The organism is Photorhabdus sp. CRCIA-P01, from assembly GCF_003545805.1.
GTDB classification, from domain to species: Bacteria; Pseudomonadota; Gammaproteobacteria; order Enterobacterales; family Enterobacteriaceae; genus Photorhabdus; species Photorhabdus antumapuensis.
On sequence record NZ_NMQR01000017.1, the window covers coordinates 1 to 91,707 of the forward strand.

50 protein-coding genes, 1 tRNA gene and 1 pseudogene are annotated in these 91,707 nt (G+C 42.4%); 42 read left to right on the plus strand and 10 right to left on the minus strand.

Going from position 1 to position 91,707, the window contains the following annotated elements; genetic code table 11:
• Window positions 1-279 (plus strand): ISAs1 family transposase (locus D3222_RS12070; protein ID WP_118986387.1); only part of this gene is annotated, 279 nt, incomplete at its 5' end.
• Between the two features lie 551 nt (window positions 280-830).
• Window positions 831-2,204 carry a hypothetical protein gene (locus D3222_RS12075; RefSeq protein ID WP_118986388.1) on the plus strand — a complete coding sequence of 458 codons (1,374 nt, stop codon included), beginning with the start codon at window positions 831-833 and terminating at the stop codon, window positions 2,202-2,204.
• A gap of 132 nt (window positions 2,205-2,336) precedes the next feature.
• On the opposite strand, the gene D3222_RS12080 is transcribed toward D3222_RS12075, so the two are convergent.
• Together D3222_RS12080 and ygfZ are read right to left on the minus strand one after the other, a co-directional pair.
• Window positions 2,337-2,942 (minus strand): HD domain-containing protein, encoded by a 606-nt coding sequence (locus D3222_RS12080; protein WP_118986389.1) that lies wholly within the window; start codon window positions 2,940-2,942, stop codon window positions 2,337-2,339.
• Between the two features lie 14 nt (window positions 2,943-2,956).
• A complete protein-coding gene (gene ygfZ, locus D3222_RS12085) occupies window positions 2,957-3,946 on the minus strand; it encodes a tRNA-modifying protein YgfZ (RefSeq protein ID WP_118986390.1) in 990 nt (329 codons plus the stop codon).
• Between the two features lie 177 nt (window positions 3,947-4,123).
• On the opposite strand from ygfZ, the gene sdhE reads away from it, so the two are divergent.
• Complete coding sequence (gene sdhE, locus D3222_RS12090; protein WP_118986391.1) at window positions 4,124-4,390, plus strand: FAD assembly factor SdhE; 267 nt, start codon at window positions 4,124-4,126, stop codon at window positions 4,388-4,390.
• Entirely contained in the window at window positions 4,371-4,787 is a 417-nt protein-coding gene (locus D3222_RS12095) for a protein YgfX (RefSeq protein ID WP_118986392.1), read from the plus strand. The genes sdhE and D3222_RS12095 overlap by 20 nt, the downstream gene beginning before the upstream one ends.
• Window positions 4,788-4,808: 21 nt before the next feature.
• Here D3222_RS12095 and fldB read toward each other — a convergent pair whose 3' ends face one another.
• The gene (gene fldB / locus D3222_RS12100; RefSeq protein ID WP_118986393.1) at window positions 4,809-5,327 is read right to left on the minus strand and encodes a flavodoxin FldB; all 519 of its coding nucleotides are present in this window, start codon (window positions 5,325-5,327) and stop codon (window positions 4,809-4,811) included.
• Window positions 5,328-5,434: 107 nt separating this feature from the next.
• Here fldB and xerD point away from each other — a divergent pair, with 107 nt between their 5' ends.
• The 10 genes and pseudogenes from xerD to D3222_RS26980 form a co-directional block, all read left to right on the plus strand.
• The gene (gene xerD / locus D3222_RS12105) at window positions 5,435-6,346 is read left to right on the plus strand and encodes a site-specific tyrosine recombinase XerD (protein ID WP_232832493.1); all 912 of its coding nucleotides are present in this window, start codon (window positions 5,435-5,437) and stop codon (window positions 6,344-6,346) included.
• 23 nt (window positions 6,347-6,369) lie between these two features.
• Complete coding sequence (gene dsbC / locus D3222_RS12110; RefSeq protein ID WP_118986394.1) at window positions 6,370-7,071, plus strand: bifunctional protein-disulfide isomerase/oxidoreductase DsbC; 702 nt, start codon at window positions 6,370-6,372, stop codon at window positions 7,069-7,071.
• Between the two features lie 5 nt (window positions 7,072-7,076).
• The gene (gene recJ, locus D3222_RS12115) at window positions 7,077-8,810 is read left to right on the plus strand and encodes a single-stranded-DNA-specific exonuclease RecJ (protein ID WP_118986395.1); all 1,734 of its coding nucleotides are present in this window, start codon (window positions 7,077-7,079) and stop codon (window positions 8,808-8,810) included.
• 156 nt (window positions 8,811-8,966) lie between these two features.
• A protein-coding gene (prfB, locus tag D3222_RS12120; RefSeq protein ID WP_118986396.1) for a peptide chain release factor 2 occupies window positions 8,967-10,065 on the plus strand; the annotation gives its coding sequence in 2 pieces (ribosomal slippage) (window positions 8,967-9,041 and window positions 9,043-10,065; 1,098 coding nt in all).
• A 9-nt stretch (window positions 10,066-10,074) separates the two neighbouring features.
• A complete protein-coding gene (lysS, locus tag D3222_RS12125) occupies window positions 10,075-11,595 on the plus strand; it encodes a lysine--tRNA ligase (protein ID WP_118986397.1) in 1,521 nt (506 codons plus the stop codon).
• 143 nt (window positions 11,596-11,738) lie between these two features.
• Window positions 11,739-11,812 (plus strand) — tRNA-Gly (locus tag D3222_RS12130).
• 251 nt (window positions 11,813-12,063) lie between these two features.
• Complete coding sequence (locus tag D3222_RS12135) at window positions 12,064-12,687, plus strand: CatB-related O-acetyltransferase (RefSeq protein WP_118986398.1); 624 nt, start codon at window positions 12,064-12,066, stop codon at window positions 12,685-12,687.
• Window positions 12,688-12,977: 290 nt separating this feature from the next.
• On the plus strand, window positions 12,978-13,904 hold the full coding sequence (locus tag D3222_RS12140; protein WP_118986399.1) for an Rpn family recombination-promoting nuclease/putative transposase: 927 nt from the start codon (window positions 12,978-12,980) through the stop codon (window positions 13,902-13,904).
• A gap of 101 nt (window positions 13,905-14,005) precedes the next feature.
• Entirely contained in the window at window positions 14,006-14,215 is a 210-nt protein-coding gene (locus tag D3222_RS12145) for a hypothetical protein (RefSeq protein WP_369973516.1), read from the plus strand.
• Window positions 14,216-14,362: 147 nt separating this feature from the next.
• A pseudogene (locus D3222_RS26980) lies at window positions 14,363-14,458 on the plus strand (IS982 family transposase); the annotation flags it as partial.
• A gap of 248 nt (window positions 14,459-14,706) precedes the next feature.
• Here D3222_RS26980 and D3222_RS12155 read toward each other — a convergent pair.
• Window positions 14,707-15,474 (minus strand): DJ-1/PfpI family protein, encoded by a 768-nt coding sequence (locus D3222_RS12155; protein WP_118986401.1) that lies wholly within the window; start codon window positions 15,472-15,474, stop codon window positions 14,707-14,709.
• 178 nt (window positions 15,475-15,652) lie between these two features.
• Here D3222_RS12155 and D3222_RS12160 point away from each other — a divergent pair, with 178 nt between their 5' ends.
• Complete coding sequence (locus tag D3222_RS12160; protein ID WP_118986402.1) at window positions 15,653-16,624, plus strand: GlxA family transcriptional regulator; 972 nt, start codon at window positions 15,653-15,655, stop codon at window positions 16,622-16,624.
• 16 nt (window positions 16,625-16,640) lie between these two features.
• On the opposite strand, the gene prpR is transcribed toward D3222_RS12160, so the two are convergent.
• Entirely contained in the window at window positions 16,641-18,305 is a 1,665-nt protein-coding gene (prpR, locus tag D3222_RS12165; protein ID WP_118986403.1) for a propionate catabolism operon regulatory protein PrpR, read from the minus strand.
• Between the two features lie 336 nt (window positions 18,306-18,641).
• Between prpR and prpB the strand changes: the two genes are divergently transcribed.
• From prpB to D3222_RS12270, 19 genes are all read left to right on the plus strand, one after another.
• Window positions 18,642-19,532 (plus strand): methylisocitrate lyase, encoded by an 891-nt coding sequence (gene prpB, locus D3222_RS12170; protein WP_118986404.1) that lies wholly within the window; start codon window positions 18,642-18,644, stop codon window positions 19,530-19,532.
• A 60-nt stretch (window positions 19,533-19,592) separates the two neighbouring features.
• Window positions 19,593-20,759 (plus strand): bifunctional 2-methylcitrate synthase/citrate synthase, encoded by a 1,167-nt coding sequence (gene prpC, locus D3222_RS12175; RefSeq protein WP_118986405.1) that lies wholly within the window; start codon window positions 19,593-19,595, stop codon window positions 20,757-20,759.
• A 55-nt stretch (window positions 20,760-20,814) separates the two neighbouring features.
• A complete protein-coding gene (locus tag D3222_RS12180) occupies window positions 20,815-22,266 on the plus strand; it encodes a bifunctional 2-methylcitrate dehydratase/aconitate hydratase (protein ID WP_118986406.1) in 1,452 nt (483 codons plus the stop codon).
• Between the two features lie 70 nt (window positions 22,267-22,336).
• Window positions 22,337-24,229: a propionate--CoA ligase gene (locus D3222_RS12185; RefSeq protein ID WP_118986407.1), complete on the plus strand. Its 1,893-nt coding sequence runs from the start codon at window positions 22,337-22,339 to the stop codon at window positions 24,227-24,229.
• Between the two features lie 1,112 nt (window positions 24,230-25,341).
• On the plus strand, window positions 25,342-26,649 hold the full coding sequence (ectB, locus tag D3222_RS12195) for a diaminobutyrate--2-oxoglutarate transaminase (protein ID WP_198672795.1): 1,308 nt from the start codon (window positions 25,342-25,344) through the stop codon (window positions 26,647-26,649).
• 30 nt (window positions 26,650-26,679) lie between these two features.
• A complete protein-coding gene (locus tag D3222_RS12200) occupies window positions 26,680-27,537 on the plus strand; it encodes a cupin-like domain-containing protein (protein ID WP_118986409.1) in 858 nt (285 codons plus the stop codon).
• Window positions 27,538-27,552: 15 nt separating this feature from the next.
• Window positions 27,553-28,011 (plus strand): GNAT family N-acetyltransferase, encoded by a 459-nt coding sequence (locus D3222_RS12205; RefSeq protein ID WP_232832494.1) that lies wholly within the window; start codon window positions 27,553-27,555, stop codon window positions 28,009-28,011.
• A 59-nt stretch (window positions 28,012-28,070) separates the two neighbouring features.
• Window positions 28,071-37,910 (plus strand): non-ribosomal peptide synthetase, encoded by a 9,840-nt coding sequence (locus D3222_RS12210; RefSeq protein WP_118986411.1) that lies wholly within the window; start codon window positions 28,071-28,073, stop codon window positions 37,908-37,910.
• Window positions 37,907-47,749, plus strand: a complete 9,843-nt coding sequence (locus tag D3222_RS12215) for a non-ribosomal peptide synthetase (protein ID WP_232832495.1) — start codon at window positions 37,907-37,909, stop codon at window positions 47,747-47,749. Before D3222_RS12210 ends, D3222_RS12215 begins: the two co-directional genes overlap by 4 nt.
• Before the next feature lie 2 nt (window positions 47,750-47,751).
• On the plus strand, window positions 47,752-51,153 hold the full coding sequence (locus D3222_RS12220) for a non-ribosomal peptide synthetase (RefSeq protein ID WP_232832500.1): 3,402 nt from the start codon (window positions 47,752-47,754) through the stop codon (window positions 51,151-51,153).
• Window positions 51,150-60,983 (plus strand): non-ribosomal peptide synthetase, encoded by a 9,834-nt coding sequence (locus D3222_RS12225; protein ID WP_118986413.1) that lies wholly within the window; start codon window positions 51,150-51,152, stop codon window positions 60,981-60,983. Before D3222_RS12220 ends, D3222_RS12225 begins: the two co-directional genes overlap by 4 nt.
• A 35-nt stretch (window positions 60,984-61,018) precedes the next feature.
• Window positions 61,019-62,857: a thioesterase domain-containing protein gene (locus D3222_RS12230; RefSeq protein ID WP_118986414.1), complete on the plus strand. Its 1,839-nt coding sequence runs from the start codon at window positions 61,019-61,021 to the stop codon at window positions 62,855-62,857.
• A 40-nt stretch (window positions 62,858-62,897) separates the two neighbouring features.
• Window positions 62,898-64,565: a cyclic peptide export ABC transporter gene (locus D3222_RS12235; RefSeq protein ID WP_118986415.1), complete on the plus strand. Its 1,668-nt coding sequence runs from the start codon at window positions 62,898-62,900 to the stop codon at window positions 64,563-64,565.
• Window positions 64,566-64,637: 72 nt separating this feature from the next.
• Window positions 64,638-65,381, plus strand: a complete 744-nt coding sequence (locus D3222_RS12240) for an aspartyl/asparaginyl beta-hydroxylase domain-containing protein (protein WP_118986416.1) — start codon at window positions 64,638-64,640, stop codon at window positions 65,379-65,381.
• Window positions 65,382-65,588: 207 nt separating this feature from the next.
• On the plus strand, window positions 65,589-66,548 hold the full coding sequence (locus D3222_RS12245; protein WP_118986417.1) for a TauD/TfdA family dioxygenase: 960 nt from the start codon (window positions 65,589-65,591) through the stop codon (window positions 66,546-66,548).
• 77 nt (window positions 66,549-66,625) lie between these two features.
• Window positions 66,626-68,989, plus strand: coding sequence for an acylase (locus D3222_RS12250; RefSeq protein ID WP_232832496.1), 2,364 nt, complete (start codon window positions 66,626-66,628; stop codon window positions 68,987-68,989).
• 149 nt (window positions 68,990-69,138) lie between these two features.
• On the plus strand, window positions 69,139-69,924 hold the full coding sequence (locus D3222_RS12255) for a cupin-like domain-containing protein (RefSeq protein ID WP_118986437.1): 786 nt from the start codon (window positions 69,139-69,141) through the stop codon (window positions 69,922-69,924).
• Window positions 69,925-70,306: 382 nt separating this feature from the next.
• Window positions 70,307-70,816, plus strand: a complete 510-nt coding sequence (locus D3222_RS12265) for a DUF2946 domain-containing protein (RefSeq protein ID WP_255417030.1) — start codon at window positions 70,307-70,309, stop codon at window positions 70,814-70,816.
• 145 nt (window positions 70,817-70,961) lie between these two features.
• Complete coding sequence (locus D3222_RS12270; RefSeq protein ID WP_198672796.1) at window positions 70,962-73,055, plus strand: TonB-dependent copper receptor; 2,094 nt, start codon at window positions 70,962-70,964, stop codon at window positions 73,053-73,055.
• A 61-nt stretch (window positions 73,056-73,116) separates the two neighbouring features.
• On the opposite strand, the gene D3222_RS12275 is transcribed toward D3222_RS12270, so the two are convergent.
• Window positions 73,117-73,911 (minus strand): glycoside hydrolase family 16 protein, encoded by a 795-nt coding sequence (locus D3222_RS12275; RefSeq protein ID WP_118986422.1) that lies wholly within the window; start codon window positions 73,909-73,911, stop codon window positions 73,117-73,119.
• A gap of 314 nt (window positions 73,912-74,225) precedes the next feature.
• A complete protein-coding gene (locus tag D3222_RS12280) occupies window positions 74,226-75,500 on the minus strand; it encodes a bifunctional O-acetylhomoserine aminocarboxypropyltransferase/cysteine synthase (RefSeq protein WP_118986423.1) in 1,275 nt (424 codons plus the stop codon).
• A 793-nt stretch (window positions 75,501-76,293) separates the two neighbouring features.
• Here D3222_RS12280 and D3222_RS12290 point away from each other — a divergent pair.
• From D3222_RS12290 to D3222_RS12320, 7 genes are all read left to right on the plus strand, one after another.
• On the plus strand, window positions 76,294-77,652 hold the full coding sequence (locus D3222_RS12290) for an MATE family efflux transporter (protein WP_118986425.1): 1,359 nt from the start codon (window positions 76,294-76,296) through the stop codon (window positions 77,650-77,652).
• Window positions 77,653-78,031: 379 nt separating this feature from the next.
• Window positions 78,032-79,288, plus strand: a complete 1,257-nt coding sequence (locus D3222_RS12295) for a hypothetical protein (protein ID WP_118986426.1) — start codon at window positions 78,032-78,034, stop codon at window positions 79,286-79,288.
• Entirely contained in the window at window positions 79,248-79,841 is a 594-nt protein-coding gene (locus D3222_RS12300) for a tetratricopeptide repeat protein (protein ID WP_118986427.1), read from the plus strand. The genes D3222_RS12295 and D3222_RS12300 overlap by 41 nt, the downstream gene beginning before the upstream one ends.
• A gap of 769 nt (window positions 79,842-80,610) precedes the next feature.
• On the plus strand, window positions 80,611-81,357 hold the full coding sequence (locus tag D3222_RS12305; protein ID WP_118986428.1) for a Slam-dependent surface lipoprotein: 747 nt from the start codon (window positions 80,611-80,613) through the stop codon (window positions 81,355-81,357).
• Window positions 81,358-81,442: 85 nt separating this feature from the next.
• Window positions 81,443-82,930, plus strand: a complete 1,488-nt coding sequence (locus tag D3222_RS12310) for a surface lipoprotein assembly modifier (RefSeq protein WP_118986429.1) — start codon at window positions 81,443-81,445, stop codon at window positions 82,928-82,930.
• A 135-nt stretch (window positions 82,931-83,065) separates the two neighbouring features.
• Window positions 83,066-86,119 carry a TonB-dependent receptor domain-containing protein gene (locus D3222_RS12315; RefSeq protein ID WP_198672797.1) on the plus strand — a complete coding sequence of 1,018 codons (3,054 nt, stop codon included), beginning with the start codon at window positions 83,066-83,068 and terminating at the stop codon, window positions 86,117-86,119.
• Window positions 86,120-86,206: 87 nt separating this feature from the next.
• Entirely contained in the window at window positions 86,207-86,989 is a 783-nt protein-coding gene (locus D3222_RS12320) for an energy transducer TonB (RefSeq protein WP_232832498.1), read from the plus strand.
• 69 nt (window positions 86,990-87,058) lie between these two features.
• Here D3222_RS12320 and D3222_RS12325 read toward each other — a convergent pair whose 3' ends face one another.
• Window positions 87,059-87,514 (minus strand): GNAT family N-acetyltransferase, encoded by a 456-nt coding sequence (locus D3222_RS12325; protein WP_118986431.1) that lies wholly within the window; start codon window positions 87,512-87,514, stop codon window positions 87,059-87,061.
• A 551-nt stretch (window positions 87,515-88,065) separates the two neighbouring features.
• Here D3222_RS12325 and D3222_RS12330 point away from each other — a divergent pair.
• Window positions 88,066-90,015 (plus strand): autotransporter outer membrane beta-barrel domain-containing protein, encoded by a 1,950-nt coding sequence (locus tag D3222_RS12330; protein WP_118986432.1) that lies wholly within the window; start codon window positions 88,066-88,068, stop codon window positions 90,013-90,015.
• A 129-nt stretch (window positions 90,016-90,144) separates the two neighbouring features.
• On the opposite strand, the gene D3222_RS12335 is transcribed toward D3222_RS12330, so the two are convergent.
• Together D3222_RS12335 and D3222_RS12340 are read right to left on the minus strand one after the other, a co-directional pair.
• Complete coding sequence (locus D3222_RS12335; protein ID WP_118986433.1) at window positions 90,145-90,600, minus strand: GNAT family N-acetyltransferase; 456 nt, start codon at window positions 90,598-90,600, stop codon at window positions 90,145-90,147.
• 205 nt (window positions 90,601-90,805) lie between these two features.
• Window positions 90,806-91,126: a FaeA/PapI family transcriptional regulator gene (locus D3222_RS12340; RefSeq protein ID WP_232832499.1), complete on the minus strand. Its 321-nt coding sequence runs from the start codon at window positions 91,124-91,126 to the stop codon at window positions 90,806-90,808.
• Window positions 91,127-91,707 lie beyond the last annotated feature (581 nt).

Sequence of the window (91,707 nt, forward strand, 5' to 3'; positions counted from 1 at the left end):
GGATCAGACCGTTTTAGGGAGGCGGTACGGGGTCATTGGGGTATTGAAAATCGCGTCCATTGGGTGCTTGACGTATCAATGAATGAAGATGCGTGTGCCATTCGTCGCGGCAATGCTGCCGAGATATTAGCGGGTATGCGGCACTTCTCGCTTAATATGCTACGTGCAGAAACCAGTGTAAAAGCCAGCATGCGACGCAAAGCAAACATGGCCAATATGAGCAGTGAGTATTTGGATAAAGTTTTAATTGCAGGTTTTCAGACATTGGGCAAGAAATGAACATTCATGCTCTTGCCCTGGATAAATATACAATTGAAATATTTAATTAGCACTTATTGAAAGGTAGTGACGTATCACAGAAAAATTCCCCATAATTAATGGAAAAAGTGAGATTTTACATTAATATTTTAAATGGCGTAATTTAAATGTTTCATCTAATTGCTTTCTGTAAAGTGAATAAATACTTACCTAATTAATTCTCATCGGAATTATTTTTCTGGCCTATCTATTGTTGAAGAGCCTATATTTTATTGCCAGAAAAAGTCGATGTTTTTGCTATGGCTAATCTGGTGATTAGCCAGGGGGAAAATTCAACTTGGTGACATACCAGTAGTGATAGCAGTAGAGACGTTGGAACTGGGTCAGATGGATAATTGATATATGAAGTTATTCTAAATGTATATACCTAATAGATTTCGAGTTGCATCGCGACGGCAAGGGAGCGAATCCCCGGGAGCATAGAGAACTATGTGACCGGGGTGAGTGAGTGCAGCCAACAAAGAGGCAGCTTGAAAGATAACGGGTATAAATTCAAACTTAGGAGAATTCCCATGGATAAAATAAGAACAGTTGCTGAAACTTTGGCAATATTACATCAGAATCATCATCCGTTTGGTCTGGAACGACAGCCAAAGCAACTTAAGACCTCGGATTTTGACGGGCCGGTAATATTTTCTAATGATCTGAAAACGGCTACTGTGCCACCTGCATTTTTTACGGTACAAACTATACAAGAGCTGAAAGCACTCGGCGGTGTGCCTGATAGTCGGTATGGCCCTGGAAAAATGGAATCATATCATCCGTTACCTGAACCATTCTCTGCTGAACGACTGGCAAACGTCCCGGGAAATCATATTGATTTGTGCAAAGCTTTTCGTGCCTATATCTATGGTGATTCCGCTTTGGTCAAAGATTATGAAGAAATGCTTAATGCTAAGCGTTTTCCGATGAAAGTTGCGTTATTCAGTGGCGAAGAGATCACTGTTACTGCAAATAATCCATTGATTATTAAAGATACAGAACATAGTGGCGAACCCATTGTCTTGGTGTACAAGCAGATAACTATTGAACCGGAAGGCAAAATTATTTGCTACACCAACGGTAGGATTGAAGCAAGTGTCATTCACGGGGCTGAAAACGGTCCACAGCACTTTATCAGTGCAGGGATAGATGGAGCAATTGGTGCTGCTGGTGCAACTGGAAACAGCGGAGCTAATGGCATTGCTGGTTCACCTGGTCTTCAGAATAAACATACCTGTGTCGTTGGGACTACATCAGGTACTGATGGAATTAAAGGTTCTTCGGGAGCGCGGGGATCGGATGGCGAACCAGGTGGAGAGGCGACGAGACTAACTGTTGTATGTACTCATGTGGATGGGCAGATACAGTTGTGGTCGATGGGTGGCGATGGTGGTAAGGGGGGGAATGGCGGTCGTGGTGGTGGTGGCGGTGATGGTGGTAAGGGAGGGCATGGTAGTTTTTATGGTGGTATTGCTGATTATCGTCATTATCATACTGATAACACACTGTGTCAGCCTGCGGATGGGGGATGCGGAGGTGATGGCGGGGATGGAGGGGATGGGGGTAATGGAGGCTGTAGTGGAGATGGAGGTGACATAGATTTTAGCTATTCCACGGGTAATCCACATATTATGAGTCAGTCAGCACCAGGTATGATAGCGCCTGGCGGTAGGGGAGGATATGGAGGGAAAGGTGGTAATGGTGGTATCGGTGGTATCAAATCGGATAAGAATGGAGACGTAACTCAAGACGTAGGTTGTTTCGGAAAGGCGGGTAAAAGGGGTATGAATGGACAGTCAGGCCAGTTAGGACAGGATGGGCGGGTATATGTCAACGGCAAATTGACTGAGATGAAGCCAAGTGTGTTTCGGTTTTCCAAGAAAGAACTGTCTGGAAACGAGTAGATTAGGGATAGTGAGATTATCAGGGTGAAATCTGAGGTTTTTCATCAAAACAACTGTAGTTCTGTAATTAACTCAGTGCACCATAGGGTTAATATGTGCACTGAATTTGTAGTATAAAATTTTCGAGAAAAGTTATTTCAACCAACCTTTCTTCTGTGCGATTTCCAGTTGTGGCAGCAGATATTGCCATAATTCAGGATAGGCATCGGCAATGAATTTATTGCGGTTAATCACCTGCTCAAAACGAATACCATCTTCTACCCAACTCTGCCCTTTATTATGCAGATTCATCAGCATCGGCATTAGTCTATCCAGCGTAAGAGCGAAATTGGCGTCTTGGCTTTCTGCTGCTTCATACTCTTGCCAAAGTGACATAAAATGATTTTTCTGTGGTTCGGGAAGTAAACCAAAAAGACGGTCGGCGGCTTTGATTTCCTGTTCATGAATGGCTTCACGGGCGGCTAAATCGTAAACCATCACATCACCGGCATCAATTTCTACAATATCGTGAATTAATGCCATTTGAATAACCCGCTGGATATCTACCCCTTTTACATAGGGCGCAAAACTCATTGCGGCGATAGCAAAATGCCAGCTATGCTCGGCTGAATTTTCCCGACGATGGTTATCCAGTAACTTTGTTCGCCGCTGAACTTTTTTCAGCTTATCCAACTCCATCAAAAAACCGATGACATTCGTAAAAGGGCCAAAATCAACGGTAGATACTGCTAACGACATACAAACCTCATCAATTATTTTTCTTCTTTGAGAGAGTAAGGCAGAGGCTGAATAGTGAGTGAATGTCCTTCATCGTCACGGACACGGAATACACCATGACTTTCCATATCATTATTCATGACGACTTGTATCCAGACATTATCATTATTCAACTTAACGGCGGACAAAACGGTACCCGTTCTCCGCCACTTATCTCCTAATTGCCATTCCAAATCATCTCCAGCCACGGGAATTTTGCTGGCACTGCCAGCCAGCCAGTACATGGCACGTTTATTAGCACCGCGATATTTAGCACGAGCCACCATTTCCTGCCCGGTATAACACCCTTTTTTAAAGCATATCCCTCCAGCCAATGCCTGTAGGTTAGTTGCTTGGGGAATAAACTGTGCACTATTTGCCGCATCAATGATCGGGAAGCCAGCTTCAATATCCAGAGCTAACCACTGTTCGCTGTTATTAAGCTGAGCTTGAAGCTTTTCTGTTAACTGCTCAGCAGTTGCGGTGTTTGTCACCAGAAGGAAACGTTCAGACGGCAAGGTAAAATGGAGTAGAGTAGTGGCTTCATATTCAACAACAGCATTATCAGTATCCGGCAAGGTTGGGAAGAGGCTACTTAGGGCTTCCCGACAACTGTTACCTGCAACACCGAGCAATACCGCATTTTCATCCTGAGCAAGAGCAATTTTGGAGAATAATGCATATTTTTTTAATTCTGTAAGCTGATTTCCCAGCACACTACGGCGCTCAATATAAGCAAGACTTTCACCGCGATGGAAGAGGCGCAGATTACTCCACATTTTACCCTTTGCGTCACAGTGCGCACTAAGCACATGTTGATTCGCTGCAAGTGCGGAAATATCCGCTGTCACCTGACCTTGTAGATATTTTTCTGCATCCGGTCCAGTTGCTGCTACTAGTCCCCAGTCATCCAGAGATATTAAAGTCAGGGGAAGGATTGATGAAGACAATGGAGATTGTGAAGAAAACGGAGTTTTATAAGCCATGACATATCCTGCCAGTCAGATATTTGAGCCAATGATGCATAATGGTAAAAGAGCTGAAGCACAATGCAAGTAGTTATTATTGCTATTAGCTGGCATGATGCATCAGTTGGCCGGGCGACTTATATGGCTAATGGCGTTAAAACTAACAATGAGAATTAAAAAGGGGAGCTTTTGAACATGGATATTGATAATAAAGCACGTATTCATTGGGCATGCCGGCGTGGAATGCGTGAGCTGGATATTTCAATTATGCCGTTTTTTAACTATGAATATGACTCGCTCAGTGATGATGATAAACGACTTTTTATTCGCTTACTTGAATGTGCTGATCCTGATCTGTTCAACTGGTTAATGAATCATGGGCGTCCAGAAGATGAAGAGTTATTCCGCATGATTAAACTTATTCAGAATAGAAATAAAGATCGTGGTCCTGTGGAAATGTGATCTCAGGGTATCTTGGCATACCCAGCTAATTTCTACCTGTGTTCATGGTGCAATAGCGCTTATCGTACTACTTGCTCCATGGCCTGCGGATGACGCTATTTTCTGGATTTTCTGGCTTCCTTTGGTACTGTTGATTATTGTCAGTTGGGGGCGTAGCCAGAAAAATATCCGTAAATCTCAAGGGCTTTTAGTTCTTCTCAGTGATAATAAGTTGCAATGGAAGAAGCACGAGTGGCAAATTATCCGGCGGCCGTGGTTGTGTCGTTATGGCATATTAATTACGGCTCAATCTTTTTATAACCAGAAAAAAATCCGTTTATGGCTAGCATCCGATGGTATGTCACAGGATGAATGGAGGAATATTAATCAACTGTTGTTGCAATATCCTGATATCTAATTGAGCTGAAATTTTCCTGATTTAAAGTAGAGGCTCCATTTCTTGCAGGATTTGCATACACCATTGCGATAAACGATCATCAGTTTGTTCATACTGGTTTACGTCATCCAGAGCCAGCCCGACAAATTGTGAGCCATTATCCGTTAATGGTTTCGGGCTGGTAAACTCATAACCTTCAGTTGGCCAGAAGCCAATAAAATGCACGCCTGAAGGGCGTAAATGGTGATATAGCATACCGAGAGCGTCAAGGAACCAATCGCCGTAATCAATTTGATCCCCCATACCATACATGGCGACAATTTTCCCCTGTAAATCGAGGGAAGGGATTTGATCCCAAATAACCAGCCAATCTTCCTGCAATTCGCCAAAATCCCATGTTGGGATACCGAGAATCAGTACAGAATATGTTTCCATTAATTCAGGTTCTGTCTCTTTGATATTGTGGAGATCAATTAAATCTTCGCCAAGGATATCGCGGATTTTCTCTGCTACCATCTCGGTGTAGCAGGTGCTGGAGCCGTAAAAAAGACCAATCTTCATCATTAATCATTATGGTTTTTGAATATCTGGGCTGGCATTGTAACAGAATAATTGCTTTTTCAGGCATAATAGCCAGCAGAGATGTGCAGATTTAAGGAAAGTATTTCGTGTCAAAACAACCAACTCAGTTGACTAATCCACTGATAGAACAGTTTCTTGATGCTATCTGGCTGGAACATGCTCTTGCGGAAAATACGCTGGCTTCTTACCGGTTGGATTTGCAGGCACTGGATAACTGGTTGATATATCATGGACACAATTTATTATCTGTCCAGACGATAGATTTGCACTCTTTTATGGCAGAACGCGTGGATGGAGGGTATAAAGCCAGTAGTTCGGCGCGTTTACTCAGTGCCATGCGTCAATTGTTTCTCTATTTTTATCGGGAAAAAATGCGGGAAGATGATCCGACAGCACTTTTGTCTGCACCCAAATTACCAAAGCGATTGCCTAAAGATTTAAGTGAAAAACAGGTCGAAGATCTACTTAATGCGCCCTGTACAGATCAGCCGGTGGAGTTAAGGGATAAAGCCATGCTTGAAGTGCTTTATGCCTGTGGTTTACGGGTATCGGAGTTAGTGGGATTGACGCTTTCCGATGTCAGTTTGCGCCAAGGCGTGGTGAGAGTGATAGGTAAAGGTAATAAAGAACGGTTAGTGCCTTTAGGGGAAGAAGCGATTTACTGGCTAGAGCATTATCTGGAATATGGGAGAGCCGGGTTGCTGAATGGCGCAACGTTGGATGTCCTTTTTCCGAGCAACCGTGGGCGACAAATGACCCGACAGACATTCTGGTATCGTATTAAACATTATGCGCTGTTGGCTGGAATCGATGCTGAACGATTATCTCCCCATGTTTTGCGTCATGCATTTGCCACGCATTTGCTTAATCATGGCGCTGATTTGCGAGTTGTGCAGATGTTATTGGGGCATAGTGATCTATCCACAACACAAATATATACTCATGTAGCAACAGAACGGCTCAAATTGTTACATCAACAACATCATCCGCGTGGGTGAGCACGGATTTAAAGGAACTGAAAATGAAAAAAAGCGTGTTATGTTTTCCTCTTTTGCTGGCCTGGTTTAGTGGAAATGTGCTTGCTGATGATGGTGCTGTCCATCGAACAATGCAAAAACTAGGGATAAAAGCAGAAAGCATCCAGCCATCACCTATCGTGGGTTTAAATACGGTAGTTACTGAGCAAGGTATCATTTATCTATCTGATGACGGGAAATATTTATTACAAGGGCCAATTTATGATGTTAGTGGTAGCGCTCCTGTGAATGTCAGTAATCAATTATTGGTGAAAAAGTTGGAAGCAATGAGAGATCAAATGATCATCTACAAAGCGCCGGAAGAGAAGCATATCGTTACCGTTTTCACGGATATTACCTGTGGTTACTGCCATAAATTGCATGAAAACATGAAAGAGTACAATAAACTTGGTATTACTGTGCGCTATCTGGCATTCCCTCGTCAGGGTATGCAGCACCAATCTGCTAAAGATATGCAATCCATCTGGTGTAGTGCAACACCGCGGAAATCACTGGATGCAGCGTTTAAAAATGAGGATGTTTCGCCAATTAAGGGCTGTAAGGTGGATATTGCTAACCATTACAAACTGGGCCTCCAGTTTGGTGTGCAGGGAACGCCTGCGATTGTCCTTAAGGATGGCAGCTTGTTAGGTGGATATATGCCACCAGAGGCTTTGGCGGCGGCACTGGCACAACGTGGTAAATAAGTTTAGTGAATATTGAAACACAACTTCGCCGCCGCCCGGCGGTGGATGACAGTCATCTTCCACAACAGATTCATCCATTACTGCGTCGTTTATATGCCGTTCGTGGTATCCAGCAAGCTAATGAATTGGAGCGTGGTGTTCAAGGGTTATTGAATTATCAGCATCTGAGCGGTGTGGAACAGGCGGTGGCGCTCTTGTTGGCTGCACTTCATGAACACTGGCGTATCGTTATTGTCGGTGATTTTGATGCTGATGGGGCAACCAGTACGGCATTGGCGATCCGATCATTACGCTCGATGGGATATCGCCATCTGGATTATCTGGTACCAAACCGTTTTGACGATGGTTATGGTTTAAGTTCACAGGTGGTAGAAGAGGTTGTTAAAAAAGGCGCTGACCTAATTATGACCGTGGATAATGGTATCTCTTCCCATGAAGGGGTTGCGGCTGCCCATCAGCACCATATGAAAGTGATTATCACGGATCATCACTTGCCGGGTGACGTTTTGCCGGCGGCTGATGCCATTATTAATCCTAATCTTGCCGATTGTTCGTTCCCGTCTAAATCATTGGCCGGGGTGGGTGTCACATTTTATCTGATGTCTGCTTTAAGGGCGGCGCTGAGAAAAGATCAGTGGTTTGAAAAGCAAGGAATCGCGCTGCCAAATCTGGCGGAAATGTTGGATTTGGTTGCGTTAGGAACTGTCGCCGATGTTGTACCTTTGGATACCAATAACCGGATTCTGGTTTATCAAGGATTGAATCGTATTCGTGCAGGGCGTTGTTGCGCGGGGATACGCGCATTACTGGAAGTTTCCAATCGTGATGCTTATAAACTGACAGCCAGCGATTTGGGTTTTTTTCTGGGGCCAAGACTGAATGCCGCTGGCCGCCTCGATGATATGTCCATTGGCGTCACTTTATTGCTAACTGACGACATGGCAAAGGCGCGTCAGATAGCTTGTGAACTGGACAGTCTTAACCAGACTCGTCGTGAAATAGAGCAGGGAATGCAACAGGAAGCACTGCAAATCTGCGACAAATTTGAACGTACCAGCACTGAACTGCCTTATGGGCTAGCACTCTATCATCCAGAATGGCATCAAGGGGTAGTCGGAATTCTGGCTTCCCGGATTAAAGAGCGTTTTCATCGGCCTGTTATCGCTTTTGCACCAGCTGGCGAGGGGATTTTGAAAGGTTCTGGTCGTTCAGTTCAGGGATTGCATATGCGTGATGCGCTTGAGCGGCTTGATACTTTGCATCCGGGGTTGATACTTAAATTTGGTGGTCATGCGATGGCGGCCGGTTTGTCACTTGAACAGGATAAATTCGAACAATTTCAGTATCACTTTTCTACGCTAATGGCGGATTGGTTAGATATTTCGCAACTTGAAGGTGTTATCTGGAGTGATGGTGAATTAGCGACTAATCAACTGTCATTGGACATGGCGGAAATGTTGCGTGATGGCGGTCCTTGGGGGCAGGCATTCCCGGAACCTATTTTTGACGGTAAATTCAAACTACTGCAACAGCGTATTGTTGGAGAACGACATTTAAAGATGATAGTAGAGCCATTAAACGGTGGGCCGATGCTGGATGGTATTGCGTTCAATATCGATCCTACCCGCTGGCCAGATAACAGTGTCCGCGAAGTAGAACTTGCCTATAAACTGGATGTTAATGAATTTCGTGGCAACCGTAGTGTACAGCTTTTGATCCAACATCTCTGGCCTTATTAATAGTTGAGCGGCAGGTAGTCAGTCATTGTCGCGTACTCTCGTATGAATACGTGACAAATCTGTTGAAGTGCTATAAACCCTGTGCCGAATCCGCTACAATACGCGGTTCGAAAATTATCCATTTATCTACGACTACACAACGTAAGACACGAGAATATGTTTGAAATTAATCCGGTAAAAAACCACATTCAGGACCTGTCTGAACGGACAACGGTTCTGAGGGGGTATCTTTGACTACGATGTCAAAAAAGAGCGTTTAGAAGAAGTAAATGCTGAATTGGAACAGCCTGATGTTTGGAATGAACCGGAGCGGGCACAGGCTTTGGGTAAAGAACGTTCCTCATTAGACGAGATTGTCGAAACGATCGATCAGCTTGAGCAGGGTCTGGAAGATGTACAAGGTTTACTGGAACTGGCGGTAGAAGCTGACGATGAAGAGACTTTTAATGAAACTGTGGTAGAGCTGGAACAGCTTGAAGGCAAATTGGGTCAGTTGGAATTTCGCCGCATGTTTTCTGGTGAGTACGACAATGCTGACTGTTATCTTGACTTGCAGGCAGGCTCTGGTGGTACCGAGGCCCAGGATTGGGCAAGTATGCTAATGCGTATGTATTTACGTTGGGCTGAATCCAAAGGTTTTAAAACTGAAATCATTGAAGAATCAGATGGTGAAGTTGCTGGCCTGAAATCAGCGACCATTAAGATTATGGGCGATTATGCTTATGGTTGGTTGCGTACTGAAACCGGTGTTCACCGTTTGGTGCGTAAAAGCCCATTTGATTCTGGCGGTCGTCGCCATACTTCATTCAGTTCTGCTTTCATTTATCCTGAAGTGGATGATGATATTGATATTGAAATTAATCCAGCAGACTTACGTATCGATGTTTACCGCGCATCTGGCGCGGGTGGTCAGCACGTCAATAAAACAGAATCTGCGGTGCGTATTACCCATATTCCAACCAACATTGTGACTCAGTGTCAAAATGATCGTTCTCAGCATAAAAATAAAGACCAGGCGATGAAACAGCTAAAAGCGAAGCTGTATGAACTGGAGATGCAGAAAAAGAACGCCAATAAACAGGAAATGGAAGAAAATAAATCTGATATTGGTTGGGGTAGTCAAATTCGCTCTTATGTTCTGGATGATTCACGCATCAAAGACTTGCGCACCGGCGTTGAAACTCGCAATACACAAGCGGTGCTGGATGGTGATCTGGACAAATTCATTGAAGCAAGCCTTAAAGCTGGCTTATGAGGAACTAAAATGTCACAACAACAGCAGCAGCAGGGTGCGGAACAGGCTCCCGATTTAAATAATGAACTGCAAACTCGCCGTGAAAAACTGGTAGCTTTACGGGAGAAAGGTATTGCATTCCCGAATGATTTCCGTCGTGAAAACATCTCGGAAGATTTGCACGCGAAATATGACGACAAAACTCAGGAAGAGTTGGCGGCACTGAATATTGAAGTGACGGTTGGCGGTCGTATGATGACGCGTCGCATCATGGGTAAGGCTTCTTTCGTAACGCTACAGGATATGGGCGGTCGTATTCAGTTATATGTTGCCCGTGACGATCTGCCGGAAAGTATTTATAACGAACAGTTTAAAAAATGGGATCTGGGAGACATTCTGGGGGCTCGTGGCAAACTGTTTAAAACCAAAACCGGTGAACTTTCCATTCACTGTACTGAACTGCGTCTGCTGACAAAAGCTTTACGTCCATTGCCGGATAAATTCCACGGCTTGGCTGATCAGGAAACTCGTTATCGCCAGCGTTATTTGGATCTGATCGCGAATGACGAATCGCGCAAAACTTTCCAAATTCGTTCTCAAGTCTTGTCGGCCCTGCGTAGCTTTATGGTCAGCAAAGGCTTTATGGAAGTGGAAACACCAATGATGCAGGTAATCCCTGGTGGTGCGGCAGCTCGTCCATTTATTACTCACCATAATGCGCTGGATATTGATATGTATCTGCGTATTGCGCCGGAACTTTACCTGAAACGTCTGGTTGTTGGTGGTTTTGAACGTGTATTTGAAATTAACCGCAACTTCCGTAATGAAGGTGTATCTCCGCGCCATAATCCTGAGTTCACCATGATGGAACTCTACATGGCCTATGCGGATTACAAGGATCTGATTACCCTGACAGAAGAGCTGTTCCGTACGCTGACGCAGAATATTTTGGGTAATACTCTGGTTCACTATGGCGAGCAGGAATTCGATTTCGGTAAACCATTTGCTCAAATGACCATGAAAGAGGCCATTTGTAAATATCGTCCTGAAACCAATATGGCTGATTTGGATGATATGGATAAAGCGGTGGCTATCGCTGAATCTCTTGGTATTGAAGTGGAAAAAGGTTGGGGCCTTGGTCGTATTCAGTGTGAAATTTTTGAAGAAACGGCTGAAAGTCACCTGATTCAACCCACATTTATCACTGAATATCCGGCAGAAGTTTCTCCGTTAGCGCGTCGTAATGATGAAAATCCGTTTATCACCGACCGTTTTGAATTCTTTATTGGTGGACGTGAGATTGGTAACGGCTTCTCGGAATTGAATGATGCCGAAGATCAGGCTGAACGTTTTGCTGAGCAAGTTCGCCAGAAAGACGAAGGTGATGACGAAGCCATGTTCTACGATGAAGATTATGTCACGGCTTTGGAACACGGTATGCCGCCAACAGCTGGTTTGGGTATTGGTATTGACCGTATGATTATGTTGTTGACAGATAGCCATACTATCCGTGATGTCATTCTGTTCCCGGCAATGCGCCCGCAGAAATAACAGCTTGAATTAAATTTCAACTCCCCTGTGGCATAGCTGCCGGGGGAGTTTTTATTTTCAACTGCCTGAAATACAGACAACTTAAACAGATAATGGCTTGTTGATGCCAACGAAGTCGCTATAATAATTTATGTTATCCTTAAGCGAGCGTAGTTCAATGGCAGAACGAGAGCTTCCCAAGCTCTATACGAGGGTTCGATTCCCTTCGCTCGCTCCAGTTTTGTTTCTTCCTAAAAAATGCTGAGTAGTTCGCATTGAAAGTATATCTTTTGGTATGATGTAAATAAGATCAAAAGAATTTACGAATAATAACCGATATAAATTAATAACTAACTCATCGCCTAATATGAAAAGAATCCCGTTATTAAATCAACCACGAATCAGTTAGGAGTGATATATTATGAATGCGGATACATCACCGTAGAAAGCATTCTATGGTAAATGAATAATTAATAGAGACTATTTACTATGAAAGAAAAGCATTGGTCAAAAATCCAATTTTTACATGAAGCTGTAACTAATCAAAGTATTGTCATCAAAGGAACTCATAGCTATTATAGCGATTGCTGGAGCGGCGGTTTTGAAGAATCTGTCGTTCGCTATTTGTACGGTGATAAGATCAGTCTTCAATGGGAGTCTAAGTGGCCAATTGATAAATTGTATATTGGCGATTATGTTTGCATAGGTGCTGAAACTATCATTCTTATGGGTGGAAACAATACACACAGAGCGGATTGGTTCTGTTTATATCCATTCATGGAATATATTGAAGAGGCATATGTAGGCAAAGGTGACACGCATATTCATGATGGTGTGTGGCTTGGTATGCGTTCAATGATTATGCCAGGCGTCACCATTGGTGAAGGCGCTATCGTTGCTGCTAATAGCGTCGTAACTAAAGATGTTGAGCCATATAGTATTGTTGCTGGAACGCCTGCGAAATTAGTTAAATATCGCTTTGAGCCGCACATTATCAATGAGTTACTTGCGTTAAAAATATATGATTGGTCAGAAGAGAAATTTAATGCTTTAAAACCCTATCTCTGTGCTTCGGATATTAAGGCATTAAAATCTGCTGTAAGATCATATTAAGACAAATAGTTAATTAATTCCGTAGAATAATTAATTAGGCTGGATCCGACTAATTAAATATGATTTTTAAAATGTTCTATTACTGAATTATTTAACTAAAATACATTAATTATTGGCTGAAATACCGTTTCGGCATTCAAGCTGCAAACGGTATTTCTCCGAAAGGAGTCTATCTTTAACTAGTTAAATAAAAAACATTGTACAATGGTATAAAAGAGAGATGAGACAGAGTTTATTGTTATTTATTTAATATTCCTTCAATATAAAAGAAAATATGCTACTATCCTCTTATGAAAAGAAAAAATACACCGACGCCACATGATGCTATTTTTAAAAAGTTTTTAAGTCATATTGATACTGCCAGAGATTTTCTAGAGATACATTTACCTGCCACATTACGGGCAGTTTGTGATCTTGATACACTGCGACTGGAATCGGGGTCATTTATTGAGGACAATCTGCGGGTACATTATTCCGACATCCTGTATTCACTAAAAACTACACAGGGTGAGAGTTATGTGTATTGCGTGATTGAACATCAAAGTTCCCCGGATAAGATGATGGCATTCCGGCTGATGCGTTACAGTATTTCAGCAATGCAATGGCATCTAGAGCAGGGACATGAAAAATTGCCGCTGGTTATTCCGGTGTTGTTTTATCATGGAAAAATACGGCCGTATCCGTGGAGTACCAACTGGTTCGACTGCTTCGATGCTTCGGCTCTGGCGGAAGAGATCTATTCCAGCGCGTTTCCGCTGGTGGATGTGACGGTAATCCCGGATGATGAAATCCTGACGCACAAACGGGTTGCACTACTGGAAATAGTACAAAAACATATCCGGCAACGTGATATGGCGGAGTTACAGCAAGAGCTGACCATGTTGTTTGCGTATGATTATTATACATATGAGCTGCTAAAAAGCATGCTAAACTACATATTACTGGTGGGAGATACCGCCGATCCAGAAGGTTTTATCCGGCAACTGGCAGAACAGTTCCCGAAGTATGAGGAGGTACTGATGACAATAGCGCAGAAGTTGCAACATAAAGGACATCAAGAAGGGCTTCAAGAAGGATTACAGAAAGGTGAAAAAAAAGGTGAAAAACGGGCGAGTCTGAAAATCGCGCGCGCATTGATGGATAATGGTATCGATCATGAAACGATAATGAAAAGCACAGGGTTGAGCCAGAACGAACTTGAACAAATACGTCACTGATTCGTACTGAGAGCCGTAATCGGTATTTAAAGATTCGTGTTAGAAGAGGGGCTTGTCCAGCGAGTAACGGACCGTCCCCTAGAAATATGAGGAGGTAATTGATGACAATAGCGCAAAAACTGGAGCAGAAAGCGTTCCAAGAAGGATTTCAGGAAGCATACCAAGAAGCATATCAAGAAGGATTACAGAAAGGTGAAAAACAGGCGATTCTGGAAATCGCCTGTAGAATGATGAACAATGGTATTGATCATGAAACAATAATGAAAACTACTGGATTGAGCCAGAACGAACTTGAACAAATAGCCGATTGACTTATGCCGATACCTTAATCGGCATGAAAGTTCGTGTAAATAAGTGGGCAAAATTTCACATATAAGCGGTATATTATTTGGATAAGTTTGAAATCATACTTTTTCTGTCTGGTATTGAGCTTTTTAATTGAAATAGTATTTGAATAATTAAAGAATATTCCTCAAATAGAATATTCGAAACATCGTAATCCGATAAATTTTCTCTTGGAAGCGGCAACCGGATTGGTTGCCTATACTTTTTAATCTAAAAAAATCTGAATCTATACCTAATAGATTTCGAGTTGCAGCGAGGCGGCAAGTGAACGAATCCCCAGGAGCATAGATAACGATGTGACTGGGGTGAGTGAAAGCTGCCAACAAAGCAGCAGCTTGAAAGATGAAGGGTATATGCACCTCTGAATTAGCCGTTCTTAGAATAGGAAATATTTCCGTTATTGGTAAATAATCGAACGCTGAAACAGGTTGAATTGAGCCATCATACGAAAATATATTCAGTAGATATCTGATATTCTTTTGGCGCTTTTAATTAATATTTCTTTGTAATTAGGTGTCTGTTTTTCCACATTGGAAAATATAGCTTGAAGCGTGGCATTAGTTATTTCTTTGCCGGCGAGTTTTGGCATGCCACTATTGAACGGCGGTTCTGGGTTATATTGCATCGCTAGTTGGACTGCTTGTGCATATTCTTCATCTTGGATTTTAGCAAGCAATGTTAAACCGAAATCAATACCCGCAGTGACTCCACCTCCGGTGACCCGGTTTCTATCAATAACGACTCTTTTATTAACCGGTATTGCCCCGAATTCGTTGAGATCGTCTGTCATCGACCAATGAGTCGCTGCTTGATACCCTTTCAGCAAGCCAGCGGCTCCTAACAGGATAGATCCGGTACACACGCTGGTGACCCAAGATGCTTTACTGCCCACTTTATTTATCCAATCAAGCATGTCTAATTCGGAAAGCACAGCATAAGGATTTCCTGTACCGGGAATACATAAGATATCAACTTTATCTAACTGCTCAAACGTAATGCTCGGCGAGAATGATATATGTGCCAGTTCAGTACGCACCGGAAGTAAATCGCGCCAAACATATTCAATATTTGACCATCCTCCTACCTCAAGAACTGTCGCGGGACCAATCATATCAAGTGGCGTCATGCCTGGAAAAATGACAAAAGCGAGAGTAGGTTTCTCTCCAGACGATGCTTTCATTAACGAAGATAATGCCGCGGGATATTCCTTAGATGTGTTTTTCATGGAGCCGTTTTCCTTATCGAGATTGAGAAGTGAACAGAAATTCATATGCCGCTATTTTTATCGATCGCCGAATATCTGTTATTCCCGGTAGTGAATTGATGAGGCAACTGTAACCGTTAACTGATTGGCGTATATGCCAATATAGCGACAATTTACGCCAAGTGCCATAATTGCCTTTATGGACATTAAAACTCTCTATTTTCTGATCTTCCCCAACGTAAATCTGCTGGACCTTTCAGGACCATTGCAGGTCTTTACTACCGCCAATGAGCTGGCGGAGAAAGCTGGTCACAGGCGACCCTATGCCATAAAAGTCGTGGCTTGTGAGCCTGGACAAGTCATGACGCAGGCCGGAATAACTGTGCAGGCAGAACCCTTGCCTGAGCTGGATTTTCCCGCTGATACTTTGATCGTTGCAGGGGGTACTGGCGTTGAGTCAGCGGCGGACCATCCGTCATTGTGCAATTGGTTAAAGGGACATGCATTGTTGGCCAGGCGTATTGTATCTGTATGCAGTGGGGCATTCATTCTGGCTGCCTGCGGGTTGCTTGATGGCCGCAGAGTCGTCACGCACTGGAGTAGTTGTGCCGAACTGGCCCGACGTTACAGTAAATTGCAGGTGGAATGTGATCCTATCTTTATTCAGGATGGCCCGGTGTGGACTTCTGCTGGCGTCACCGCAGGCATCGATTTGGCTCTGGCATTATTGGAGGAGGATTTCGGCCATAAACTGGCACTGGATGTTGCACGGAATCTCGTTATGTTTCTCAAACGTCCTGGTGGTCAGGAACAGTTTAGTGCTCCACTGGCGTTACAAAGCAGCACGAGTAAATTTGCAGATCTTCACGCCTGGATGACCAACAATTTGGCGGGAGACCTTTCAGTGGCAGCTTTGGCCGCTCGTGCCAATATGAGTGGGCGCAGCTTTGTGCGCCACTATAGCCAACATACAGGGATTACACCAGCCAAAGCGGTGGAGCGATTCCGCCTGGAAGCGGCGCGTTATCTTTTGGCTGAATCTACGCTATCGCTCAAGTGTATAGCCTCCCGTTGCGGTTTTGGCTGTGAAGATACTTTACGCCGCAGTTTCTTCAGGATGTTTGGCAGCACGCCACAGGACTACCGTAAGCACTTCAAAGCGACATTTTAGCTATTTATTCCCTTTATTACTCATTCTCTGCCACCTCTTTCTTCAATCGTCGCCACAATGTAGTACGGCTAATTCCCAGATATTCCGCAGTTGCATGGTGATTGCCGGAAAACCGTTTCAAGGTTTCGTGAACTGAAAGTGGTGCAGTAAGTGAAGATTGTTGAATTGAAGAAGGAGAAGACTTAATACTTTGTTTTGCCAGCTTGAGTGTAGATTGGCGCTCCGGTGAAAGCGCCAATATCAATTCTGGTGTTAAGGTATGTTCAGGATGGGCACTGAGGTATAACGTGAGCCGCTCCATAAGATTACGTAGTTCTCGGACATTACCGGGCCAATGATAGGCTTGCAATGCCTCCTGACAGGCAGCAAGTTCTTGCACTCTTGATTGTGATACCGGTAAGTTCAATGCAGCAAATGCTCGTCGCAGATATTCCAGCGCCAATACACCAATGTCGTGACCTCTTTCCTTGAGGGCTGGAATGTTGATCCGCAATACACTCAGGCGATAGAACAGGTCTGTTCGAAAACGTCCTTCTCGAACCCAGGTGTCCAGATCGCAATGTGTGGCGCAAATGATCCGAACATCAACAGCAATGGGGCGGTGTCCTCCTACTCTGACAACGGATTTTTCTTCCAGTACCCGCAATAGCCGTGTTTGAAGAGGCAGTGGCATTTCACCAATTTCATCCAGAAATAGCGTGCCTCGATGCGCAACTTCAAAAAGACCTGCACGCCCTCCGCGTCGTGAACCGGTGAAAGCCCCTTCCTCATAACCAAACAATTCAGCTTCCAGTAGAGATTCAGCGATAGCGCCACAGTTAACGGCGACAAACGGGCGTTGATGTTTACCTGCAACCTGACCATACCGCAGGGCATATTCATGGTGAATGGCTTGTGCTACTAGCTCCTTCCCTGTGCCACTTTCCCCCTGTATCAGCACCGTGGCAGGCGAACGGGCATATAGCATAATAGTGTTGCGCACATGTTCCATCATCGCTGAATTTCCCCGGATATCATTGAGAGTGTGGCGGGTACGCAAGGTATTCTCGGTTGGGTAGGCAGAAATTGAAGCCTGGCTGAGCTTGGTCATTCTGGCGATATCCAGTGCATCATGGAATGCCTGGCGAATAGAATCGGCAGAGTAGACAAAAACACCCACCAATTCAGCTTCATAGGCGAGATCGGTAATTAGCCCGGCACCGACAATCACTTTAATGCCAATGGCTTTTAGTGCATTGACTTGGGTCCGTGCATCTTCTTCCGTTACGTAACTGCGTTGTTCAATACGCAGGTTAAACCGTTGTTGGAATTCTTCTAGCGCAGGTAATGTATTCTGATAGGTGATAACACCAATACGTGAACTGATTTGTCGTGCGCGGGCCAATGCCTGCATAAAATCAAAACCGCTGGCCTTGGCAATGATAACCGGTACTGACAAACGACTTTTCAGATAAGCTCCGTTGGAGCCGGCACAGAGCACGGCATCACAACATTCAGTTGTTAACCGTTGACGAATATGCTGAACCGCATTTTCAAACCCAAGTTGGATAGGCGTGATATTGGCCTGATGATCGAACTCTGGTGTGATATCACGGAAGAGATCAAAAAGACGGGAGACAGATACTGTCCAAATGACCGGTTTATCACGGTTATCACGTTCTGCTGATGGTGTTTCTGCCATGCTATTCCTCTATCTGTACGCTGTTTTCGTTTTTCTTAGCTGAACTTTATTCGCTTTTTCCACCACACTCATTCAATGTTTCGCAATTGTTTCATTCGTGTTTCATGAAACGTAATTGATTCATTATGAAACAGAAGGGTTTTTCTATCAATGGGACTTTCCTACAAGCTAATAAATATTCTTAGTGTTATTTTTTAATTAAAAAACAAAATATTAACTTTTTATTGTGTTTATTTTTTAAAACAGTCAGCTATTTTTCACTTTATTGGTACGTATATTGCTAAGTAACATGATGAGTAACAAATGTGTTTCATTATAATAACAATGAGGTCTTATATGACGCTTTCCTCTGCCGGTTTGGCATTTCGTCAGGCGATAGAAGCTGAATCCCCGCTACAGGTTGTCGGTACCATTAATGCGAATCATGCGTTGCTGGCAAAACGGGCGGGCTATAAAGCTATCTATCTTTCTGGTGGCGGTGTATCGGCGGGTTCATTGGGTATGCCTGATCTGGGAATTTCAACGCTGGATGATGTGCTGACAGATATTCGTCGTATTACCGACGTATGCGATTTGCCATTGTTGGTGGATGCTGATATCGGTTTTGGTTCTTCTGCCTTTAATGTGGCCCGCACTGTGTGTTCCATGATTAAAGCAGGGGCGGCGGGGCTGCATATTGAGGATCAGGTCGGTGCGAAGCGCTGCGGTCATCGCCCGAATAAAGAGATTGTGTCTAAAGAAGAAATGGTTGATCGCATCAAGGCCGCCGTCGATGCCCGTACTGATAAAAATTTCGTCATTATGGCCCGCACTGATGCTTTGGCTGTTGAAGGATTAGCAGCGGCGCTTGACAGGGCAAAAGCCTATATCGAAGCCGGGGCAGATATGCTGTTTCCTGAGGCGATCACTGAATTACATATGTATCAAACATTTGCGTCAACAACCGGGGTTCCAATACTCGCCAATATCACTGAATTTGGTGCGACTCCACTTTTCACGACTGAAGAGTTGAAAAGTGTGGATGTCTCTATTGCGCTTTATCCGCTTTCTGCTTTCCGGGCAATGAATAAGGCGGCCGAGCAGGTTTACACTACACTTCGCCGCGAAGGGACACAGAAGAGTGTGATCAGCATGATGCAGACTCGCAATGAGTTATACGAAAGCATCAACTACTATGATTTTGAACAAAAACTGGATCTACTTTTCTCCCAGAAAAAATCTCAATGACGGACAGCCCCACCTAATTTCGTCGTTTTATATGGCATAAAAACAGTAGAGGTGATACCCATGAGCGAACAGAGCACGATGACTGAGTTAACCACTTTCAAGCCTAAAAAATCTGTAGCCCTTTCTGGCGTCAGTGCGGGTAACACGGCACTTTGTACAGTTGGAAAAACCGGTAATGATCTGCACTACCGTGGTTACGATATTCTTGATCTTGCAACCCAGTGTGAATTCGAAGAAGTTGCATACCTACTGATTCATGAAAAATTGCCTTCCCGCGCTGAATTATCCGCCTATAAAACGAAATTAACCGCACTGCGAGGTCTGCCGGGTAGCGTAAAGGCAGCATTGGAAACATTGCCCGCAGCCGCCCATCCGATGGATGTTATGCGTACGGGAGTCTCGGTTCTTGGTTGTACATTGCCTGAAAAAGACGATCATCATCTTGCGGGAGCGCGTGATATTGCTGACAGATTACTGGCTTCTCTCAGCTCCATGTTGCTCTATTGGTATCACTATAGCCACAATGGACGCCGCATTGAGGTAGAAACCGATGATGTGTCGATAGGTGGGCATTTTCTGCATCTCTTGCATGGTAAAGAACCCAGTGAATCATGGGAAAAAACCATGCATACCTCTCTAATCCTTTATGCTGAACACGAATTTAATGCCTCGACATTTACCAGCCGGGTTATTGCAGGAACTGGCACGGATATCTACTCCGCTATCATCGGGGCGATTGGTGCGTTGAGAGGGCCAAAACACGGTGGAGCAAACGAAGTCTCTTTTGAAATTCAACAGCGCTATGAAAATCCTGATGAGGCAGAGAGTGATATTCTGGCGCGCTTGGCGAGAAAAGAGGTCATTATCGGCTTTGGTCATCCGGTTTACACCATTTCAGATCCCCGTCACAACATCATTAAAGATGTGGCTCTGCAACTTTCTAAAGAGGCAGGAACCACCAAAATGTTTGATATCGCGGATCGACTAGAAGCGGTGATGTGGGCTAATAAAAACATGTTCCCGAATCTTGATTGGTTCTCAGCGGTTTCCTATCACATGATGGGCGTGCCAACGGCGATGTTTACACCGTTGTTTGTGATTGCCCGCACAGCGGGATGGGCTGCTCACATCATTGAACAACGTATTGATAACAAAATTATTCGTCCTTCAGCCAACTATACCGGGCCAGAAAATCGACTATTTACGCCAATAGGTAAACGTGGGTAACGTTATTTTTGATGCAGAGATCCCTGCATGGGTGTTTTTTTAACAAGGAATTATTATGTCTACCTTTGTTGCAAACAATCGTCCTGAATATGATCAGGTGATTGTGGATATTGTGGATTATGTTATGGCATACGCCATCACATCGTCCGTCGCCTATGAAACGGCTTATTACTGCTTTCTGGATACATTAGGTTGCGGGCTGGAGGCGCTAGAATACCCGGCTTGTAAGAAATTGCTAGGGCCGATTGTGCCGGGGACAATGGTACCCAATGGTGTACGTGTGCCGGGAACGCAGTTTCAACTCGATCCGGTACAAGCGGCGTTTAACATTGGTATGATGATCCGGTGGTTGGATTTCAATGATACATGGCTTGCCGCTGAATGGGGGCATCCATCCGATAACCTCGGTGGCATCTTGGCAGTAGCTGACTGGCTATCGAGAAATGCTGTTGCTGGTGGGAAAAAGCCTCTCACGATCAAAGATGTTTTGACGGGTATGGTTAAAGCACATGAAATTCAGGGATGTCTTGCACTGGAGAATGCATTCAATAAAGTCGGTTTAGATCATGTCGTGCTGGTAAAAGTGGCTTCGACCGCTGTTGTTGCTGAAATGTTGGGGTTGAATCGGGAAGAGATCCTGAGTGCGGTATCACTGGCTTGGGTTGATGGTCAATCGCTGCGAACTTACCGTCATGCTCCCAATACCGGCTCACGTAAATCTTGGGCGGCTGGTGATGCAACATCCCGCGCGGTTCGCTTGGCCCTGATGGCGCAAAAGGGTGAAATGGGATATCCCTCGGTACTAACCGCAAAAACGTGGGGATTCTATGATGTCTTGTTCAATGGTCAGCCTTTCAAATTCCAGCGTGCATATGGCTCTTATGTGATGGAAAACGTGCTGTTCAAGATCGCTTTCCCGGCGGAATTTCATGCGCAAACTGTGGTGGAAGCGGCAATGAGCCTGCATCAACAACTGAAAGACGCCGGTAAGACCATCAATGACATTACACAGATCACCATTCGTACCCATGAAGCTTGTATACGGATTATTGATAAACAAGGCCCGTTAAACAATCCTGCGGACAGAGACCACTGTATTCAGTACATGGTTGCGATTCCTTTGATCTTTGGTCGTCTTACTGCGGCGGATTACGAAGATAGCGTTGCGGCAGATCCCCGCATCGATGCACTGCGGGAAAAAATAGTGTGTGTTGAAGATCTTGATTTTACCCGTGATTACCATGATCCGGAAAAACGCTCTATTGCTAATGCATTAACTATTGTGTTTGCGGATGGCAGCCAACTTGATGAAGTCAAAGTCGAATTCCCTATCGGCCATGCTCGCCGCCGCCAAGAAGGCATTCCATTATTGCTGAAAAAATTCAAAATCAACCTGGCACGTCAGTTCCCTGAAACACAACAGAGCAAAATCCTGTCTGTTTCCCTTGACCGTTCGTTGCTAGAAAACATGTCGGTAAACGAATACCTCGATTTATACGTTATCTGAATTTCCAATACTATCGGCGGCCGCTCTCCCAAAGTGCCGCTTTACCATCACGCAGCACATAGGAGAGATTATGTCATTCAACGCTTTTTATCAGCAATCCATTGATGATCCCAACGCATTCTGGGCTGAGCAGGCTCAACGTATTTTCTGGCAACACCCGTTCGAGCAAGTGCTGGATTATAGTAATCCGCCCTTTGCTCGTTGGTTTTGCGGGGGGAAAACCAACCTATGCTACAACGCGTTGGATCGCTGGCTGGAAAGCCAGCCTGATGCTAAGGCGCTCATCACGATTTCAACAGAAACGAATAGTGAGAAAGTCTTCACTTTCAGGGAATTACATCAGGAAGTGAACAGAACGGCGGCCATGATGCTTTCTCTGGGTGTTAAAAAAGGCGACAGGGTTTTGGTATATATGCCGATGATTGCCGAAGCGCTGTTTGTTTTGCTTGCTTGTGCCCGTATCGGCGCAGTTCACTCGGTTGTTTTTGGTGGTTTTGCTGCCCAGAGCCTTGCTACACGGTTGGATAATGCCGAGCCTGTGCTGGTGGTGTCGGCGGATGCGGGATCTCGCGGTGGAAAAGTTATTCCTTACAAGCCATTGTTAGATGAAGCCATCGAACTGGCGAACCACAAACCCCGTCATGTGTTGATGGTTAACCGTGGGCTGGCGGAAATGGCTTGGGTGCCTGAAAGAGATATTGATTTCGCAACATTGCGGCAAGAATACCTTGATTCTGACGTTCCCGTGACTTGGCTTGAATCAAATGAAATCTCCTGTGTGCTTTATACATCTGGCACGACGGGCACCCCAAAAGGTGTTCAGCGTGATGTCGGAGGTTATGCTGTTGCACTGGCAACATCTATGGATATCATTTTTGGCGGTGAAGCGGGTGAGGTATTTTTCAGCACATCAGATATTGGCTGGATCGTCGGGCATTCTTATATTGTTTATGCTCCTTTAATTGCAGGAATGGCAACGATTATGTATGAAGGGCTGCCGATACGGCCAGATGCGGGTATTTGGTGGAAAATAGTAGAAAAGTATCAAGTAACACGGATGTTTTCAGCGCCTACAGCTATTCGTGTACTGAAAAAATATTCGGTTGAATATATCAATGAATACGATATTTCATCACTTAAGTCATTATATTTGGCGGGAGAACCGCTTGATGAACATACCGCCCGCTGGATTGCCGAGGCTATCAACGTCCCTGTTATTGATAATTACTGGCAGACCGAAACAGGTTGGCCGATTATGGCTATCGCCCGCGCTCTGGATGACAGGCCGAACCGGTTTGGCAGCACTGGCTTCCCGATGTATGGTTTTCATGTCAAGCTCATCAATGAACTGACTGGCGAGGCGTGTGGCGATAACGAAAAAGGTTTGCTCGTTGTTGAAGGGCCTTTACCTCCAGGTTGCATTCAAACCCTCTATGGTGATGATACACGTTTCATCAATACCTATTGGCGTCATTTCGACCAGCCTGTTTATTCCACATTCGATTGGGGTATTCGTGACAGTGATGGCTATTATTTTATTTTGGGACGTTCGGATGATGTGATTAATGTTGCTGGGCACCGTCTGGGAACGCGGGAGATAGAAGAGTGTATAGCTGGTCATGAAGACGTTGCCGAAGTAGCCGTTATTGGCATCAAGGATGCCATCAAGGGACAAGCCGCAGTTGCTTTTGCTGTTCTCAAGGATGGGAAGGAAATTCAGAATGCTGAGCATTATTCCTCTCTGGAAAAGGCCCTGATGGGCTTGGTGAATAAACAAATTGGCAGTGTGGGCCGCCCGGCACGGGTGTATTTCGTATCCCAGCTTCCCAAGACTCGTTCAGGGAAAATGTTGCGTCGAACTATGCAAGCGATATGTGAAGGGCGTGAGCCGGGTGATCTTGCCTTGATTGAAAATCCTACTGCACTGGAGATCATTCGAGAGGCTGTTTTTACTAAAGAATAATAACTTCTTATGATTATGGTAGGTTGATAAATTAATCAGAGTACCTACTGTTGCTAGGCACATAATAGACTCTGTTGCGGTCGGCGTGTATAGATATCTATATTCAGTGGATGTATTATCACGAACAGTGAGTATAGAACTAACCACCCGTGAGCAGTGAGGGATAATGACATTTGATTACCTGAACGGTTTTGTTTGTTGAGTATAACTATAACGTCTGTTAATTAGCTCAAGGGTAAAATAATAGCAATGTTAGTAAGTAAGGTTTTTTTATGACATATTAAATTTTTTAGTTGTGTGATTAGTGTTTGGCTTTTATTAGTGTTTTGTTTGTGTTAATGTTCAGCCTGTGTTAACGTTCCTTTCGTTATCTAAATATAAACAACTGTCCCAAGCTGTGTTTTATTTTTGCCTTCACATGAGTTGGCTAGCTATTATTTGCCAATAGTATATCGAAGTAGAGAATAAATAGTACGACGTTAATTGTCTGTAATCTGCTCAAATGTATAACCGTAGCGGATTTAGCGATGGTGCTATTGAGCAAGATAGATATTAGGAATATGCGGAGTTATGTGGTTACAAAATCATTATGTCAATAAAAATCCATTTCTACCTATTATAAAGGAAAAATTACTGGTGACAATTAAAAATTATAATTAATAATTTCAGGTAATAATTACGGGTGGTAGAGATGAATGTTTTTTAGAAAAATAGATGGGTGAATTTAAAACTCTTAATAATTATACCTAATAGATTTCGAGTTGCAGCGCGGCGGCAAGTGAATGAATCCCCAGGAGCATAGATAACGATGTGACTGGGGTGAGTGAAAACAGCCAACAAAGCAGCAGTTTGAAAGATGAAGGGTATATGTGATGATTTGTGCTTCAAACCTGTATGCATCAGGGAGGGTTTATGGTTATATGGGATAGTGAAAGAATAGGAAAATATCCGATCACTTTGATAGTCCGATAGGTTTTAAGCTAGAGATTATAATGATAAAGTTACAACCAAAATAACTTTTCTGGTTATTATGTTATGGTTATTTTAATATAAAAGGATTGGTGTTAACTTAAATCAATCTGGGCCTTTGTCTGGATTATTGTGGAGTTATTATGGAAATAGAAGAAATATTCAGTAATTATGAGTCTAAAGTTCGCTCATATTGCCGTAGATTTCCCGTAATATTTAGAAATGGTATAGGTTCTACCTTAATCGATATAGATGGTAGAAGTTACATTGATTTTTTATGTGGCGCTGGTGCTTTAAACTATGGACATAATAATACAATCATAAAACAACAGATTTTTAAGTATATTCAAGATGATGGTATTATTATGGGGCTTGATTTGTACTCGGAAGCAAAAATGGAGTTTATATCGACATTTGTTGATAAGATTTTGAAACCGAGACAACTTGAATATCGTTTGCAATTTACCAGTCCTACAGGTACGAGTGTCATTGAATCTGCGGTAAAATTAGCAAGAAAGTATACAAAAAGAGAAAATATTATTTGTTTTACCAATGCCTTTCACGGTATGACGGGGGTGTCGCTCGGTTTAACAGGTAGTCAACATCATCGCCAACCTGGATTATATTCTCAAATTACGCGCTTACCATTTGATGGTTATATCAATGGATCATTTGATTATATAGGATATTTTAGAAAGTTACTTACCGATCCCAGTTCAGGGGTTGATCTTCCCGCTGCGGTAATTCTCGAGACTGTACAAGGAGAAGGCGGATTAAATGTTGCTTCTGTTGAATGGTTGAGGGCGTTGAGAAAACTCACCGAAGAGTTCAACATTCTATTAATCGTTGATGACATTCAATCTGGTTGTGGTCGTACCGGAACATTCTTTAGTTTTGAGCGCGCGAATATTAAACCTAACCTAGTTTGTCTTTCCAAATCTATTGGCGGTATTGGGCTACCTATGTCTTTACTGCTTATTTCTCCCGATATCGATGTGTGGAAACCGGCGGAAGACAACGGTACATTCCGAGGTAATAACTTAGCATTTGTCGCTTCAAAAGCGATGTTAAATGAATATTGGGGTGATTGCTCTTTTCAGAAGATAATTCAGCATAAGGCTGAATTAATTCGAACGTATTTGGACTCTTTGGCTGAAAAGTATCATGAATTTGTACTGCGAGTTAAGGGAATTGGATTCATGCAAGGTATAGAAATGGTTGATTCCTCATTAACACAGTATTTGGTGAAGCATTGCTTTGAAAATGGTTTGATTGTGGAGTTGTGTGGTCCTAATGATGAAGTATTGAAATTGATGCCTGCCTTGACCATTGATGAAGACACACTTGTAAAAGGATTGAAGATTATAGAACAGGCTCTCGCCAGTTTAAAATCAAGGAATAGTAATAACTTCGAAAGTGAAGCCCAGAGGTTATCGGTTAGCAGCAATTAGGAATAAAGTTTTAGCTAGGAGTGTAGAATTATGAGCCGTGTAGTAGAACTTACTAAGTTTAATCAACTTGAATTTGATCACACACTTGCTCGGGGATACGCGATAGTTTACCGAGGATTACTGCAAGATTGGCCTGCGATAAAACAATGGAATTCTGAATACTTTCAAGATAGGTGTCCTCAAATTGACGTTGTAATCAAATTTTTTGATGCAAATGGTGTGCGTTCTGAGCAAGCCAAAATGTATCGTTATTTAGAGACTCTGAATGCATATAAAAAAGGAGAGATGGGTAACGATATTCCCTATTGTCATGACATTCCTATCTTTTTACAAGCTCAACAGTTACTTGATGACGTTGGTGATTTTCCTCTAACTATTTTGCCAAAGCTTTACCAAAATGAATGGTGGAAGTTTGTTCAATTTTTTATGTCTCCAGTCGGAGCTATAACGCCACTGCACTTTGATACTTTAAGAACGAACAATCTATTTTTTCAGATAAAGGGAAGCAAGAGATTCTCTTTTATTCCTTGGGAGGAAAGAGATGCCTGTTCTCGTCGAGGATGGCGCTGGTTTGAGTATAATCCAGAGATTCAGAATGTTAGTGAGATAGCTAATATAAACAAATCCACGATTGAGGTACATCAAGGCGATATATTAATCATGCCAGCGGGTATGCTGCATCATGTAAGAACGTTGACTGATAGTATTTCTTTTAATATCGATTTTCATACTCGAGCTTCAGCCCTTGTAAGTTTTAAGAGCATTAAAGAAAAAATGCCGCGTGAAAATCTGTATTACAATTGGCTAAGTTTATGTGGACTTTTGGGATTAATGAAGCGTGAAAGTTTTTTCGAGAAGTACCGTCCGTATCTTAATTATATTTCTTAAAAAGTAAGTAGGTTAATGATGAAAGTATCTTTGATTGATGTCGATAAAGACAATTATGAGGATGTCATGTCTCTTGAAGTTGGACCTGGGCAAGAAGTTTTCGTCGCGCCAAACTCAGAGTCAATTGTCGAATCACATTTTAATGAATATTGCAGAGCAAGAGTGATCTGTTACGGCGAGGAGGTAGTTGGTTTTGCAATGTATGAGCGTTGCGTTAATGAAGGCAAACCCAACGAATATAATCTGTATCGAATGATGGTTGATCAATCTCACCAAAATCAAGGTATTGGAAGTGAGGCGATGCGGTTATTACTGGATGAAATGAAACAGCAGCTTGATTGTCACCGGATTACTGTCTGTTATGACGAAACGAGCGAACGCCATAAATCATTTTATCAACGTTTTGGTTTTGTAGAAGTCGGTTATTATGAAGAGTATGAGGAAATGCTAGCTGAAATTATTGTGAGGAAATAATTTTAAGGAGCTTATAAATAATAAAAACCAAAAATAATATCTTTCAAAGGGATTATAGTATGTTTCTAGATCAAGTTGAACAGCTTGTTATTCCACTAAATCAACAACAAAAAGAAATTTATCTTGATCATATAAGTAGAGAGGATACCGCAGCGTTCAATATAGGTGGTTATGTTGAGATTAAACAATCTATTAATATAAAGAATCTCGAATGCGCCATAAAACACACTATCCAAGAACACGCTGTACTTCGATGTTCAATAGTAGATAAGTACTCAATGCCGCATCATGTTGGTTCGGATGCGCTAAAAGATACAGTTGAATTTGCTCATATTGTTCAAGACCATCACTTTGAACTGTCTCATTTAGATCTTTCGAGTGAAGAAGAGGCGGAATCTAAAGCTTTGGCTATTATTGAACGGATATTCTCCGAGCCATTTAGATTAGCACAGGATGTGCTTTATCGAGTCGGCTTAATTCAGTTGGCTCCAAATCGTTTCTGGCTATACTTTATTTCTCATCACATCATCATTGATGGTGTCGGTTATGCTAACTGGTTTCGAAGTATTTTCGACACCTACCAGCAATTGGATCTGGGAAATAAGCTTAAAGAAAACACGGGGGAGCGGTTTCTTGATCTTGCCGCGCAACCGTTACCGGAGAATTATAGTCAGCAATTAGCAAAGGCAGCTAAGTATTGGAAAGAGTTATTCCACCACTTGCCAGATGTGCCTTTCCAATATAGGAAGGAAGGCTTTGTAACTGCCGATTCAAGGAAAAATAGCAGGCTTGTATACTTTATCAAACCTGATGGATATAAGTCATTTTTAACCAAGGCGAGTCAATGCAATTTACCAATATCGCCACTTTTTATTACCGCTATTGCTTCTCTAGTAAACCGTATCAACCAAAGTGATGGCGTCCTCATCGGGACGCCTTTACATAATCGTACTACATCAGCTCAACGCAATATGGTGGGTTCGTTTATGTCAATGCTACCGATAATGTGCATGCAAAATCAGCAGATGTCGGTGGCTGAATCAGTAGCAATGACAGCACGTACTATAAAAAGTGGCTATCGTTATCGCTCTTATCCTTCGAGTGCTTTATATAAGGATTTATCTTTACGTGCTCAAGGTCGCGAACGTCTTTTTGATATTGTTTTTAACTATCAACAGATTGATTTTGATTTCAGTGCTAGTGGCTTGGATACGGAAACTAATTACCTTAGTCATGGGCGTGAAGATATTCCTCTCACCGTTATATTATGTAATTACGGTGATAAGCAAAACACCCAGCTCCAACTAGACTATCGTCATGATTATTTCTCGTCACATCAGGCTGAACATTTATTGCAAAGCATTATGACTTTGGTTGAACAAATGGTTGCACAGCCTGAAGCGTTATTAACTTCACTTGATCTGGTGAGTAAAGACGTTGAACAGGCGTTATGGAATCTAAGTCAATCTGCTGTGGCGGGAGAAAAACTTGTTTGTCCGACCATCACATTAGTGCATGAGCAAATTGAGCAATATGCTGAACGGCATCCTGATGCTATTGCTATCGTGGATGGCGAACGACAAATGTCTTACGCCACATTGAGCAATAAAGCTAATCAGTTAGCTAACTATTTAATTGAGCAGGGGGTTCGGCCTGATAGCCGTGTTGCTATTTGCTTGCCGCGTTCGAGTGAGATGGTCGTGGCGATGCTGGCAACGCTGAAAGCGGGAGCGGCTTATGTTCCTATGGACCCCGATTATCCCGATGGTCGTTTGCAGTTTATGCTGACCGATGCTGAACCTGTTGTTTGCATAACAATGTCTTCCATTGCACATCGATTGGCGGCATGCAAGATCGCAACACTATTGCTTGATGATGCTCAGTTTAATCAACATTTGGCCCAGTGCTCTGTGGCAAACATATCCGCAAGCAATATTGGTTTACAGTTGGAGCATCTGGCTTATGTGATTTATACCTCCGGTACAACGGGACAGCCCAAAGGGGTGATGGTTGAACATAAGCAGTTGAGTCATTTTGTTGCACACATTACCGAGTCTTATAGACTGACTGAACATGATAAGTTTTTGCAGTTTTCTTCGGTCAGCTTCGATATTTCTGTGGAAGAATGTTTCGGCTCCTTATGTAACGGTGGCACTCTGGTGTTACGAGCTGATGATATTCATTACGATTTTGATGCATTTTGGGCATTTTGCCGACACCATGAAATTTCGGTGACCAGTTTACCTACCGCTTTTTGGCATCAACTGGTGAATTACAGTCGTCAACCTATTGATTCTTCACTACGTTTAGTGATCTTGGGTGGCGAAATGGTTAAATCCGTTAGTGCTCGCGAATGGTTCGAACATGGTCCTGCTATCGAACTTATCAACACATACGGCCCGACTGAAACAACAGTAACCGCGTCTGCTTACTGCATGGCATCCTTGGCTGATGTAACGGCGATGATTCCCATTGGTAAAGCTAATTATGGCACCCAACTTTATATATTAGATACGAATTTAAAAAGTGTCCCCTCAGGGTTTCAAGGGGAATTATATATTGGTGGAACAGGTGTAACACGTGGCTATCTTAATCGTGAACAAGATAGCGCGAAGTATTTTGTGGATAATCCTTTTGGTCCGGGGCGACTTTACCGCACAGGAGATATCGTACGTCAGTTACCCGATGGTAATTTAGAGTTTATTGGGCGCAATGATAACCAAGTAAAAATAAACGGTTTTCGTATTGAGCCAGAAGAAATCAGCAATCAATTAATGGATTATCCCGGCATTCATGAAGCGGTTGTCTATCCTCGACAACTTGGCTCCGATGATCGACTGCAATTAATTGCTTATGTTGTTGCCGAAGGAACCATCAATATTGATGCTATTCGTCTGGCGATGAAGAGCAAACTGGCTGATTACATGTTGCCTGTTGCCGTTGTGCAGTTAGAGAAATTGCCACTGACACAAAACGGCAAGTTAGATTTTAAGCAATTGCCACTACCACAAAAACAAGATTATAGTCAGCAGGAATTTGTTGCCCCTGAGGGCGAAGCCGAGCGGGTATTAGCGCAACTGTGGCAGTCGCTATTAGCCTTGAGTAAAGTCAGCCGCCATGACAACTTTTTTGCTCTGGGTGGTCACTCTTTATCGATTATGTCATTGCGAGCAGAGTTGGTACAGTGTGGTTATGAACTGCCTATCCGTGCGATTTATCGAACTAACACACTGGCAGAATTGGCATTACATTTATCTTGTGTCCGTAAGGATGAAGAAACGTTAACCCATCAAGAGGTGGCTGTTAATAAGCTTGCAGAGCATGTTGAACATATCACGCCTGATATGTTGGATATGGTGACTTTGAGTGAAAAAGAAATCGCCGTTATTTGCCAGCAAGTTGAAGGTGGTGCCAGTAACATACAAGATATTTATCCATTATCACCGTTGCAGGAAGGCATTTTCTTTCACCATCGAATGAATGAAGAGCATGATACTTATATCATCCCCATTCTGATAAAGTTTGCTAATGAGCAAAAGCTGACAGCATTTCTCCATACGCTTGATAAGATAGTGGCACGCCATGATATTTTCCGCACCTCTATTCATTGGCATGATTTAACCACCTCAGTTCAGGTTGTTCATCGAACAGCCTCTGTTCCTTTACAATGGCAAGCTGTTGCTCCAGGTTTCTCGGCATTGGAAACTTTGGCGGAATTATCTGCGATTGAACACCACCATATGAAGCTGGATCGTGCGCCTATGATGCAAGCGATTGCGGCTAAAGATACGAAGACTGATGAGTGTTTTCTACTATTAAAGCAACATCATTTATTAAGTGATCATATTTCTGTCTTATTGCAAATTGCAGAAATGCACGCTTTGCTTGAAGATCCAAATGTGTTGTTGCCTACTCCGGTTCAATATCGTGAGTTTGTTGCTTATTCATTAAGAGCTAATCAATCCAATAGTGGTGTTGATTACTTTAAAGCTAAACTGTCTGATGTTGTTGAAACCACCGCGCCTTTCGGGTTATTAAATGTTTATAACGACGGGTTGAAAATAGATACCGCCAGAGAATTGGTTGGTCCACGTTTAGCGCAACAGATTATTGGCTTGGCGACTCAGCAATGTATTAGTGCTGCAAATATTTTTCACTTGGCTTGGGCATTGGTCGTTGCTAAATGTAGTGGTAAAGACGATGTTGTATTTGGTTCCATGATGTCAGGGCGAATGCAGGCTATTCGTGGAAATGATCGTATTTTGGGTATGTTGATTAATTTGCTGCCTATACGCATAAATCTGACAAATCTGTCGGTAAGCGAAGCATTAACCCAAATTAGTGATGAACTCATTGAATTGTCCGACTACGAGCATTTTCCGCTTTCCGAGGCATTACGTTATAGCTCCTTGCCAGGTGGCACACCGTTGTTTACCAGCCTGTTGAATTTACGTCACAAAAATAAATTGGAGATTGCCAACCAAAGTTATCATTTTGAAATCATAGAAGCCAAAGAATATACCAACTATCCGTTAGAAATGGGGATTGATCAGCTTGATAATGATTTCATGATGCAGGTTCATGTTGAGTCACAAGTCGGAACGGCTAATGTTCTGACTTATATGAGAACAGCATTGATGGCCATTATTCATGCGCTTAATCAGGCTCCACAAACACCATTGCTGACATTATCAATTATTCCTATTAACGAACAACGGCGGCTTATTAACGAGTTTAATAGCCCTGTGGTTGTTTATGATAAAACAGCTACTGTCCATCAACGTTTTGAACATCAGGCAGCAAAAACACCAGCGGCTATTGCTGCTGTATGTGGCGTACACCGTATTACTTATACTGAACTTAATCAGCGTGCTAATGAATTGGCGCACTATCTGATAGAACAAGGAGTAAAGCGAAATCATATTGTTGCTATCTATGCCGAACGCTCCATCGAGTTTGTCATTGCCATACTTAGCATTATGAAAGCCGGCGCTGCTTATGTTCCTTTGGACCCGACTAATCCACCTGAGCGTTTGTCGTATATGTTGGCTGACTCTGGGGTTAATGTGGTTTTAACTCAAAGCTATTTAAATGGGCTAACTTTCAATAATCAGAAACGTTTTCGGTTGGATGTGGATTGGCCTTCATTGGGTCATTACCCAAATACTAATCCGGAGGTTGAGTGTTATCCTGATGATCTGGCTTATATGATTTATACTTCCGGTTCTACTGGCAAACCTAAAGGTGCGTTGGTGCACCATGCCGGGGCTTTGAATCATATTGATGCTGAATTTGATGTTCTCGGTTTTATGGGGCGTCATAATCAACTGTTATCACGTAACTTTCTACAAAGTGCGGCTTCTTCTTCCGATGTCTCTGCGTGGCAATTTCTGGCGCCTTTGTTAAGTGGGGGCAAAACAGTCATTCTGCCTGATGCTATGGATTTGCCTGAATATGTTCGTGTGTTGCAAGACGAACATATTCATCTGATTCAAACCGCTCCGTCAGTGTTGAAAATATTGTTAGAACATTTGCTTAGTCAGGGTGAGGTAGCAACGCCATTCCCGAATCTGAAATGGTTAATGATTATTGCTGAACCTTGTCCTGTGCCTTTGGTTAATCGTTGGTTGCAATATTACCCTCAGATTCCGGTGATGAATGGTTACGGGCCTAGCGAAGCATCGGACGATATTACCTATTTTATTATTGACGAACCGCTAGAAGAGCACGTTAAAAATATTCCTGTAGGCAAGCCGTTACCAAACCTAACCATGTATGTTCTGGATCAGCATATGCAAATTTTGCCGACTAATGTTATTGGCGAATTATGCGTGTCTGGTGTTGGTGTGGGCAAAGGTTATTGGAATAACCCTGAAAAAACGGCAGAAAGTTTTAAAGATAACCCCTTCCACACCATGAACGGGCATGGGACCCGACTTTATCGCACTGGCGATTTAGGTTATTGGGACGCCAATGGCAATCTGGAACTCGTTGGGCGGATTGATAATCAGGTAAAAATTCGTGGTTTTCGTGTTGAACTGGGGGAAATTGAGTCGGCTTTGGTGAAGTTACCCCAAGTGACGGAAGCAGCGGTACTCGTTCATAAAGACAGAACGGGTGAAAATTGCCTGGTTGCTTATCTCGTATTAACTGCAAATGTTGCTCAGATCGAGCAGATTGCTAATGACATTAAGCAGGGATTAAGTCATCACTTACCGGATTATATGATCCCCGGCTACTATGAGATTCTGGATAAGATGCCATTAAATGCGGCGGATAAAATTAATCGCCATGCATTGCCGAAGCCTTGTTTAGTGAATCATCACGTTGAGTGGGTTGAACCTGCTAACAAGATCGAGCAAGCATTAGCCGGTATTTGGCAATCAGTACTCAATGTTAATCGGGTCGGTCGAAACGACAACTTTTTCCACCTCGGCGGCCACTCTTTATTGGTCATTCGGGTAATTTCTAAAATACGCGCGGAACTTGGACGGGAAATTGCTGTTAGAACTATTTTTGATCATCCAACGTTTGCCGAGCTTGCGGTTATGCTTGAACAGCGGACGGTGACGACAGTTGATTCGATCCCCAAACAGCCACGAACCGGTGAGTTACTGCCTTTGTCATTTGCTCAAGAACGTTTGTGGATACTTAGTCAAATTGACCAAAGTAGTGCGGAATACAATATGCCCATTGCATTTGCTGTTGAGGGCGAATTTGATGTTGGCGTAGCTGAATTAGCACTCAATCAAATCATTGAGCGTCATGAAATATTACGTACGGTCTACATTAAGAAAGACGGCAAGCCGTTCCAGAAAATTCTATCTGGAAGAAATCTGACGCTTAATTATATTGATTTAACCTGTATGCCTGAGGAGCAACAAAGTCAGCATATAGCTGAATTAATGGAAGAAGACGCTAGACAAATTTTTGATCTAAGCCGCGATTTAATGATTCGTGCCACCTTTATTCAGCGTCAAGTCAATAATGGCGTATTGCTATTTAATGCTCATCATATTGCGTCTGACGGCTGGTCTGAAGATATTCTTACCCACGAGTTTGTCGTGCGTTATGACGCTTTACGCAATGGGAACAAGGTCGAAATAAAGGAACTTGATATTCAATATGCTGATTTTGCAGTTTGGCAACGTGACAGGTTGCAAAGTGAGTATTTAGCGTCGCAGATCAGCTATTGGAAGCGGCAGTTGGATGAGATACCACCAGTACACGGTTTGCCGCTGGATAGACCGAGGCCGAAGGTAAGGCAACATCAAGGCGCCGTGGTGACAGGCTTATTGCAGAAAGACACTACGCAAGCACTGGTCGGTTTGGCCAGACAACATCAACTGACTCCGTTCATGTTATTCCATGCTGCGTTGGCATTATTATTATCTCGTCACGGCAACAGCGATGACATTGTGATAGGCACGCCAGTGGCGAACCGTTTGCAGGCAGAACTGGAAACGCTGATTGGCTTCTTTGTCAACACCTTGATACTACGAGTAGATACTAGGCACGCAATGCTTAGTGATTACTTTTCTCATGTCAAACAGGTGCATCTGGATGCTCAGGCCAATCAAGATGTGCCGTTTGAACAACTGGTTGAACAGTTACAAGTAACAAGAAGTACAGCATATACGCCATTGTTCCAAATCATGTTGACGACCGATACAGATTATGGACTGAATAGTGACGTTGGAGAGGTTACCTTCAACCTGCCGGGAATGAAGCTGAATTCAATAGCTCCGAACCATATCCAAACCAAGTTTGATCTCAATATTGACCTGAGTATTAGTGAGCATAGATTGCATTTGCATTGGGTCTATGACGCCAGTTTGTTCAGCCATAAACATATTGAGCAGCTCAATGATCACCTGTCACGTTTACTGATAGGGCTGGCCGAAGCGACGAAGGCGAATGACTATACACGGGTTTCACTTGCCAGTTTGCCGATGCTGTCAAATGTGGAGATCGCGTACCTGCGGCATACTCTCAATGATACCTATGTAGAATATCCAAAGGACAAGTGTATCCACGAGCTGTTTGAACAACAGGCCGAAGCAAATCCTGATAACGTTGCGCTGGAGTGCGGTGATAATCAATTGACTTACAGGCAGCTCAATGAAAAATCCAACCAGTTGGCGCACTATCTGGTGGAACGCCATGCTATTGAGCCGGATATGTTAGTGGGTTTATGTGTGGAGCGTTCACTGGAGATGGTAATCGGCATTTTGGCGATCCTCAAGGCGGGAGGCGCGTATGTGCCGCTGGACCCAAGATATCCTCAAGAACGGTTGGGTTACATGTTGGAAGATGCACAGCTTGAGGTGGTGCTGATCCAGTCACATCTGGAGCAGGTACTGTCAGACTTCAACGGTCATCGGGTGATATTAGATAATCTTGGCGGTACGAGTAGTCAAATCAGCACGGCATACAGCCACTATCCTATTACTAATCTGGATAAGCATGCATTGGCGTTGACTGCCAGTCATCTGGCCTATGTGATTTACACCTCAGGATCAACGGGTAAACCTAAAGGGGTGATGATTGAGCATAGTAATACAATTGCCATGCTCAGTTGGGCTCGGTCGCAATATACCAAGGAGGACATTGCTTGTGTTCTCATGTCAACGTCTTTGAACTTTGATTTATCAATATTTGAACTGTTTGTACCCTTGGTTTCGGGTACGCGGACATGTGTTGTTGAGGACATTCTGGTTCTACACCAAGGCATTGACTGCCAGGTGACTTTGATAAATACGGTACCTTCGGCAATGAACTCTCTGGTTGAACAAAATGCGATACCGAGGAGTACTCGGATTATTAATTTGGCTGGCGAGGCTTTATCTGCAAATTTGGTTAATGCAATATATGAGAAAAATCAAGATGTAACGGTTTATAACTTATATGGGCCGTCAGAGGATACGACATATTCTACTTGGGCGGAATTGGATTCTCCCGTGCACACCACACCGACTATTGGCAGGATTATTAGCAATAGTCAGGCTTATATTTTGGATAAAGAGCAGCAACTTGTGCCTTACGGCTCTACAGGGGAGCTGTATGTCGGCGGCGCGGGCTTAGCCCGTGGTTATCTCAATCGTCCTGAACTAACGAAGGAACGCTTCGTTGCCAACCCGTTTCATGATCCGGCCAATACCGATAGTAGTGAGCGTTTGTACAAAACCGGCGATTTGGGGCGCTACCGGTCAGACGGTAATCTGGAGTTCGTTGGTCGTATTGATGATCAAGTGAAAATCCGTGGTTTCAGAATAGAACTGGGTGAGATTGAGTATCAACTCAATCAGCAGGCAGGGGTGAACTCATCTCTGGTGCTGGTCAAGACAACCGTGGCAGGTGACAAACAACTGGTTGCCTACATCAAACTGGTATCGGATAAGCTGACGAATGAGAGGGAGAGTGCGGAATGGCAGCAGGCTCAAACTCGGTTTATTCAGGGTATCAAATCTGCATTGGCTAAATCCTTGCCAGACTACATGATACCGTCAGTTATGGTTGTGGTTGAAGAATGGCCGTTGACGCCTAATGGCAAGATTGACCGTAAGATGCTGCCTGAACCTAATACGGAGCATGATAAAAGCGATAATTTTATTGAACCAGTTGGTGAAACGGAAATCTTTTTGGCAGCAATTTGGCAAAGAGTACTGAATGTCAGACAAATATCGCGCGACGATAACTTTTTTGCACTAGGCGGTCACTCATTATTGGCAATCAAATTAATAACGGAAATCAATGCTGCATTTGTCATTGAGCTTAGTGCCATGCAGGTTTTCCAGACACCTCTCTTGCATGAACTTGCAGAATTAATCTGCAACCAGCAATTACAAGGGCAAATCCAAAGTGAGCTTGAAACAGCAGGTGAAGAGGGGTGGTTATGATGGACATGTTTAAATTAGTTAAAGACGCTTATGAGCAGGGTGTATTGCTATTCAGTAAAGAGGGTAAGTTAGGGTTTAAGTTAAAGGGGGCTCACTTTCCAGATGAACTAAAAGCCAAGATTAAAACACACAAGGCTGAGCTGATCGATTTTCTCGATAAAGGCAGAGTGGATATCCCTGGCAATGAAATAGTGATTGAACCGGCTCTTCGAACCCAGAAATTGCCTCTAAGTTCTTCACAGCAACGGATCTGGTTTATCGAGCAGTTTGGTGGTGGGAGTACCGCCTACAACATGGTGTCAGCCTATACGGTAAGCGGTAAATTTGAATTGGCGGCAGCGAATCTGGCCTTGCAAACCATCATAGATCGGCATGAAGTGCTGCGTACTGTTTATCACAGTGATGAAAATGGAACCTGGCAGGTTATCAAGCAGGAGTGGTCATTCGAGATAGCCCAATCGGATATCCATGATATAGGCGAAGCCGAGCAAGAGGCGTGGGTTGAGCAGGCCATTCAAGATGAAATGACCTACCGATTTGATTTGGTATGGGATGTGATGGTGCGTTGTCGCTATATCAGCACCTCAATGGAGCAGGGCGTGCTGTTATTTAACATGCATCATATTGCTTCCGATGGTTGGTCGATAGGGATATTGGTTAAAGAGTTTGTGAACTTGTATCAGGCTTATCGTCAAGGTCGGGTTAACCCGTTACCGGCTCTGGAGATTCAGTATGCCGATTATGCGGTCTGGCAGCGTAGCCCAGAGAGAGAAACTCATTTGGCGGCAGGGTTGGAATATTGGCGGCAACAGTTGTCGGATTTACCCCCAGTACATGGGGTGCCTTTGGATTACGGGCGGCCAACCAATCAAACCAGTCATGGTCGCAGTTATGAATTTAGCCTGGACCATGAGGTTAGCAAAGGGTTGCAGCAACTGGCACTGACACAGGGTTGCACTCTTTTTATGGTGTTGCATGCGGCGTTTACAGTACTGCTCGGTCGTCACGGCGGGCAACGAGATATTGTAGTGGGAACCCCGGTAGCTAATCGTTTGCAGACATCATTAACGCCGTTGATAGGCTGTTTTATGAATACGCTGGTGTTGCGCAGCGAGTGTGAGTTGGAACAATCGTTCATCGATTATCTAGGCTCGGTCCGGGAGATAAACCTGGCTGCCCAGCGGCACCAAAATGTCCCGTTTGAGTTATTAGTGGAGCGGTTGCAGCCGGAACGCAGCACCAGTTATTCACCGTTATTCCAAATCATGTTTTCCATGAATACGAATGACAATGTGGAATTGCAACTGGAAGGGGTAAGTTTGCGGCCAAGGCCGGAACAGACCCGCAATGCGATGTATGAATTGACGTTAGAGGCCCAGCAAACAGAGGAAGGTCTGATTTTTAGTTTAGAGTACAACATGGATTTGTTTGCAGAGGAGACAATAAAGCGGCTGGTGGCGCGTTTTACGACTTTGCTGATGGGTATAGTGGCTTCTCCGTCCGAAAAGCTTGGCGATTTGGCTCTGTTGCCACCGGAAGAACAGGATTACCTGCTGCACAGTGTGAACCAGACAGCGGTAGAGTATGACCGTAGCCAATGTATCCATGAACGGATAGAAGCATTTGCTGAACAAACGCCGGATGCCATTGCGCTGATCTTTGGTGACCAGCAGTTGACTTATGCGCAACTTAATGCCAGAGCTAATCAGTTAGCACATCAATTAAGAGCGCAGGGCGTTTCAACGGGTGGGCGAGTTGCTGTGTTGTTGCAGAGAGGCATCGACATGGTTACAACACTATTGGCAGTGATGAAAGCAGGGGCAGCGTATGTTCCGGTTGATCCCAGCTTTCCTGCCGATAGAGTGCGGTATATGCTGAACGATGCTGAGCCACAATGTATTATAAGTAACCGCATTATAAGTAACCGCGAATGTGCATCACGATTAGTCGGTTTTGCGGAATTAACCTGCTTACTGGATCACATTGATCTTAGCCAATCACCCACCACCAATATTCCTAAACAGTTGATCGGTTTAGCCGCATCTGCTCCGGCCTACGTGATTTACACTTCGGGTTCTACGGGTAACCCCAAAGGTGTGATGGTCAGTCACTCTGCGGTTAATAACTTCTTGATCTCAATGCAAGATAACTTGCAGTGTATGGCACAGGACAATGTTTTAGCCATCACGACTATTTCCTTTGATATTGCCGTGTTAGAGCTCTATCTGCCTTGGTTGTCTGGCGCCACTTGTGTCGTGGCGGCGCAGCAGGACGTGACTGATCCCGCCAGACTGGTTGCACTACTCGAACAACATAACATTTCGCTGTTACAAGCCACGCCAACGACTTGGAATATGTTGCTTGAATCAGGCTGGCAGGGGCGCTCGTCGTTAAAAATGATCAGTGGTGGTGAAGCCTTGCCATTAGCGACAGCAACGGCATTATTGAGCAAAGGTAACGCTCTCTGGAATATGTACGGGCCAACGGAAACCACGGTTTGGTCAACCATTGCGAAACTAGACGCACAACTGCTTGAGCAGCAACTTGTTACTATCGGGTTACCGTTAAATAACACCACAATTTATTTACTTGATGAACAATTAAAACCGGTGCCTTTCGGGGCAGTGGGAGAGTTATACATCGGCGGCGATGGGCTTGCTGAAGGCTATTTTAAACGTGAAGATCTGACTGCCGAGCGATTCATCAACCTGACATTTTCTGACGGTTTAACCGCCAGGGTTTATAAAACGGGTGATCTTGCCCGTTATACTATAGAAGGTTCACTTGTGTATTTGGGTAGAAATGATTACCAAGTGAAATTACGGGGCCACCGAATTGAACTTGGCGAAATTGAACAGGTTATCAACCTGTTTCCACAAATAACCCGTTCTGTTGTGGTTGCGCTAAACGATCAGCAAACACAACAGTATCTAGCAGGTTATTTGGTCGCCGAGCAACAAATTGATATTGATGCGCTACGTCAACACCTTGAGCAGAAGTTACCTACCTATATGTTACCACGAGCAATTATTCAGCTCGAAACATTGCCACTTACGCTAAATAACAAGATTGATCGCAAAGCGCTTCCAACACCGCAAGACAGTGATATTGCTGTTAAGGCCAGTACGCCGCCCATCAACGAGAAAGAAGAAATACTGGCAGCTATTTGGTGCGAAATGCTAGGTGTTGAGCAAATAGGCCGGGATGACAACTTTTTTATGGTTGGAGGCCACTCATTAATTGCGACTAAGGTGATCACAAAGATTAATGAGCAGTTTCAATGCAGTTTACAGGTAAGAGATATCTTTGAAGCTGCAACAGTGGCTTTACTGGCAGAAAGAGTGCCTTATGAAGTGTCGGATAAGCATTATCAAACAATTCCTATTCTTGAACGCAAGACAAATTTATTACCGCAATCTTATGCTCAACAACGGATCTGGTTTATCGAGCAGTTTGGCGGTGATAGCACCGCCTACAACATGGTGTCAGCCTATACGGTAAGCGGTAAATTTGAATTGGCGGCAGCGAATCTGGCCCTGAAAACCATCATCGATCGACATGAAGTGCTGCGTACGGTTTACCACAGCGATGAAAATGGAACCTGGCAGGTTATCAAGCCGGAGTGGTCGTTTGAGATAGCTCAATCGGATATCAGTGACATCGGCAAAGCCGGGCAAGAGGCGTGGATTGAACAGGCTATTCAGCATGAAATGACCTACCGATTTGATCTGGCACAGGATGTGATGGTGCGTTGTCACTACATCAGCACTTCAACGGAGCAGGGCGTGTTGTTATTTAACATGCATCATATTGCTTCTGATGGCTGGTCAATGGGGGTACTGGTTAAGGAACTTGTGAGTTTGTACCAGGCTTATCGTCAAGGTCGGACTAACCCGTTACCGGCTCTGGAGATTCAATATGCCGATTATGCGGTCTGGCAACACAGTGCGGAAGGAGAATCTCAGTTAGCGGCGGGGTTGGAATATTGGCGGCAACAGTTGTCGGATTTACCCCCAGTACACGGGTTGCCTCTGGATTACGGGCGGCCAGCCAACCAGACCAGTCATGGTCGCAGTTATGAATTTAGCCTGGACAATGAGGTTAGCAAAGGGTTGCAGCAACTGGCGCTGACACAAAGGTGCACTCTTTTTATGGTGTTGCATGCGGCGTTTACGGTACTGCTCAGTCGCTATGGCGGGCAACGGGATATTGTGGTGGGAACCCCGATAGCTAACCGTTTGCAGACATCATTAACGCCGTTGATAGGCTGTTTTGTGAATACGCTGGTATTGCGCAGCGAGTGTGAGCTGGAGCAATCGTTTATCGATTACCTGAGATCGGTCCGGGAGGTAAACCTGGCTGCCCAGCGGCATCAAAATGTCCCGTTTGAGTTATTAGTGGAGCAGTTGCAACCGGAACGTAGCACCAGTTATTCACCGTTGTTCCAAATCATGTTTTCTATGAATACGAATGACAGTGTGGAGCTGCAATTGGAAGGGGTAAGTTTGTGGCCGAGGCCGGAACAGACCCGCAATGCGATGTATGAATTGACACTGGATGCCAGCCAGACAGAGGAAGGTCTGACTTTTAATGTCGAGTACAACACGGATTTGTTCGCAGAGGAGACGATAAAGCGGTTGGTGGTACGTTTTACGACCTTATTGATGAGCATTGTGGCCTGCCCGTCCGAAAAGCTTGGCGATTTGGCCCTGTTACCGCCGGAAGAGCAGGATTACCTGCTGCACGGTTTGAACCAAACAGCGGTAGAGTATGACCGTAGCCAATGTATCCATGAGCGGATGGAAGCGTTTGCCGAACAAACGCCGGATGCTATTGCGTTGGTCTTTGGTGACCAACAATTGACTTATGCCCAACTTAATGCCAGAGCTAATCAGTTGGCACATTATTTGGTTGTTCAGGGTGCCAAACCGGATTCAATGATTGCGATATGTATTGAGCGAAGTATTGACATGATTGTGTCAGTACTTGCCATCTTGAAATCGGGTAGTGCCTATTTGCCTCTCGATCCTGCGTACCCGCAAGAAAGGCTTGCTTATATTATTGATGATGCACAGCCTTTGATGGTGATAACCAACAGCCATAACAAGAAGTTATTACCTGAAAATAGTCCATTTAGTATTGATGTGACTACAACCTCGTTTGCTGGATTCTCAACCGATAATATTGCCGCCCCTGAATTGGGTTTGTGTTCTACCCACTTGGCCTATGTTCTCTATACTTCGGGTTCCACGGGCATGCCGAAAGGTGTGATGATTGAACATCAGGCATTGGTGAATCTGGTGGTGGGTCTTGCGGATGCCTATCTTTATTCAAAGCAGGATCGGGTACTGCAATTTGCCGCCCTCAGTTTTGATATGTCTATTGAAGAAATATTTGGCGCCCTTGGCAATGGCAGTACTTTGGTCTTGCGTGGCGAAGATTGGCTGATCGATGTCGCCACTTTCTGGCAAAGGTGCCGGGAATACCAGATCAGTGCGGTGAATTTGCCAACTACGTTCTGGCACGAAGTGGTAAGTGAAGATACGGTTTTGGTACCTGAACATATTCGCCAAATCAGTGTCGGAGGCGAGCAGATTAAACCGGATAAAGTGGTTGCATGGTATCAGCGACCAGGGCATTTACCCCGTTTAGTCAATGCCTATGGGCCAACCGAATACACGGTCAATACTTGCATTGCCTACGATTTTCAGGGAGACACCCTCAGTATTGGGCGCCCAATTCAAAATACGGCCATCTTCTTGTTGGACAAAAACCAACAGCTTGTGCCTTTTGGCGCTGTTGGTGAAATTTGTGTCGCCGGTGACGGTGTTGCGCGGGGCTATATCAACAAAGAGCAATTAACCCGTGAACGATTTATTGATAATCCTTTTGTAAGCCGCTATCCAAAGCTCTATCGAACCGGCGACTTGGGGCGTTACTCACTGGCAGGGGATATTCAATATTACGGGCGTGATGACCATCAGGTTAAAATCCGTGGATTCCGTATTGAGTTAGGGGAGATAGAAACAAGGTTGCGTAGCCTGCCTACCATTCGCGATGCGGTTGTCATTGCTCGAGAGGATGAATCGGCTCACAAGTATCTGGCGGCATATATCACCCTTGATGGTCAGCAGAAAATTGCTGAGATCCGACACTTATTAAGTCAGCAGTTACCGAGCTATATGGTCCCCTCGGCGTTTGTGGTGCTGGAGGAGATACCGCTTACTGCCAACCGTAAAGTAGATCGTAAAGCGCTCCCTAAACCAGATTTTGTTGCTCAGGGGGAAATTGAATATATCGCGCCGGCCACTGAACAGGAGACCCTGCTAGCTGAAATTTGGCGAACACTGTTTGGATTGGCGCAAGTCAGTGCTGTTGCTAACTTCTTTGAGTTGGGTGGGCACTCGTTGTTGAGCATGAAGATGCTATCCCATATTAAAAAGCAGGGTTATCGATTGGATATTCGGGCCTTGTTTGAGTACCCGAAATTACGGGATATGGCGAAACAACTTTACGATCCACTACAGGCAACCGAGCAGCAATCACCGCTGTTAACCGCCCATGAAGCGTTGGAAAGTCTGGTTTCCCTGTCGGAAACTGAGCGGGCTTTGATCGTATCTCAGTCGCCGGGAGGTGAGCAAAATATTGTTGGCATTTATCCTTTGGCGCCATTACAGGAAGGGATCTTATTCCATCACATGATGTGTGGGCAATCTGACCTTTATGTTACTCCGATGCTGTATTCATTTCCGTCAAACACCGAGATGGAAAGCTTTATTGGAGCATTGGATAAAATAATACAGCGACATGATGCGCTGCGAACCGGAATTTTTTGGAAAGGTATTGATGAACCGGTGCAGGTTATCTACAAAGAGGCGCCATTACCGGTGGTTGACATCGATTTGCGGGATGATGTTGATATCCAGCAGCAGTTAGCACAGTTTATGGAACCATCACAACAATGGATGGATGTTACTCAGGCACCGTTGGTCAGGGTAACCCGGTTTATCGACCACCAGCAAAAGCAGCGCTATGTTATGGTGCAGGAGCATCACCTGATAAGTGATCATGTGTCACTGGAGATTATTCAAGAAGAATTTCTGGCTATCTTGACCGGTGATGAAAAGTCACTGCCGGCAGCGTTGAGTTATCGGGAGTTTGTCTTAAACGCTATCAGCCAAACCGATACAAAAGCGGCGCAACAATTTTTTACCGAGCAATTGGCTGGGGTTGATGAAATCACGGCGCCTTTTGGGATCACAAGTGGAATGGTTGACAATAACGTATTCACTGAAATCCAAATTGGGTTGCCTGCGGATTTATCCGCAGAGATTCGTCGCACTTCTTCTGCATGGCAGATAAGTCCAGCGCTTATTTTTCACATGGCATGGGCATTGGTTCTGGCGAAAACCAGCGGCACTAAAGATGTCATATTCGGTACGGTATTATCTGGTCGCTTGCAGAGTGTTGATAATATTGAGCGAGTCGTTGGTTTATTCATCAATACCTTGCCATTGCGTGTTGATTTGAGTCAGTTGAGCGTGGCTCAATTAATGCAGGGAATGCAACAGAAACTGGTTAGCTTGCTACAATTCGAGCAAGTACCGACTGCGATTGCTGAACAGTGTAGCAAATTGGCCGGTTCTAGCCGTTTATTCGACAGTATCTTGAATTACCGTCACTCTGAAGTGAGTGGCGAGACAAGTGAGCTTAACCAGCTTTGGCAAAAAACCGGCATTGAGTTAGTTAATGTAAAAGAACGTACCAATTACCCGATTACCCTATCCATTGACGATTTCGGTGATGATTTTTCTGTTGCAGCCCAAATCGACAGTCGATTTGATGCTGAACGCTTGGTGGAATATCTCATCAATGCTAGCAGACAACTTGTTGCTGCGTTGCAAAGTCAGGTACAGGTTGCCGCACTGTCACTCGACATCCTTGATGCTGAGGAACGGGCGTTCCTGCTGCATTCATTAAATCAAACGGTATTATCGTATGACAACTCACAAACTCTGATTGATAGATTCGAAGCCCAAGTTAAGGCGACTCCCGATGAGATTGCGTTGAATTTTGCTGGCGAGACGATGACGTACAGTGAGTTAAATCAGCGATCCAATCAACTTGCTCAGTATCTTCTGAACAATGGGGCGAAAGTAAATACTCCCGTCGTGATGTTCATTGAACGTTCCTTTGAGATGGTCATCACTGTTATCGCCATCTTAAAAACGGGTGCCGGTTATGTGCCACTGGATACCTCATTACCGACAGAACGCTTAAACATAATTCTTAGTGATCTGTCTGATGAGATATTAGTAACGATGTGCTCCTTGAATGATAGGTTTGCGGTAAAACGCCAGAAAATGGTGTTATTGGATGACCCTTGCACAGCAGAGATACTGGACAAACAGCCAGCGAGTAATTTGGCTATCGAATATTCCCTGGATGACCTCGGTTACGTGCTCTATACCTCAGGTTCAACGGGTAAGCCTAAGGCGATTGAAATGCCACAGTGGGCGCTGAGCAATTTATTACGAGGTATTAGCCAGCTTGAGCCAGCGCTTACGGGGCCGAACCGTTGGTTACAATTCTCATCAATTGGTTTTGATCTCAGTTTTGAAGACCTATTCATGCCGTTGTTGTCCGGGGGTTCAGTACAGCTTATTGATAAATCGACTCAGTTGGATATTCGGCTGTTAGCGAAGCAAATCCAGCAGGCGCAACTTCAAATCCTGAACTTACCTTATGCCGTATTGCAGAACTTGGCTGAGTATAGTGGTGTCAATGGGCTACAGTTCCCCGAATTAAGGGTTATTGTTTCGAGTGCTGAAAGGCTCAAAATCACAGCGGCCATCAGACAGTTCTTCACGACACATAGTCAATGTAAGTTAGTGAACCACTATGGCCCGGCAGAGACCCATGTCGTCACGTCCAAGACATTACAGGGAGAACCTGCCTCATGGCCTGATTTGCCGACGATTGGCCGATCATTGCCCAACGTGGCCTGTTATATTTTGGATGAGTATTTGCAGCCTGCCCCGATGGGAGCCATCGGCGAGCTGTATTTAGCAGGGGACTGTTTATCAAGAGGCTATTATCAACAGCCCCAACTTACCGCAGAGCGTTATCTTGATTGCGATTGGGTTCTTGGGAAACGAGTGTATCGAACCGGTGACTTAGCCAGCTTTCATCGAAACGGTGAAATCAACTACTTTGGCCGCAACGACCATCTGGTCAAGATCCGTGGGTTCAGAATTGAACTCGGTGATATCGAAGCCCAATTGAGTAAGTTCGATGGCATAACCGGAGCCGTAGTCATTGCTATTGATACAGAAGCAGGTGATAAGCAGCTTATCGCTTATTTTATCGCGGCTAACCCATTGGATTTATCTGAAATTAAAGCCTATTTATCGACTAGCTTACCTGATTACATGTTGCCATCCGCGTATGTGCGGATGGCGGCTTTTCCGCTGAATACCAATGGCAAAGTGGATCGTGGCCGACTTCCACAACCTAGAGCGGATGACTTTGTCAAAGCCAAATACATCGCGCCAATGACTGAACTGGAACAAAGCGTTGCGAAAATTTGGCAGGGGTTGTTGCAACAAGACAGGGTAAGCATGGCAGACAACTTTTTTGATTTAGGTGGTCATTCCTTATTAGCTATGAAACTAATTTCTCGAATTGAACAGGCATTTTCCGTTGGCGTGCCAATTGCGATTGTGTTTGAAAGATCAAGATTAGAGCAGTTATGTGATTGGCTTGAAAAAGAAATTGTTATTCAACGTAACAAGTCAGTTGGGGCTGTAGTGGAAGAATATGAGGTAACTGAGTGGTGATTATGAACCTAAAAGGCTTTATTGATAGATTGTCCGAGCAGGAAGTTCGTCTTTTTGTTGAAAATGGGATGCTAAAATCTCAGTCTGCTCCCGGTGCCATCACACCTGAACAGGGAAAATTTATTAAACAAAACAAACAAGCAATTATTGATTTTCTCTCTTATGCAGAGGTAGGGGGGCAACAGAAGCTTTCGTTATTACAACGTCGGCACCTTACCAAGGCACCGTTATCCTTTGCGCAGCGCCGTTTTTGGCTGGTCGAACAGGTTTCTACGGTTGAACGTCAGTATAAGATTTCAACCGCGTTCAATTTATATGGTCAATTTTCCTTGGAAGCCGCCAGCCAGGCGATAGATGCCATTCTTAAGCGACATGAAATTTTACGAACTGTTTATCAGGAATCACAGGGCATGCCCGAACAAGTCGTGTTGGACGACTATGTTTTCCAGATTAACAAAGACACTCTTGCCGATGGTGTTGACCAACGGCAGCACATAGAGGATTGGCTGGCGGGGCAGAGACAGAGACGATTTGATTTAAGTAGGGATTTACCGCTAAGAGTGGCTTATTTGGCATCTGATCTAAAATCAGATACATCTGATAAGCCGTTGGCTGGCGTATTGTTTTTTGATTTGCACCATATTGCTGCCGATGGCTGGTCTCTGGCGATATTAGTTGATGAATTTACCCTTCTTTATCAGCAAATTGTTCATGGTAAACCCGCCTTGTTGACTGAGCTTGAACTGCAATACTCGGACTATGCCTACTGGCAGAATCAAGCTGAAACTCAGCCAATGTTTGACGAGCAGTTGCAATATTGGCAACAACAGTTGGCTAACCTGCCGTTGGTTCATGAATTGCCTTTGGATTATGCTCGTCCTCAAAAATTGGATATGCGCAGCACAACGCACACGCAAAAGATACCAATGGAGACGGTTAGTAAACTTAAGCGATTAGCTGTGGATTCAAATGCCACTTTATTCATGCTCTTGCATACAGCTTTTGCTGTGATGCTAGGTCGCTACAGCGATAACCCGGATGTGATTATTGGGACACCTATTACAAGTCGACCGGTACAGAAACTGGAATCGCTAATTGGTTGTTTCCTTAATACTCTTGTATTGCGTTTGGATTGTACACCGACGCTGACATTCAATGAGTTGTTGAAGAGTGCAAGGCAGGTGCACCTTGATGCACAGAGCAATCAGGCCATTCCATTCGAATTATTAGTCGAGAAGTTGCTAGCTGAGCAAAGCACCGTGTTTACGCCCTTATTTCAAGTGCTTTTCTCAATGCAAAATTATGAATCTCAACAGTTGGAACTTGCTGATGTTGAATTTGAGGAGGTTATTGCACAAGGGGGACAAACGCAGTTTGATTTGACCCTAACCGCTACAGAAGATAAGGACGGGTTGTCACTGATTTTTGAGTTTAATCAAGGGCTCTTTAATCCGGGCACCATCGCCCGTTTTGCTGAAAATATGCAGTTGTTGTTGGCCCATATTGCGGTCAACGGTGATAGACCAATTAATCAATTGGCGATCGTCAGTGAGCAGGAACACGCTGTGCTGGACAAGTCTCATCAATCAGCTTGGCAACTGCCCGAGGAGCAACCTTTTGTGCATCGGCTTATTCAGCAGCGGGCGGCTGAGTATCCCGAGCGAGTGGCAATTCGCTACCAGGAGCAAAGCCTCGGTTTTGCTGAACTTGATGCAAGGGCTAATCAGATCGCTCAATTATTATTGACTAAAGGCGCCGACAACAACCAGCTAATTGCTATTTTGATGGAACCTGGCATTGACTTTGTTGCCAGCATGTTAGCGATATTGAAAGCAGGGTGTGCTTATTTGCCATTGGATCCCACTTATTCTGTCGCACGGTTAAGTTTTATCTTGGCTGACAGCAATGTTGGTTTGGTTATCGTCGATAACAAGAGTATCGATAAGGTCGATTTACCAATGGCTAACATTTGCACTATCTTGCTTGATGACACTGAAATTGCCGCCCAGGCCCGTACTGAACCAATGTTGACCTCAAGTGTGACAGCAGATTCCCTTGCCTATGTCATTTATACCTCGGGTTCGACAGGTAATCCTAAAGGGGTGATGATCTCGCATGGGGCTTTGAGCGCATCAACGGTTGGGCGGTTTAATTCATACTCGATAGTACCGGAGAAATTTTTACTGGTTTCATCATTTGCTTTCGATTCATCGGTTCCGGCTATATATTGGGGGCTTGGCAGCGGTGCAACGTTGCATTTAATGGCCCCCCAGGATGCGAAAGATGCATCGTATGTGGCAAAGATTATAGACAGTCAACAAATTAGCCACGTTCTTTTTATTCCCAGTTTCTACGATGCCGTTCTTGATTCCCTTACAGGACATTCACTACGTAAGGTGATTTGTGCCGGCGAAAATTTGTCGGACCAAGTTAAGACAAAACATTTCCAATGTCAGCCTCAAGCAACTCTGGTCAACGAATATGGGCCAACGGAAACCACGGTATGGTCTTCGTTGAAAATCTTTGAAAAGGCGACTGAGCCAGTCACGATTGGTCGTCCAGCTCCCCATGTGTCACTTTATGTGTTGGCGAAAGATCGCTCCCAATGTCCGGTTGGTGTAGTTGGAGAACTGTATGTTGGTGGTGTCGGATTAGCAAAAGGGTACTTGAACCGTCCAGAACTGACGGCTGAACGTTTTATTGATCATGTGGACTCTAAAGGTAACAGCGAACGACTATATCGCACTGGTGATTTAGTGAGGGTGTTGCCATCAGGCGAAATTGCTTACATTGGCCGAAACGATTTCCAAGTGAAATTGCGTGGTTTTCGTCTCGAATTGGGTGAAATTGAGAACTGTATCCGCGCTAATTTTGATGTAGCGGATGTTGTGGTTTGTGTGAGGCAGGATGACAAGCAGAGGCAATCCTTGGTGGCTTATTTGGTAGCGCCGTCGATGCTCGACATACGTGAACAGCGCGATAAAGTCGAGCGCATCTTACCGGAGTTTATGTGGCCCAGCTTCTATGTGTTATTGCCGGAAATGCCACTGACTGAGAATGGTAAAGTTAATCGTCAAGCCCTGCCTGCTCCAAGTATGGAAAATATCGCTGAGGAGCCTTTTACGCCACCAGAAACGACAACTGAAAAGCAGTTGGCTGAATTGTTCCATAGAGAGCTTGGGTTGGAGCGAATCAATATTGTGGCTCGGTTTGTACAGCTCGGTATTCACTCACTGCAATTTGTCAAACTCGGCAGTGTCATCAGAGAAGAATTGAAGATAGAACTGTCCGTGAAGGATTTTTACGTCTATGACACTCTGTTTGCTTTAGCACAGTATGTTGAGCATCAGCTTACTGAACAACAGAAACAGATTGGGGAAGAAAGGGAGGTCGTTGAACTGTGAATATCGCTGCATTTTTAGCTGACTTAAAACAGCAAGACATTATGGTATACCTTGAATCTGACTCGCTTAAGCTGAACGCGCCTAAAGGCGCGGTATCGCAAGATATGCTTACTGAGTTGAGAACGCATAAGGTAGAGATTATTGCGTATCTGCAAGGGCAACAATCAAATCCATTACCGATCAAGACTGTCGACAGAGGGCGGACTCGGTTACCTCTTTCTTTTGCGCAACAACGCCTGTGGTTCATCGACCAGCTCTTTGGCAGCAGCGAACATTACAATATGGCGACGGTGTTTGAGGTGAGTGGCGCGTTCGATTTAACGATTGCTGAAAAAGTCATGCAACGAATTGTCGAACGCCATGAAGTGTTGCGCTCAGTTTACCGAGAAGAACAGGGAGAAGTATGGCAGGAGATTCAGCCAGATGTAGATGTTAAGGAAAAAATCAATGTTCGGCACTTGACATGTGATCCTGCTGAGCTGAAAGCGATATTTTATCAGTATGTTTCTGCTCCGTTTGACTTACAGAAAGATCTAATGGTCCGGATTGACTTTTTTACAACTGATACTCAGCGGCAATTTCTGATCATCAATTTGCACCATATTGCTGGAGACGGATTGTCTTTCTCTCTATTGATGGAAGAATTTGTCACCCATTATCAAGCGATTAAGCAGAATCTGCCGGAATCCTTGCCTGCATTGCCGGTGCAATATGCAGATTATGCTTATACTCAGCAGTCATGGATTGCCGACGGAGTATTTGATGCGCAACTTGATTATTGGCAACAAAAATTAGCCGATATACCGCAAGTTCACCAATTTCCATTGGATTTTCAGCGGCCTGTGAAACAGACCAACGATGGTGTCAAGGTGCGATTCCGATTGGAGCGGCAATCTTCGGCGATGTTGCGTAAACATGCAGGCAATGCCGGTGCGACCCTGTTTATGTTATTGCACGCTGCATTTTCAGTGTTTATCGCTCGCTACAGCCAGCAAACGGATATTGTTATTGGTACACCGGCCACGAACCGTAAACAAAAAGAGTTACAGTCGCTGATCGGGTTGTTTGTCAATACGCTGGTGTTGAGAACCGAATATCAGGGCCAGGCTGATTTCATGCAGTTTGTGCAGCATGTAAAGCAAGTCAACATTGAAGCACAAATGAATCAGGATTTGCCGTTTGATGTTCTCGTGGAGAAATTGGCGGTGAGTCGGAACATTGCTTACTCACCGATATTCCAATTCATGTTCGCAATGGATACGACTGAGGCCAGCGAATCGAGACTGGATGACGTGGTATTTACCCCGGTATCTTCGGGTGAAGCATTCTCTAAATTTGATTTGGAGCTCGATGCGATTGATGACAGTGACACTATTCTGTTTGAAGTGGTATACAACAGTAGCTTATTCCATGAACACACGATTGCAAGGTTACTCAAATCGTTTGAAATCTTGTTGATTGATATCGCCAAAAATCCTTATAAAACATTAGACTCTTTAGCGTTGTTGGGTGAAGACGAAAAGCGCCGTTTAGGGCAACAACTGGCGATACCATCTTTTATTGCAACAACGACAGAATCTGTGCAATACCAGTTCGAACGTCAGGCGGAACAAAGATCCGATGCCACCGCTTTGGTATGGCAGGTTGCAGGAGAAAATCAAACCCTGACATATCGTGAGTTAAACCAGCGTGCTAACCGATTGGCGCATCACCTCATCGAAAAGGGGGTTAAGCCGGGCAATATTGTCGCGTTATGTTTACCTCGTTCCCCTGAGATGATTGTCAGTATATTGGCTGTACTGAAAGCAGGCGCTGCTTACACCCCTATTGACGTCGACAACCCTCAGTCCCGAATCCATCACATTATCGCGGATTGCCAGCCGGCGGTTGTGTTGACGAACAACGCATATGCAGACAAGTTTGCTGAACTGAATGTCATTGTTGAGCTGTTAACCTCGGAAGTGGAGCCGTTTTCAGGGATTGCATCTGATAATCCGAATATCAACCATAGCTTGGATGAACTTGCTTATGTCATGTATACCTCTGGATCGACGGGCAAACCTAAAGGGGTCATGGTAGAGCATACGCAGTTGAGTCATTTTGTTGCGGCAGCATTGGCAATGTATTCCGTTAAACCTGACGACAACGTATTACAGTTCTCCTCATTTGCATTTGATATTTCCATTGAAGAGTGTTTTGTCACCCTATGTGCAGGTGCCACTTTAGTATTGAGGAACGATGATTGGCTCAACAGCGCTGACCTATTTTGGCAACAGTGTTGTCAACACAACATCACCGTAATGAGCTTACCCACCGCATTTTGGCATCAGGTGAGTAGTGGCGACGCCTTGGTGCCTGACACACTACGGTTGGTTATCGTTGGCGGTGAAGCAATTAATGCTGAAATTGTCAGGCATTGGTTTGCATCAGCAAATCATCCTCCGGTGATGAATACCTACGGGCCGACCGAAACGACAGTCTTGGCGAGTTACCACTTGATTGAATCCGCGTTGCAGATTGAGCAGTCGGTTCCCATTGGCAGGGTATGTGGTCATGTTAAAACCTATATTGTTGATGAGCATTTGAATTTGGTGCCACAAGGTGTCATTGGTGAATTAGTTGTTGGTGGTAAAGGCGTTTCCAGAGGTTACTTAAACAGACCTGAGGAGCAGCAGAGAAGTTTTATCCAGGTTGCTTTTTTCGACGGTGAGGTCGAGCGGCTTTACCGGACCGGCGATCTGGTGAGGTTTAATGTTCATGGTGAAATTGAATATATCGGGCGGAAGGATAACCAGATAAAAATTCGGGGTTTCCGTATTGAGCTAGGTGAGATTGAGAACCAACTTATTGCGATTGATGGGGTGAGGCAAGCGGTTGTCACTGTTGATGAGCTTAATGGCAATAAACAACTGGTTGCATACTACGTTGCGGATGTGCCGCTGGAGCCAGTAGCGTTGAGGGAACAAATAAGCCAAACCTTGCCGGAATATATGGTCCCGAATGCCTTTATTTCGCTAACCAGCATTCCAATGACGGTAAACGGTAAAGTCGACTATAAAGCGTTACTGAGTGTAAAGACACCAGAGCCGTTACCAGAAAACTACCATTTCCCGCAGGGGGAACTGGAGGAGCAACTGGCTGATATGTGGCAGCAGTTGTTAGGCCATCCTAAAGTGGGCCGTACCGATAATTTTTTCAAGCTAGGGGGACATTCCCTATTGGCGATTAAGTTGGTATCGGAAATCCAGAAAACCTTGGCCGTACAGATCTCTGTTCGGGTAGTGTTTGAAAGCCAAACCTTGGCTGAATTTGCACAATTGATCGCTGAACAACAGACAGCAACTAGCGGCAATGCAGCGATAGCGCCAATTACGCCTGTAGTTGAGATGGTGAGAGTTGAAATGGCGCGGCTTCCATTGTCGTTTGCCCAGCAACGGCTTTGGTTTATTGACCAGTTAGATGGGCAAACGCCTCAATATAATATGCCGTTGGCATTAACCATCAAAGGGGACTTCAATCTCGCTATCGCTGAACGTGCGATAAACATGATTGTTCAACGCCACCAGGTGCTCCGAACGGTCTATCGGCATGATACTGCCGGTGCATGGCAGGAAGTGCTGGACAAGGTAACTGTGAAGATTGACCGTATTGACTATCAAAGCCTTGGGGAAAAAAGCTGCCAACAGCAGGTGCAAGAATTTATTCAGCGGCACGCGGAGCAGGCATTTGATTTGGCTAACGATGTCATGCTGCGAGCGGCTTATCTAAAGATAACGGAAGATCAGTGTGTTATGGTATTCAATATGCACCATATCGCATCAGATGGTTGGTCAATCAAAGTGCTTGCTGATGAGTTTGTCAACATATACAGCCAATTGCTTGAGGGCTGTCAGCAACCGGCTTTGCCATCGTTACCCATTCAATATAAAGATTATGCTGTCTGGCAACGGCAACAACTACAGGGTGAAACGTTACAAACGGATCTTAACTACTGGTTAACTCAGCTTAATGAGCTGCCTCCTGTACACGACTTACCGTTGGATTACCCGCGTCCATTACAACTTGGTAGCAGTGGTGGGTTATTTGAATTTAGTGCTGACAAGTCTCTTTTGATTGGGCTCAAATCGCTTGCCAGTCAACATAATACTAGCCTGTTTGTGGTATTGCATGCGGCATTTACCCTGTTACTTGCCCGTCATGGTCAAAGCAAGGATATTGTCATAGGGACGCCGGTGGCGAATCGTTTGCAGGCGGAAGTTGAGCCGCTTATCGGCTTTTTCGTCAATATGCTAGTGCTGCGCACCAAATACCAAGCAGATCTCACTTTTGCTGAATATCTGTCACATATTCGCCAGGTTAATATTGATGCTCAAGCGCATCAGTTACTGCCGTTTGAATTGTTGGTTGAGAAAATGCAGCCGGAGCGGAGTGCAAGTTATTCGCCACTCTTCCAAGTCGTATTCTCAATGGATACCAATGAATCCAAGGTATTGCAATTGAGTAACGTTGAATTTGAGTACCTTGATAGCGAACATGTTACGGCCCAGTTTGATTTGACCTTAGATGCCAGTGAAAGTGAGGACAGTCTTGATTTTAGTTTTGAATACAACGGTGAACTATTCGAACGGTCGACAATAACCCGATTCAGCCAACGGTTTCTGACTTTATTGTCTGCATTAGTGAGTGACCAATATCAAACGGCTCCTTTGACTAAACTGCCAGTGTTAACTGAGCAGGAAAGGCAATATCTGTTGAGCGATATCAATGACAATTGGCAGCCTTATCCTGCTGATAAGTGTATTCATCAGTTGTTTGAAGAACAAATGGAACGGAGTCCAGAACAAATAGCGGTTATTGACGGCGAGCTTCATCTCACTTACCGGCAAGTGAATGCTCAAGCTAATCAGGTAGCCCACTTTTTGTTGGACAAAAATTATATATCGGATTCCTTTATTGCGGTTTGCATGGAGCGTACCGCGGCCTCGGTGATTACCGTACTTGGCATCTTGAAGGCAGGTTTAGCCTATGTGCCATTTGATGCTGATCAGCCATTGCAGCGGATTGAATACATTCTTCAAGAGAGCGGTACACCATTGGTTGTGGTTGATGATATTCAGCGTTTGCCCATTGAGGTGGTTTCGGCGTACAACGTCTGGCGATTGGATGAAATATTAAGCCAGTCACGGATTGATACCAATATTGCGGCGACGCAGAGTCATTCAACTGCGACCAATTTGGCTTACATGACTTACACTTCAGGAACAACTGGCCATCCCAAGGGAGTGATGGTTGAGCACACGGCGATGATTGCGCGTTTGTATGGCTGGGATGCGGTATTTGGCTTATTCCAGAAGCCGCCAACCGTATTGCAAATGGCGGGTTTGGCTGTGGATATTTTTCTGGGTGATATCGTTAAGAGCTTGACCACCGGTGGTCGCTTGGTGATTTGCCGCAAGTCGGATTTGATTACCACAGAGGCTTTGTATCAGCTTATCGAACAACAACAAGTGACGTTTGGTGACTTTGTGCCGGTCATTCTGAGAAATTTACTCGATTATACTGAACAAAACAGGGTTCAATTGAATTCACTGCGCCATATATTAGTGGGTTCCGAAGCTTGGTATGGTCGTGATTTGAACCGTTTACAAAAGCTGATGCATACCGATGCCCGTTGTTTCAATATTTATGGACAAACAGAATCGGTGATTGATGCCAGTTACGGTGATGTGACTCATCTCTCTTTACCTGATGATGCCTATGTTCCCATCGGTACGCCGTTTGCCAATACCCACATTTATATCCTTGATGCTTATGGCGAGCCTGTGCCTATGGGGGTGGTTGGTGAAATTGCGGTAGGTGGCCCTGGTTTGGCAAGAGGTTACAACCGCAATAGCGAATTAACACAACAAAAATTTGTTAAAGACGACCTTTCTGGCCGTTGTGGTTATATTTATCACACGGGTGATCAAGCTAGATTAAAATCTGATGGGACTCTGGAGTTTTTAGGGCGCAATGATGATCAAATAAAACTGCGTGGGTTCCGTATTGAACTGGCTGAAATTGATGCCAAGCTGCGTGCATTGCCTGATGTGCGGAATGCTATTGCTGTGGTACGGGAAATTGAGCCGGGCAATAAACAAATTATTGCTTATCTGCAAACGCCACAATCGTTATTGGTTGAACAGGTCAGAGAACAGCTACGGCATCAACTACCTCATTACATGATCCCCAGTGCATTTGTATGTCTGAATGCTTTCCCGGTGAGTATTACCGGAAAAGTGGATAAAGAAAAACTACCTGCACCAGAAGCCAGTGCTTTTACCAGTACTGAATATGTTGCGCCACAAAATGACATTGAAAGAACATTAGCGTCTATTTTTGCCGTGGTTTTGAAGCAGGAGAAAGTGAGTCGTTACGATAATTTCTTTGCTTTGGGTGGTGACTCAATATTAATTGTGCGTGTTGTTGCGATGGCTAAACAGGTGGGTTTAGCACTTAGTGTAAAAGATATTTTGGCCTATCAAAGTATTCATGAAATAACGCGGCAGTTACCTGATTTGAACAACAAAAGCGTCTCTTCTAAAGATGCTTATCGCGCTTTTTCATTACTTACAGATGACGAACGGGCGGTATTGACTGAGCCATCGACATTGGATGATGCATATTCATTGTCGAGTTTGCAAATGGGGTCTATTTATCATCAGCTAAAAGATGAAAGTTACCACATTGTAGAACATTACTCGATTAATACAGTGTGGAGTGAACAAGCGTTTCGTCAGGCATTTAATGCCATAGTACAACGCCATGAGTTATTGCGTGCAACATACAACTTCGAGTTAGGGAGAGCGTTGCAATATATTCATAAAACGATTGCTTTGCCGGTTACGCTTAATGATTGTCGCCACCTTTCCGTGCAGGAATTCGAGCATCAATTAGATCACTGCTTGGAACAGGAAAATAGCAACTTTTTCGTTGAAAATGAATTAATGTGGCGAATTCATGTATTTATTGATGCTAATAATACATTTGCTCTGGTTTTGTCCCATCAACATGCCATTCTTGATGGTTGGAGTGTTGCCAACCTAAAAGTTGAGTTTATGGAAAACTATTTATCGGTGTTGTCTGGCGGTTCTATTCCACCAAGAGCTGATTTACCGCATTACGGTGAATACATTGCTGAAGAACTGGCGGCTATTGCTGATCCTGAACACAAAGCTTATTGGCAGCACATTGCCAACGCGGCTGTACTTCCTGACTGGACTGGAAAAGGGTCAACACAACATTATTCCGCTCGCCTTGAGCTATCTTATTTACATGACGATTTGCAACAACTTGCGACGCGCTTAAAAGTACCGTTGCGCACATTGCTGTTGGCGGTACATGTTTATGTATTGGCGAAAATCAATGGCACTGATTCCAGCACCAGTTCGGTCGTCAGCCACGGGAGACTTGAAGTGGAGGGGGCTGAATCTTGTCTTGGATTATTCTTGAATACGCCGCCGGTTAATGCGGATATTCATCAACAAACCTGGGCGTCGTTGATTCAGCAATTAACCGAATATAGCACTGCAAGCTGGCCTTATCGACATTATCCGGTTGCTGTAATGCAAGAGGAATTCAAGTGTGATTACTCTGGTGCTTTGTTTAACTATGTCGATTTTCATGTGTCTGATGAGTTACAGACAACTCAGGATGTTGAGCCCGGACAGGCTTATGATCATGAATATGAACGAGTTGATTATGGTTATGATTTTGTTTGCCATCATAGTTCAGCTAATGGTTTTCTGGTTCTGCAATTGGCGTTAACTCAATTGGTGTTTGGGGAACATCAGGCAGGTCAAATATTAGCCTATTATGAAACTGCCATAAAGTCGATGTTAGTTTCACAACATCATCACTTGGGGCATGCGGATTATTTAGCGCCAGGTCAAATCCAACACTTGCATCAATTAGCCCATAATTCGTCATCTATTGCTAATGATTGCACATCTCTGACTCGATTATTTGCCCGAGTTGCGCATCAGATACCTGATGAAGTGGCTTTGTCGGGGCCTTGGGGAAGCATAAATTATGCTCAGTTGGCGTTAGCGGCTGACAAACTAGCGGCACTTCTTGTTGCGCGGGGTATCGGCGTAAATGATACGGTGGGTATTTATTTATCAAGTAGTCCTGAGGTGGTGATTAGTGTCTTGGCTATTTTGAAGGCGAACGCAACGTTTGTACCATTAGCAACCGATTATCCAACAGAACGCATTGTCCATATTATTAATGATGCTGATATTCAGCTTATTGTTTCACAGCGTTCTGAAAGCCGTACTTTGCCTGTTGATGAACAAAATATTGTTATGGTTGATGAGATTGAGTCGGTTGATACTGCTGTTGTGGCACAAGAAGTGGCATTATCAGCGCAAGAGCGTATTGCTTACATCATGTATACCTCGGGTTCAACGGGTACGCCTAAGGGCATTAAGATCAGTCATCACAATTTATTGAGCTATTATGAGGCCGTTCAACGCTATTACCCGACAAATTCTGCCCGTGTATTGCAAATTGCCAACATTGGTTTTGATATTTTTATCGAAGAATTAATGTTGTCGGTATTTTCCGGTGGTTGTCTGGTTCTGGATAGTCATAAAACAGCGTATAGCGTTAAACAGTTATGTCAGATCATTGATGCACAAAAAGTCACACTGATTTCAGTACCTACAGCCTTATGGCATGAGTGGACATATCAGTTAACCGCCGACGATGTTGAACAACTCGTTGAGCATTTGGAGGTATGTATCGTCGGTGGTGAAGCCATGCGAATGGAGTTATTGGCGCTATGGCAACAAAAAACACAAGGAAAGATCCGTTTATTCAACACTTATGGACCGACAGAAACAACCATTGTAGCAACCGCTATCGATGTCACACGATTAGACACCTTAACAGACTCAGTGGTGCCTATAGGTCGTCCTTTGGCACATTGTCAGACCTATGTTTTGGATTCTCAGGGGGGATTGGTACCGCCAGGTGTTATTGGTGAACTCTACATTGCTGGTGATGCTTTAAGTTTAGGTTATGTGAATAACCCAGAGCAAAATGCGGCCCAGTTTGTTGAAATGGCTATCTTGCCGGAACAAACAGTACGCTTATATAAAACCGGTGATCGTGTTTATTGGAATAACGATGGTGAACTGGTTTATGTCGGTCGTCTTGATAATCAGGTCAAGATCAGAGGTTTTCGTATCGAAACTCGCGAAATAGAGTCAGCACTGTCAGCTATTGATGGCGTGGCGACAAGTATTGTGCGAGTGATTGTCGATGCGACTGGCGAAAAACAACTGGGTGCTTGGCTGGTTATGCCAGCGGGTACCGAAACGGATGCTGTCATCCCCTCGATAAGAGAGCAACTGAAAACTCGATTACCAGAGTATATGGTGCCAACCCTATATGCTGTGATAGCCACTATACCAACTACGGCTAATGGTAAAGTGAATTTTGCTGCCCTACCTGAGCCAAAACCTTGCATTACGCGAGGGTTGGATCGTATTGCGGAAACTGAAATTGAAAAACAATTGGTACAACTGTGTGCCGACGCACTGAAATTACCGTTAAGCATGGTGAGCTTAACCGCGTCTTTTATCGAGTTGGGCGGGAATTCGTTAACCTTGTTGAGGTTTTTACATCAGATACAACAGACTTTTGCTGTCGTGGTCAGCGTTGCCGATGTCATGACGGCCAGTGATCTAGCAATACTGGCACTGATAATTGAGCGTAAGCAGTTGCAACAAGCTGAACAAGTCAGTCAGGGGCATAACTCGGTGGCGGAAGAAGGCTGGTTATGATGATAAAAATAGACGCTGATAAATAAGGTGGAATAATGCGAGTTGTTGATATTATTCGGCAAACTTCGGCTGCGGGGGTGCAGTTATTTGTTGAGTACGGCAAATTGGGTTTTAAGGTCATGTCAGGTTGCGTTTTTACTCCTGAACTAAAAAACCTGGTGATTGCGAATAAAGCTGACATTATTGCTTTTTTAGCGCCAGATGACGCCATTCAATTGGTGTCATTGGGTGCTGACCAAACGCCATTATTTTTGGTTCCTGGCGCAGGTGCGCCAGTATCATCTTTTATTGATTTAGCCCGGGAAATAAAAAACGATTTCTGCCTCAAGGTATTTGATGCAACGTCTCTGTTCTTGGAAGGGAAAACAGTGACTGTCAAAGCATTGGCTGAACGTTATGCGGCATTACTTTTGCAAGCTTATCCACAAGAGCATTATCGACTGGTGGGGGATTGTGTGGGGGCATGTGTTGCTTTTGAGGTCGCTTTGGCGTTGGAAAATAAAGGGAAAACGGTTGACTTGATAGCGATTGATAGTTTTCTTACCGCCTATGATCGACAGCCTTATACCCGCGAGGAGATCGATGAAGTGAGTGCCGAGTTAGCTCAAGGCATTGAAGGTGAAGCGCTGGAAAGGTTTATTGAAGTTTATAAAGGCTACTCTATGATGGCTTGCAATTATGTACCATCGGCCAGATTAAAGGGCAAGATGACATTCATTTATTGCGAAACTTCCATACAACTACGGGCAGAAAAAAAGAAAATTATTGCATCCTTACAAGATCATGTCACACAAACGATTACTTGTGGCATGGTAGGTGGTGATCATTATTCAGTATTAAAACCGGGTGCCGTTGAAGGTCTGGCTGAGGCTATATTGCGACAACGCTACCGGCCAGAGCCTTCATTCAAAAAATCGAACTTAACCTATCAGGAGTTGCTCGACATTGTGCAATATCGGGCCGATATTTACCGGCCTATGAATAATATCAATCATTGTCACCGAGTGAGAATATCACAGATCGGATGTTGGTTTATTGAGATAGCGGATGGCCGTGCACATATTGATTTCAACGCTGATGATGCAATGTGCGCGCAATATGATTTTTATAGTGAGATTGAAATCAGTGTAGATTCATTAATAGCGTGCGTAACCAGCGAGGAACCATCAGCCGCTATCGCTAAGGCGATATTGGATAATAAAATTCAGGTACAACGAGGAGAAGCGTTGTATCACTTATTATGGATTGTTTTTGGCATAACGGAACCTGATGAGATTTTTTGCTGGATTGATCAACGAGACAGCCAAGATGAGTATTTAGGTGTTCAAACTCATGGAATTACTTTTGACGATAAATGGCATGCCAATTCTCACATTTGTACTCGCTATATGCCTGCTTATTACAGTGTGATTCACAAGGCATTAATGTCTCTGCCGATCGAGTACAGTGACTTTGAATTTATCGATTTGGGGTGTGGGAAAGGGCGATCTATTATATGTGCATCCAGCTACAACTTTAGCAAGATTACCGGAGTAGAAATTGTTGAATCATTGGCATTCATTGCGCAGCAAAATGTTAATGCTATAAAGCAAAAAAATCATATTGAGGTAATACAAGCTGATGCAAATGACTATCGATTTAATGAAAACCATGTGGTTATTTATAACTTTGATAGTTTTTTTAATGATCAGCTTAAGCAAATTCTACGGCGGTTGAAAACAGATGTTTATGACAAAGGCTATAAAGTGTTGATTTTACAAATTAATGGTGATGATGCTATTTATCAACAGTGTTTTTGGTTAACGCCAAAAACAGTTAGCCGAGATTTTATGGGGGGATGGAATATCACTTTGTGGCAAAGTAAAGGTTATTAAAGTTTGGCAATAATAAAATTTTATTTAGGAGTTAATCTCGATGATCTCTGATTTGGTGAAAGCTAATCGGTTAAAAATTATTTTTAATAGTATTGTTGGTGCTTTTAGTGCTTTCTTTAGTATTTGGTTAATTTCCTTGATTACCGATGATGCATTGGAACAGATTAGTGCTGACTTAGTATCATGGACAGTTAAGTTTTTCATCGGGCTCGCTTGTTTATTTATTGTGAGTTCTTTTGCTAATTACCTAATGACAAAGTTAAGTGTCAAAATTATTTTTGAAGTTCGTAGTACCTTAGTGAAGCGTATCTTGAATACCCCTTATGCTATTTTGGATAGGATTGGTGGGCATAAAGTTCAGGCTAGCTTAACATCTGATGTAAGTGATATTTCCAGGGCTATTTCTACCATGCCGCAGTTTATTTATCATGTGATTACCGTGATTGCATGTTTAGGTTTTCTGGCATTCAAATCGATTGATCTGTTTATGGTCACGCTGGTCATTCTCCCGTTGGGGATTTGTGTTTCGCGCTATTTCATTAGTAAAGCCGAAGCTTATGATGAAATATATCGCGATGATTATGATAACCTTCATGAACAGTTTAAGAGTCTAGTAGATGGAGTTAAAGAGCTTAATAACAATGAAAAACGCAAACATTCGTTTTTTAATCGAGGTGTTTTACCCTCATTAGAAAAGATTAATGACTCTGATCTTAAATCAGAAATTTTCTGGAAGCTGAATGAAAATTGGGGACAAATATTATTATTTCTGGTGCTTGGAACTATTTTATTTTCTCATGTTATGTGGGGTATAGGGGAAAGTAACGATATTCTTACCTTTATCTTTATAATGACCTTTTTACTGGGCCCTGTTGATTTTATTTTGTCCTCACAGGAAACCATAGTAAAAGCGCTCATATCTCTGCGTAAGATTGATCGCTTGAGGTTTTCTGAAAACTTATCAATGGAGCCAACTGTAACCAATACAGAAGAGTATAAAGAATGGTCTCGAATTTCCCTGCATTCTATAAGCTTTAAATATACCGGTGAAGGGAACTGTTTTTCTGTTGGGCCGATTAATCTGGATATTCAGCGCGGCGAAATTATCATTATTAAAGGCGGTAATGGCAGTGGTAAGTCAACTTTTGGCAAATTGTTGATTGGCCTGTTGAATAAATCTGAAGGTGATATTTTCATAGATGATAAGGTGGTTAATAAAGATAACCGAGAGAATTATCTGAATATGTACAGTGTTATTCATTCGGATTTTTATCTGTTTGATACGGTCATTAATCGAAAAGGTGAACTTGCTGATGATGAATTAACTCGTCAATATCTGAAAAAATTGGATTTAGCAGGAAAAGTCACGGTTAAAGATGGCAGATTGTCCACAACTAAGCTTTCTCATGGTCAACGTAAACGCCTGGCTCTGGTTATCTCTTATATGGAAGATGCACCTATTTATTTATTTGATGAATGGGCAGCCGATCAGGACCCTAATTATAGAGGGTTTTTCTATAATGAATTACTTCCTGAAATGAAGCGCAATGGAAAAACTATCATCGTTATTAGTCATGACGATAAATATTTTCATATCGCGGACAGAGTTATCACTATGGATAATGGTTTAGTGGATAATATTGAAACTAACGTACATCCTGATAAAGTAGAAAATGCCACTTTGGCGTCCGCTATTTCTACTGTGTAATTATAACAGGAAAGTGTAATTATAATAGGAAAATGTAATCATAATAGAAAATAGATATCAGGGAGATTATTAATGTTGGAACTATTTGAAGATCAAATAGCTGGAATCAAAGAAAGATATGGGAATGACTGTTTAAAAAGAGTAGAGGATATGTTTTATCCTTTATTACAACAAAGAGCACCATTACAAGCAGATGCCAAATATATCATGCCTGGGCTTTCTACCACGCCGTGGTTGGATACGAATTCTTTTCCGCGGTTGCAGCCGTTAGTAACCTCATTGATGAATAATGCAGGTAAAATAAAACAGGAAATTAACGCGGTCATCAGCGGTGAATCCCAACATATAACCGATTATGAGCACTATTTGGGAACTCAAAAAGATTGGAAAGCGTTATATTTGTTCAAAAATGGTCAGCCTAATAACGTAGTTGCCAATATTTTGCCCGCTACATGGCATATTTTTAATAATGAGTTACGGGATTGGCATTGTCCTCTATTGGAAGTTCACTTTTCGGTGTTGCAACCGGGTACAGTGATTAAACCGCATTGTGATTTGTGGAATTTTACCCTTAATTTACATTTTGCGGTCGATATTCCTGCTAGCAATTGTGAGATCATTGTTGCTAATGAAGCCAGATGTTGGAAGGAAGGAGAATGTTTACTTTTTGATTATTCTTATCAGCATGAAGCTTATAACCGTTCAGATAAACATAGAATTTGTTTATTAATGGATATCTGGCATCCCAACTTATCGTTTGCGGAACGAGAAGCACTGGTTTTGATCATTACCGGTATTCGTAAACTTTTCGGTTAGTTTATACCCTATGGATTTCAAGATGCATCGCGACGGCAAGGGAGCGAATCCCCGGGAGCATAGCGAACTATGTGACTGGGGTGAGTGAGTGCAGCCAACAAAGAGGCAACTTGAAAGATGACGGGGATATTTTCTTGGATATGTGTTGCTAGGTATTGGCAACACAGTTTAAAAGGATAGCCTATTATGAATAGAAAGGGGCAATGTATGGTGTCTGATATTCAGGCGTTTGATGACTTCGTTTTTGAGCTTGACTCAACAGAACAGACATATTTAAAGCAGGAATTTTTAGAGTCTATTCTAAAATATGACATTGATAATTTCGAGGAATTTTACTGGAAATGTTTTTATCAATCTTTTCATTTGCCTGTGCGTTTACAGAAAAAGCTATTTGATTTTCGTGCGTTGGAAAATGAAAATTATTTGCTGATAAAGGGATTGCCTATCCCTGATGAGCTTGGTTTAACACCTTTATCTTATGAGCAAACAAATAGTTCTGAGGTGGCGGGTATTCGCACTTTAATATCAACGATTTTATCTCGAATTGGATATGTTTATTCGTTTGTTAATAAAAAGAATTTTAATTTTATCGATGATATTTTTCCAATGGAAAAATATAGAAATATGCAGTTAGGGGCAAACAAGGAATTTTTGGAATGGCATGTTGAAGATGGTTTCCACGATGCGAAAGCTGACTGGGTCGCTTTATATTGCCTGCGTGGCGATAAAAATGCGGAAACCTACTTGTTTCAAACAAAGAATATTCGTTTGGATGCTGAAACTATTGCTGAATTGCAAAAACCAAACTTTGAGATCGATGTCGATCCGACATTTGTGTCGAATACTGGTGGCCGCCGTTGTGTTGCCATATTAAGTCAACATGAAGAGCCAGAAATGATATTTGATCCAGCTTATATGCGTTGTTTAACACCAAATGCAGCAGCAGCGTTGGAAAAATTGAATCAGTGTATTAATGAAAATAGAGAGACCTTTATATTATCTCCTGGAGAAATGTTGCTATTTGATAACCGTAAAGTCGCTCATGCGCGTAGCGAGTATGAACCTCGATACGATGGTTATGATCGCTGGTTACTCAGAGCATTAATATTGGAATCAAAATTCAAAGCCAGAGATTGCTTTTATACAGGCACTTTAAGGGCAAAATAAAAATGACATCATTTAAAACAATATCATTTAAAGCTATATCATTGAAAACTATATCATTTAAAATAAGCGCATTACTGTTGACTATCTTGTTAACAATCAGTTGTAGCGAATTTAAAAGTTACTCAGCAAAGACTACGACAGCATTTGAAGCGAAAATTGCTCGTACTCATTATGGTGTACCTCATATTTATGCGCAAGACTTGGGAAGCCTGAGTTTTGGCAATGCCTATGCTCAAGCACAAGATAATATATGCATTATGGCGGATAGTTACGTGCGCATTAGGGGGGAGCGTGCGCGTTTCTTTGGTGCTGATAGGAATAAGCAGGGTGACTCACTGAATTTAATTCAGGACTTCGGCTATAAAGCCCTAGCTTTGGTGGAACAGGCTCGTGAAAAATGGCCGCAATTAAGTGCTGATTCACAGGTAATTATTGATGGATTTGTTGCAGGTTATAATACCTACCTGTCCCATGTTAAGGAGGGCCGTTATATCTTGCCAAAAGCTTGTCGAGGTCAAGAATGGGTAATACCTATTCAACGTGAGGATGTGCTGGCATATGTATTTTCTATTGCGGTATTTCCGGGTTCTGCTCAATTTCTTGCCGATTATTATGCGGCTGATCCCAATAAAGAAGATCAAAAACAATTGTCTTTAAATATATCTAGGAATAATGGTTATTCCATTGGTTCGAATGGTTGGGCATTAGGCCGTGATAAAGTTGAAGGGGTCAATAGTATGTTATTGGCGAACCCCCATTTTCCTTATGAAGGTGACATGCGTTTTTGGCAAGTTCATCATGTCGTTAATGGAAAGATTGATGTCATGGGAGCCTCCTTAATTGGTTTCCCGGGTATTGTTAATATTGGGTTTAATCACAATATTGCCTGGACTCACACTTATTCACAGGCTGAACATGTCATTGTTTACAAAATGCAAACTGCTGCTAACAATCCGCTGAATTATGTGATTGATGGGGTTATTAAGCCGGTAATGTCGAAGCCGATTCATATTGAAGTCAAAACCGATAGCGGTATTAAAACGGTCACGAAAGATCATTTTTATACTGATATTGGGCCCATTATTGAAAATGAAGACTTTGCTTGGTCCGAGTCTGAATTTTATGTCGTGAAAGATGTCAATCTTTACAATCTTGATATGATTGATCATTGGTTGGCGTTGAATCGAGCGGATAGTCTTGCTGATGCAAAACAATCTTATAAAGATTTTAATGGCTTGGCTTTTAATAACACTTTGTTAACTGGTAAAGAAGGCGTTGGTATTTTTATTGGTGATAAAGCTGTACCGGCATTGTCTCTTGAAGCTATTCAATTATTGAAGGATAACGAAACCCTAGCGGCAGCACGTGAGAAGTATGACGTGACTATTTTACCGGGTAACTCATCATCCATGATTTTTACCGAAGCCTTGGGTTATGATCAGATCCCGCAGCTTGTGGAAACATCCTATGTACAAAATTCCAATGATTCTCACTGGGCAACGAACTTGGAACATTTACTCGAAGGTTTTTCCCCACTTCTGGGTAATGAACGAAAACCCCTGTCGTTCAGAACGCGTATGGGATTGCAACTAATACAGGATGCGGCGGGTGATAATAAGCGATTTTCTCTCATGGAGTTAGAACGGGCGTTATTCTCTGAGCGTTCATATTTAGCCGAACTGATATTAAAAGATGTGGTTGCCCTATGTGATAAAACACAGAACCGATTAATTAGATTGGTGAATGGCATGAAGGTCGATATTACTCAGGCATGTCAATTGCTATCACAATGGAACGGTGAATTTAATGCTGATAGCCGGGGCGCGATTATATTCCGTGAATTAGCTTTTCTAATTGATCAGCAAGAGCACTTTGTCGTACCGTTTGACATAGCCCACCCGGCAACAACACCACGCCAATTAAAACAAAGTGAAGAGTTTGTCACCTTGTTAGCACGAGCGGTTGCTAATGTGAATAATGCGGGGCTGGCTTTAGATACTCCGGTGAGTCAGTTTCAATTTATTGAAAGTACCGCACCTGACGGTAAACCGGCAGATAATCGCATGAGTTGGCCGGGGTTGTTTGGAAAAGAAGGCGGCTTTAATATGATCGCTCCGTGGGATGGGGATGAAACCCTGTTTCCTAAACATCATTATACTGTGGGTAATGATGTGGTGACTGGTGAGGCATTGGAATCGGAGCTAACTGATCAAGGATATCATATTCGTTATGGTTCCAGTTGGATAATGCTGGTGGCATTTGATCAACAAGGACCTAATGCGCGTGGGTTACTCACTTATTCGCAATCTTCTGATATTGATTCGCCTCATTTTGCGGATCAGAGCCGATTTTATTCTCATTATAAACAGCTATTGCCGTTGCCTTATCGGCCAGAAGAGATTAAACGATCAACTATTTCAGAATTGGTTATCCAACATTAGGCAATCAGATTATTTGGGCCTTGGCTGGATAAAATTATTAACTGGCGGATTGGTTCCGTCAGTTATCGAAAATACTATTTATTCTTTGGAACTATATAAATATGATGGATTTTTCTAATTCTGGATGTCAGAAATGTGTAGAGTTCACCATGCCATCTATCGAGGATGTGTTTACTTGTATGCTGGATAGAGTCCCTTTTATTATTCGAGGAGGGGCTGAACAGTGGGTAGCAAGAACGAAGTGGACATGGGATTATTTTCAGCAAAAATTTGGTCATCACCTGATAAAAGTATTTCGATCATCAAATAATAAAGATAATAAATATATGTCTCTTGGTGACTATATTGATTATATAAAAGATGTGGAAGAACCCGATCCTTATTATGCTTCTGCGTGGCAGTTTTCGCTCTATTTTAAGGAATTGGTGAGTGATTATGAGGTCCCTGACTATTTTTCCTGCTTGATTCGTAAGCGTGTTGCAGACGATATTTTGCATAATGAAGCAGCATTACTATTACTGCGCTGGATTTATATGGGGCCTAAAAACAGTGGTTCTCGTTTGCATTTGGACATTGCCTCTACTCATGCCTGGAATGCGGTTATTAGTGGCCGAAAAGAGTGGGTATTTTATGGGCCGGAAGAAGCAGTGAAAATAGGTTATGGCAAAGTTGATGCTTTTAACCCTGATCTGGCCTTATATCCCGATTTCATTCAGGCTCAAGGTATTCATTGTGTACAGAATCCTGGTGATATTGTTTTCACCCCTTGTACACACTATCATCAAGTTAAAAATTTGGAGTCAGGAATTTCAATCACTGAAAATTTTATTAATGACACGAATTTGGAGCTTGTTAAGAACGCTATAACTAACGACGATGATATATCACCTGAACAGGCAAGTTTTATTCGGATATTGATTCCTGAATTAGGTTAATTGTTGGAAACAAAGGGGGGTTAATGGCAGTAATAAGATGAAAACATGCTTTGGGGCCAACACGAATGGCGTTTTTAATGCCGATTATTATAGTCAGGCGACTTGGCCTCGTCGGCTGACTATATTGGGTTGAAGCGGGCTATTCTACTTTGTAAAAATGGGTAGCTTTATCCAATGTGCCGTAAAACTCCAGTCTTTCAGAGGGTGTCAAATTGCTAAGCATGCAGTTATTGTGGCAGATTGGATTTTGGGTATTTTGGGTCGAATTCATGAAAAAAATCTGGCTAATTTTAGAAAAACATCAAATTTTGTCGTCAAAGCGACATTCCTGCATAAAGTGTTTTAACATTTGACTGTTAAATACGTACAATCCCCTCCCTGGATGTGTTCTCTACAGAATAGGCTTGGTTTGTCACTGATCCAATTTTACACATCGCGGAGCCGCCTGCCAGCTTGGCTCGGTATATTCGCGATACTGATGTTGTTCATTGCGCCAGTGATCTCCCGGTCACTGGAACATGCGTGCATTGGTGAGGCTCATTCATCGAGAGTGGTCGATTGCCATAGGGTGATGTCATCTGACGATGATATGCCTTGGAATATGTCTCATTCTGACATTGCTTCTGTATCACCGGGCTCTAACCATCATGATGGCATGCCGATGAGTATGCATGCGGGTGCTGGTATGTCGATGTTGGAGGATATTGCCTGTGGATACTGCGTTTTTCTGATTCATGTACCTATATTGGATCTGGCGAATACACCGCTATTTTGGTCAACTTCGCTGACTTCACGGCCACCACCGATTCAAACCGTAGCTTCCTTTCTGCCGCATTTCATCTTTTCTGATTCATTGCCTCGTGCTCCGCCTGAACCGATCTCATCTCATTGATTTAAACGTAATGAAATCTCTTGTCCTGCTCATTGTTGAGTCAGGAGAAGTTTGTTCATACCAAAAACGATTTGGTTGGATTCTATAACGTATTCCGTTTTTGATAGCAATATTGCTTCGGAGCGCGGATGCACATTAAGGAAAGATGATGTTTGAAAAAAATTCTTCTTATAAAAAAAATATGCTGGCCCGTTGTATTAGCTCGGCAATGCCGCTTTTTTTGCTGGCTGCTTTTAATGGATATGCGGTTGAAACTACATCAGATTCGCACGATCATGCGAATGGTCCAAAAACCAATGATGGTGATGTGATTACCGTCACCGCGCCTTTGTATTCTCCTTTATCAATCGTCACTTCCCCAAAAACGCCTCGTCAGCCAGTGCCGGCAAGTGATGGCTCTGATTATTTGAAAACCATTCCCGGTTTTTCACAAATCCGTAATGGTGGTACCAATGGTGATCCGGTATTTCGGGGCATGTTTGGTTCGAGGATTAAGCTCCTGACTGATGGCGCGGAAATGTTAGGAGCGTGTCCTGGCAGAATGGATGCGCCTTCATCCTATATTTCGCCAGAAAGTTATGATTTGCTGACAGTCATTAAAGGGCCTCAAACGGTATTGTGGGGGGCCGGTGCTTCAGCAGCAACCGTAAGATTTGAACGTGAACATCCTCGATTTGATGAGCCGGGAGTCAAATTCAATGCCAGTGGATTGAGCGGTTCAAATGACCGTTGGGATGGCAATGTGGATGCTAGTATGGGTAGTGAATTGGGATATTTACGTTTAATGGCAAATAAATCCCGTTCAAATGACTACAAAGATGGCGGTGGGTATCGTGTCCCTTCACGTTGGGATAAATGGAATAGTGATCTGGCGTTGGGGTGGACGCCAGATAAAGATACATTGCTCGAACTGACAATGGGTAAGGGTGATGGAGAGGCCCGTTATGCTGGACGTAGCATGGATGGTTCGCAATTCAAACGTGAAAGTCTGGGCGTCCGTTTTGAGAAATCTCACCTCGGTGAGGTGCTTGATAAGGTTGAAGCCCAAGTTTATTACAACTATACCAACCATATTATGGACAATATAACCTTGCGTTCTCCGAATAGCGCTATGTCAATGAGTATGCCTGCTTCGAGTTGTAAACATGGGTGTGGTATGCACATGAATATGAACCACGGTATGTCTATGCAACTGGACCGCCGTGTTGTCGGAGGGCGAGTCATGGGCACCTGGTTATGGCAAGACTTCAAATTGGAAAGTGGTGCGGATACGCAAACCAATACCCACCGTAATAAAGCAGGTAATGGATGGCAAAAAGATGCGCAATTCTATAATTATGGCCTGTTTGGCGAGCTAACTTGGTCTGCCACGGAACAGAACGAATTGATAACCGGTGCCCGTCTTGATCGCAGCCGGGTAAAGAAATTTGCTAGCAATGGTGAAAAAGAGCGTAATGATACCTTGCCGAGTGGTTTTATGCGTTTAGAGCATACTCTGGCTGATGTGCCAATGATGTTTTATGCCGGTATTGGTTACACCGAGCGTTTCCCTGACTATTGGGAACTGTTCTCGCCTACATATGGTCCGGCGGGGAGTATCGGTGCTTTTGATGGAGTAAAAAGTGAGAAAACCACTCAGCTTGATATTGGTGCTCAATATACCGGGGAACATTTTAATGGTTGGGTATCCGCTTATATAGGGCGTGTAAATGATTTCATTTTATTTAGATATAGCCCGACAAATGCCCGTATCAGTCAGGCTGATAACATCAATGCCAATATCATGGGCGGAGAAATGGGCTTTGGTTACCAATTGACAGATCATTGGAAAACGGATGCCAGCCTTGCCTATGCTTGGGGAGAAAACCGGACGGATAACAAGCCGATGCCTCAGATCCCACCTCTGGAAGCCCGTCTCGGATTGACCTATGAACGTGGTGATTGGAGTAGTACTGGTTTGTGGCGATTGGTGAGCAGCCAGCATCGGATTGCTGTGGGGCAAGGCAACGTTGTCGGCAAAGATTTTCAAGATAGTCCAGGTTTTGGCGTGCTTTCTGCCAACGTGGCCTATAAGGTTAACAAAAATGTAAAAGTGAGCGCTGGCATTGACAATATCTTGGATAAAGAATACAGCGAACACCTCAACCTTGCCGGTAATGGCACCTTTGGTTATTCAGCGAATACCTCAGTGAATGAACCCGGCCGGACAGTGTGGGCGAAAGTAGATGTAAAATTCTAATGAGAAAATGGCGTCCAATTATTGGACGCCAATATTTGTTTGCCCTTTTCCTGATCGATAACTATTTCTTGTTACCGATATACGGATAAACTTTTACATAATCAACATCGAATGTGGCGGTTGTTTTATTTATCGGGCCATAACCTTGTGCTGGATAACTGCGCGGTACTTCGGAGCTCAAAATAATATATTGGTTGGCGATTGAAATGGGGATTTGTTCCAGACCAGATAAATGTTGAGGAACACTATCAATATAAAATGTATAGCCACTCGGTGTCCATGCCACGGCAAATTTATGGAATTGACCATCAGCAAGTTTATTTGTAGACAATTTCTTTGACCATTGTTTATGAGCGCTGCCATAACCATTCCAGTGAATGGCATGATCATATTGATCTTGTTTAGCCTCGGCTAAGTGTTCAAATACATCAATTTCGACACCTGATTTTTCTGGATTTGTTAAATCGTGACCCATTGTCGGTGACTGTACCCAGAATGCGACCTGATTACCTTCAGCGCGATTAAATCTGACAGCGGCTTCCCAATAGCCATATGCTTGTAGGAAACTTTTTTGTGTTGAAATCATGCCGCAATAATTTTGTAGCTTGCCAGAAGAACTATCGGAATAGGTTTTTATAGTTAAATGACCATTTCGCACGATAACGGCTGATTGAGTATTAATACAATTTTTTCTGACGCCCAGGCCACGGTGATCCCATTTTTGACTATTAAGTGTTATGCCATCGAAATTATCTTCGAATGAGGGAGTGGAGCTAAATTCATTGGGGATTTTTGCCGAAGCATACCCGCAGATCAATGAACTTAATAACAACGTGTGGGTTAGCTTAATTTTCATCTATTTTCCTTGTATGTTTGACGTGAATAATAGCCATTTAGGCGTTATGACGCGTTTTCTTAGGATGAGTAACTTAATCGAATATTGGCGACAGGGTTACCGACTTAATTTATTACTCCTATGCTTTTTGTTTTAGTAGGTAAAAATAAGGAAATAAAAGTCAGCGATGTTGATTAAGGGAAAATAATTAAAATAGAGACTATATACCTAATAGATTTCGAGCCGCAGCTTGAAAGATGAAGGGTATAAAAGAAGCGGTTATAGCAGATAAATAGAACCCCGCTCGCCAGAACGGGGTATATGGTAAGTCTGAATTATTTAGATGCATCCAGCGCTTGGGCAAGATCGGCAATAATATCATCGATATGTTCAATGCCGATTGACAAGCGGATCATATCTTGTGATACGCCAGCTTTAATTAACTCCTCTTCATTTAATTGGCTATGTGTTGTTGAGGCTGGATGACAAGCCAGTGATTTAGCGTCGCCAATATTAACCAAGCGCATAATCAATTTTAGTGCGTCAATAAATCGTGCGCCGGATTGCTGCCCGCCTTTAATACCAAAGGAGAGAATGGCTGATGGCTTCCCATTTACATATTGTTGAGCCAGTTCATGTTCTGGGTGGCCTGACAACCCGGCATATTTCACCCAACTAACTTGAGGATGATCTTGCAGATAATGCGCGACTTTCAGCGCGTTTTCAGTATGACGCTCCATTCTTAATGCCAATGTTTCCAATCCTTGCAAGATAAGGAAAGCATTAAAAGGCGACAGTGAAGCGCCCATATTACGGAGCGGTACAACACGGCAGTGTCCGATAAATGCAGCTTTGCCAAATTGCTCGGTATAAATGATGTTATGATAGGAGGGATCCGGGGTAGTCAATATAGCAAACCGTTGCTTATATTTTTTCCAGGGGAAATTACCGGAATCCACAATAATACCGCCAATAGAGTTACCATGTCCTCCCATATACTTAGTTAAAGAGTGAATAACAATGTCAGCGCCATGCTCGAAAGGACGGCAAAGTACAGGGGTGGCGACAGTATTATCGACAATTAAGGGGACGCCATGACGATGAGCTACTTCGGCAAATTTTTTCAGATCAACAATATTACCTGCCGGGTTACCAATAGATTCACAAAATACTGCTTTAGTACGATCATCAATCAGTGATTCCAATGCTGCAATATCGTCGTGTTCAGCAAATCGTGTCTCAATCCCGAATCGTGGCAATGTGTGAGCCAGCAGGTTATAAGTGCCGCCATATAACTTAGCAACAGATATAATGTTATCACCCGCGCTGGCAATGGATTGAATCGCACAGGTGACGGCTGCCATGCCAGATGCAACGGCCAAGGCAGCTATTCCTCCTTCAAGTAGAGCAACCCGTTTTTCCAATACATCATTGGTCGGGTTCATAATGCGGGAATAGATGTTGCCTTCAACTTTTAAATCAAACAGATCGGCACCGTGTTGAGTATCGTCAAACGCATAGGATGTTGTTTGATAGATAGGAACGGCAACGGCTTTAGTTGTTGGATCAGGGGAATATCCGCCGTGGATAGCAAGAGTTTCTGGTTTCATTTTCGATCTCTTCTTTTACGGTAAGGTGACATATATCTTTGATGGATGGGATAAGCGGCTTATAGCCTCACTTACTATTGCTCATAAGTAACTTAATTGATATACCCGTTATCCTTCAAGTTGCCTCTTTGTTGGCTGCACTCGCTCACCCCGGTCACATAGTTATCTATGCTCCCGGGGATTCTCTCCCTTGCCGTCGCGATGCATCTTGAAATCCATAGGGTATATCTCTTTTTGATTGATGAACTATTGGAATAGGTATCTGTATAGACATGATATACCCTTCATCTTTCAAGCTGCTGCTTTGTTGGCGACTTTCACTCACCCCAGTCACATCGTTATCTATGCTCCTGGGGATTCGTTCACTTGCCGCCGCGCTGCAACTCGAAATCTATTAGGTATATTTCCGCTAATTCTTTATTAATTAAAGAAATAATTTAAAAAAGTTACTAATTATCTGCTTTAGTTATGCTGGTGTCATTATTTCCTAATAATGTGGATATTATCACAAAAGAATTCAACGATTTCAGCCAAGTAACATTAACTATTAAAATAAAAAATGAGAACAAAATACTTAAATAAATATCCAATCTTTTAGAAAGATCACAAAAATTTCCGTGAAATAGTTAGTTTTCGTTAGATTGCCTTAATTTATTTCTTCGCTGTTGCCTGAGAGAAAATAGAAGGTATACTCATCATTCTAACTTTTTCAAACTTTTCTAAATGATTTTGGTCGTAATTTATTGTTAGCATGACCAATATTGGCACTAACCAATAAATTAATGGGATTTTTATGGCTAAGTTTTCAACCCGGAGGGAGTTAAAACAACTTTTATTTTTCTCTTTCCCTATCATCGTTAGTCAGATAGCACGTACAGCAATGAGTTTTGTTGATATTGTGATGTCTGGTCACTATGCTACGGCTGATTTAGCCGCCGTAACGTTAGGCAGTAGTATTTGGTTTCCTATATTTGTATTAGGATATGGGATGATTATCATGCTCGCAGCAGATGTAGCCAAGCAGAAAGCGCAACATGATGACGAAGGAATTAAAGCAAGTCTTAAAAATTACTTGTTTCTGGCGGTGATACTTTCGATACCAATAATTCTTTTATTAATATTAGTTAGCTGGCTACTTTCGTTTATAGGCATCGATGAGCATATTTTAGAAATTACCCAGGGTTATGTTCTTGCAATGGCATGTGGTGTTCCTAGTGTTATGATATTTAATGTTTTTCGTTCATTTCTACAAGGATTGGAAGATACAAAAACCGCCATGTATTTGTCTGCTGGTGCTTTATTGTTGAATATACCACTAAATTACATACTCATTTATGGAAAACTGGGTTTGCCAGCAATGGGAGGTATTGGCGCGGGTATTACAACTGCGGTTATTAATAATCTCAGTGCTGTATGCCTGATTATCTATTTTTTGCTAAAGAAGGAATATCGTCGATATAGGCCAGATTTCAGTTTACCAAAATATAATGATTTAATCAGGACGTTTTATATTAGCATGCCAAGTGGATTGGCTCTTTTTGTTGAAATGGTTTTTCTAGATGTGATTGCGATAACTGCTGCTCCTTTAGGTGCGCAAGTCATTGCTGCACATAATATTATGCTTAATATTACCTCTATCATCTATACTATAACTGGGGGAATTGCAGCCGCCGTGACAGTGAGAGTCGGTTCCTATATTGGCAAGAGAGATAAAACATTATTAACAGGTACTATAAAGATCTCAATTGCTTTGATTTTATCTATTTCCGCAGTTATTGGTGTTTTAATCTACTATTTCGCAGGTTCATTTATTTCACTCTATACTAATGACAATGGAGTTATAATAATTGCGCTTAACATAATCTTTCTGTTATGCCTGTTCCAATTCTTTGATTCTTGTCAGGCGGCTTTATCCGGTATTTTACGGGGTTTTCATGATACCCGATCGGTATTTTACGCGCCGTTATTTGGTTATTGGTTAGTGGGTTTTCCATTAGGGTTTATTTTGGCTTTGACAGACTGGGTAACCGAGAGTATGGGAATTATAGGGTTTTGGTATGGGTTGGTTTTGGGTCTTTTTGTGAATGCTATTTTGCTGTTTATCATATTAAAGGTTAGACAGAGAGGAATGATTTCTCGGTTAATTTCCTAATTTACACTATAATATAGCGCATTAATTATGAAAGCCATACATATATACATTTATTTAGATAAAAATGTTTTTATGCTAAATTAATGTGGTTATTTAAGTTTGTAATTAAAATATAAATTAACTAATTTACTGTTTGTATAACTATTTTTTTTCGTTGTGGAATTATTTCAATGTTATTGGAAATGATGAATGGATAGTAAAGTTGTTATTCAAAATAAATGTAATACATATAGGAGTTATTATTATGATATAAATAAAATTATCTATTAGCTTCAAGTTATGAAGAGAGAAATCATCTATTTATAAATAGATGATAGTGGTTTTATTACAAAATTATTCTTTTAAATAATAACCTAAGGACTAAAGAGACTCATTAAAAATGAAAAATTATACCCCTAAACATTATGTTGTTAAGAAAATAGAAGATATGTCTATAACCACACAGATAGACTCAGATTCTCTGAATCAAGCTATATATTATCCTAATTCAGTCACTATCCATGCAGCCCCAAGAGGATCTGCAATACTTAATGATGCTCCGTCGAAATTTGGTCACGTTTTTATGACGGTTACAAGTTATGATAAGGATACTGATAGATTGGGGTCAATTACTATAGGATTAAGTATTGGAGATAGTATTTGGACGCCAAAAGATAATCTTTCTTTTAATGACCGTATTAATTATCCAGAGGCATCTAGTCTGACTATTATCTCAGGAAATTATCCACATTATCAGAATGTGGCTAGACTTTACCAAACAGTTAAAGATTATAAAGAAGGAAAGATAGCTCCTCCAGACTATCATCTTGGAGCTTTTAACTGCATTCATTTTATTAAAGAGTTGACCGAAAATGCTGGAATAAATTTGAGCCTAGGATCTACTCCTAATAATGTTGCTGAATACATAGAACATATTGCTAATAGATATAGAACACCTATAGTAATAGATCTTAATGGAGATGGTGTTAAGACGATTTCCATTGATTCAGGTATCAAATTTGATTTTGAAGGTAATGGAGATAAAACTAAAACTGGTTGGGTAAATGAAAATGATGGATTTTTAGTTCTTGATAGGAATAATGATGGTATAATTAACAATGGAAGTGAGCTCTTTGGAGAGGAAACTATTCTTTCTTCTGGTAAGAAAGCAAAAAATGGTTTTGAAGCTTTACTGGATTTAGACTCTAATAAGGATGGTATATTGGATGCTAATGATTTGTGGTGGTCTTCTCTAAAGATATGGCAAGATAAAAACCAAGATGCTTATACAGATCAAGATGAATTGATAAGTATGGAGGAGATTGGAATTGAGTCTATTAATTTGAACTATAAAGAAATTGATTATGTTGACACTGAGGGGAACTACCATGGTTTAGCGTCATCTGTTAATTGGAGCGATGGTAGAAGTACGAATATTGTTGATGTTTGGTTTAAACAAGGGGAGAATATTAATCTTTCTCGGGATGATGAAATTAATAAATTAATTAACCAACAGGAAAATTTTACAGAGAGAAATAGTGATATAGTCACTAAAAATGCTCAAAATGATCTTATACAGCCACAGAGTATCTTGGTAAATAATTTAGGGCAATATCATGAAGTATATTATTTTGATGATGGTTTTATTGGTTTCTAATGTATATGCGGGAAATATAGAAAAATATATTCCGAAAACAGTGTTTACAGGAATGCATTATGAGGATAAGGAAATTACCCTGAAAACACCCAGAACCGTCGAGGAGTTTCATAACTTAGAAAAACTGGCAGAAAAAGGGAGTGCAGATGCCAATTTTTTGCTTGGCCGTTTATATAGCGATAGTGCATTAGGAAGATCTGAAAGAGATTATCAAATGGCTAAGTATTATTATGAGGAAGCTTTGAGCTTAGATAGAAATCATATGTTGGCTTTATATTGGTTGGGTGGAATTTATAAATATGAAGGTAGAGATAAACAAGATGTGAAAAAAGCAATAGAACTTTATGAAAGAGCAGGTAGTTTGGGTCTTATAAGGGCATATAACAGTATTGCTGTCACTTACTTACATGGAGATGGTAACATTCCACAAGATTTAGAGAAAGCGAAAATATATTTCCAGAAAATAGCTGACATGGGGGATAAAGAAGCTAAATTTTCTTTAGAGCATTGGGACATCATACTGATACAGCTAGGATACAAAGAACCTGAATGATGCTCATATTACAGTATCATATCTATATAAATTCCCTGTCGAGAGATAGGGAATTTTTCTGAATTTATTTGAACAACTTATTCAATCCTTTCATAGCAAGCTGAAAATCAGTCAACTTTGCCATTTGATGGTTTATTTTATGAAATATTTTCATTGTGAATAAAAATTTACTTTTTAAAATCATGGTTATTCAATCTGTTATTAATAGGGAATTATATTTAAGTTAGAATGTAAATCATGTTTGTAATATTTTCATGTTACTTGCTTTATTAATTAATATATTAATAATGTTTTCCTGAATAAATATATTTATATTTGGCGTAATAATTTTCCCTATTTAAATCATTTAAGTGAAATATATATTTTTGATTTTCATTTATCATTGTCAAATATTTCTTAATTAATGTGAAATAACTAATTTCTCATCATATAGTTACTATATAAATAATAACATTGTAATTAATTAATATTGAAATAATTTCTTATTTACACATCTATATGTATTGATTTTTTTACGTTCATTATTGGTGATTTATCTAATATTATATCTATTATTATATTAAGGTTATGGTAAATATTTATTTAATAATTAAATAGTTAGCTGTATTAATTGCTATTCTATACAAATAGACAGGATTATTTTATGATAATGATTATCATTTCATTTTTTATTAAAAGTGCGTTAATATGCGGGCAGTCTTCGGACGGTACTAAAACTATGTAATAAGCAATACTCTAACATTTAATTAGTTAACATAAGGAATATGCTATGAACAAAGTTAAAGTGTTAATTGCAGTATTAGGTACATGTGGATTAGTAGCACAATCAATTGCTGTTTCTGGTACTGGGCAAACTCAAAATTATGATTCTAATAATCAAAGTATTCGTGTTGGGGTGACTGAAGCGCGTGGTGGCGGTCATCCAACTCCAGGTGGAGAACCGGGAATAGGCGTTCAATCTATTGGCGACGGTAAGATTACTAGTTTCTCAGGTCTTGCCAGATATGTTGAAGCGGATGCAAATGGAATTCACAAGATTTCTGTGCCTGGCTCGAGCAGCCATAAAGGTATGGGGGTCTTTAACTTTAGTAAAGTGGCTAATGCTGATGTCTATTTTGGTGAATGGTCACAAACCGGTGCAGTAAGTGATACGACTCATACCGCCTATTATTCTGGTAAAGATGTGACAACTAATTTACCTACCGGTGGCGTAGCAACTTATACGGTTAAAGGAATTAACCAATATAGTGGTAGCAATGCCCTGCATGGGACATTTACTGCTGATTTCGGTCAGAAAAGGCTTACTGGTTCAATAGCAAATAGTGCATTAACCGTTGGTATTAATTCTAGGATTAGAACAGATGGTTCATTTGCGGGTAGGGCGACTGCTGGAAATGTTGTCGGGACAAACAGCGGTCACTTCTTTGGCGATAATGCAGCTAGTTTAGCTGGGGTGGCTAAATTTGATGCGGATCACAGTAAAGATACTGCCTTTGGTGGAACTAAAAATCCATAATATGAATTTGTAATGACTGGATAAGACAAAGTTCATATGGGCTTTGTCTTATTTTTGGTTTGACAATTAAGCAGTGATATTAACGATGTTAAATACCCCAATTGTTCGTTTTACTTTACTCATTAGCTGTTTGTTTATAAAGCCATCTTTGGTGCTGGCAGATGAAGATACCGGTAGAAGATTGTGGCATAACGTACAGCGAAATTTGCAGGATCAGGAAAAAGCACTGGTCACGGATGAAACCGTGGATAAAAAAACGGATCATTTATCGATAGTACTTAATGGTCAGATTTTCAGTGTTGAGAATAATGTAAATGATATCGGTCGGGCGCTCTATTTAGCTATTAATCATCAACAAGTGCAGGATGTCGAGCGCTTTTTGTTGATATACCAGAAGTTACCTGGACATGATACCCAATTGGTCCATTTTGCTCAGGCAAATTTGGCGCGTTTACAAGGTGACTTAGTCGTGGCAGAACAGCATTATCAGGCTATCTTGCAGCAACAACCTGATTTTACCCGTGCTAAATTAGAGTTAGCTAGGGTCTATTATGAGAATCAAAAAAATAGAGAAGCCAGTTTACTGTTTAATGAGATTTCAGCGGCTGGTCTCGATAATGAAAATAAATTACCACCAGCAGTCATTAAGAATATAACTAATTATCAGGAGGCGATTAATTTGCGCAATGCCTGGCGTGGGTCTTTTTCCGTGGGATATATCTTTAACGATAACACGAATATGTCGCCGGATAAGCCTCCTGTTTGCACATTCTATCGTGAAAATGGTGAGTGCGCAGTTGAGCGCAATTTGCCTATGGCAAAGAAAGCAAATGGTATTAGTTATGATGCTACGTTACGTAAGATATATCCGCTAAGTGGTCACCACGGTGTCTTTTTACGTTCGATGACTTATGGGGAAAGTTATCGTCATCATAGTGAGGAGAATGAAAATACCACTTCTGCTTATTTTGGCTATAGCTATAAAGCGCAACAAGATGATTTACTAATAGGTCCAGTTGTTGAATTTAATTATATTGGTAATCGTTCCCGTTATCGTACTACAGGAGTGAAAACCGAATGGATGCATATTCTATCTAAAAATCTGGCATTGAATTTGGAGGGTGAATACAAGCAGTTTCGTTATCATAAACTTTATAATCATAATGATGGTAATATGGCCTCTGTTTATGCCACTTTATCTTATTATTTAACTGATCAAACAGTTACCTTTGCGGGTGGTGATTGGGTTAATAAAACTAGTGTTGAGAAAGCGGATGATTATCAACAAAAAGGTGTGCGAGCAGGCATTTCCACTCAATTGTATCCGGGAATTAATGCAGTAGTATTTACTGCATTACGCCAGCGGCAATTTGGTGATTACAGCGTCCCTCTAAATGCACGTCGTAAAGATAATGAACAATTCTATGCAGCAATTGTGAGTATGCCTAAATTTGAAGTTTTCGGTTTAACTCCAGTAATTACTTATCGATTTAGAAAAAATAGTAGTAATGTTGATTGGCTCTATTCCTATAATAAGAATGAAGTGTTAGTCAAATTTGAAAAGTATTTTTGATACTGATTGAAGTAACAAGTTATACCCTATGGATTTCAAGATGCATCGCGACGGCAAGGGAGAGAATCCCCGGGAGCATAGAGAACTATGTGACCGGGGTGAGCGAGTGCAGCCAACAAAGAGGCAACTTGAAAGATGACGGGTATATTTCAATCCACACTATGGCAGATAATGATTATGTATAAATTAAATAATAAATATAGCAAAATAACATTCATACTGGCATTGGCTTACAGTATGATGCCTTATCGTGCTGATGCAGAAACACTAATAACCCCGGCTCAATCATCTAAACAGCCCGCTGAAAATAAGGCTGACCTCGGTAAAATTAACGTTTCAGCGACCAGTGAAAAAGATGAGGCAGGTTATGATGCGGTTTATGATAAAGATATTACCAATATTTACTTGGGTAAGGATTTGGTAGAACGCTATAAGGGCGCTTCACCGGCGGATGTTTTAAAAAGTGCAGTCGGTGTATTTAGTGGTGATTCTAGAAACAGTGGCGCATTAGATCCTAATATTCGAGGTATTCAAGGACAGGGACGGGTTCCTGTTACCATTGACGGTACTGAGCAGGCAATTACCACCTGGCGTGGTTATAACGGTGCGAATAATCGTAACTATATTGACCCTAACCTGATCAGCAGCATTGAAATAGAAAAAGGTCCATCACTGACACGTGGAGTAAAAGGTTCGATCGGTGGGGCCGTAATGATCAAAACCTTGGATATTGATGATGTAGTACCAGTAGATGAACGATTTGGTATTAACTTGAAATTGGAAACCAGCAGCAATGCAGTTAAGGAGCGTGTACCGCATCTGGAATTGGGACAAGATTATCGAGATATTCCTGATTTTACTGAGGGGTTTAATTATGTTGATCCTGCATTAGAAATTACGCCAAAAACTTCAAAAGATAATAAATTATTGGGCCTAAAAGATAATGCGATACGTCTGGCGCTAGGTACCCGGCAGGAATATTTTGATTTAATGGCAGCTTATAGTTATCGCAGTAAAGGAAACTATTTTGCCGGCAAGGGTGGTGCTCATCGTTATGATGATCCCATTAGTAAAGAGGATATAGAGATCCTTGATGGTGGTACCCGGTCGTATGATCCTTATCTGCCTTTTGTGGCACGTATATATCGCCCCGGAAATGAGGTGCCTAATACCTCCAGTGAAATGGAATCTTGGTTATTTAAAAATAACTGGTACCTGGCTAATCAACAGACGATTGGGTTTGGTATCCGTGATACTAAAACGATTTACGGGGAGATTATGCCTTCGCGGCTTGGTTGGGTGCGGGCTAAAGATAATGTTGTACCACAGTGGCCGCTGGCGAATGTACATCAGCAGGCATTTAATCTGGATTATAAGTGGAAACCTGACGGGAACAAATGGGTTGATTTTGATATGAAATTTTGGATTACCCGTACTATCAGCGATACCAATACTGCCGGGGGATATCCACGTGAACCGCGAGAACGAGATGAAGTATGGGATGTGAATAAGGATGTGAATAATAAGCAAAGAGATCCGAATATTGATGGTCGTCTGGTAGATACTGCTTCTACCAATGCTCATAATAACCGTTGGGGTATTGATCTCTCTAATGCTTTTGCGTTGACTCCGGATCTGGATTTAACATTGTCAGCTAATCTACAGCAGGAGCGTTTGGGTTCTCATGATGATTACGAAGCAAAGAGTTTCTCCAATTTTCGTTCACTACCAAGAAAAGGACGCCGTCAGGAAAACAATATTGCCTTTAATTTTGACTGGCGTCCTACCTCATGGTTGGCATTAAGTGCTGGCGCTAAGCGAGTCAGTTATTGGTCTAAGGATGATTTTTTAAATGAACGTTTGGCTGTCCGAGATCCTCGTTATAGTAAAAATGAAAAACTGGTTGGCCAAGGGTTGCGATATCTGAGAACTCTTAACGATAGGGAAGCTGAACTGTATAAGAAGTTTGATGAATGTTTTGAGTGTCTAACCGATGATGAATTTGACGAATATAACGATAAAAAATTTACAAGTTCAAAAACACGAGATTCAATTCTTCGCCCTATGGTTCCGGTAGATGTGCTTTGGAAATTTAGTAATGATGGTAAGTTATATAAACAAGATAATCCCTATTTTAATGGGAAACTTGATATGAATGAGCGCGTTATTGATCCTGTGACGAATGAAGAAGTGTATAAATATGAATATAGTAATACTCAACATAATAGTAGCTATATTGACGACTCTGGAGAAATATTGAGTCATGGTGACGGTGGTTTAGTTTATAAAGAGAAAAATGAACAGGAGCGCTGGTCTAAACAACCTAAACGTAAGGATCATGCTTGGGCGCCAGTATTTTCCGCAACAGCCTATGTAAGTGATAATGCACGTATCTATACTCGCTATGCTGAGGCGGTACGTATGCCGAGTATTTTTGAAGATACCGTTGGATTTTCCTCTGCTTCCGTTGATAAACCAGTGCGTGCTTTTAAACCTGAACGTAGTAAAACTGTGGAAGTGGGTTATGTGCATGATTTAAGTCAATTGTTGGGCGCGGAGCGTAATGCGGACATTAAATTCGCTTATTATAATACAGTTATAGAAAATATCTTTGACCGTGACAGTAACTTTATATTTACTCAACTAGATAAACAGAAATTATCCGGTTTAGAAATACAGGGACGTTATGATAACGGTGGCTTCTTTACCCATTTTGGCCTATCTTATAATCTTAAAAATAAAGTTTGCGATAAAATGGAATCACTTATGTTAGATTTGACAAATCGATATGGTGTTCCTGAATGTATTGATGGCGGTTTTCCCGGTGGTTTTTTAAGGACAACTATTCCACCTCGTTATTCTCTTAATCTGAATATCGGTGGCCGGTTATTAGATGAAAATTTAGAAATCGGCAGTAGAGTATTATACCACAGCAGAGTGGAGAATAAGGATGAAAAATGGTTAATGAAAAAAATGCCCGGCGTTTATAAAGGGATAAATAATAATCCGATGCGCTGGAATTCGGTAATGACTGTAGATGCTTATATTAATTATCAGGTTACGCCAGATGTAGTCGTTGAATTATCTGGCACCAACTTAACCGATCGCTATTATCTGGACCCGTTAACGCGCTCCATGATGCCAGCGCCTGGGCGAACGTTTAAGCTTAGTGTCACCAGTCGGTTCTGACTCTTTAAGGGAGATTCGCTGGTTGCCGTTAAAAGAGTGCTGGCAATCTCCATAGGATAACGAACGGAAAGATGGCTTGAAGTTATGATGAAAAATCGTCTTTATATTGGCTTATTTGCTTCCTTACTGTTACACGCCGGCATTATCGTGTTTATGGCGTGGCATTTACTGCGTGATGACAGTGCGAATAATCAATCAGTGAATTCGCCAATAATCAGTATGTCAATAGAAATGGTTGCTTCGGCAGCACCGGCTGGACAGGAACAGCCTGTAGAACCGGAACCTGTTCCACCCTCGTTACCGCCAGAGATAGTGGTAGCGGAATCACCCCATGAGGCAAAAATAGTACTTAATAAGCCAGTGGATAAGCCATGGAAACAGGAACGTCCGAGGCCACCGCCAGAAAAGCATGTGGATGTTAAACCGAAGAACAAATCTCAGCCACAGAAAAAACCGGTAGAAGAGCCTCAACAAAAACAGGCAGAGCAAACGGAAGGCAACTCTCAGTTAGCAGGGAGAGATACTGCGGATTCACAAGCTGGTGCCCGTCAAGCGACGACCAGTCAACCGATGACTGGCATTGGAGCTGATGAGTTACAAAACTATCAGTCCGCTTTGCGTCGTGAAATTGAAAAACATAAACGTTATCCGCGTCGGGCTAAGAAGATGAAGCAACAAGGTATAGTTCAGGTCAGGTTTAGCTTGCTGGATAGCGGCGATCTGACGAATCATCAATTAGTGCGGAGTTCAGGCGCTGATGAATTGGATCGGGCTGCACTTACGGCTATCCAACAGGCTCGGTCAGTAGGGCTGAAACCGGCTGGTTTGCCGAGGGAGCTTACCTTGGCAATAGAATTTAATTTGAACTGAAAAGGGCTTGGGCAGTGAAGATACTTTTGCTGCCTTGGTCATAATGGTGTCATGTACGTTTGGCGCAAATTAGGTCGTTTCGGCGTTCAGTCGTTCAATTCGCATATGTAATAACGGAAATGGATTACCTTGACCATCAATTTCTGAGCGGTTGAAAACGCTAAATCCTTGGTGCTGATAGAAACCCACTCCTTGAATATTTTGTTCATTAACATCAAGTTCATTGATACCTAATTCGGTGATAGCAAAATTTACCAGTGCTTTGCCGATACCTTTACCACGGGAATTTGGTGAGATAAACAGCATTTCAACCCGATGCTGATCAACGCTAATAAAACCCTCAATTTCGTGTTTGCCATTTATTGCTTTATAAACAGTCAGTGCTGGTAAATAGGTATGCAGAATTAATGGACGAAGTTCATTAATATGTTTGTCAGATAAAAAGTCATGTGTTGCTCGTACCGAGGCTTCCCAAATTTCTATCAGATTATTGAAATCGGCCTTTATTGCTTGCTGAATTCTCATATTCATTCTTCTTAATCTTTTATTTTTCTAAACTGAGATGAATTGATGCTATACCTAATAGATTTCGAGTTGCAGCGAGGCGGCAAGTGAACGAATCCCCAGGAGCATAGATAACTATGTGACTGGGGTGAGTGAAAGCAGCCAACAAAGCAGCCGCTTGAAAGATGAAGGGTATATCACGTTTGTTGTGATGGATCGCTTCAAATATTACTCAGACTTAGCCATTATTCTTATCAGAATCTTCTTCTGTCTGTTTTGTGATCTATTTCATGAAACAAAGGAGAGAATTGAATCAATTTGGTCTAATATTACTTTTTATAGATAGTTGAATTTTAACCAAATTGATTAATTGAACAATCAAGCAACACTAAACTTTAAAACCTAAAAAAACAATGCGGGATTCTCTCTGTTACTAACTATAATGAGGTATTGGTTAATCAGATAGGGGATTGCGTCATATCTCATTAACGTAGTTTCTATTTGGATTGATCATTTCAATTGAACGGCTAGTTCAATGATAAATATAAAATAACTTCTTGAGGATCATATTAATGAAAAGGGCATTTATATTTGCACCAGGCATATTAGCACTTTTGGTAAGTGCAATTTCGAATGCACACACTTATGACCATCTATATGTTTTTGGTGATAGCTTGAGTGATGGTAGAAAAGATCATCGATACATGATAGATGGTAATACCAGTAAATTGTATAACGATCTTATCGCTCAACATTTAGGGACTGAATTGATTCCTTTCGATAAAGGTGGGACTAATTACGCAGTAGGTGGAGCGACTGCTGATCCTGATTTAAAGAAAGATAATAATACTCAAAATCAGGTGGATAATTATCTAGCAAGCCACGGTAATCGTGCTGATCCTAATGGCATGTATGTTCACTGGGTTGGTGGTAATGATCTTAAAGCTGTCATGTTAGGGGGCGATCCGAATATTGTTAAAAATAGCGCTATGCAAGCTTCAGCACAGGTGCATAAACTTCTTGATGCGGGAGCTGGGATCGTTATTGTACCCACTGTTCCTGATCTCGGTAAAACACCAATGATTATGAAAGCTGTCGTCTCTAAAGGACTCAAGATGATCCCGACTTCTCTTACTCCTGATCAGATTGAGGAATTAAAGGATATGATTCGTGCGGGCACTAATGAATATCCAACGATAAATGAAGATACTCGCTTTCAAGTTATCCAAGGTATCTTTGAAACGCTTGCGGCTCGTGCTTCAAATGGAGATGCTAAAAAAGCGGAAGAATACAAGCGACTATTACTTGATAATTATAACGAAACAAGCAGCAAGGCTTCAGGATTGGTTGATAATTACAATGAATTAGAAGATATCGCACTTAGCAAGAAAGCTGGCAATATTGTTCGGGTTGATGTTAATGCACTTTTGCATGAAGTCATTGATAATCCTTTACGTTACGGTTTTTCCAATACTTTAGGCTATGCTTGTGTTCGGGATGTTGAGGCTAATTCCTGTAGTTATAATGATAGCGGTTTTGATGCTAGTAAATCCTTTTTGTTCTCCGATGATTTCCATCCGACTCCAGCCGCACAGCATATAGTCGGCCAGTACACTATTTCAATCCTTAATGCTCCACATCAGGCTATGTCACTGACGAATACCAACAATGTGCCGGTGAAGGGGGCGCTTGCTTCTCTTGACAGCCGTTTGCAACAGCTACGCAGCGTGGGTAATGACCAAGGTAAAATAGGCGTATTCGGTGGTTATAGTGGTAATCACAACAGTACACTGACACTGGGTAGTGACTATCAACTCACGGATAATATCCTGTTGGGGGGAATGATCTCGCGTTATCAGGATAAGCGTTCAGTTAATCATTTCCACGCGGATGGTCGTGGTTATGTCTTCACCACTTATGGCTTATGGCGTTACTACGATAAAGGTTGGATTAGCGGCGATCTTCACTATTTGGACATGAAATATGAGGATATTACGCGTGGTATCGTGCTTAATGAGTGGCTGCGCAAGGAGCATGCTTCGACTACTGGTCATCAGTGGGGAGGACGCATTACCGCGGGTTGGGATATTCCGCTGACATCTGCGGTGATGACCAGCCCAATTATTCAGTACGCTTGGGATAAGAGTTATGTTAAAGGTTATCGTGAATCGGGTAATCGTAGCACGGCTATGAATTTCGGCGATCAACGTTACGACTCTCAGGTTGGAACATTGGGCTGGCGTCTGGACACCCATTTTAGTCGTTTTAACCCTTATGCGGAAGTTCGGTTTAACCACCAGTTTGGCGAAAAACATTATCAGATTCGTAGTGCCATTAACTCAACTCAGACATCTTTCGTTAGCAAAAGCCAAAAACAGGACACTAACTGGCGTGAATACGTTATCGGTATGAATGCTGCTATTACAAAAGATTGGGGCGCTTTTGCGTCAATATCACGTAATGATGGTGATGTGCGGAATCACACTTATGCTTTCAGCTTAGGTGTTAATGCCAGTTTCTAATTTCAGTTAGTTAAAAGTGGTAAGTTGATAAAACAGTAGCTCCCTGTTTGTCACAATAGTGTGGCTATTGTCGTAGTAATGCCCGACCACCTTGTCGGGCATTTTTCATGACTAATTGATATGACTACCTTATAACTTAGGCTGTTTGTAAATATCCGGTCGAACAATTTGCCAGACAAAGTTTTCTTCGTTTACTGGGGAATAACCCATTTTTTCATATAGCCACGGTGCCATCGAAGTGACAAGCATAATATGACGAAGCTGTGCTATTTGGGGATGTTCCAGGCAACATGTCATTAACCAGCGTCCTAATCCCAATCCTCGATAGTCGTCTAAAATAAAAACATCACTAAGATAACCAAAGGTTGTGAAGTCAGTCACGATACGAGCAAATCCTATTTGCTGAGTATTTTTATACAGACCAAAGTTCAAGCTATTTTCGATCGACAACTTAACTGTCTCCTTGTCGATTCCTTCTGCCCAGATGGATTTCGTCAGAAACTGCTGTATGATCGTAATATCTAATTTATTTTTATCTGTAGTGACAACATATCCATCCTTTTCCCAACGATGCAATTTTTCCATTCTGACTTCCTCTGAAATAAAATGATAATAATTGATTATGATGTCTCTGCACTTGAATGTGTTGCCGAGACTTTTATCATGGAAAGAATATAGCGATTTGAATGAATAACACCATAGGGCCGTATGTTGCCTCTTCAAGTTTTCGACTATATAGACAGGCCCTACTGTACAGAGCAGGCATCCATTTCTTCAGAATTGTTTGACATTAGATAGAGTTAATTTTGTCTTCCGGTATATACCATCGGAGAGAATTCTTAATGGGAGACGGAGTTACCATAACTAATCCTTTGTTAGCCAGTTTCAATAACAGATAACGTGCTTTGTAGATAGTGAAATCACATTGTTCTGCTACATCACGCGTACTAGGCCATGATTCTGGTGGGGGAGCCGCTTGCATTTTCCGAATGGTACATAATTCGGATATGACATTGAGTACTTGATCCGTCTGGGAAGGTTGAGTCGAATCTTTCCGGTTTTCCATATTAACTCCAGGCTTTATTGAACCCAGTTGGATATCTTGAGTCATTCGGATAATCCAACGGTTAATTTCAACACATGAGGGCAATCCGAATGTTCTATTCAGTCATAAAGAATTGCCGGGTATATCCTGTTTTGTCAAGGTTGGTTTTTGTACGATGAAGAACGATTATATCGAAAAATTGAAATTTTAGATCTTTTAATTTGAAAAACAAATTGCATAAAGAATTTTATTCTCATATAGATATAATTTGCGACACTATAGATCGCAAATGATCGTATTGAAATGTTATCTAAGTATTTTGTTGTGAAATTATTTGAATTTGTATTTTTTGTTTTTATTAATTGAATTATTCTGTAATACTTAAAAGGTCGATAGGGTCATTGTTAATATCAGGGCAAGATCTCACAATTTTAACAAGGTTATTTGGGTTAAATAAAGACCAAAATATAACTTTTTATAGCCACTTCTCTCATTAAAACGTTAAGATCTCTCTATTCTATAAAAGCGTGATCTTAATAATGAGTATTTTCAACTTTATCAGCAAGATAGATGACCCACGTTCTGACATCAATAAAAAACATGAATTAATGGATGTGATTTTTTTAGCTTTTTCTGCTGTGTTATGT

Coding starts and splice junctions, on each gene's coding strand:
- D3222_RS12075 (WP_118986388.1), top strand. CDS start 831: ATGGATAAAATAAGAACAGTTGCTGAAACTTTGGCAATATTACATCAG.
- D3222_RS12080 (WP_118986389.1), bottom strand. CDS start 2,942: ATGTCGTTAGCAGTATCTACCGTTGATTTTGGCCCTTTTACGAATGTC.
- ygfZ (WP_118986390.1), bottom strand. CDS start 3,946: ATGGCTTATAAAACTCCGTTTTCTTCACAATCTCCATTGTCTTCATCA.
- sdhE (WP_118986391.1), top strand. CDS start 4,124: ATGGATATTGATAATAAAGCACGTATTCATTGGGCATGCCGGCGTGGA.
- fldB (WP_118986393.1), bottom strand. CDS start 5,327: ATGAAGATTGGTCTTTTTTACGGCTCCAGCACCTGCTACACCGAGATG.
- dsbC (WP_118986394.1), top strand. CDS start 6,370: ATGAAAAAAAGCGTGTTATGTTTTCCTCTTTTGCTGGCCTGGTTTAGT.
- lysS (WP_118986397.1), top strand. CDS start 10,075: ATGTCACAACAACAGCAGCAGCAGGGTGCGGAACAGGCTCCCGATTTA.
- D3222_RS12135 (WP_118986398.1), top strand. CDS start 12,064: ATGAAAGAAAAGCATTGGTCAAAAATCCAATTTTTACATGAAGCTGTA.
- D3222_RS12140 (WP_118986399.1), top strand. CDS start 12,978: ATGAAAAGAAAAAATACACCGACGCCACATGATGCTATTTTTAAAAAG.
- D3222_RS12145 (WP_369973516.1), top strand. CDS start 14,006: ATGACAATAGCGCAAAAACTGGAGCAGAAAGCGTTCCAAGAAGGATTT.
- D3222_RS12155 (WP_118986401.1), bottom strand. CDS start 15,474: ATGAAAAACACATCTAAGGAATATCCCGCGGCATTATCTTCGTTAATG.
- D3222_RS12160 (WP_118986402.1), top strand. CDS start 15,653: ATGGACATTAAAACTCTCTATTTTCTGATCTTCCCCAACGTAAATCTG.
- prpR (WP_118986403.1), bottom strand. CDS start 18,305: ATGGCAGAAACACCATCAGCAGAACGTGATAACCGTGATAAACCGGTC.
- prpB (WP_118986404.1), top strand. CDS start 18,642: ATGACGCTTTCCTCTGCCGGTTTGGCATTTCGTCAGGCGATAGAAGCT.
- prpC (WP_118986405.1), top strand. CDS start 19,593: ATGAGCGAACAGAGCACGATGACTGAGTTAACCACTTTCAAGCCTAAA.
- D3222_RS12180 (WP_118986406.1), top strand. CDS start 20,815: ATGTCTACCTTTGTTGCAAACAATCGTCCTGAATATGATCAGGTGATT.
- D3222_RS12185 (WP_118986407.1), top strand. CDS start 22,337: ATGTCATTCAACGCTTTTTATCAGCAATCCATTGATGATCCCAACGCA.
- ectB (WP_198672795.1), top strand. CDS start 25,342: ATGGAAATAGAAGAAATATTCAGTAATTATGAGTCTAAAGTTCGCTCA.
- D3222_RS12200 (WP_118986409.1), top strand. CDS start 26,680: ATGAGCCGTGTAGTAGAACTTACTAAGTTTAATCAACTTGAATTTGAT.
- D3222_RS12205 (WP_232832494.1), top strand. CDS start 27,553: ATGATGAAAGTATCTTTGATTGATGTCGATAAAGACAATTATGAGGAT.
- D3222_RS12210 (WP_118986411.1), top strand. CDS start 28,071: ATGTTTCTAGATCAAGTTGAACAGCTTGTTATTCCACTAAATCAACAA.
- D3222_RS12215 (WP_232832495.1), top strand. CDS start 37,907: ATGATGGACATGTTTAAATTAGTTAAAGACGCTTATGAGCAGGGTGTA.
- D3222_RS12220 (WP_232832500.1), top strand. CDS start 47,752: ATGAACCTAAAAGGCTTTATTGATAGATTGTCCGAGCAGGAAGTTCGT.
- D3222_RS12230 (WP_118986414.1), top strand. CDS start 61,019: ATGCGAGTTGTTGATATTATTCGGCAAACTTCGGCTGCGGGGGTGCAG.
- D3222_RS12235 (WP_118986415.1), top strand. CDS start 62,898: ATGATCTCTGATTTGGTGAAAGCTAATCGGTTAAAAATTATTTTTAAT.
- D3222_RS12240 (WP_118986416.1), top strand. CDS start 64,638: ATGTTGGAACTATTTGAAGATCAAATAGCTGGAATCAAAGAAAGATAT.
- D3222_RS12245 (WP_118986417.1), top strand. CDS start 65,589: ATGGTGTCTGATATTCAGGCGTTTGATGACTTCGTTTTTGAGCTTGAC.
- D3222_RS12255 (WP_118986437.1), top strand. CDS start 69,139: ATGCCATCTATCGAGGATGTGTTTACTTGTATGCTGGATAGAGTCCCT.
- D3222_RS12265 (WP_255417030.1), top strand. CDS start 70,307: ATGTGTTCTCTACAGAATAGGCTTGGTTTGTCACTGATCCAATTTTAC.
- D3222_RS12270 (WP_198672796.1), top strand. CDS start 70,962: ATGATGTTTGAAAAAAATTCTTCTTATAAAAAAAATATGCTGGCCCGT.
- D3222_RS12275 (WP_118986422.1), bottom strand. CDS start 73,911: ATGAAAATTAAGCTAACCCACACGTTGTTATTAAGTTCATTGATCTGC.
- D3222_RS12280 (WP_118986423.1), bottom strand. CDS start 75,500: ATGAAACCAGAAACTCTTGCTATCCACGGCGGATATTCCCCTGATCCA.
- D3222_RS12290 (WP_118986425.1), top strand. CDS start 76,294: ATGGCTAAGTTTTCAACCCGGAGGGAGTTAAAACAACTTTTATTTTTC.
- D3222_RS12295 (WP_118986426.1), top strand. CDS start 78,032: ATGAAAAATTATACCCCTAAACATTATGTTGTTAAGAAAATAGAAGAT.
- D3222_RS12300 (WP_118986427.1), top strand. CDS start 79,248: ATGAAGTATATTATTTTGATGATGGTTTTATTGGTTTCTAATGTATAT.
- D3222_RS12305 (WP_118986428.1), top strand. CDS start 80,611: ATGAACAAAGTTAAAGTGTTAATTGCAGTATTAGGTACATGTGGATTA.
- D3222_RS12310 (WP_118986429.1), top strand. CDS start 81,443: ATGTTAAATACCCCAATTGTTCGTTTTACTTTACTCATTAGCTGTTTG.
- D3222_RS12315 (WP_198672797.1), top strand. CDS start 83,066: ATGACGGGTATATTTCAATCCACACTATGGCAGATAATGATTATGTAT.
- D3222_RS12320 (WP_232832498.1), top strand. CDS start 86,207: ATGAAAAATCGTCTTTATATTGGCTTATTTGCTTCCTTACTGTTACAC.
- D3222_RS12325 (WP_118986431.1), bottom strand. CDS start 87,514: ATGAGAATTCAGCAAGCAATAAAGGCCGATTTCAATAATCTGATAGAA.
- D3222_RS12330 (WP_118986432.1), top strand. CDS start 88,066: ATGAAAAGGGCATTTATATTTGCACCAGGCATATTAGCACTTTTGGTA.
- D3222_RS12335 (WP_118986433.1), bottom strand. CDS start 90,600: ATGGAAAAATTGCATCGTTGGGAAAAGGATGGATATGTTGTCACTACA.
- D3222_RS12340 (WP_232832499.1), bottom strand. CDS start 91,126: ATGACTCAAGATATCCAACTGGGTTCAATAAAGCCTGGAGTTAATATG.